The following is a 115,343-nucleotide window of genomic DNA, read 5'->3' on the forward strand; positions in this document are numbered from 1 at the left end:
GCCGCCATCCGCACCGGTCGCTGGCGCACCCGGAAGCTGAGCACGTCGGCCATCGTGTAGCGGCCGGTGTTGCGCAGTGGTTCGGCGACCAGCAGCAGCGCCACGAGCCACGCCACCAGGAAGCCGATCGAGTAGAGCAGACCGTCGTATCCCGACAGGGCGACCGCGCCGACGATGCCCAGGAAGGATGCCGCCGACAGGTAGTCACCTGCGATGGCCAGACCGTTCTGGCGTCCCGAGAACTGGGCGCCGCCGGTGTAGAAGTCCGAGGCCTTCTTGCGACCGCCCTGGGAGACCCGGATGACGATGGTGAGGGTGACCACCACGAACACCGCGAAGATGGCGATGTTGAGCGCTGAATTGCCAAGCTTGACGCCCTCGAGGGGGGTCAGGAACAGGGGAGTGGGAACAGGCATCAGATGCGCCCTTCCAGGTCGGCACGCAGCTTGGCCGCGATCGGGTCGAGGTTGCGGTTGGCGTGGCGGATGTAGAGCCAGGTGATCGTGAACGTGCTCACGAACTGGAGCAGTCCAAGAATGATGCCGAGGTTGACCAGTCCGAACACCTTGGTGTTCATGAAGTCGACGGCATAGGTGCTCAGCAACACGTAGAGGAAGTACCAGACCAGGAATGCGATCGACAAGGGGAACGCGAACCGACGGAAACGGGAGCGCAATTCACCGAATTCTGCCGACTGCTGCACCTCGTGGAAGGCCGCCGCCCCGCGGGTCTGGTCGGGTTCGATGGGTGGTGAGGGGTTGGTTGGAGTCGACATGGAGCTCCTCGGACAAGGGTCACAGGACCACGTGGCCGCCGTGCGCCTCGTTGCCCAGGACGGGACGAACCTCAGCGTTCGTCGCGCCCACCCTAGGCCAGCGGTTGCATACCCCGGGTACCACACGCCGCCACCTTCAGCTGAAGATGCGTCCCACCGGACGATGCCTCACTGGAAGGTCCTCACCGGAAGGTGCTCACCGGAAGGTGCCTCACCGGAAGGTGCTCACCGGAAGATGACGGTGCGGACCCCGTCGAGGAAGACTCGTCGCTCCGCGAACAGCTGGACCGCGCTGGTCAGGGTGCGTGACTCCTCGTCCTGACCGATCGCCACCAGCTGGGCCACGGTTCGGGTGTGGTCGACCCGGACCACGTTCTGCTCGATGATCGGACCCTCGTCCAGGTCTGAGGTGACGAAGTGGGCGGTGGCTCCGATCAGCTTCACCCCCCGCGCGTGCGCCTGCCGATAGGGATTGGCGCCCTTGAAGCCGGGGAGGAAGGAATGGTGGATGTTGATGGCCCGACCTCCGAGGAAGGCGCACAACTCGGGAGAGAGGATCTGCATGTAGCGAGCCAGCACCACCAGCTCGATGTCATCGGCCTCGACGAGTTCTCGGACCCTGCCCTCGAACGCGGCCTTGGTCTCGGCGGTGACGGTGTGCGCCTCGAACGGGACCCCGTAGAACCCGGCCAGGTCGGCGAGATCCCCGTGGTTGGCCAGCACCCGCGGCACCTCGATCGGCAACTGCCCCGAACGCTCCCGCGCGAGCAGGTCGTTGACGCAGTGGGCGGCCTTGGTGGCCAGCACGAGGGTGCGCAGTTTTCGCCCGCGCTCCACGACCTCGAACTCGGCTGCGAACTCCTCGGCCACGGGGCGCATCCGGTCCTCGAACTCCGCTCCGTCGAGCGCCGTCTCGACCTCGAGGCGCAGGAAGAAGTGGCCGGTGTCGGTGCTCGAGAACTGCTGGAGCTCGGTGATGTTGCCTGACGCCGCGACGCACGCACCCGAGACGGCGTGCACGATCCCGGGGCGGTCGACGCACGAGAAGGTGAGCACCCAGTGGTGCAGGGCATCGGTCTGTGGCATGGCGACCACTCTAGGGCGGGGCGACCCTGCCGACTCCTGTCCCCGAACCGTGGGCGCCGGGCGTCGGGCCGGCGGCTTCACACCCTGAAGGTGGGGTCGTCCTGGTCGACGTCCACGACGACGCGCCCGGCGCGGATGACCACCCGGGACGGACGATGGTCGACCACGGCGGAGCTGAGGGTCTCGCCCTCGACGAGGACCAGGTCGGCCTCGTCCCCGACCTCGAGTCCCGGGGTGCCGACCAGCGGGTCGACCCGTGCCAGGCTCGGGTCGATCACCTGTCGTCCGCCGACCGTGGCGGTGAAGGCCGCCGCACGCAGCTCCTCGTCGGTCTTCAGGTTGTGCTGCCAGCACAGTTGGAACAGCCGGTTCCAGTGGTCACCGTCGCCGTAGGGCGACCAGTAGTCGCGCATGCCGTCCTCGCCCAGACCGACGCGCACGCCCTCGGCGAGCAACCTGCGGTAGGGCAGCGGGCGGGACCCGCGCGGCGCCACGGTGGCGATGGCGACGTCGAGCTCGACGAGCTGGGCGATCAGACGGTCCTCGACCTCGGGGCTGTTCGTGCCCAGGGCCATGGCGTGCGAGATCGTCACCTGACCCTGCATGCCGAGAGCTCGGGTGCGTTCGAAGATGAGGTCCCACGAGAACGCGCCCATGGTGCCGGTCTCGTGGACGTGCAGGTCGACGGGCTTGCCGTACCTCTCAGCAAGCCCGAAGACGACGTCGAGGTGACCCTTGGGGTCGCGGTCGACCGCGCAGGGATCGATGCCGCCGACGACGTCGACCAGTCCCTGCCGCAGTGCGTCCTCGAGCAGTGACTCGGTGCCCGGGTCGATCATGATCCCCGACTGTGGGAAGGCCATCACGGTCACATCGGCGAGGGCGGCGTGGTGCTCCTTGGCCGCCAGTACGCCCTCGAGCCTCTCGAGTCCCGCATGGGTGTCGATCTGCGCGTAGGAACGCACCTTGGTGGTGCCCCGCGAGATCATCCGTCCCAGCATGGCGGTGGCCTTGTCGGCGATCGGGGCGTCCTGTCTCCAGCCCTGCCGGTCTGCCTCGATGTGACCCATCAGGCTGGGCGGCGCGGTGTGGGGGCGGAAGGGCAGGCCCCACCGGGTGGAGCACAGGTGCACGTGCACGTCGGCGAACGAGGGGAGCGCGATCCGGCCGCGGCCGTCGATCCGTTCCCCGATGCCGCCCACCGCCTGGCCGTTCGGGGGAGCGACGACTCGTCCGTCCTCGAAGTACAGATCGGTGGCCGGGCCACCCCAGGGACGCACGCCTTGCAGCACGGTGAGGGTCATGCAGGCACCCTACGAGGTCGCTGTGTGAGCGTCCTCCTTCGCTCATCCGTCCGACCGTGAGGCCCCGCCCGGTCGCGTCGGAGCCATCCGATAGCGTGGAACTCGAACAGCGGCGTGCCGTCGAGCGCGTCCGTCCACCTCGTGAGGAGCAGCGATGACGCAGACCATCCACTGGACCAAGATCGACGAGGCGCCCGCCCTCGCCACCCACTCGTTCCTGCCCATCGTGCAGAGCTTCCTCGCCGGGAGCGGTATCGAGGTGGTGACCTCCGACATCTCGCTGGCGGGTCGCATCCTCGCGCAGTTCCCCGAGCGACTCGACGCCGGGCAGCGGGTGGCCGACAACCTGGCCGAACTGGGTGCTCTCACGCTGAAGCCCGAGGCCACCATCATCAAGCTGCCGAACATCTCGGCCTCGGTGCCCCAGCTGAAGGCGGCCATCGCCGAACTGCAGTCACAGGGCTTCGACGTGCCCGACTTCCCCGAGAACCCCACCACCGCGGACGAGGCCGACACCGCCGCCCGCTACGCCAAGGTGCTGGGCTCGGCCGTCAACCCGGTGCTGCGCGAGGGCAACTCCGATCGTCGGGCACCCGCCTCGGTCAAGACCTTCGCCCGCAAGCACCCCCACCGCCTCGGACCGTGGACCCCCGCCAACCGCGCCTCGGTGGTGTCGATGGCCGACGGCGACTTCTACGGCCATGAGCAGTCGGTGGTCACCGAGCGCGCCACCACGCTGAGCATCGTGCTGCAGACCGCAGACGGAACCGTCGTGCTGAAGGACGCCGTACCCACCCTCGACGGCGAGATCGTCGACGCCACCTTCATGTCGGCCGCGCGGCTGCGCGCCTTCTACGCTGCCCAGATCGAGAAGGCGAAGTCCGAGGGCCTGCTGCTGTCGCTGCACCTGAAGGCCACCATGATGAAGGTGTCCGACCCGGTGATGTTCGGCCACGCCGTCAGCGTGTTCTACGAACCGGTACTGACCCGGCACGCCGCCGCCATCGCCCAGATCGGGTTCAACCCCAACCAGGGAATCGGCGACCTCTACGCCAAGCTCCCGCAACTCGACCAGGCGACCGCCGACCAGATCCGCGCCGACATCGATGCCCTCTACGCCGAGCGACCCGCTCTGGCCATGGTCGACTCCGACAAGGGGATCACCAACCTGCACGTGCCCTCGGACGTGATCATCGACGCGTCGTTGCCCGTGGTCATCCGCGACTCGGGCCAGATGTGGGACGCCAAGGGCGGGCAGCAGCAGACCCTCGCCATGGTGCCCGACCGCAGCTACGGCCCCATGTACGAGGCCGTCATCGCCGAACACAAGCGCAACGGCGCCCTCGACCCGGCGACCATCGGGTCGGTGCCCAACGTCGGACTGATGGCGCAGAAGGCTGAGGAGTACGGCTCCCACCCGACCACGTTCGTCATCCCGGAGGCCGGCCGTGTGCAGGTGCTCGACGGGGACACCGTGGTGATGGAGCACGAGGTCGAGGCAGGTGACATCTGGCGGATGAGCCGGGTGCGCGACATCCCGGTGCAGGACTGGGTCAAGCTGGCGGTGAGCCGGGCACGGGCCACGGGGGCGCCGGCCGTGTTCTACCTCGACGCCGCCCGCGCCCACGACGCGAACCTGATCGCCAAGGTGAAGACCTACCTGGCTGACCACGACACCGAGGGGCTCGACCTGCAGATCATGGCTCCGGTCGAGGCCATCACCTTCTGCCTGGCCCGCATCCGCGAGGGGAAGGACGCGATCTCGGTCACGGGGAACGTGCTGCGTGACTACCTGACCGACCTGTTCCCGATCCTCGAACTGGGCACCTCGGCCAAGATGCTGTCGATCGTGCCGCTGCTGGCCGGTGGTGGCCTGTTCGAGACCGGGGCGGGGGGTTCGGCCCCCAAGCACGTGCAGCAGTTCGTCGCCGAGAACTACCTGCGCTGGGACTCGCTGGGCGAGTTCTCGGCGCTCGGGGCAGCACTGGAACACCTCGCCGCGGCGGGCAATCCGAAGGCCCAGGTGCTCGCCGACGCCCTCGACCGCGCCATCGGCACCTTCCTGGACGAGAACCGTTCGCCTGCTCGGCGGGTGGGCCAGATCGACAACCGTGGCTCCCACTACTACCTGGCCAGCTACTGGGCCAGGGCGGTGGCCGACCAGGACGCCGACCCCGAACTCAGGCAGCGCTTCGCGCCGATCGCCCAGGCCCTGGCCGACAACGAGGAGACCATCAACGCCGAACTGATCGGCGTGCAGGGGCACCCCGTCGACATCGGCGGCTACTACCACCCCGACGAGCAGAAGGTGCAGGCGGCGATGCGGCCGTCGTCCACCCTCAACTCCATCATCGGGCTGTAGTCATCGGCTGAGCGCGACCCGTCTGCCTCACCCGGCACCATCTCGCCCGCGAACCACGGGCGAGGGGGTGCCGGGTGGCAGGGGTGGGTCCGTCCATCCGGATGGGCTCCCCGCGGGGTCCGTTAGGCTGGGCGAACCATCGCCCGGGAGAGTTCGTGACCCAGACCCTCAGCAACATCGCCCTGATCTTCGTCTTCATCCTGATCGGCGGCATCTTCGCAGCCGCCGAGATGGCCCTGGTCAGCCTGCGCGAGAGCCAGGTGAAGCAGATGTCGTCGCGCGGCAAGCGCGGGGCGGCCATCCAGCGCCTCACCCAGAACCCCAACCGTTTCCTGTCGTCGGTGCAGATCGGTGTCACCCTGGCCGGGTTCCTCTCCGCCTCGTTCGGCGGTGCCACCCTGGCCAGCTCGCTCGCTCCCCAACTGGTGCGGATCGGGGTGCCCGATTCCATCGCCGGCACGGTTGCCCTGGTGCTGATCACCGTGGCGATCAGCTACTTCTCGATCGTGCTCTCGGAGCTGACCGCGAAGCGGCTGGCGATGCAGCGGGCCGAGGGTTTCGCCCTCTCCCTGGCGCCCATGGTCGACGGCATCGCGCGTATCTCGAGGCCGTTGATCTGGTTCCTCGGCAAGTCGACCGATGTCGTCGTCCGGGTGCTCGGTGGTGACCCCAACGCCGGCAAGGAAGAGGTGACCGACGAGGAGTTGCGTCAGATGGTGTCGAGTTCGGCGACCCTGGGCGACGAGGAACGACACATCGTGGACGAGGTCTTCGACGCCGGGGAACGCTCCCTTCGTGAGGTGATGGTGCCCCGTACCGAGGTGGACTTCCTCCCCGGTGACATGCCCGCCTACCGCGCCATCCGCGAGGTGCAGGGCGCCCCGCACTCCCGGTACCCGGTGTCGGACGGCTCGACCGACCGCATCGCTGGCTTCCTGCACGTGCGCGACCTGATGGACCTCGACCCGGCCACCCGTTCGGCCCCCGTGCGGCAACTGGTGCGTCCCGTCGTGAGCCTGCCCGACACTGTCAAGGTGTTGCGCGCGCTCACCGACATGCGCCGCGAGGGCGCCCATCTGGCCATCGTGCTCGACGAGTACGGCGGCACCGCGGGCATCGTCACCCTCGAGGACCTCGTCGAGGAACTGATCGGCGACATCACCGACGAGTACGACGTGGTCGCCGACGAGGACCTGGCCCACGCACAACTGCGCGACCTCGACGGGCTGACCACCTTGGGTGAGTTCGAGGAGAGGGCCGGCTACGTGCTGCCTGAGGGGCCCTATGACACGGTCGCGGGCTACGTCATGTCACAACTGGGCAAGGTGCCCGAGGTGGGGGACACCTTCTCGGTGGAACTCGAGCGCTCCGACGGTGCCCCCGGTGACCGGCCCGAGGTGATGAGCTTCGACTTCGAGGTCGCCGACCTCGACGGACGCCGAGCCAGCTGGTTGCGCGTGCACGGCACCCCGCCCCCGCCGGTGGAGACGGCGGATGAGGGCGACTGACGACGCCGACGGCTCGCTGCTGCTGACCTCGGACCGGATCGGGGCCCTGCTGCAGGCGGTCGTCGAGCGGGCGGGCGGCCACCTGGGGGAATGGTCGATGGACCATGTCGACTCCAACCCCGGACTGTCGACCACGGCCACCTATGTCGCCCAGGTGCACTGGCCCTACGGCGAGCGTGAAGAGCTGATCGGGGTGTCCGCTCGCACCGGGGGCCGGGGGAGCGGGGACGAACGTGCCCTGCTGTTCACCATCGACGGACGTGAGGTGGCCGCGTGGGTGTATCCCGCCGACCCCGAGTTGCCGGGACTGCAACGGGCCGCCTATCCCGAGCGGATGGCCGAACTGATCAACGATGAGGGGCTGCTCGACCGCCCCATCAGCTCGGGTCAGATCAGTCTCGCAATGATCGGCTACCGCCCCCGCCGTCGGGCGGTGCTCCGGTGCGCGATCGCGGACCCCAGGACGACGTTCTACGTGAAGGTGCAGAAGGCACGCGCGTTCGCCGAGACCCTCCACCGGCACCGGCTGCTGCTCGACGCCGGTGTGCCCTCACCCGTCGTCCGGGTGGCCACCGACGACCACATCCTGGTGCTGGACGAACTCCCGGGCCGTCCCTTGGCCAAGGCGATCTTCGACCCGGCCCCGCCGTGCACGGCGGAGGCGCTGATCGACCTGCTCGACTCGATGCCCTCGTCGGTGGCCGCGCTCGAGCGGCGCCCGCCGTGGTCGGATGCGGTGGACCACTACGCCGGGGTGATCACGGCGGCCATGGCCGACCAGGGCCCCCGGCTCGCATGGATGTGCGCCCGCATCCATGAGGGACTCGACCCGATCGAGGTGGGGAACGAGGCGACCCATGGCGACTTCCACGAGGGTCAGGTGTTCGTCCGCGACGGGGTTCCCTCGGGCATGCTCGACATCGACACGATCGGCCCCGGGCGCCGGGCCGATGACCTCGCCTGCCTGGTGGCGCATCTGTCGACCGTGCAACGCATGAACCCCGAGCAGAAGGCGACCGTCCATGCGCTGATCCGACGGTGGGTGCCGGTCTTCGACGAGCGGGTCGACCCGGTCGAGCTGAGGCTGCGTTCGGCAGCCGTCATCATCTCGCTGGCGACCGGACCGTACCGGGGGCAGGAGCCGGACTGGTGGCGGGAGACCACCTGGATCCTCGATGCAGCCGAGGCCCTCGTCCGCCAGGTCAGCTGAGGTGTGCACCCCGGGCCGGGGAACAGGCCCGCGGGTAGGGTGACTGCTCGTGGTGAGGGCGAGCGAACTGGGCAGGCAGGCGCTGCGGGTCAACCCCGCGCGGGCTGACCACCTGGTCGCCACGCGTGCGGCCGTGTCTGTCGTCGTGCCCCTGCTCGTCGTCGTCTGGCTGGGGCGCCTGGACTGGGCTCCCTGGGTGTCCTTCGGCGCGCTCACCTCGCTCTACGGGCGCACGGTGCTCGACCGCGACCGCTTCGGCCAGCAACTGTGGGCCGGCGCATCCTTGTGCGCGGCCGTCGTGTCGGGGGTGCTCATCTCGGGGCTTCCCCACGTGGAGTGGTGGGTGGTGGTGCTCGGGTCCGTCGTCTCGTTCGCGGGATCCCTGCTCGGTGACGCGGTCAGGTGGCACCCACCGGGGCCCCTGTTCATGCTCTTCGGACTGGCCGTCTGCGCCTCGACCGGGGTCGGCGCGTCCCGAGCCCCGGTGGCGCTGCTGGTCTGTGCCAGCACCGTCGCCTTCTCGCTCGTCGTCGGGCAGGTGGGCGCCGCCGTCGGCGGCAGGCTCGGTCGACCGCGGATCCCGCGCCCACACTTCACGAGGGCCCTGACTCCCGAGGACGCCCTCCGGCACCTGCTCAGGTTCGTGCTGGCCACCAGCCTTGCGGGCACGATCGCGACGCTGGTGGGTGGCACCCATCCCTACTGGGCGATGGTGGCCGCGTGTGCGGCCCTTGGCGGTCCCGACCTGGCCGCGCGGCTGGTGCGTGGTGTGCACCGGGTGATCGGCACCCTGGTCGGACTGGTGCTCGCCGCCGCCGTGCTGGGAGTGCACCCGCGGGGGGTCTGGCTGGTGGTGGTGATCGCCGCGCTTCAATGGGTCACCGAGGTGTTGGTCGGACGCAACTATGCACTCGCCTGCGTCTTCATCACACCCCTGGCTCTTTCCATGGGGCAGTTGGCCCATGAAGTGCCGGTCAACGCATTGATCGTCGACCGTGGCTGGGAGACGTTGTTGGGTGCCGCCGTTGCCATTCTGGTGCTGCTCGCCATTCCCTCGAACAGGACCTCGATCACGCGTCAGTAACGGTGTCACGCATATGAGGGACCGCGGTTCGCCATGGGAAGAACAGCGGGTTACGCTGGCCACGCTCATCGTCGAGTCAGACCTGCTCATCCTGTCCCGGAGGAACCCCCTGTGAAGAAGTCGTTGCTCTCGGTCTCAGCCATTCTGGCTGCTTCCGCCCTCACCCTGACGGCCTGTGCGCAGGCCCCGTCGTCCACGCCCTCGGCCAGCGGCTCGACCTCGTCGAGCGCCTCGTCCTCGGCGTCGGCCTCGACCAGCACCTCGGCCGCCAATGCCGACTTCAAGGCCTGCATGGTCTCGGACTCGGGTGGCTTCGACGACAAGTCGTTCAACCAGACCTCCTACGCCGGGCTGACCAAGGCCAAGGCAGATCTGGGCATCCAGACCGGGCAGGTCGAGTCGACCGACGCCAAGGACTTCGCGACCAACATCCAGACGATGATCGACCAGAAGTGCAATGTCATCGTCACCGTCGGCTTCCTGCTCTCGGACGCGACCGTTGCCGCAGCCAAGGCGAACCCCAACATCAAGTTCGCGATCGTCGACGACAATCCCGCGGGGGCAGCCGGCCTGAAGAACTTCAAGGCTCTGGTCTTCAACACCGCCGAGTCGTCGTTCATGGCCGGCTACCTGGCCGCCGCGCAGACCAAGTCGGGCAAGGTCGGCACCTTCGGTGGCATGAAGATCCCGACCGTGACGATCTTCATGGACGGCTTCGCCCAGGGTGTGGAGTACTACAACAAGCAGAAGAACAAGAGCGTGCAGGTGCTCGGTTGGGACGCCGCCAAGCAGGACGGCCAGTTCGTGCCCGAGCCCAACCCGTTCGACAACATCGCCGGCGGCAAGACCACTGCGACCAACCTGGTCTCGCAGGGCGCCGACATCCTGTTCCCCGTCGCCGGACCGGCCGGTCAGGGAGCCCTGCAGGTGGCACAGTCGAGCAATGGTCAGGTCAACGCGATCTGGGTCGACACCGACGGTTGCGTCTCGGCCGCGAACTTCTGCAAGAGCATCGTGAGCTCGGTCTACAAGGGCATGGACGTGGCGGTCTTCGACACCATCAAGGCCGCCCAGGAGGGTTCGTTCTCCTCCGATCCCTATGTCGGCACCCTCGCCAACGCCGGCACCGGTCTGGCCCCCTTCCACGACTTCGACGGACAGGTCTCGGCCGAGACCAAGTCGGAGCTCGAGAAGATCAAGAGCGACATCGAGGCGGGCACCATCAAGATCACCTCGGCCGCCCAGCCCAAGTGACCCACTCGCCCCGGTGAGCGAACAGTTCACGTGACGGGGGAGTGACCGGCACGTTCAGACGGGAGGGGTCCCTCGTGGGCCCCTCCCGTTTGTCACCCCCGGCACCCCAGACCCAGAGTCAACGTGTGGAAGGATGCGACCGTGAACGAGCCAGTGTCGTCCCAGCAGGCCAAGCCGGCCCCGTCCCACCAAGCTCCGTCCCACCAGGCTCCGTCCCACCAGGCTCCGGCCCCCCAGGGGCTGAGCCTGCGTGGCATCACGAAGCGGTTCGGGTCGTTGACGGCCAACGACGGCATCGACCTCGACATCGTGCCCGGGCGGATCCACTGCCTGCTGGGTGAGAATGGCGCCGGCAAGTCGACGCTGATGAACCAGCTCTACGGGCTGCTCGACCCCGACGAGGGCGAGATCTTCATCGACGGCACGCCCCAGAAGTTCGCCAACCCCAAGCAGTCGATGGCCGCCGGCATCGGTATGGTGCACCAGCACTTCATGCTGGTTGACGTGTTCACCGTGGCCGAGAACCTGGTGCTGGGTCGGGAACAGGGACCCTTCGGCACCCTCGACATGCGCAGCGCCCGACGCACCGTCATCGAACTCTCCGAGCGCTACAACATGGCGGTCTCACCCGACTCGGTGATCGAGAACCTGCCCGTCGGGGTGCAGCAGCGCGTCGAGATCCTCAAGGCCTTGGCCAACGATGCCAAGTACCTGATCTTCGACGAGCCCACCGCCGTGCTGACACCCCAGGAGATCGACGAGTTGATGGCCGTGATGACCTCGTTGCGCGACGAGGGTCGGGCCATCGTCTTCATCACCCACAAGTTGCGCGAGGTGCGTGCCATCGCCGATGACATCACCGTCATCCGCCGTGGTGCCGTGGTGGGGCAGCCGCCCCGCGATGCCAGCGAGCAGGAACTGGCCGAACTGATGGTCGGACGATCGGTCAGCCTCAAGGTGGCCAAACAGGCACCCAGGCTCGGTGACACCCGGCTGGTGGTCGACCACATCTCGGTGGCCGACGACGCCGGCACCGTGGTCGTCGACGACGCCAGCTTCGAGGTCAAGGGCGGCGAGATCGTCTGCATCGCCGGGGTGCAGGGCAACGGCCAGACCGAACTGGCCGAGGTGCTGCTGGGGTTGTTGCCGGTGCTGCACGGTGAGGTCACCCTCGACGGACGCTCCCTGACCCGGCTCAAGCCCAAGGAGGTGCTGCGTGCGGGGGTCGGCTTCGTCCCCGAGGACCGGCAGCACGACGGTTTCGTCGGCACCTTCTCGGTCGCCGAGAACCTGGTGCTCAACCAGATCGAGGAGTTCTCCCGGGGCGGCATGCTCGACCTCGGACGAATCTCGGCCAACGCCGAGCAGAAGGTGCAGGAGTTCGACATCCGCACCCAGTCGATCAGCCTGCCGGTGAACTCCTTGTCGGGAGGCAACCAGCAGAAGGTGGTGCTGGCCAGGGAACTGTCGCGGCCGCTGAGCCTGCTGGTCGCCAGCCAGCCCACCCGCGGTGTTGACGTCGGCGCCATCGAGTTCCTGCACAAGCGCATCGTCGAGGAACGGGACGGTGGCACGGCAGTGGTGATCGTCTCGACCGAACTCGAGGAGGTCGAGTCGCTGGCCGACCGCATCGCAGTCATGAACAAGGGACGCATCGTCGGCATCGTCCCGGCCGGTACACCCCGCGACGTGCTCGGCCTGATGATGGCCGGCATCCCCCACGACGAGGCCGTGGCGGCAACCCGCGCCACACCCGCCGACCCCAACCAGGAGGACGCATGACCGAGTCCCCAACCCCCGATCGGACCGCCCGTCGTCCTGTGCGGCTGGCGCGCGTCGACTGGTCGGAGATCACCGTCACGGTGTTCGCCCTGCTGCTGGCCTTCGTGATCGGCGCCGTGCTGATGGTCATTGCCGACACCGAGGTGCAGCAGAAGTTCACCTACTTCTTCGCACGCCCCGGTGACGCCCTCACAGCCAGCGTCGACAAGATCTCGACCTCGTACGGGGCACTGTTCCGCGGCGCCTTCGGCGGGATCGGTCCGATCACGAACACCATGGCCCAGTCGGCGCCGCTCATCTGCGCCGGTCTCGGCGTGGGGCTGGCCTTCCGCGCCGGACTGTTCAACATCGGCGGCCAGGGGCAGGCCATCATGGGCGCGATGTTCGGCGCCCTGGTCGGTTTCAAGCTGACGGGGCTGCCGCTCGTGGTGCACCTTCCGCTGGCGATCCTCGCCGGTGTGGTGGCCGGGGGCATCTGGGGCGGCTTCGTCGGCTTCCTCAAGGCACGCACCGGGGCCCACGAGGTGATCGTCACCATCATGATGAACTACATCGCCGGTGGACTGTTGTCGTTCGCGCTCACCCAGGCCCTCTTCCGACGCCCCGACCGCGCCGACCCGATCGCCCCCGTGGTGGCTTGGAACGCCACCTTCCCCAGGATCGCAGGCACGCAACTGCACCTGGGCTTCCTGCTGGCGCTGGTGGCGGCCTTCGTGGTCTGGCTCGTGATCGAGCGCACCAGCCTCGGGTTCCGCATCCGGGCCGTGGGGTCCAACCCCAGCGCCTCGGCCACCGCCGGCATGAGCGTCGCGAACACCACCATGGTCACGATGGCACTCTCGGGGGCCCTCGCCGGGCTCGCCGGGGTGCAGGTGGCCCTCGGTCCCATGTCGGGCGCCACCCCGACCCCGCTGACGGCAGGGCTGGTCGGCACCATCGGCTTCGACGCCATCACCGTGGCCCTGTTGGGACGCTCCCGTCCGCTGGGCACCGTCTTCGCGGGACTCCTGTTCGGCGCCCTGCACGCCGGTGGCCTGGTGATGCAGGGCACCGGCACCCCCAAGGAACTCACCACCGTGCTGCAGGCGCTCGTCGTGATGTTCGTGGCGACTCCCATGCTGGTCCGCACCCTGCTGCCCTTCCTCAGGGCCCGGCGCGCCCGTCGGGCCGTGCCAGCCGTCGCCTCCTCGGGAGGGTTGGCGTGATGAGCAACCCTCGCCTTCCCCGCCCGGACGAGGTGCCCGGCGACGTGCCGGCCCCTGACCGGGACAGCACCCCACCGCAGATCGTCACCCCGCAGCAGGCCCCCCAGGAGATGACCGTGACCTCGGTGCTCAACGAACCGACGGCGGATGCCCCCACCGACCAGATCGCTGCGGCCCAGGAGGTGCACCTGGCCACCACCGAGTCGCGCGAGAACCGCACCGCGCGGCTGTCGACCGGGGTGCTGCTTGCGCTGATGGGTCTGGTGCTCCTGCGCCTCATCTTCGCCACCCACGGCAAGGCCACCTTCGCCCTCTCGGACGCCCTGGTGCCCCAGGCCGAGCGCCTGCCCGACATCGTGCTGCCAGGGGTCCCCCTGGTGGTGGTGGCGACGGTGGTCATGCTGGCGGCGGCGCTCGCCTTCCTGTTCGGACGTCGCCTCCCGGGGTGGGTCCGCGGCGTGGCTGGCGCAGGAGCAGCCACGGCGCTCGTGATCGGTTTCATCACCTGGGCGGCTGCGGGTCGTCCGCTGCCCTTCCAGGTCTCGAACCAGTTGGCCGGCACCCTGGTGTTCGCGACACCGCTGGTCTTCGGTGCCCTCGCAGGTGTGCTGTGCGAGCGCTCGGGGGTGGTCAACGTGGCCATCGAGGGCCAGATGCTGACCGCCGCCTTCACCGCCACCCTGGTCGGTGCCGTCACGAAGTCAGTCACCGCGATGCTGGTCGGCGCCGTCCTCGCCGGTGTGCTGATGGCCGCGGTTCTGGCGCTGTTCACCATCAAGTACATCGTTGACCAGGTGGTGATCGGGGTGGTGATCAACCTGTTCGCCAGCGGGCTGACGGCCTTCCTGTTCAAGGCGATCATGGCGCCCAAGCCCCAGCTCAATGAGGCACCCCTGATGGAGCGCATCCCGATCCCGGTGCTCAGCGACATCCCCTTCCTCGGCGAGGTGCTGTTCCGTCAGACCTGGCTGGTCTACCTGGCGTTCGTGAGCGTCGCGGTGGTCTCGTTCCTGCTGTACCGCACCAAGTGGGGGCTGCGGGTCCGGGCCGTCGGGGAACACCCGCAGGCAGCCGACACCGTCGGCATCTCGGTCACGGCGACCCGCTGGTCAGCCGTGCTCGTCGGCGGAGTCTTCGCCGGTCTGGGCGGGGCGTTCTTCCCGGCCTCGACGGGGCTGTTCAACGACGACATCACCGTCGGCAACGGCTTCATCGCGTTGGCGGCTGTGATCATGGGTCGGTGGAAGCCGATCCTGGCCGCCTGCATGGCCCTGTTCTTCGGCTTCCTGCAGCAGTTGGGGTCCCAGGTGCAGACCTTGGGCACGCCCATCAACTCCCAGTGGCTGATCCTGCTGCCGTATTTCGCCACGATCATCGCGGTCGCCGGGTTGGTGGGCCGGGTGCGTGCACCCGCCTCGGACGGCATCCCCTACGTGAAGGCCTGACATGGCTGACGACACCGAGATGGCTGACAGGATCGACCGGGCTGCCGACATCGACCGGGCTGACGAGATCGACTGGGCTGACAGGATCGACTGGGACGGGCTCCGCGCGAGGGCCAAGGACATGGCTGCGCGGGCCTATGCCCCCTACTCGAACTTCCCGGTGGGCGCCGCGGCGCTCGTGGACGACGGCCGCGTCGTCGAGGGATGCAATGTCGAGAACGCCGGCTATGGGATGAGCCTGTGCGCCGAGTGCGGACTCGTCAGTGACCTGGTCGCAGGGGGAGGCGGTCGGCTCGTCGCGTTCGCCTGCGTGAACGCGTTCGGGGAACCACTGATGCCGTGTGGACGTTGTCGCCAGCTGCTGTTCGAGCACGGTGGCCGCGAGTTGCTGATGGACACCCCACGCGGTGTCTGGACCTTGGACCAGGTGCTGCCGCAGGCCTTCGGACCCGATGACCTCGACCACGTGGCCGCCCACCGCGATGTCGTCGGCTGAGCCCTGGCACCGGGTGCCACATGTCGGCTGACCGGGCACCTGCCGTGGACGCGGGCGAGAGCGCGCCACCGCTCACCATCGACGAACTGCGCCGACTGCCCAAGGTCACGCTGCACGACCACCTGGACGGGGGACTTCGTCCGCAGACGGTGATCGACCACTGCCGGGAGAACGGTCACCCCCTGCCGGGGCCGGGCGGCGCCGGGCGTGCAGACCTGGACGCTGAGCAGTTGGGGCGATGGTTCCACGAGCACGCCAGTGCGGGTTCCCTGGTGAGCTACATCGCCACCTTCGAGCACACCATCGCGGCCATGCAGACCCGGGAACAGCTGGTGCGGGTGGCCCGGGAGTTCGTGCTCGACCAGCACGCCGATGGGGTGGTCTACGCCGAGGCGCGCTGGGCCCCCGAGCAACACCTGCGGCGCGGCCTGACCATGGCCGCCGCGGTCGAGGCTGTCCGTGACGGACTTCGCGAGGGCGAGGCCGAGGTGCGCGCCGCGGGAGGGGTGATCGTCGCCCAGCAGATCCTGTGCTCGATGCGCCACGCCTCGCCCAGCCTCGACGTGGCCGACCTGGTGATCGCCTACCGCGACCAGCAGGTGTGCGGCTACGACATCGCCGGCGCCGAGGACGGCTTCCCACCCACCCTCTGGTCGGGTGCCTTCGACGAACTGAAGCGCGCCAATGCGCGGTTCACCATCCACGCCGGGGAGGCCTTCGGGGTGCCCTCCATCTGGGAGGCCGTGCAGTTGTGCGGGGCCCACCGGTTGGGCCACGGAGTTCGGCTGGTCGACGACATCGTCCAGGTCGAGCACGGCGGCGGGTGGCGACTGGGCAGGTTGGCCAGCTACGTGCGCGACCAGCGGATCCCGCTCGAGGTGTGTCCCTCGTCCAACCTGCAGACCGGCGTCGCGACCACCCTGGCCGACCACCCCGTCGACCTGTTCAAGAGGCTCCGCTTCCGGGTCACCGTCAACTGCGACAACAGGCTGCAGTCAGCCACCACCCTCAGCCGCGAGTTCGCGCTGCTGGTCGAGACCTTCGGGTGGACGAAGGCAGATGTGCGCTGGTGCACGCTCAACGCCATGAAGTCGGCCTTCCTGCCGTTCGACCAGCGCCTGGGATTGATCGACGAGGTGATCAAGCCCGGGTTCGAGGGCTGATCACGGGTTCCCGACAGTCCGACAGGGGTTCTCGTCCCGTCCTCGGGTTTGCCCCCGGTTGGGCTCCTCCCGTCCTGGTTGCCCCACGGGCGACCGGAGAATCGTCCGAGCAGCCACCCGGAGGGGGGTTTCGTGCTGAGGTCATCAGGGGTGAGCTCAGTGGGGAGGACGGAGGACGGACATGGCAGGGTCGTGGACGAGGTGGCTGGTCGCCGCGGCCGCCGTCGTGCTCCTGACGCCAGTGGCGGCGTGCGCGTCGACGGCCGGGTTCTACGACCAACTGTCCACGGCGGCCGGCGAGGTTGCCTCCGCCAGTGGCAGCGCGGCCGAGGCCATCGACCTGACCGCCCATGGACGGCTGACCTCCGCCGTCCGGGATTCCGCCATCGCTGACGCCGACCAGCAGTCGAGCACCGCGGCCGGCACCCTCGACCAACTGCAGGCCAACACGACGGATCGGCAGGCGTCACGCCGAACCACGATCGACGCCGTGCACCGCGCCCAACGGAGCCTGCAACTGGCGGACGATGCTGCCGCCAACCACGACGACCAGACCTTGGCCCGGTTGGCACCCACCCTGCGCGAGCAGGCCAAGCAGCTGACCGACCTGCAGGACGAGTGGGCCAGCCGATGAAGAAGGTCCTGGGACTGGCACTGGGCATCCTCACCGCCATCGGTGGCTTCGTCGACATCGGAGACCTCGTCACCAACGGCGTCGTCGGGTCCCGGTTCGGCTTCGGCCTCGCCTGGTCGACACTGCTGGGGGTCGTCGGCATCTGCCTGTTCGCGAACATGTCCGGGCGGGTGGCGGCCGTCAGCGGACGAGCCACCTTCGAACTCATCCGCGAACGGCTCGGTGCCCGCGTGGGGCTGCTCAACCTGGTGGCGTCCTTCCTCATCAACCTGATGACCCTGACCGCTGAGATCGGTGGTGTGGCGCTGGCCCTGATGCTCGCCAGCAGCGTCAACTACCTGCTGTGGGTGCCGGTGGCCGCGCTCGCCCTGTGGTTGGTGATCTGGCGCGTGAAGTTCACGGTGCTCGAGAACGTGACGGGGCTGCTGGGGCTGTGCCTGATCGTCTTCGCGGTTGCCCTGTTCCTGCTGGGGCCCGACTGGGGTGAGGTGGTCAAGCAGGCGGTCAGCCCCCACCTGAGCCAGACCGAGTCGCCGGCCACCTACTGGTACTACGCCGTCGCGCTGTTCGGGGCGGCCATGACCCCCTACGAGGTCTTCTTCTTCTCCTCCGGGGCCGTCGAGGAGAAGTGGTCACTCAAGGACCTCTCCCAGTCGCGCATGAACGTCCTGGTCGGATTCCCCCTGGGGGGACTGTTGTCACTGGCGATCGCCGGCTGCGCCGCCGTCTTCCTGATGCCGAAGGGCATCGAGGTCTCGTCCCTGTCGCAACTGGTGCTGCCGGTGGCCGCCGCCGGGGGAAAGCTCGCGGTGGCGTTCGTCCTCGTGGGACTGTTCGCGGCCACGTTCGGGGCGGGGCTGGAGACCACCTTGTCGTCCGGCTACACCCTGGCTCAGTTCTTCGGCTGGTCGTGGGGCAAGTTCCGCAGCCCGGCCCGGGCAGCCCGGTTCCACGTCAGCATGATGATCTGCCTGCTGGTCGGCATCGCCGTGCTGATGACCGGTATCGATCCCGTCATGGTGACCGAGATGTCGGTGGTCTTCTCCGCCGCCGCGCTGCCCCTGACGTACTTCCCGATCCTGGTGGTGGCCAACGATCCCGACTACATGGGGCAGTACGTGAACTCGCGGCTGGTGAACATCGCCGGTCAGATCTTCCTGGTCATCGTGGTCGCCGCCTCGCTCGCCGCCATCCCCCTCATGATCATCACGGGAGCAGGGAAATGAGTGCCCGCAACGAGTCCAGCATCCATGAGCACCGTCCTCTCATCTTCGATGCCACGCTGACCCTGCTCGACCGGCAGGTGCTCGACCGGAATGACGAACCCGTGTGCACAGTCGACGACCTGGAACTCTCCGGTGACCTGCACGACGGTGTCGAGTTCCCCGTCGGCGGCCCGCGGCCCCGGATCACCGCCATCCTGGCCGGTCCCGTCCTGGTCACCCGTGTGTTCGGCGGACGACCACCGCGCCACCTGTGGGAGCGCATCGACTGGGGTGACGTCGAACGCGTCGGGGTGATGGTCAAACTGCGGCTGGCAGCCGAGGCCCTCAACGTCGGGTGGACGGAGTCGTGGCTGCGCGAGCGGATCATCACCCGGATCCCGGGAGGGCGCCATGAATCTGAATGACCTGCTCGGACGCCACGTGTTCAACGATGCAGGGGAGCGCTTGGGCACCGTGGTGGATGCCCGGTTCCGATTCCTGCCGCCGAGTGTGGGCGGCCCCGAGGAGGCCGAACTCGTGGGGTTGGTGGTCAGCCCGCACTCCAGGTCGACGTTCGGTGGCTTCCAGCGCAGCAACGCCAATGCCCCGTGGATGGTGAACGCGTGGATGAGGTGGCGCCATCGGGGTAGCTTCCTCGTCGACTGGGCCCAGGTGGCGCGAGTCGAGGGCAATCGGCTGGTGCTCCGCCCCGACTTCGAGAGACTGGATGCGACGCTTCGTCCCAGTTCGCGGTGAGGCCAGTTCGAGGTGAGTCCCGTTCGCGGTGGGGAGCAGCTCGAGGTGAGGAACAGTTCGGCATGAGGGCAGGGTCCCCGTCGCACGGCATCGGGTAGGTTCCCAGCATGATCACCGCTGCCGCAGACGGCTCGTCCCTGTCGAACCCGGGACCCGCCGGCTGGGCCTGGTACATCGACGACGAGCGCTGGGCGGCCGGGGGATGGGACCACGGGACCAACAACATGGGCGAGTTGATGGCCGTGGTCGACCTGCTGCAGCAGACCGCGGGCACCGACGAGTCGCTGCTGGTGCTGTGCGACTCGCAGTACGTGATCAACTGCGCCACCACGTGGATCAGCGGGTGGAAGCGCCGCGGCTGGCGCAAGGCCGACGGCAAGCCCGTGCTCAACGTCGAGCTGCTCAAGGAACTCGACCAGGCCCTCGCCGGGCGCTCCGTCGGCTTCGAGTGGGTGAAGGGCCACGCCGGGCACGAACTCAACGAGGCCGCCGACCTCAGGGCACGAGCCGCGGCGACGGCCCACCGCGACGGCACCCCCGTCGACCACGGTCCCGGGTTCGCTGCCGAGCCCGTGCCGGGTGCCCGCTCGAAGTCGTTCAGGCCCACGGTCATCGAGCCGGAGCCCGATCTGTTCAGCATCCCCGACCCCACCCGGGAACCCATCGACGAGCCCGAGAGCGCCGACCCGGCGGCCAGCGGGACCACCTCGGCTCTGGGAGTGGAGCTGATCGCCCTGGAGCGACGCCTGCTCGATCCATCGGTGCGCACCAATCCGGACGCGCTGGCCCACCTCTTGCACCCGGAGTTCGTCGAGCACGGCGCCAGCGGACGGGTGGTCACCCGCAACCGGGCGCTCGCGGGTCTCGCCGCCGTCGGCCTGACCCCTCGCATCGACCTGCTGGGGGTCACCGAGTACGCGCCCGGCCTGGTCGGACTGCGGTGGACCCTGGCGCTGGGTCACCGGACGAGTCTCCGCTTCTCCCTGTGGCAGCGGACGAGCAGCGGGTGGCAGGTGCGCTTCCATCAGGGCACACCGGTCGGTCCCTCGGAGTAGTCCTCGGGGCGCTGGGTGGTCGCGCCGACCCCGTCAGGGAGCACCCCCGGCTGGCGATAGTCTGAACCCCATGTGTGCCAACATCCTTGCTGCCGTGGCCTGGCCCTATGCCAATGGCCCTCGTCACATCGGTCACGTCTCCGGTTTCGGCGTGCCCTCCGACGTGTTCTCGCGGTACATGCGCATGGCGGGGCACAACGTGCTGATGGTCTCGGGCACCGATGAGCACGGCACGGCAATCCAGGTGAAGGCCGACCAGGAGGGGCTCACGGCCCGCGAGACCGCGGACAAGTACCACCGCATCATCGCCGAGGACCTGCAGGGCCTGGGACTCACCTACGACCTCTACACCCGCACGACCACCCAGAACCATTACGAGGTGGTGCAGGAGGTCTTCCGCACGCTGTACGCCAACGGCTACATCGTCAAGCAGACACAGATGGGGGCGTTGTCACCGTCGACCGGACGAACCCTTCCCGACCGCTTCATCGAAGGAACCTGCCCGATCTGCGGGTTCGACGGGGCGCGCGGCGACCAGTGCGACAACTGCGGCAACCAGCTCGACCCGATCGACCTGATCAACCCGGTCAGCCGGATCAACGGCGAGGCCCCCGAGTTCGTCGAGACCGAGCACTTCTTCCTCGACCTTCCCGCGCTCGCCGAGGAGCTCGGTCGCTGGCTCGAGACCCGCACCGACTGGCGTCCGAACGTGTTGCGGTTCAGCCACAACCTGCTCAAGGACCTGCGTCCCCGAGCCATCACCCGCGACCTCGACTGGGGCGTCCCGATCCCCGTCGAGGGCTGGGACGCCAACCAGATGAAGCGCATCTACGTGTGGTTCGACGCTGTCATCGGTTACCTGTCCGCCTCGATCGAGTGGGCGACGCGCGCCGGTGACCCGGATGCGTGGAAGACCTTCTGGCAGGGCGAGCAGGCCAAGAGCTACTACTTCATGGGCAAGGACAACATCGTCTTCCACTCGGTGATCTGGCCGGGCATCCTGCTGGGTGTCAACGGCGAGGGAGCCAAGGGCGGCGAGCCGTCGGAGCTCCTGGGCACCCTCGACCTGCCCACCGAGATCGTTTCGAGCGAGTTCCTCACCATGAAGGGTTCGAAGGTGGCCTCGTCCCGCGGCGGGGCGATCTACGTGCGGGAATTCCTGCGCGACTTCGGCCCCGACGCCCTGCGCTACTTCATCGCGGTCGCCGGCCCCGAGAACCAGGACACCGACTTCACGTGGGACGAGTTCGTCCGGCGCACCAACTTCGAGCTCGCCAACGAGTGGGGCAATCTGGTCAACCGGTCGATCTCGATGGCGCACAAGAACGTGGGCGCGATCCCCGCGCTGACCGACCCCACCCCCGAGGACCTCGCGCTGCTCGAGTCGGCGCGTGCGGCCTTCGACACCGTCGGCGAACTGCTGGCCACGGCCAAGTTCAAGGCGGCCATCACCGAGGCCATGCGGATCGTGACGTTGGCCAACCGGTACCTCTCCGACCAGGAGCCCTGGAAGCTCAAGGACGACCCGACCCGCCGCGACTCGGTGCTGCACGTGGCGCTGCAGGTCGTGCAGGACGCCAACACCCTGCTCACCCCCTTCCTGCCCCACTCGGCCCAGAAGGTGCACGAGGCCCTGGGGGGCGAGGGGGTCTGGGCGGCCCAGCCCGACCTGGTCGAGGTCACCGAAACCCTCGACTCCGGCGAGGTGCGCAGCTACCCGGTGCTGACCGGCGACTACACCGCCCAGCAGGCGGTCTGGGCCTCACGCCCGGTCGAGGTGGGTCGAGCGCTCTCGAAGCCCTCGCCCCTGTTCGCCAAGCTCGACGAGAAGTTGGGCCAGACCGGCCCGGAGTGGTCTCCGATCGCCTGAGCGGCACTGATCGGCAGCCCCGGCGGAATTTCCACGCAGAATGGGGCAGCCCAGCGGGTGGTTCGTCACGCCACGTGACGAGAAGGCCGCTCACGTGCCCCTTCCGGCGCGGATCAGTGACGCCGCCAGCGCGGGGGCACGATCATGCCTCGCTGGTGCAGCCGTACGGCGGCCAGCACGGTGACGACGCTGAGCAGCACGACCGTGATCAGGCTCGCCTCGATGCCGAAGCCGCCACCCGACAACAGGTCTGGGCCCGCGGGGTGGCTGACCAGCACCCCGTTGCCCTGGGTCGCCGTGCCCGAGACCACTGAGCCGAGTACGGGGCCCTGCATGATGTTCCACGCCGCGTGGATGCCCATCATCAACACCAGGTTGCGGGTGAGGGCGTAGAGCAGCGCGAACATCAGCCCCGCCTCGAGCGCGATGGCCACGGCTCCCCACCAACTCGCCTCGGGATTGAAGATGTGGGCCAGCCCGAAGACCAGACCGCTGAGCGCCGTCGACAACCAGGTGCCCAGACCTCGCTCGGCCACCCGGTAGAGCATGCCGCGGAACATGATCTCCTCACTGACGCCGGCCACCAGGCCGACCTGCAGCAGCTGCCATCCCAGCCCTGAGACCTGGTGGTTGAGCCCGTCGAAGACCCGCAGCCCGGCGACGGTGAGCACCGCTGCGCACAGGAGCAGCAGGCCGGCCCCGATCAGCAGCCCCAGCCAGGCGCCGCGGAACGCCCTGCGCCCGTGAACCTCGTAGGGGTGGCGCAGTCGTCCCTCGATGGCCAGCACGGCCGCGTAGCCGCCCACTGCACCGGCCAACTGCCCCAGGGCCGCCACCGTCGTGGCCGCGTCCCCCGGTGGAACCAGCCGTGCCAGCACGGCGCCCACCACCAACCCGACAGCGAGCACGGCGACGAAGGCCAGCCAGGACAGGGCCGTTCGTCCGGGTCTGCCGCCGGCGGGCTGGTCGGGGGTGAGCGGTCGCCCGGGGGAGTGGAGTCGATCGGATTCGAAGGAGTGGTCCAGGGCGGGGCCCGTGGCGGCCGCACTCTGCAGGTGGTCGGTCACGCCGTCAACGTATCCGCGATGTGGGCCAGGGCCGCACGCATCCCGAGAGGCCTGAACCCCTGCGCGAGAGCACGCCTGCGCAGCCCTCGTTCATGCCGCATCAACGCCAGTCCTCGCCGCACCAGCACCCGCGGGGGCTTGCGGTGTTCGGCGAGGTCTCGGCGCAGGCGCCGCGAGAAGTTGAACACGCGGGGACGGTCCAGCCAGATGGCGTCGAACCGCACCCCGGCGGACCGCAGCGGGGCCAGCAGTTGGGGAGCGAAGACGCCCTCGCAGATCACTCCGGAGGAGTCCCCGAGGTCGAACTCCTGGGTGCCGACTGCACGGTTCTGGCTGATCTCATAGCGGGGCAGGGTGGCTCGTCCGGTGGTCAGCACCTGGTGCAGGGCCCGCACCGCGGCATCGCAGTCCCAGGAGTCGGGGTGGTCCCAGTCGATGATGCCCGCCCCGCCGTGCTCGTCGAACATGCGCGGCATGCCCGGGTGGGTGTCGTCGTGGTAGAAGTCATCGAGCCTGAGCTGGGGCAGCCCCAGCTGGGCGGCCAGCCGCGACTTGCCCGACCCGGACGGTCCAGCGACCAGGAAGACGCACCGCTGGTCGCTCACCACCCGCCACCGGAGCCGCCACCGACGCCACCGCCGCCGCCGAAGCCGGAGCCGCCTCCCGATCCGGACGAGGCGTTGGCCGCGGTCACGGCAGACTGCAGCGAACTCGACATCGCGTGGGTGACCGCGTCCATCGACTGCGCGAAGGCCAGGTTGGCTCCCCAGAAGTAGCCGCCCCCGTACCAGCTGGTGTCGGGATGGTAGCGGCCCTCCGCCTCGAGTTGCTGGAAGGTCCTCACCCACCGGTCAGCGACCCCGAACACCGTCGCCCAGGGCAGGTAACGGGAGAACACGTCGATGCCCTCCTCGAACCTGATCTGGTCGGCTTCCGCGGTGGCCAGGTAGGTGCGGAACCCCAGGGCCTGGGCGAGCACCGCCGAGCCTGCGGCAGTGCGCGCCGGCAGCTGCCGGTGCAGGGCCAGCAACACCAGTCCGGCCAAGGCGATGCCGAGCCCGACCCAGCCCCACCCGACCAGACCCAGCAGGAACGCCGCACCGAGTCCGAGCAGGGTGATGACGGCGCCGACCACGAAGGCCCCCGCACGGGTGAAGCTCGGACGCCGGGCGAACCAGCCCAGCTCGACGGTCCTGGCCTCCAGTTCGGACTTGCCCAAGGTCAGCACCTTGGCGTTGGCCTTGTCGGCGAGGTCGTGGTTGGTGACCTCGAGGCGGCCCCCGAACAGGCGGTCGAGCAGGTGTTGCTCGTGCAGCACCACGGTGTCGGCCGGCGGCCGGTGCGCCAGGGCGAGGGTGAAGTTCTTGGGACGTTCGGGGTCGGGCCTGATCTGCAGGTGACCGCGGACGGCCAGGTCGAGGATGGTGGCCGTCACGTCGCGGTTGTCGGCTGACTCGTCGACCAGCACGCCGACCTCTCCGGGAGTGGCACCACGCGGGGGAGAGAACGCGACCGGGATCTCCTGCTTGGTCGCCTTGCCCACCTGCTGGCTGGCACCGGGGGCCGGGGTCAGTCCCGGGGCCACACCGATGTACTGCTCGTCACGCCCTCGGCGTCGCACCAGGGTGCCGACGGCGACGGTGCCCAGCAGTGCGACCAGCGCACCCCCGGCCAACGGGGCCGGCGAGACCGGGAACATGTTCCCGGGGTGCACCCGCTTGGTGTACTGGATCTTCGCGCCCGGGAAGGTTCCGGCCGGGTAGCCCGCGACCACCTGCATGCCCTGTCCGTTGGTGAGCCGGTCGACCTTGAACACCGCGGTGGACGATCCTGCCGGGGAGGCAGAGCAGGCCACCGTGAAGCTGCGGCCCTGGAAGCAGGCGGTGCGGGTGGTCGCAACCGGCCCCTGCACGCTCACCTGGAGATCGTTGAAGGGCACGTCGCCCGCCACGATGGCGTTCCAGTTGAACTCGTCGAGTCCCGACCCGGGTGCACGCGGGTTCACGATTCCCTTGGCCGTGTAGACCACGGTGTACTGCTGCTGTCCCGTGAACGTGCGGTTCTCGCGTCCGATGCGCAGCACCAGACCGTCGGACTGTCGAGTGAGCTTGGTGGTGGTGTCGGCGCCCGTCGACGAGGTGACCGAGTCAATGGAGTAGTCGATCACCCGCCAGTGGTCGGGGTCGTCGGCGACCCGCATGCGACTGACGAAGGTGAGGAAGGGCCCGTGCCCGGCGTCGCGGGAGAAGTCGAAGACGAAGTCGACGCTGATGCGGGTGGTGCCATCGGGCTTGGGTTGGGCCGTGACGTGATAGCTGCTGAAGTTCCAGGAACTGGGGGTGTCGTTGCTGTCTGCCGCCGCCCTGGGCGCGGCCAGTACCACCATCGCCACAGACATGGTCAGGGCGCCCAGCAGGGCGATCAGCCGCTTCATGGATCCAGCCTAACGAGGTGGGAGTCAGCCGCCCGGCGCAGGGGGTGGTTGGTGGCACACCTCACAGCCCCGGTCGCCCCGGGCCACTCGCAACGGGCTCGGCTGCCTGCGGGCCAGTGGCTGGAGGCCCCAGCCGCTAGAGGCCCAGTGCCGCTGCCATCTCGTCCCGCAACCCGGCCAACTCCGTCACCAACCGCTCCCTGGTTGCCGCCAGGTCGGCGGCCGTCTCTTCGGGGGTGGCCCTGACCTCGAGGTAGCACTTGAGTTTGGGCTCGGTGCCCGAGGGACGCGCCACGACGTGCAGACGCTCACCGGTCAGTTCGATGGCGTCGGTGGCGGGCAGCTCACCGCCGGGTTCGGACAGGTCGCGGACGACCACGGGCTCACCCAGGAGGTGCGAGGGCGGGTTGGCGCGCAGCCGGGCCATGGAGTCGGCGATGATGCCCAGGTCGGCCACCCGCACCGACAGCTGACCGGTCGTGTGCAAGCCGTACTCGCAGGCGATCTCGTCCAACCGGTCTGCGAGGGTTCGGCCCTCGGCCTTCAGACCAGCGGCCAGCCGGAGCACGTTCACCAGGGCGGTGATCCCGTCCTTGTCGGGCACCTTGGCGGGGTCGGTGCAGTAGCCGATCGCCTCCTCGTAGCCGAAGGCGAGGCCCGGTACCCGTCCGATCCACTTGAACCCGGTCAGCGTCGACCGGAACTCACGACCGTGCGCCTCGGCCATCCGCTGCAGCAGGGTGGACGAGACCACGGAGCAGGAGTAGACGCCCTCGCGTCCCCTGCGCAGGGCATCGTCACCCAGCAGGGCACCCAGTTCGTCCCCGGTCAGCATGCGCCACTGACCGTCGACCACGGTGGCGACCGCACACCGGTCGGCGTCCGGGTCGTTGGCGACCACCAGGTCGGCGCCCTGTTCCTTGGCCAGCGCGATCGCCAGGTCGATCGCTCCCGGTTCCTCGGGATTGGGGAAGGCGACGGTGGGGAAGGCGGGGTCGGGGTCGACCTGTTGGGCCACGGCCAGACCGGGCGGCAGGCCAGCGGCTGCGACCACGCGGTCGACGACCCTGGCGCCCACGCCGTGCATGGCCGTGTAGACCCAGCGCACCTCCCGGGGGGATCCCTCGGCCACCAGTGAGCCGGCCCGGGCGACGTAGGCCGACACCAGTTCGTCGCCCACCAGGGTGTACTGCTCGGACCGGGGGATCTCGTGCAGGGGACGAGCCGCGACCGCCGCGATCTGGTCAGCGATCTCGGCGTCGGTGGGCGGGACGATCTGTGATCCGTCGCCGAGGTAGACCTTGTAGCCGTTGTCGGCCGGCGGGTTGTGGCTGGCGGTGACGACGACCGCAGCGACGCAGTCGAACTCGCCGATCCCGAAGGCGACCACGGGGGTGGGCGTCGACCGGTCGGTGACCCAGGCCTCGAACCCCGCCCCGGCCATGATCTCTGCGGTGTCGCGCGCGAAGACGTCGGAGTTGTAGCGCGCGTCGTAGCCGATCAGCACGCGACCGCCCTGGTGACCGTTGGCGCGCAACCAAGCGGCGAAGCCTGCGGCTGCCTGGCTGACCACGACCCGGTTCATCCGCCCGGGGCCGGGGCCGAGGGCTGCACGCAGCCCCGCGGTGCCGAAGGTGAGCGGGCCGGCGAAGGCATCGGTCAGTTCGGCCAGGGCCTCCTGGTCGCCGGTCCCGGCCCGATCGACCAGGTCGGCCAGTGCCTGGGCGGTGGCCGCGTCGGGGTCCTGCTCCCGCCAGGCCTCGGCGGCCGCGCGCAGGTTCGGGTCGAGGGGGGACTCGTCGTACATGTCGGTGCTCCGGTGTGTCACAGGACGCCGACGACGTCGGCGAGCAGGCGGGCGAGGGCGGGTCCGGCGGCGCGTCCCGCGGCGATCACCTCGGCATGGTCGAGGGGAGTGGCGCTCACCCCGGCGGCAGCGTTGGTGACCAGCGAGATGCCGAGCACCTGAAGGCCGGCCTCGCGGGCAGCGATGGCCTCCAGAGCCGTCGACATGCCCACCAGGCTGCCGCCGATGGCACCGGCCATCCGCACCTCCGCAGGGGTCTCGTACTGGGGTCCGCGGAACTGCACGTAGACCCCTCGGTCGAGATGGGGTGCCACCGATTCGACCCGGTCGAGCAGGGCCGGGGTGTAGGTGGTGGACATGTCGATGAAGGTGGCCCCTCGCAAGGGGGTCTCGCCGGTCAGGTTGATGTGGTCGGCGATCAGCACCGGGGTACCGGGTGCCCAGTCGGGGTTCAGCCCGCCGCACCCATTCGTCAACACGATGGTCTCGGCCCCCAGGGCGGCTGCCGTCCTGACCCCGTGCACGACGGGCTCGACCCCTCGTCCTTCGTAGAGGTGGGTGCGGCCGGTCAGCACCATGGCCACCTTGCCGGTGGCGACCCGCACCAGGATCAGGCTGCCGCCATGGCCGGAGACGACCGGCTTGGAGAAGCCGGGCACCTCGTCAAGGGGGAGTTCGGTGATCGTCTCGCCCAACTGGTCGGCGCCCTGGTTCCAGCCCGACCCGAGCACGAGCGCGAGGTCGATGCCCTCGATGCCGGTGGCGCTTCGGACATGGTCGGCCGCGCGTTGCGCGGCCTGTGCCGGGTCGGTGCGGAACAGATCGGTGAGGTCGAGGTCGGTCACCCCGTCACTCTAGGGAAAACCACCGGACGACGGGAGTCTGCCAAGATGAACCCGTGACTGATGTGGTGGTTCTCGGAGGCGGTCCCGGCGGGTACGAGGCGGCCCTGGTCGGCGCGCAATTGGGTGGCCGGGTCACCCTGGTCGAGCGGGAGGGACCGGGAGGGGCAGCGGTGTTGACCGACTGCGTGCCCTCGAAGACCCTGATCGCCACCGCCGAGGTGATGTCGACCATCGAGAACTCGGCCGAACTGGGGCTGAAGATCTGGGAGACGGGCGAGGACTCCAGCGTGGCGAGTTCCGTGCACGTCGACCTCGCCAAGGTCAACCGTCGGGTGCTCGACCTCGCGCATGCCCAGTCCCACGACATCGGCGTGAAGCTGCAGGCCGCAGGGGTGCGGGTGATCATCGGTACTGCACGACTCGAGGGTGACTCGGCCGTCATCGCCACCCACACCGACGGCACCGAGGAGCGGCTGCCCGCAGACATCACCCTGGTGGCCACCGGCACGACCCCGCGGGAACTCGACACCGCGCCCTGTGACGGGGAGCGCATCCTGAACTGGAAGCAGGTCTACAACCTGACCTCCCTCCCCACCCGGCTGGTGGTGGTCGGCTCGGGGGTGACCGGGGCCGAGTTCGCCAACGCCTACGACGCCCTCGGCGTCGACGTGGTCCTGGTCAGCTCCCGCGACCGGGTTCTGCCGGGTGAGGACCCCGACGCGGCCGAGGTGCTGCAGAACGTGTTCGAGCGACGCGGCATGCAGATCCTGTCGCGCTCACGCGCCGTGGCTGCTCGCGTCGACGACTCCGCCGAGGAACCCGACAAGGTTGTGGTCACCCTCGAGGACGGACGGGAAGTGCGCGGTTCCCACTGCCTGATGGCGGTCGGGGCCGTGCCCAACACCACAGGCATCGGTCTGACCGAGGCAGGGGTCGAGCTGTCGCCATCGGGGCACGTGGTGGTCGACAAGGTCTCTCGGACGACGGCCCGAGGCGTCTACGCGGCCGGTGACTGCACCGGGGTGTTCGCCCTGGCGTCGGTGGCGGCCATGCAGGGACGGATCGCCATGTGGCACGCGCTGGGCGACGCAGTCGGACCGCTCTCGCTGAGCCAGGTGTCGTCCAATGTGTTCACGGCACCCGAGATCGCGACGGTCGGGGTCACCCAGAAGCTGGTCGACTCCGGGGAGAACACCGCCCAGGCGCTACTGCTGCCGCTGGCCTCGAATGCGCGGGCCAAGATGCAGGGACTGCACGACGGATTCGTGAAGCTGTTCTGCCTGCCCGTCACGGGGATCATCGTCGGGGGGGTGGTGGTCGCACCGAAGGCCTCCGAACTGATCCACTCGATCGCGCTCGCGGTGGCCGAGAAGATCACGGTGGACGAGTTCGCCAACGACTTCACGGTCTACCCGTCACTGTCGGGTTCGATCGCCGAGGCGGCGCGGCAGCTGCACGTGCGCGGCACCGAGAGCGGACAGCGCAAGCACTGAGCGGCAACCACGCGTCCTGTACCGGAGTAGGTGATCAGGACTCAGGCGGCCGCGTGGTCGGAGTGCTCGTGGCTCACCAACACCTCGGCGACCTGTTCCATGGCCGTCCAGTGGGGAGTGCCCCGCCAGCGGCCGAACCAGCCCAGCGCCCACGGCTTGACGGCGTGCCCGGCCAACCACCACGGCACCCGATCGTCCCCCTGGCGCCACGTGCGCGCGTAGGGTTCGGCGCCGCTGTTGATGCGGTGGGCGTCGGCCACGCAGCAGGGCAGCTTGACGGTGCCCGAGGCGACCGGCCACTCGACATGGGCGTCGGCGGGGCCGTGGTTGGGGTTGAAGAAACAGGCGGGCCGAGGGCCGGGCGCGGTGTCGTCCAGGACCAGCGCCTGCACCTCGGACAGGCACTGACGCGCATCCGCCAGATGGGAGGTGACGAGCTCGAAGTGGTGGGGGCTGCTGGCACTGCGCACCAGCTCGCGCGCCTCGGCCTCCAGGTCCCTGGCCCCGCGCCATGCCTCGTCCAGCAGTTCCCCGAGGTCGTCCAGCGGAGCATGTCTGCGGACGTCGGCGCCGAGCAGGGCCACGTCGTCCTCGCAGGCCCTCCTCAGCTCGTCCACCTCGTGGTGGGATGACTCGATCTCGCGACGTTCGCGGCGGTCATGCAGATGGGTCGCCAGCAGGAGGCCGCCCAAGGCGACCACCCCGAGACCCATCAGCCAGTAGAGCACGTCTTTCAGTCTGAACAAGGACGAGGGCTGAGCTCAATCCGATCGCGGGTTCCTGAGAACCATTTGCGGCAATTCTCATGATCTGACGAGGAAACTTGAGAATTGAAGGATTGCGCTCCACACGCCTGGGGGTGGAGCAGTCGAGGGGTCATGCCGGGGGGTCGATGATCTCGCAGAGCACTTCCCCCGAGGTGACGGCCTGTCCCGGGGACGCCTTCAGCGCCGAGATGATGCCGGCCCGGTGGGCTGTGACGGGGTTCTCCATCTTCATCGCCTCGAGCACGACCACGAGGTCACCCTCCTCGACCCGGTCACCTTCGGCGACGGCGGTCTTGACGATCGTGCCCTGCATCGGGGCGGCCAGGGCATTGCCGGTGGGAGCAGCCACCTTGCCGCCTCCGCGGTCTCGTTTGGCGGGTTTCTTGGCGGTGGCGCTGGCCCGGGCAGCCAGTCCCAGGCTTCCGGGCAGTGTCACCTCGAGCCGGCGGCCGTTGACCTCGACCACGACACTCTGCCGGGGCTCGACGTCGTCGCTCTCCCCGAGGGTGCCCGAGTAGGGAGGGATCTGCCCCGAGAACTCGGTCTCGATCCAGCGGGTGTGCACCCCGAACGACCCCTCGGGCGCGGTGAACGCCGGGTCGTCCAGCACCGCTCGGTGGAAGGGGACGACGGTGGGCATGCCGTCGATGACCAGTTCGGACAGTGCCCGGCGGGCCCGGGAGAGGGCTTGGTCGCGGCCCGCACCCGTGACGATCACCTTGGCGACGAGTGAGTCGAACGTTCCGGGGACCGTCATGCCCGTGTGGTAGCCCTCGTCGACGCGCACCCCCGGTCCCGCCGGCGCCTTCCAGGCGGTGAGGGTTCCCGGTGCCGGCATGAATCCTCGTCCGGCGTCCTCGGCGTTGATCCGGAACTCGATGGAGTGACCGCGAACCGCGGGGTCGTCGTAGCCCAAGGCCTCACCCTCGGCGATCCGGAACATCTCGCGGACGAGATCGATGCCGGTGACCTCCTCCGAGACGGGGTGCTCGACCTGCAGGCGGGTGTTGACCTCGAGGAAACTGATGGTGCCGTCGAGGCCGACCAGGAACTCGCAGGTGCCCGCTCCCACGTACCCGGCCTCGCGCAGGATGGCCTTGGAGGAGGTGTAGAGGATCTCGAGTTGCCGCTCCGAGAGGAAGGGTGCCGGCGCCTCCTCGACGAGCTTCTGGTGGCGGCGCTGCAGCGAACAGTCGCGGGTCGAGATCACGACCACACCGCCGTGGGAGTCGGCCAGGCACTGGGTCTCGACGTGGCGCGGCTTGTCGAGGTAGCGCTCGACGAAACACTCGCCACGTCCGAAGGCTGTGACGGCTTCACGGGTTGCCGACTCGAACAGTTCGGGCACCTCCTCGAGGGTGCGGGCGACCTTCAGTCCTCGCCCACCCCCGCCGAAGGCTGCCTTGATGGCGATCGGCAACCCGTACTGCTGGGCGAAGGCGACCACCTCGTCGGCACCGGCCACGGGATCGGCGGTCCCGGGCACCAGGGGTGCACCCACCGCCTGCGCGATGTGTCGGGCCTTCACCTTGTCGCCCAGGGCGTCGATGGCCGCGGGTGGGGGACCGATCCAGATCAGGCCGGCATCGATCACGGCCTGGGCGAAGCCAGCGTTCTCGGCGAGGAAGCCGTAGCCCGGATGGACCGCGTCGGCTCCGGCCCGGGAGGCGACGTCGAGCAGTTTGGGGATGTTCAGGTAGCTCTCGGCCGGGGTGGCACCGTTCAGCGCGAAGGCCTCGTCGGCCAACCGGACGAACAACGAGTCGGCGTCGGCGTCGGCGTAGACGGCAACCGACCTGATCCCGGCATCGGCGGCCGCGCGGATGACCCGCACGGCGATCTCGCCGCGATTGGCAACCAGGACTTTCGAGATGCTCGACACAGCACAATCCCCTCGACGACCCGGACCCCCGTTGGTCCTGGTTGGACTCTAGCGGGACCGGACGACGGGCCACTGGTCGTGGGTCAGGCTTTGACGGCCCACCTGGCCTCGCGGCGCTCACGCTGCAGGTGGGGATCGGGCACCGGGGCCGCGGCCACCAGGGCCCGGGTGTACTCGTGTCGAGGATCCTGCAGCACCCGGGCGGCCGGTCCGTGCTCGACGATGCTGCCGGACTTCATCACCGCAACGGTGTCGGCGACCTGCTCGACGACCGCCAGGTTGTGCGACACGAACAGGCAGGCGAAGCCGAGATCGGCCTGCAGTTCCTCGAGCAGGGCCAGCACGCTCGCCTGCACCGAGACGTCGAGGGCAGAGGTGGGTTCGTCGGCGATCAGCAGCCGCGGCCTCAGGGCGACAGCGCGGGCAATGGCGACGCGCTGGCGTTGGCCACCCGACAGTTCGTGGGGAAACCGCTGGGCCAGGGCTGGATCGAGCCGTACCCGCTCGAGCAGACCGGCCACGCGTTCCCGGCGGGCCCGGTCGTCGATGTCGGTGTGGAGCCGCAGCGGCTCGGCCACCGATCGTCCGACCGACCACCTCGGGTTGAGCGTGGAGGCTGGGTCCTGGAAGACGATGCCGGTGGTGCGCCGGCGTCCGTTGCGCTGGGCGCGGGTCGCGTGCTGCAGGTCGACGCCGTCGACCAGCACCCGCCCGCTGGTGGGGGCGAGCAGACCGCCGATCACCTGGGCCAGGGTCGACTTGCCCGAACCGGATTCACCGACCAGCCCGAGCACCTCGCCGGGCGAGATCGTGAGGTCGACCCCGTCGGCGGCCACGACGGGAGCGGCACCCTTGCGACCGGGGTGGACGACGCCGACCTGCTCCAGCCTGACCGTCGGCAGGTCGGGCTCGGTGATCTCACGGTCGGTGGTGGGCGGATGGTCTGCCGGGGACGCCGTCTGCCCCGAGAGGTGTGCTGTCCCGGACACCCCGGCGGCCGTGGCGTGATGAGCCTCGAGCCGCGGCACGGAAGCCAGCAGTTGGACGGTGTAGGGATGCCGGGGTCGGGAGAACAGCTCGCCGACCGGGGCATGCTCGACCACGCGACCCTGCTGCATCACTACGACGTCATCGGCGAGGTCGGCGACCACCCCCATGTCGTGGGTGATCAGCAGCACGGCGGTGCCCCGCTCGGCCTGCAACCGGCGCAGCACGTCGAGGATCTCGGCCTGCACCGTGACGTCGAGGGCGGTGGTGGGTTCGTCGGCGATGATCGCGACCGGGTCCTGGGCGAGGGCCATGGCGATCAGGGCACGCTGGAGTTGGCCACCGGAGAGCTGGTGGGGGAAGGAACCGGCGATCCTGGCCGGGTCACGCAGCCCGGCCTCGGTGAACAGGTGATGCACCCTGGACCGCAGGTCGGAGCGGTCGAGCGGGGGTGACCGGTGGCCGCGTCCACGGTGGGCCTGCACCGCCTCGGCCACTTGGTCGCCGAGCGTGAGCACCGGGTTCCACGCGCCCATCGGCTCCTGGGACACCAACGAGAAGATGGCTCCGCGGACGGCGCGGAAGGTGTCGGCCGAGGCACCCACCAGTTCGGTCCGGTCACTGTCAGCTCCGGGCCGATCGTCGGGTGAGAACACGATGGAGCCGGTCACGGTGGCGGTGCCGGGCAACAGACCCAGCACCGCCATCGCGGAGACGGACTTGCCGGATCCCGACTCGCCGACCAGAGCGGTGACGCGACCTCGTTGAAGCTGCCAACTGGCCCCCCGGACGGCCGGGCTGCCGAAGCTGATGTCAAGGTCGCGCACCCGCAGCAGGGGAGCACCGCTCTGGTCGTCCATCGGGGTCACTTCGCGACGGAGACCGTCAGGTAGTTCGGGTACGCCGGGAACGCCGGGATGGCGAAACCGACGACCTTCGACCCGTGCAGGAACGAGTTCTTCGTGTAGATCAGCGGCACGACCGGTGCGTCGGCGTTGATCAGCTCGTCCGCCTGGGCCCAGAGGGCACCGGACTCCTTCGGGTCGGTGGTCTCGGTGGCCTTCTTGATCAGCTCGTCGGCCTTCGGGTTGGAGTAGCGCGAGATGTTGTAGCCACCCTTGCCGATCTGGTCGGATGCGAACAGCGGCTGGATGTTGCCGTTGGCGCTGGGGAAGTCGGGCTGCCAGGAGCCGAGCGTCAGGTCGTACTTGCTGCCGTCGCCCTGCGTGGTCGCCTCGGTCAGCACGTCGTCGGCCAGCGGCACGATCGTGACGGTCAGCCCGGCCCGCTTGAGCCCCTGCTGGATCGCCTCGGCCTTGGCCGAGCTCACCGCGTCGTCCGCGATGGCGAACTTCAGGGTCCGACCGCTCCACTTGGCCTCGGCCAACAGCTTCTTGGCCTGCTCGGGGTCACCGGCGGGGGCGACGTCCTTGAGCAGGGAGGCGTACTGCTTGCGCCCGGGAATGCCCGGGGTGATCAGCGTGTCGGCGAACTCACCGGCGATCTCACCACCGACGGCCACCCGGTAGGCGTTGCGGTCGACGGCCAGGCTGATGGCCTTGCGGACCTTGACGTCGTCGAGGCCCTTGGCCTGGGTGTTGATGGCCAGGTAGGCCAGCGCTCCCGGGCCCGAGGTCACGAGCCGGTCCTTGGCCGCCGAGGTCTGCACCTGGGCGAGCTGGGCGGCCGGGACGAAGCTGGCGCCGAAGGCGAACTGGTCGTCCCCGGAGTCCGCGATCAGCCGCTGGGCTGCCACCGTGGCGTCCTGACCGAGCTGGAAGATGATCGAGTCGGGACCGCCGCCGCGGGCCTCATCGGTCTTGGGATCCCAGTGCTCGTTGCGCTCCAGGGTGATCGAGGTGCCCTCGACGGTCTTGCTGACGCGATAGGGGCCCGTCGCCACCGGGGTGGTGGTGTAGGTCTTGACATTGTCCTTGGCCTTCGGGACAGCGCTGAAGGCAGGCATCGAGACGATCCACGGCCAGTCGCCGTAGGCACTGTTCAGGTGGAAGACGAGGGTCTTGTCGTCCTTCGCCTCGACCGAGGCCAGCTGCTTGCCGTCGTAGGGACCGGAGTAGTCGCTGGCTCCCACGAGCAGTGCCTTGTGGTAGCCCAGGCCGCCCGAGAGCTGCGGGGCGAACGAACGCTCAACCGAGTACTTCACGTCGGCAGCGGTGATCGGGTTGCCGTCCTCGAAGGCGAGCCCGTCCTTCAGGGTGAAGGTCCAGGTCTTGCCGTCGGCGCTGACCTGGCCGGTGTCGGTGGCGAGGTCGGGGACGACCTTGGTGACACCGTCAGAGCCCACCTTCCAAGCGGTCAGGCGGCGCTGCACGAGACCGAGTGAGGTGATCGCCAGGGACTGGCTGATCGCCGGATCCCAGTTGACCGCGCTCGAACTGGTCAGGATGCGCAGGGTTCCACCCTTGCTGGCAGGGGCGGCCGAGGTCGCCGAGCCGGCCGCCGAGGAGGAGGTCGCACCGGGCTTGGGGTTGTTGGCATTGCACCCCACCAGTGCGGTGGCGAGACCGGCGAGCGGGATCGACAACACCAGCGCGCGGCGGGTGAGGGAGGTGTGATGGAGGGCCATGTTCTTCTTTCCTGATGGGTTCACGGGTGGGTTCGAGGGTTGGGGAGGGTCAGTGGGTCACCGACATCGCAGGTGCATCGGTTCCGGTGGACGGGTGCCGCTCATGGGCGGCCCACCCGGACGCGCGGGTCGAGCAGGCTGTAGACCACGTCGACGGCGAGATTGGCGGCCACGATGATGGCGGCGGTGAACACGGTGACGCCGACCAGCAGGGGCACGTCGGTCGACCCGACCGCGTCCATCAGCAGGGCTCCCAGCCCCGCGATGGAGAACACTCGCTCGGTGATGACTGCACCACCGAGCAGGCCGCCGAGGTCGAGCGCGAACAAGGTGGTGATGGGAATGGCCACGTTGCGCAGGGCGTGGCGGGTGACCACCCGGGACTCGCCGATGCCCTTGGCCCGTGCCGTGCGCACATAGTCGGACGACAACGCCTCCAGCATCTGACCACGCGTGATGCGGGTGTAGATGGCCGCGTTCAACAGGGCCAGCACGACCCATGGCAGCACCAGGTGCCAGACCCAGTCGACGGGCGACTCCCGGAAGGGCACGTAGCCGCTGACCGGCACCATGTCGAGGGTGAAACCGAACAGCAGGATGCCCAGCAGGCCGACCAGGTAGCTCGGTGCCGACACCCCAGTGATGGCCGCGACCATCAGGCCGCGGTCGATGACGGTGCCGTGGCGCAGGGCCGCCACCACCCCGCTGGCGACGCCCGCGAGCAGCCACAGCACTGCGGCGCCGAGCGCGATCGATGCCGTCACGGGGAATCGTCCGAGGATGAGTTCGGTCACGGGGGCGTTGAGCCGGAAGGAGTAGCCCAGGCAGGGCGCGGGGCAGGTGAACTGGGCGCCGCCCGTGCCGAAGGTGCGACCGGTGAAGATGCCGCGCACGAAGTCGAACCACTGCTGGAACCAGGGATGGTCGAGTTGCATGAACTCCCGGGCGGTTTGCAGTCGCTCAGGGGTGCAGGGCTTGCCACAGGCCAGTTGGGCCGGATCGGCGGGGAGCAGCACGAAGACGGCGTAGGTCAGCAGCGAGACGACGAGCAGGACGAACACCAAGGAGGCGATGCGGCCGAGCAGGAAGCGGGCGAGTTTCACGCGACAGCCCCCCGAGGGCTCTGGTCGCGGGTCCGGGTGCGGCCGGAACCGCGAGGGCTGCGTCGGGCTCGGTCACGGCGGGAATGACGGCTGGTGCGGGGGTCGAGGGCATCGCGCAGGCCGTCACCGAAGGCGTTGAAGGCGAGCGTCAGCACGAACAGGGCGGCGCCCGGGAAGACGAGGTACATCGGGTCGACGGAGAACCAGGTGACGGCGTCGCCGATGCTTCGTCCCCAGCTGGGGGTGGGGGCCGGCACGCCGACCCCGAGGAAGCTCAGGGCAGCCTCGGCGCCGATGGCACCGGGGATGGCGATGGTGGCGAAGACCACGATGGTGGCTGCCAGGTTCGGCAGCAGGTGGCGGAAGATGATCTGCGCATGGCCGGCGCCCAGCGCCTGCGAAGCCCGGACGAAACCGGAGGAGCGCAGCGACATCACCTGCCCGCGCACGACTCGGGCGATGGTCGTCCACCCGAAGAAACCGATGATCAGCACCAGCAACAACAGCCGCGGCAGCCACGCAGGTGCCACCGCACCGACGGCGATCATGAAGATCAGGGCGGGCAGACCGATCAGCACGTCGATGCCACGAGCGATCACCCAGTCCACGGCACCGCCGAACCAGCCGGCGAGCAGGCCCAGCACGGTGCCCAGCGCCACCGACAGGGCGGTCGCCCCCAGTCCCACCACCAACGACGCCCGTGAGCCGACCAGCACGATCGCGAACAGGTCTCGTCCCGTCAACGGTTGCACCCCGAACCAGTGGTCGGACGAGATGCCGCCCCAGCCGCCGGCGGGGGCACCCCGGCCGTCCAGGCTGGCCAGGTCGTAGGTGTACGGATCAACGCCCGCGGCCCGAGTGATCAGCGGAGCCGTGAGTGCCACCAGGATGTAGAGAACCACCACGATGCCCCCGGCCACGGCGAAGCGGTCACGGCGCAGCCGACGCCAGACGCCATCGGCGCGCAGGGTGGGCGGGTCCACCAGCTCGTCCGAGCGCTCCAGTGACACGGGGCTCCTTGTGGTCGGGGCGCACCAGAGGGCACGCAGCCAGTTGCTGCGCGCCGACGATGGCCTGTTGTGCACCCATGAGCATGGCCCTGTTCGCCCCAATATGCAAAACGTGCCGTTATGGGGAGCGAAATGCGAGGTTTGGGTGAGCGCCGCTTCGCTGCGGCCCGTCAGGCCCGGAAGACCGGCCTGATCGACACCGATTCGAGCATGGCACCCTCGGGCAGGTCGATGGCGGTCCGAACCGTGGCGGCCACCGAGCGGGGGTCGAGGTGCTCGTCGGCACGGTACTCGCGTCCCAGGGCTGCCTGCAGCGCACGCTGCATGTCGGAATCGGTGCGGCCGGGGTGCACGGAGGTCACCCGAACCTGACCCCGTTCCTCCTCCCGCAGGGCGTCGGTGAGGGCCCGGAGGGCGAACTTGGACGCGGCGTATGCACCACCGCCGGGTCCGGAGACGAATCCCGAACCGGAGTTGATCATCACCACCTGCCCCTGCCTGCCGGCGAAGCTGCGGGTTTCTCTCAGTCGGGGCAGCAGCAGTCGGGTCAGGTCGGCGACCGCGACCACGTTGACCTCGAGGATGCGAAGCCACAGGTCACGGGTCGTCTCGTCGACCCTGCCACTCTGGGCGATCCCCGCCGAGTGGACGAGCAGGTCGAGGCGGTCGAGGTGGCCCACGGCAGCCTCGACGGCAGCGGCATCGGTGAGGTCGCAGACGAACCCGGCGGCGCTCGGCAGCCCGTCGACCACAGCCGCCACGGCGGCCTCGTCGCGACCGCCCACCAGGACGTGGTGATCGCGGGCCAGGTCATCGACGACGGCCCGGCCGATCCCGCGGCTGCCGCCGGTGACCAGCGCTACGGGAAGGGTGGACGACATGGCTGCTCCTGTCGGACGTCTGAGCGACGAAGCTACCGCGCCGCAGCGATCCGGTCGAACCGACGGCTACCATTCCAGGGGTGCACAGGCGTCAGGTGGTCCTCGGGGTGGGCGTGGCCGCACTCCTGCCTGGTCTCGCGGCCTGCGGCGCCATCTCGAGTGCCGTCAGCCCGGTGCCTGGAACGCCGTCGGCCACCCCGACCACCGGGGTCACGTTGGCCTCGATGGGGCTCGTGCACGGACCCCGAACCATCACGCTGCCAACCGGCCTGGTGCCGGTGCGGACGATCGACCAGCCGAACGTGGTCACGCTGATCCTGCGAGCCGCCAACTCCGCCCGGGTGCAGACCCACCTGGAGCAGACCCTTCCCGTGTCGGGCTTCACGGTGGACGCCCGTAGTGCCGACTCGTTGGTCTTCCACGACGCCACCTGGGACGGCGCCTGGACTTCGTCCGCCGAACTGGCGGGTCTGACCTTCCGACGTCGCACCTGACTGCCGAACCCGGCTGACCCCGCACCCGTCCGCCTGCCGGACTGGGCCGCCCCTATCCTTGGGGGACGCCCCGGGAACCCGTGGCCACCCCAACACACGACTGTGACCACCACCGACCGATGAGGACGTGCCATGAGTGGCGGACTGGCTGCCCTGCTTGATGACATCGCCGCGATGGCCAAGATGGCGGCGGCGTCGCTCGACGACGTCTCCGCCGCCGCCGGGCGCGCCGGTACGAAGGCTGCGGGAGTGGTGATCGACGACACCGCCGTCACTCCTCGATACGTGACGGGCGTGCTGTCCAACCGCGAGTTGCCCATGATCATGAAGATCGCCCGCGGGTCACTGGTCAACAAGCTCCTGATCATCCTGCCCATCGCGCTGGTGCTGTCGCAGTGGGCACCGTGGCTGCTCACCCCCATCCTGATGCTGGGCGGCACCTACCTCAGTTACGAGGGTGTCGAGAAGCTGTGGGAGAAGGTGTCGGGGCACCAGGAGACGCGCAGCCCGGCTGCGACCCAGAGCCCCGAGCAGGAGAAGACGCTGGTCAACGGGGCCATCCGGACCGACCTCATCCTCTCGGCCGAGATCATGGTGATCTCGCTCAACGAGGTGGCCCACGAGCCGCTGCTGCAGCGCTCCATCATCCTGGTCGTGGTCGGCATCGCCATCACCGTGGGTGTCTACGGGGTGGTGGCGGTGATCGTGAAGATGGACGACATCGGCGTCCGCTTCACCCAGCGCGCCGGTGCGGCGGCCCAGAAGTTCGGCCGGGCCCTGGTCGAGGGAATGCCCGTGGTGCTGGCGGTGCTGTCGACGGTCGGCATCATCGCGATGCTGTGGGTCGGTGGCCACATCCTGCTGGTGGGGGCCGACGAGATCGGCTGGCACGCGCCCTACGCGCTCGTCCACCACGCGGAGCAGGCGGTGCACGCGGCGACGGGCCCGTTGGGCGGAGTGCTGGGCTGGCTGACCAACACCGCCTTCAGCTTCATCGCCGGGGTGCTCGTCGGCGCCGTGGTGGTCGCCGTCGTGCACGTCCTGCCATTCGGCAGGAATCATGGGGACGAGCACGAGGTGCGCGCTGAGGAGACGGAAACCGCCGTCACCCCATGACGTGCTGGTGGGCCAGTCGCGCCACCTCGGAACGCAACGGCGTGATGGCGTCCGCCCCTTCGCGGGTGGGGTGTACCCGGTTGGTCATCAGCGAGACGGTCAGGCGGCTCTGGTCGTCGGTGAAGACACTGGTTCCGGTGAACCCCGTGTGCCCACGTGCTCGTCGTCCCACCTCGCCCAGCTCCGGGTGCCACATCCACGAGAGCTGCCCGATCCGCAACCCCATGGAGTGACCCCAGGGTGCCTCATCGGGATCGCAGACCGCGCGTCCCAACAGCGCAGGCATCTCGTTGAGCCAGAGCCCGTCCCGACTGCACGGCAGTTGGTCGAGCCGGATGGCCTCGGCGAGGGCAGCCACCGCCCGCGCCGTCCCGAACAGACCGGCGTTGGCGCACCTTCCGCCCAGGGCCCAGCTGAACTCGTCGTGCACCACCCCGCGGACCAGGCCGCGGGCGTGAGTGGTGTCGACCTCGGTTGCGGCGACCTGGCGGCCGTCGTCGGCACCCGAGGGTGGGGCGAACGCGATCTCACCGAGCCCGAGCGGGTCCAGCACGAGATGCTGCACCAGATCGGCCCACCGTTGGCCGGTCGCGCGCTCGGCGAGCAGCATGGCGGTGTTGTAGCCGACACAGGAGTAACGCCACACCTTCTGAGGAGGGGACAGCAGGGGGAGCCGCTCCACCTGGGCCCGCAGTTCGCGGCGGTCGTCCAAGGGCCAGTCACGCAGCCAACGGCCCGGGTTCGCCGCGACCCAGCCCAGGATGCGACGCTCCCAGTCGGGAAAGATGTCGGGCAGCCCCGAAGTGTGGGTGAGCAGGTGGCGCAACGTGACCCGCTCCCGATCGGGATCACCCCGATACCCCTCCAGATGCGTGGCGAGCGGTTCGTCGTAGCCGAGGTGCCCACGCTCGACCACGGTGTGCAGCGTGATGGCCGACACCACCTTGGTGATGGAGGCGAGGTCGAACCAGCTGGAATCGGTCACCGGTTCGAGCTGGTCGGAGCGCACCCGTGACCCGTCACAGTTGACACTCGCGAGCGTGCCCTGGGCCGAACTGGCCACCACGGTGCCGTCATGGACGACGACGCAGGTCGCGCCCGAACAGGTCTCGGCCTCGACGGCCGCCGCCAGCACACTGCTCAGGGACTGGGCCAAGCTCGGCATGGTTCTCCTCGTCCGGGGTCGGGGGGTGCCATTCTTGCACCACCCCGTTCGAGCCCGAAGGAATGCGACCGTGACCTGCCCCCAGACCCTCGCCCCGGCGCCGAGCGAGACGGCGGTGAGACGGGCCGCGCTGGGGGTGCTGATGCCCGGTTTCGACGGCACCGATGTACCCGCCTGGCTCGAGCAGCCCTTGCGTGACGGACTGGGTGGGGTCTGTCTGTTCGCTGTCAACACCCCCGACCTCGCCACCACCCGCCGACTCACCGGGCGACTGCGCGAGCTCGGGCCCCAGGTCTGCATCACGGTCGACGAGGAGGGGGGCGACGTCACCCGACTGCAGCGCCGCCATGGATCGGACCTTCCGGGCAGTGCTGCCCTGGGGGCGGTCGACGATCTCGAGCTGACGCGCCAGGTGGGGGAGGCGACCGGACGGCTCGTCCGTGCCGCCGGCATCGACGTCACCCTCGCTCCCTGCGTCGATGTCGCCTCCAACCCGGCCAACCCGGTGATCGGCACCCGGTCGTTCGGACCCGACGCCTCGCTCGTCGGCCGGCACGCGGTCGCCTGGGTGCGGGGGTTGCACGCCGCAGGGGTGGCCGGCTGCGCCAAGCACTTCCCGGGCCACGGGGACACCTCCGTCGACTCCCACGTCGGGATGCCGGTGATCGACCTGGACGAGGCGACGCTCGCCTCCCGTGAGCTGGCCCCGTTCGTTGCGTTGGCGCCCCTGGTGGACGCCGTCATGCCCGGGCACATCATCGTCCCCCGGCTGGGGGCCGACCCCGCCTCCACCTCGGCGTGGGCCTATGACCGCATCCGCGCGATGGGGTTCGTCGGTCCCACCATCACCGATGCGCTCGACATGGGAGCCATCACCGCAGACCCCACCGCCGACCCCTCATCCGGCGAGGACGAGCGGATCGGAGCGGCCGTCGTGCGCGCCCTGCGGGCCGGTGCAGACCTGTGCTGTCTCGGGGCACCCATGAACGGTGACCAGCAGGCCGCGCTGGCCGCGAGTGTGGCCGCCATCGAGCGGGCGGTGGAGGAGGGCCGGCTGCGCCTGCACCGGCTCCAGGTCTCGGCCTCGCGGGTGCGCTCGATGCTCGGCCTGGCCCATCAACGGCTGCTGGAGACGCCCGCTGTCGATCCCGCCACCGCCGAGGACGGACTTCCCGAACTCGGCCTCGAGGTCGCGAGGCGAGCGCTGCTGACCCGGGGGAGCGTGCTCCTGCCCGAGGGCGCCCGGCCCGTCCTGGTCGAGCTGGGGCAGGGGTTCAACGCTGCCGCGGGGCGGTTCTCGTCCGGGGTGGGCGATGCGCTCGACCGGGCCCTGGGGGAGCCGGTGGACAGGCGGGACCTCGACCTGGTGGAACCGGATGACGTGGTCGTCGCCGTCAGCCGGGACGGGTCGTCCGTCGCCGCGACCCTCGTCGCCGAGCTGCTCGGTCGCTGTCCCCACGCCGTGGTGGTGCACGTCGGCATGCAGCAATCGGCGCCGGATGTCCCACACCTGGTGCTGGCCCACGGAGCCGGGCGGTCCAACACCCGAGCTGCGGTGGAGGCCCTGCTCGGCCGACGGATCGTGTGGTGAACCCGATGCGTGCACTGAACCGGATGCGGGTCCTGGGACTGATGTCGGGAACCTCCGTGGACGCCATCGATGCGGCGGTCGTCGATCTGGGCGAGGACGGGTCACTGCGGGTCGTCGACCACCGGGAGCTGGCCTGGGACGAGGAGCTGCGCCGTCGCATCCTCGCGGTGCTGCCCCCGGCCACGGTGGAGGTCGCCGAGGTCTGTGCCCTCGAGCAGCTGATCGGACAGGCGTTCGCGGCCGCCGCCAGCGAGGTGATGGCCCAGGTCGACGGTGTGGAGTTGGTGAGCTGTCACGGCCAGACCGTCTTCCACTGGGTCGACCGGGGTCGGGCCCTGGGCACCCTCCAGTGGGGCGAGCCGGCCTGGATCGCCGAAGCCACCGGGCTTCCCGTCGTGTCCCACCTGCGCGCGGCCGACATCGCGGCCGGTGGGCAGGGGGCACCCCTGGTGCCGGTGCTCGATGCCTGGCTGTTCGCGGATCGTCCGACGGCGGTGGTCAACCTCGGCGGGATCGCCAATGTCACGCTGGTGGACGACGGCGTGGCCCTCGCGGCCGGTGACACGGGTCCGGCGAACTGCCTGCTCGATGCGGTCGTCTCCCGCGCCACGGACGGACGCGAGGGTTTCGACCGCGACGGCCGGTACTCGGCGGGGGGCGCGATCATCCCCGACCTGTTGGCGGCCCTGCTGCGACACCCCTACCTGGCGCTCCCGCTGCCCAAGTCGACCGGACGAGAGGTGTTCTCCCTCGACTGGCTCGACAGCGTGGTGGCCTCGCTGCCGGGGGATGCCAGCAGTCCGCCACTGGCGGACTTGCTGGCCACCCTGGTGGAGTTCACCGCCGTCACGTTGCTGGCCCACCTGGAGCCGACGACCCCGGGACCGGGGTTGCCCGCCGCAACCACGATCGAGAGGGTCGTCGTGTCGGGTGGGGGAGCGCACCACCCGGGGTTGATGGCGCGGCTGCGGCGGGACCACCCTGAATGGGAGGTCGTCCCACCCGAGGTGGCCGGCATCCCGGGTGATGCGAAGGAGGCCGTGCTCGTCGCCCTGCTGGGCTGGTTGTCGGTGTCGGGTCGCGCTGGGATCGCAGTCGACGGCCACGGGCACGCCCTCACGGGAGCCCACACCCCACGGGTGCTCGGTACCCTCACCCTGCACGGGTCCGCAGGGTGGTTCGGGCTCAGTGGAGCAGGGTCGCGCCCTCGTCCGGCTGGTGGCCCTCGTCCGACTGGTGACCCTCCGACTGTTGACGACGCATCAGGAAGGCCAACACCAACACCGGCACGGTGAGCGCTGCCGCGAGGGTGAAGGCGATCCGGAGGCCGTCCAGTTGCGCCGTCAATTCCGGAACCCCGGCAGCGATGTGCCGGTTGGCGGTCGACTCGAACAGCGTGACCAGCAACGCAGCACCTGCGGCACCCGCCACCTGCTGCAGGGTGCCCAGACCTGCCGACCCGTGTGAGTACAACCGGGGCGGCAGCGCGTTGAGCGCCGTGGTGAAGCTCGGGGTGAACATGAACGACAGGGCGAGGCTCATCACCGCGTGCATGCCGATCAGCATCCACAGGGGGGTGTTCGGGGTGACGCGGCTCATGGCCAGCACCATCATCCCCAGCACGAGGGCGGCCGGCACCACCAGAGGACGAGGGCCGTAGCGGTCGAACAGGCGCCCGACCAAGGGGCCCAGCAGTCCCATGGCCAATCCACCCGGCAGCATCGCCAGGCCGGTGACCGAGGGCGAGAGCTGGCGGACGTCCTGCAGGTAGATCGGCCAGATGAGCGCCACCCCCATCAGCGCCAGGAAGGCGAGCATCATCACGCCGAGTGCGGCGGAGTAGTTGCGATGGGCGAAGGTGCGCAGGTCGAGCAGGGCGATGTCGGACTTCTGCAGCACCAGTTGTCGCCACACGAACGCCAACAACGCGAGCAGCGCCACCACGCCGGCGACCATCAGGTTCATTGACTTGGCAGGTGCACCCACCAGCGAGAGCGTGTAGACCAGACCGCCGAACCCGAGCGCCGACAGCACCACCGACAAGGCGTCCAGCGGGGTGCGGCGCAGTTCCGAGACGTTGCGCAGTTTCACGGCACCGTAGGCGGTGGCCGCCATCGCGATCGGCAGAACCAACCAGAACAGCCAGCGCCAACTGGCGACCTGCAGGACGAATCCCGAGATGGTCGGACCCATCGCCGGTGCCATCGACATCACGATCGAGACCAGGCCCATGGTCTGGCCTCGCCTGTGCATCGGTACCAGGTTGAGGATGGTGGTCATCAGCAGGGGCATCATCACGGCGGTACCGCTGGCCTGGACGACGCGTGCCCCGAGCAGCACGCTGAAGTTGGGTGCCAGGGCGGCCAGCACGGTGCCGGTCATGAACAGCGTCATCGCCGTCAGGAAGACCTGGCGGGTCGTGAGGCGGTCCATCACGAACCCGGTGACGGGGATCACCACCGACAGCGTCAGCATGAACCCGGTGGTGAGCCACTGGGCGGTCCGGGCGTCGATGCTGAAGTCAGTCATCAGGTGGGCGATGGCCACGCCCAGCACGGTCTCGTTGAGGATCACCACGAAGGCAGCAGCCAGCAGCACCCAGATGACCCCCCAGTCGATGGGGGCCTCGCCGGGGGTCGCGGACGGGGCGGGATGCTCGGTCAGGATCGGTTCGGCGGCCATGGGAGTCCCCTGTCTGGGATGTCAGCGTCTGGGATGTCAGCGTCTGGGATGTCGGCGTCTGTGATGTCAGCGTCTGTGATGTCGACGACTGGGATGTCAACGTCTCTACAACGCCCGGGGTGTGGTCTGTGCTGGGGTGTCGTCGTGCTGGGGTGGGCGGGTCGCGGCGCCGTTGCCGGCTGCCAACTCTACGCGAACCGACCGACAGATCCACACCCGATCAACCAGCGCCGGGCGGGTGCTTGGATGGGTGCATGAGCGACATCGAGCTGAGCTGGTCGACCGAGCAGCGCAACCCTGACACCCTCGACCTCGACACGCTGGCGACACCCGACCTGGTGGGGGCGATCGTCGCAGCCGACGATGTGGTGGTGCCGGCCGTGCGTGCCGTGGCCGACCGAATCGCGGCTGCCGTCGAGCTGGCGGTCACGGCGATCGCCAACGGCGGACGAGTGCACTACGTGGGCGCCGGCACCTCCGGGCGCCTGGGAGTGCTGGACGCGGTCGAACTGTTCCCCACCTATCACGTCGGTGATGACGTCGTCGCTGCGCATCTGGCCGGCGGAGAGGCCGCGATGACCCGCGCTGTCGAGGGTGCCGAGGACGACCCGGCGGCTGGTGCCGCCATCGTTGCCTCGGCCGGGGAGCACGACCTGGTCGTCGGGATCGCCGCCTCCGGCCGGACCCCTTTCGTGCGTGGGGCTCTCGCCGCCGCCAGGGAACGGGGACTGGCGACGGTACTGGTCTCGTCCAACGTCGCCGCTCCGCTTGCCGACCTCGCCGATGTCGCGATCCTGCCCGACACGGGCCCCGAGGTGGTCACCGGGTCGACCCGCATGAAGGCGGCCACGGCGCAGAAGTTGGTGCTCAACACCTTCTCGACAGCCACCATGGTGCGCCTCGGCAAGACCTGGTCGAACCTGATGATCAACGTGCAGGCGACCAACCTCAAGCTCGAGCGTCGCCTCGTGCACATCGTGGAGCAGGCCACCGGTCTGGACGCCGAGACGTCCGCCGACCTGTTGTCGCGTTCGGGGGGCGACCTGCGGGTGGCACTGGTGTGCGGACTGTCAGGGGCGCCGGTGGACGACGCCAGACGAGCCGCGGACGAGTTCCCGCCCGACCCGAGGCGTGCTCACGACCCGGCAGGCATCAGGTCGGCGGTGGCCCAGCTCAGCGGTCGAGCCGCCACAGCGTCTGCCACTCCACGCCGAGGTCGAGCAACATCTGCCTGACCAGCGACAACGAGATACCGACCACGTTGTGCGGGTCGCCCTCGATGCGGGTCACGAAGGCGGCTCCCAGGCCGTCGATGGTGAACCCGCCCGCGACCCGTTCCGGTTCCCCGGTGGCGGCGTAGGCTGCGATCTCCGCATCGGACAGGTCGGCGAAGGTCACCCGGGACTGACCGCCCCGGCTGGCCCTGAGGCTGACCCCGCCGTCGGGTCCCGCCCGGTGCACGATCACATGGTGTCCCGTCCACAGCACCCCGGTGGTGCCTCGCATCGTGTACCAACGGGCGATCGCCTCCGCCTCATTGCCGGGTTTGCCGTGGCGTTGACCGCCGAGCTCCAGCAGCGAGTCGCATGCGATCAACGCCCAGTCCTCGTCGTCGGACAGCTCGGCTGCGACCACGGACCCCTTGAGTTCGGCCAGGGCGATGGTCAGCGCCTGGGTGGTGGAACGCTGCAGGGAGTCCTCGTCGGCGTGGGAGACCCACACCTCCGGGTCGAGACCGGCAGAGCGCAGCGCCGCGAGCCGGGCGGGCGACTTCGAGGCGAGGATGACCCGCACGTCAGCGGTTCCGGTAGTGGTTGCGCCAGGCGCCGCGCCCCGGTACGAGGGGACGGCGCAGGACACGGTGGTAGGACTTCCATCCGGCAGCAAGCGGACGGTCGTCGGTCTCCCTGGGCGGTGTCGAGCCAACCGCCGCCAGCGCGGCGACCACGGCCGCCAGCTCGGCGTCGTCCGGGTTCCCGCGCAGGATCCGCAGGGCCGACTGGCCCGTTGCATCCGTCACAGGTCCATCGCTCACAGGTCCATCGCTCCCAGGTCCATTCGTCACAGGTCCATCGCTCCCTGGTCCATCCGTCACAGGGGAATGTTCCCATGCTTCTTCGGGGGCAGTGTCTCGCGCTTGGTGCGCAGCAGCCGGAGCACGCGGATCACCTCGGCCCGGGTCTCATGGGGGTAGATCACCTGGTCGATGTAGCCTCGCTCCGAGGCGACGTAGGGGTTGGCGAGTTCGTCGTTGTACTCGTCGATGAGTTCCTTGCGGCGGGCCGCCGGGTCGGGATGGCTCGCCAGTTCCCGTCGGTGCAGGATGTTGACCGCGCCCTCGGCGCCCATCACCGCGATCTGCGCCGTGGGCCACGCCAGGTTGATGTCCGCACCCAGGTGTTTGGATCCCATCACGTCGTAAGCCCCGCCGTAGGCCTTGCGGGTGATCACCGTCACCAACGGCACGGTGGCCTCGGCGTAGGCGTAGATGAGCTTGGCGCCTCGGCGGATGATGCCGTCGTACTCCTGTTCGGTCCCGGGCAGGAAGCCGGGCACGTCCACGAAGGTGAGGATCGGGATGTTGAACGCGTCGCAGGTTCGGATGAACCGTGCCGCCTTCTCCGACGCCTTGATGTCGAGGCACCCCGCGAACACCGAGGGCTGGTTGGCGACCACACCGATGGAGCGACCCTCGATGCGTCCGAACCCGCAGATGATGTTGCCCGCGTACATCGACTGCACTTCCAGGAACTCGTCGTCGTCCAGCACCGTGGCGATGACCTCGCGCATGTCGTAGGGCTGGTTGGGCGAGTCGGGGATGACGGTGTCGAGCAGTCGGTCGTGGTCGGTGATCCCCAGGTCGGTGAAGGTCGGGTCGACCCCCGCGTCGCCCACGATCGGTGGGTCCTCGAGGTTGTTCTGGGGGAGGTAGGTGATCAGGTCACGCACGTACTCGAGCGCATCATGTTCGTCGGCGGCCAGGTAGTGGGCCGTCCCGGACTTGACCGAGTGGGTGCGACCGCCGCCTAACTCCTCGAGCGTGACGTCCTCGCCGGTCACCGTCTTGATGACGTCGGGCCCCGTGATGAACATCTGCGAGGTCTGGTCGACCATCACGATGAAGTCCGTCAGGGCGGGGGAGTAGACGTGGCCACCGGCCGCGGCGCCCATGATCAGCGAGATCTGCGGGATCACCCCCGAGGCGTGGGTGTTGCGTCGGAAGATCTCCCCGTAGAGACCGAGCGAGACGACGCCCTCCTGGATGCGGGCACCACCGCCCTCGTTGATGCCGATCAGCGGGCAACCGGTCTTGAGTGCGAAGTCGATGATCTTGACGATCTTCTCCCCGTAGACCTGCCCCAGGGCGCCCCCGAAGATGGCGACGTCCTGGGAGAAGACGCACACCGGTCGACCGTGGATCGAACCGAGCCCGATGATCACCCCGTCACCGTAGGGGCGCTTGTTCTCCATGCCGAAGGCGTGGCTGCGATGCCGCGAGAACTCGTCCAGTTCCGAGAAGGAGCCCTCGTCGAGCAGCGCATTGACACGTTCGCGGGCGGTCAGTTTCCCCTTGGCGTGCTGACGCTCGACTGCTTCGGGAGCGGCGGCGTGGACTGCCTCGTCGATGCGGCGTCCCAGGTCGGCCAGCTTGCCGGCGGTGGTGTGGATGTCGGGATCCATGACATGACACTATCGGCCCATGATCGAGCTTGCCGAAGCGCTGCGAGGTACTCGTTGGCGGAGGGTCGAGGTGCTCGATTCCACCGGGTCGACGAACGCCGACGCAGCCGTCCTGGCGGCTGCCGGGGAGCCCGACGGGGCCGTGGTGGTGGCCCTGCACCAGACCGCCGGACGCGGCCGGTTCGACCGCCGTTGGGAGGCCCCGCCGGGGGCAGCCGTCGCCACCAGCGCGGTGGTGCGCACCGATCGTCCGATGGTGGACTGGACCTGGTTGCCGTTGGTGACGGGGGTGGCCGTGCTTCGCGGGATCCGCGCCGTCGCGCCCGGCTGCGAGCTCGAGCTGAAGTGGCCGAACGATGTCCTGGTTGCCGGCGGGGATGCGCCCGGAAAGGTGTGCGGGATCCTCTGCGAACGACACGAGGGCCTCTCGACCGCCCCGGGTGCCGCCGCCGTGATCGGCTTCGGGATCAACACCTCGCTGACCCGTGAGCAACTGCCCGTGCCGACGGCCACCTCACTGGCGCTGGCGGGTTTCGACGTCGAACCCTTGACCGTGGTGGCGTCGGTGCTGAGGGAACTGGACGACCTGCTGGCCGTCTGGCAGGAGCGTGGCCACCTGCGCGAGGCCTACACCGCCGCGTGCGGCTCGATCGGGCAGAACCTTCGGGTGCAGGTGAGCGATACCGAGCAGGTGAGCGGGGTGGGCGACTCCATCGATCCCGCGGGACGACTGGTGGTGCGCACCGCTGACGGCCTGCGGGCCTTCTCGGCAGGAGACGTCGTGCATCTGCGCCGGGGCTGAGTTCAGTCCTGGTCGTCCCGGTGGGCGCGGTAGATGAGGTCGGCCAGCAACCCCTCGATGTCCTTGACCTGGGGCACGTCGTGCAGCACGACCGGCCGCTCCGAGGCGGTGGAGAAGACCAGCGTCCCGCACCCGAACATGCGGTCGATGATGCCCCGCTCCGAACCGACCGAGTCGATCCGTGACAGCGGCAGTTCGTGACCGTAGCGGTTGAGCACGCCGTGCTTGGTGATGACCCGGCGGGTGGTGATGGTGTAGCTGGTGGTGAACCACTCGATGAACGGACGAACCGAGAACCACAGCACCAGCAGTGCTGCCGCGCCGATGGTCACCCAGGTGGCGATCGGCTTCCACTCCGGCGGCAGCACGGCGATCAGGGCAGCCGCCAAGGAGGCGACCAGCAGGGCAAGCAGGATCGGGACGAAGACCGCCTTGCCGTGGGTGCGCACCCGCACGAGGGTGCGCTCGTCGGAGTCGCCGCGCCCCTTGAACAGGCGAGCCCTGGATTCACGTGCCATGTCGTCAAGTCTGGCAGACCGGATCACGCCGGTAGGCTCATGCCCCGTGAGCACTCCCTCTTCGGCGGCGGATGGCCGTCCTGCTGTGGCTGGCCCCTACACGATCGGCATCATCGGCGGAGGCCAGTTGGCTCGCATGATGCACCAGGCCTCGATCGGTCTGGGCGTGCACATCAGGCTGTTGTCGGAGGCCGCCGGCTCGTCCGCCGCCCAGGTCATCGGCGACGTGGTGGTCGGGGACCACGACGACGAGGCGACGCTGCGGGCCTTCGCCGAGGGCTGCGACGTGATCACCTTCGACCACGAGCACGTGCCCACCGCGTTCCTGCACCGACTCGAGGACGAGGGTGTCTGTGCCGTGCGCCCCGGACCATCCGCGCTGGTGCACGCCCAGGACAAGGCGGTCATGAGGCAACGACTGGGCCCCTTCGGTGCCCCGGTGCCCGCGTACGCGATCTGCGAGAGCCCTGACGAGCTGAGCGCCTTCGGCGAGAGGCAGGGGTGGCCGATCATCGCCAAGACCAGCCGGGGTGGGTACGACGGCAAGGGGGTCTGGAAGCTCGACTCGGCCGACCAGGCCCACGAGCCCTTCGAGGGCCTCAAGCGGACCTCGGCGGGGGAGCGGGTGGTGATCGTCGCCGAGGAGTTCGTCCCCTTCGTCCGCGAACTGTCGGCCCTGGTGGTGCGCAGTCCTGCCGGGCAGGCCGTCGCCTACCCGATCTCGGAGTCGGTGCAACGAGACGGCATCTGTGTCGAGACCACCACCCCCGCCCCCGGGCTGACCGACGACCAGTCGATCGCCTGCCAGCAGTTGGCGCTCGGCATCGCCCACGAACTGGGGGTGGTCGGCATGCTGGCGGTGGAGTTGATGCAGCGGGAGGACGGCTCGGTGGTGGTCAACGAGTTGGCGATGCGTCCGCACAACACCGGTCACTGGACGATCGACGGTGCCCACACCAGCCAGTTCGAGAACCACCTGCGCGCCGTGCTCGACCTGCCGCTCGGGGACCCCGGTCTGCGGTCCCGGAACGTCGTGATGGCCAATGTGCTCGGTGGTTCGGAGCCTGACCTCACCGGGGCCTTGCAGCACTGTTTCGCGCGTGACCGCAAGCTGCGGGTGCACCTCTACGGCAAGGACGTGAAGCCCGGACGGAAGGTCGGTCACGTGACCTGTCTGGGGAACGATCTGGACGACACACTGCGCCGCGCCCGGCATGCCGCCGGCTACCTGATGGGAGATGCCAATGCCTGAGGCCCGTGTGGGAATCGTGATGGGTTCCGACTCCGACTGGCCCACCATGGAAGCCGCAGCGGCGGCCTGCGAGGAGTTCGGGGTGGCGGTCGAGGTCGACGTCGTCTCGGCGCATCGCATGCCCGAGGACATGCTCGCCTACGGACGAGGGGCCCACACCCGCGGGCTCGAGGTGATCATCGCCGGGGCCGGGGGGGCCGCGCACCTGCCAGGGATGCTGGCCGCCCTCACCCCGCTGCCCGTCATCGGGGTGCCCGTGCCGCTGAAGTACCTGGACGGGATGGACTCACTGCTCTCGATCGTGCAGATGCCCGCCGGTGTGCCCGTGGCCACCGTGGGCGTGGGCAACTCGCGCAACGCCGGACTGCTGGCGGTGCGCATCCTGGCGGCCGGTGACCCGGTGTTGACCGAGGCGATGCTGGCGTTCCAGGAGGGTTTGCGTGACCTGGCGAGATCCAAGGGCGAGAAGCTGCGGTCACTCAATCGGCCAGGCGCAGGAACTCCTCCACCGCCTCCCGGTGGGGGATCGAGCCCAGACCCTTGCCGGTGACCTTGAGACCCGCCGCGGCATTGGCGTAGCGGGCGGCATCGGCCCACGACAGCCCACGGGTGACGGCTGCCACCATCGCCCCCGTGTGGGTGTCACCGGCGCCATTGGTGTCGACGGCCCGCTGGGGGAACCCTGGTATCACCTCAGTGCGTGAGCCGTGCCAGACGGCGCAGCCCTGGTCGCCGTCGCGGACCACCACCGCCCGAGGCCGTGACAACCGCCCCGCGACCAGTCCGGCGGCCCGGTCCATCTCGTCGGTCCCGACGAGGGCAGCGGCCTCGTCCATGTTCGAGGTCCAGACGGTGGTCACCGCCAACACCCGCGAGACCACCTCGGGCGGCAGTTCGGCGAAGATGGCCCCCGGATCCAGCACCACGTCGACCCGCTGGCCCCCGTCGCCGATGGGCAACCCCTCGAGCCAGGCCAGCAACGGGGTGAGGGTGGGTTCCACCAAGGAGTAGCCGGAGACGCAGACGAGGTCGCCCGGCTGGGGTGCGCTGGTGTCGAAGGAGCCCACGCTCACCTGGCGTTCGGCTCCCCAGGTGGTGACGAAGGTGCGCTCTGCGGTGGGCTCCAGCAGCACCACGCACACCCCGGTGTCGAGCTGCTCCACCGGCGGTGAGGTCACCTCGACCCCCTCGCTGTGCAGGGCATGGCGGATGAGGTCGGCGTTGATCCCTGACCCGACCGATCCGGCATGGACGGCCGTTGCGCCCGAACGGGCGGCGGCAATCAGGATGATCGCCGCGCCGCCCGGCTGCCGGGTCACCCCGGCAGCCATCACGTTGCCACCCCGGGGAGGCAGCCCGGGCACGTCACAGACCAGGTCGACGAGGGCCTGGGCCGTGTGGATCAGACGAGCCATCCCGGATCCTCAGCCGAGGGGGGTGAACGCCAGCCGCATCGCCACCGGCTGTGCGGTCACCCGGTACTTCTGCTGCGGCAGCGGCCCACAGGCACCCGATCCGGCCGGAGCCACCCTGGCATCGAGTGTCAACCAGTTCACCTGGTCGGCCACCAGATCGGGGGTGTGGCGGGCCTCGCGGATCGCATGCTGGCTCCACGGTGCCAGCGAGACGGAGATCGGCTCGGCATCACCCAGCACGGTCACCCGGAACCCCGCCTCCCCGACAACCCCGTCACCGGACCCCCCGTCGCCGGACACCCCGTCGCCGAACACCTCGACCCAGCGCACCTCGCTGCGGTGTCCGTTTCCCTGGGGAGCCACATACGGGGTCTGCAGCTCGGACACGTGGGCGCTCCAGCGTCCGATCTTCTGGGACTCGTGGGTGTCGACATAGCTCTCCCCGGGTCCACGGCCGAACCAGGTCAGCTGGTCGAGGCCCGTGGGCACGCTCATGGTCAGTCCCAGACGGGGCAGCATCTGCTCACCCCAGGGACCGTGCGGTTCAGCGGTCAGGTCGAGCACCAGCGACTCGCCCACGGCCCGCCACTCGAACCGGGCCACGTAGTCGCGACTGGACGCGGCCGCGGCCGTGCGGGTGGTCACCACCAGCGCCCCCTCGGCCTCCTCGACCGACAGCACCTTGCTGTGCAGGCGGTGCAGGCCGATCTGTTCGCCCGCGCGCCTGATCACCTGCCCCCCGCCCATGCGTTCGTTGTCGATCCAGGCGCGGAACAGGTCGAACTCCACCCCGTCGAGGTCGATGCCGCCCAGGCGTACCAGGCGTCCGTGCTCGTCGAATCGGGCCGGGCCGACGGCCCAACCACCGGGCTCGGACACGACCCCGATGGCGTCGCCGGTGACGATGCGCTGCTCTCCGGCAGACAGCAGTCCCTGGCCGGAGGCCACCTCGTGGCCCGCCTTGGCCCACGCCGTGTCGGAGGCAAGCCGGGCCGTGACCGTGAGCCAGCGCTCCCCGGATGCTGCCGGCAGCCCGGAGATCTCCTCGGGAAGTGACACGGTCACGCTGTGACCGGCATCGATGGTCGGCACGTCCAGGTCACCGGAGGCCAGCTGCTGTCCCTCGTCCGACACCGACCACGCGTAGGTGTAGGCGGAGTCGTCGGCGAAGCTGAGCACGCTGGTGAGGGTGATCTCGTCGCCCACCACGATCCTGATCGGTGCGATCACGGTGGCGAACTCGACCAGGCCGGGGCTCGGGGTGCGGTCGGGGAACACGAGGCCGTCGATGATGAAGTTCCCGTCGTGCAGTTCCTCGCCGAAGTCGCCGCCGTAGAGGTGGTGGACGCCCGCGTCCTCGGTCGCCGATCGACGAGCCGACGGGTGGGAGGTGGCCTGCACCCCGTGGTCGATCCACTCCCAGATGAACCCGCCGTGCAGCTTGCTGTGGGCGTCGAACAGGTCGGAGTAGTCACGCAGTTCACCGGGGCCGTTGCCCATGGCGTGGCCGTACTCGCAGAGCAGGTGTGGCTTGGCCAACTCGTTCTCGCTCTGCGGGCGGGCGCCCAACTTGCTGCCCTCGGGCAGGTCGCGCTTGGCGCCGATCGCGTCGAGCTCAGGGATCGAGGTGTACATCTGACTCCACACGTCTGACACCTCGACGTCGTAGTCACCCTCGTAGTGCAGGAACCTGCCGGGGTCACGCTGCTTGGTCCAGGCGGCCATCCGGTGGTGGTTCTCACCGAAGCCCGCCTCATTGCCCAGCGACCAGCTGATGATGCTGGCGTGGTTCTTGTCGCGCTCGACACTGCGCTGCATGCGGTTCATCAAGGCGTCGAGGAAGCGCGGGTCCGCGGGCGGGTTGGCCACCCAGCCCTCGGCCTGGAAGCCGTGGGTCTCGTGGTCGGCCTCGAGCATCACCCACAACCCGTACTCGTCGCAGAGGTCGAGGAACCGCGCATCGGGTGGGTAGTGGGAGGTGCGGACGGCGTTGACGTTGTGCTGCTTCATCAGCAGCACGTCGCGCAGCATGGTCGCGTCGTCGAGGCTCCGCCCGCGGACGGGGTGCCACTCGTGGCGGTTGACCCCACGCAGGGTGATCTGGCGCCCGTTGACGAGGATGCGGTCACCCTCGATCCGCACGGTGCGGAAACCGACCCGCACCCTGACCTGCTCGGTCTCGGTGGCCACCACCGCCTCGTACAGGTGGGGTGTCTCCGCCGTCCACGGCTGCACCTGACCGAGGTGGTGTTCCACGTTTGCGGCGACCTCGTGCAGGGCCAGTTCGGGGATGCTGACGGTGGCGAGCACCGGCTCCCCGGCCCGAGTGACCTCGACCCGCAGCACGCCGGCACCCGTGTGGTGGTCGTAGTCGGCATGGACGAAGACGTCGTCGATCCCGAACTGCGGACGCGCCAGCAGCGTGACGGGACGGAAGATGCCCGACAGCCACCACATGTCCTGGTCCTCGAGGAAGGTGGCGTCCGACCACTGCTGCACCTGCACGGCCAGCACGTTCTCGCCGTCGACCAGGTGGTCGGTCACGTCGAACTCGGTGGTCAGCCGCGAACCCTTCGAGAAGCCCAGTTCGTGTCCGTTCAGCCAGACCACGAAGGCCGAGTCCACTCCCTCGAAGCGCAGCACCGTGCGGGCCTGGTCGCGGTCCCAGCCGACGGTGAAGGTGCGCTGGTAGAGCCCGACTGGATTCTCGTCCGGGACGACGGGGTCACCCCCGGCACCGTAGGTGGGGATGGGGTAGTTGACGTTGGTGTAGGCCGGACGCCCGTAGGGGGCATCGCCGGCGGGGTCGACCATCTGCCAACAACTGGGGACGGCGAGGGTGTCGAACTCCGAGGCGTCGAAGCCCGCAGTTCCGAAGCCCTTGGGCACCTCGTCGAGTGAGCCCACCAGCCGGAAGGCCCAGTCACCGTTCAGCGAGGTCTGCGGGGCATCGGTCTGCAGGTGGGCTCGGGGCGGCATTGCACCCTGCCACGGCGTGAAGTCGGCGATACGGGAAGTCATGCCAACCACCCTAGCCAGAGCTCACCGGCGCGGGTGTGGTCGCTCATCGCAGGGGTGAGTGGGCTCGGTCACCTGTACTGCTGCAGGCCGCTGGTCGACCCCTTCGCGAGCTGGGCGAACATGGCCCGGGCCTTGGCCTCGTCCCACAGCACCGAGGAGCCGGCCGGTGTCTGGGCGTTGGTGTTCGACAGGGGCACCACCAGGGTCAGTCCGGACGACCCCGAGGTCTGCCTGAGGCCGAGGCCGATTCGCGCCAGCTCGAGCATCGACGTGTTGTGGTCACGGTGCACCAGGTCGGTGGCCGCCGACCAGAACTGCCAGTAGCGCCACGGCAGCAGCATCGCCGGTGAGGTGATCCTGTCGGCCACCTTGCCCACGATCTCGCGTTGCCGTTTGGCGCGTCCGATGTCGCCCTGGGGGTCGGACTTGCGCATGCGGGAGTAGGCCAGCGCCTGGTCGCCGTCGAGGGTCTGGCACCCGGCGGGGAGGTTGGCGTGTGAGTCCTTGTCGACCATCGGCTTGTCGAGGCAGACACTCACCCCGCCGGCGGAGTTCACCAGCCGCGGGAAGGCCGTCATGCCGATCTCGAGGTAGTCGTCCACGCGCAGCCCGGTGTTCGCCTCGACGGTGCGCACCAGCAGTTGCGGCCCTCCGAAGGCGTAGGCGGCATTGATCTTGTTCTTGCCGTGCCCCGGGATGGTGACGTAGGAGTCGCGCGGGATCGAGATGAGGGCCGGCTTCCCGCTGGTGGGCATGACCAGCAGCATGATCGTGTCGGTGCGGGAGCCCGAGTTGGTGGAGCTGTCACGTGAATCCGTACCGGCCAGCAGTACCACCCGGCCGGGGGTGTCTGCCGCCCTCTGCGCCGGCAGCGCGTCGAGGGTGCCGCCACGCCCCAGCAGGTCCACCGGCGTGGCCACCAGGAAGGCGAGGTAGAGCGCGACGAGTGTGACCAGCACCCTGCCGAACCCCGACCCACCGCCACGACGCCGGTGAGGGACCGGACGACCCGTGGGCGGTGGCGGAAGCACCGGCGGTTGGTCACTGACCGGCGGCTGGCCCGAGCCGGCCCGTCCCGCCCCCGGACCGTAGCCGGACGGCACCGGGCCCTGCGGTCGTGCTCGGGGAGCCTCTGGGGCGTTGCGACCGTCCCGGGCATACGGGGTGTTCTGGGCAGACGGGGGGTTCTGGGCAGACGGGGGGTTCTGGCCGTCCTGCCCGTCACGGCGGTAGAGCCAGTCGAGATCGTCGCGTCGAGGTGCATCGTTCACGCGCTCAACGGTAACCAGTCGGTGCCCACCCATCGGTGCCACCGGCACCACGGACCCGGGTCGACGACCAATCCTCGGACCACGGTGGCAGCGGCGTGGCACGGACCGGCCCGCGGGTCGTCCGCGCATACTGGACAGCGCCTCGGCCTTCCCCCGCAGCGAAAGGTGCGCCCGTGACCGACACCGCCCACAGTCCCACCGTCGCCCAACGCAGCGAACGGGTGGTGCTGCGTCGCGGCATCGGCTACCTGGTGGGCAGCATCCTGCTGCCGGGCTCGGCCCAGTTGGTCGGTGGCAACCGGCGGGTGGGGGTGGTGGCGCTGCGCGTCATCGGTGCCCTGCTCGGTCTGGTCATCGTCCTCGGCCTCGTCTCCCTCGTCTGGCGGACACCGGCGGTCACCCTGCTGGCCAGCGGCTGGTTCTGGAAACTGATGCAGTGGGTCCTGATCGTGTTGGGGGTCTGCTGGGCCGCACTGGTGCTCGACGCCTGGCGGGTCGCCCGTCCGATGGGCATGGCCCCCCGGTCGAGGTTGGGTTTCGGCATCGGTGCGCTGCTGCTGGCGATGGCGGTCTTCTTCGGCTCGCTGGGACTGGGGTCGATGGCGCGAGCCCAGGGCGACCTGCTCTCGAAGGTGTTCGCCGGTGGTGGCAGCCGCAAGGCCACGGCCGGACGCATCAACGTGCTGCTGCTCGGTGGCGACGCCGGGGCGGACCGGACCGGTCTTCGTCCCGACTCGATCACGGTCGCCTCGATCAGCGAGCAGACGGGGCGCACCGTGCTGTTCAGTCTTCCGCGCAACCTCGAGGACGTGGACTTCCCGCCTTCGTCCCCCCTGCACAAGCTGTACCCGCACGGTTACTCGTGCCCCGACCACTCCTGCCTGCTCAACGCCGTCTACATGCTGGGCCAGGACCACAAGGACCTCTACCCGGGTGTGGCCGACCCGGGGGTGCAGGCAACCAAGGAGGCCGTCGAGCAGACCTTGGGGCTGTCGATGAACTACTACGCGATGATCGACCTGCAGGGCTTCATCTCCCTGATCGACGCTGTCGGCGGCATCACCCTCGACGTCAACAAGCGGGTACCCATCGGGGGCGGCACCTCGAAGGTGTTCGGCTACATCGAGGTGGGTAAAAACAAGCACCTCGACGGTTACCACGCCCTCTGGTTCGCCCGGTCGAGGCACGGGTCGACCGACTACGAGCGCATGATCCGACAGAAGTGCGTGATGAACGCCATGCTCAACCAACTCAACCCGGCCACGGTGGTGGTGAAGTTCAACGACATCGCACACGCGGGGCAGCAGATCGCAGCCACCGACGTGCCCGCCAGCGAGGTGAACCGGTTGATGACACTGGCGACCAAGGCCAAGGCGAAGCCGATCAGTTCGGTCTCTTTCACGCCCCCGCTCATCTATCCCGGCAATCCCAAGCTCGCCGTGATCCGACAGACGGTCAAGCAGCGGATCTCGGCCTCCGAGGCCCTGGACGATCCGAGCAGGCGCAGCTCCACCCCTGGCTCGAGCGGCACCTCCGGGTCGACGAACACGTCGGGGTCGGACGGGTCGACTGACACCTCGAAGTCAACGGGGGCCGCCGGCCCGAGCGGTTCCGCCGGGGAACCGGGACCGTCGTCGAGCCCCACGACAGCGGCCGGATCCGGGTCGTCGGCGAAGCCGACGGCACCCGCCAGTGACGACAACGGCACCCCCCAGCCCCAGAACGACGACCTGTCACAGGTCTGCGCGGTTTCTTGATGGCTGCAAGGATGGGGGCGTGAGAGATCAGTGGCCCTCCTTGAGCGTGGTGATGCCGGTGCTCAACGAGGAGAAGCACCTGCGTGCCTCACTGCAGGGCGTGCTCGACCAGCACTACCCGGGTCCGCTCGAGATCGTGCTGGCCATTGGGCCCAGCACCGACCGCACCCACGAGATCGCCGAGCAACTCGCCGCGGACGACCCGCGGATCGTCGTGGTCGACAATCCGACGGGCACGACACCCGACGGGCTCAACCTCGCCATCAACGCGAGCTCCCACGACCTGGTGGTGCGGGTCGACGCCCACGGTGAACTGGGCCCCGACTACCTGAACCTTGCCGTCGAGACACTCCAGCGCACCGGCGCGGCCAACGTGGGCGGCCTGATGGACGCGCGGGGCACCACCGACTTCGAGCGCGCCGTGGCGGCCGCCTACAACTCCCGGATCGGCCTGGGCGGGGGAGCATTCCACTTGGCCGACTCGAGCGAGGGGCCGGCCGACTCGGTGTTCCTGGGCTGCTTCCGACGCGATGCCCTCCGGCGCGCCGGGGGATACGACCCCGACCTGCGGCGTGCCCAGGACTGGGAGTTGAACCTGCGTCTGCGCGAGGCCGGTGAACTCGTCTGGTTCAACCCGGGGCTGCGGGTCACCTATCGTCCGCGGTCGACGGTGCGAGCCCTGGCGCGGCAGTTCTACACCACCGGCAAGTGGCGCCGCGAGGTGATCAGGCGTCATCCCCAGACGGCCAGCGCCCGTTACCTCGCCCCGCCGGTGGTCGTGCTCGGCTCGGCTGCAGGGTTGGCCGTGGGAATCGTGGGGTTGGTCGGGCAGCACCGGCTGCTGGCCGCAGCGCTCGTCGCCCCAATCGGTTACGTGACCGGGGTCGCCATGGGCGCTGCCACCATCAAGGGCGACCTCCCGCGAGGTGCGCGGATGCGCCTGCCGCTGGTGCTGGCGGTCATGCACCTGGGGTGGGGGGCGGGCTTCGTCCGCGGCCTCAGCGCCGACGAACGGACGAACCCGCATCCAGCGCCCCGCCCCACCTGCTGAGGTTCGGCGCCCGGCCGGCTCGGCGGTTGCCGGATCCGCGTCCGGGTCAGCGAGCAGCCCGCTCTGCAGTGGCGATGGCCTCCACCCGATCGTCGGGGGCAGAACCGTCGACGACCACCAGTGAGCCCCCGCCCACCAACGCCCCGACCAGTGCGTTCAACATCACCTCGGGGGACGAGGCCACCACCAGACTGCGCCCCCTGACCGGGGCCAGGCCTGCCAGGGCCGCACCCGTGAGCTCCTCGCGGGACCCGGTCCACCACACCTGCTCGGCAGGGGCGGCGCCGTTGAGGTGCACGTCGGGTTCGGAGAGGATCTCGTGCGCGTCGGTGACCCCGGGCAGCGGTCGTCCGAAGCCGAGGCCGAGCGGGTGCAGGGAGCACGCAACGGTCTCGACGCCGGGCACCGGGACGGGATGCTCGGGGCCCAGCACGGCGAGGTCGACCATGCCCAACTCGTCGCGGGGGGCCACCACCACCCGACCGCCGGCCTGCCAGCCGGCGAAGACCCACACCCACGACAGCCAGTGACCGGGGTGGTCGAACACCAGGGGCAGTCCGAGTACGGGTTCGTCGTCCACCCCGAGGGTGCCACACAGGTTGCAGGCCTTGTCGACCCAGTTCGCGAAGGTCACCGCCGACAGTTCCACTCGCGCACCCGACTCGGGGTGGTACCAGGTGAGCAGTGGACGAGCGCCGTCGCGCTGCACCCTGGTCTCGAGGGCGTGGAGAACGGTGGCCTGCATCGCGCCAGTCTAGGTGGGTCGGGTGCAGGCGGCCGATAGGGTCGCGTCATGCGTTACGTGGTGATCGTGGCCGGGGGGTCGGGGAAGCGGTTGTGGCCGTTGTCGCGGCAGGGCGAGCCCAAGCAGTTGCTGGAGTTGATCGGTGACAAGTCGTTGTTGCGGATCAGCTATGAGCGGGTGCGGGGTGTGGTGCCCGACGAGCGCATCCTGATCTGCACGGGTGCCGACTATGCCGCCTCGGTGGCGGCGCAGGTGCCTGAGGTGCCGTCGGGCAACATCCTGGGTGAGCCGGTGGGTCGTGATTCCCTGAACGCGGTGGCCTGGCCGGCCGCGGTGTTGGCGGCCGCCGATCCCGAGGCGGTGATGGCGGTGCTGACGGCCGACCACGTGATGCGTCCGGAGTCGGTCTTCCGGGAACGGTTGGACGAGGCCTTCACCCTGGCCGAGCGGGTGCCCGATGCGTTGGTGACGTTCGGGGTGGTGCCCACGTCGCCGCAGACGGGATTCGGTTACCTGCACCGCGGCGGGCCGTTGGGCCTCGACGGGGTGATGCATGCCTGCGCCGTCAGCGGGTTCACCGAGAAGCCGCAGCGCCGGGTGGCCGAGCAGTACCTCGAGTCGGGGGAGTACTGGTGGAACTCAGGGATGTTCGTGTGGCGGGCGTCGGCGTTGCTGGCGGCGCTGGCCGTGCTGCAGCCGGCCACTCATGCCCAAGTGCTGGAGTTGGCTGCCGAGCCGGGCAGGCTCGCGGAGATCTATCCCCAGCTGCACAAGGTCTCGGTGGACTACGGGGTGATGGAGCCCGTCTCGCGGGGGGAGGCGCCCGGGCGGGTGGTGGCGGTTGAACTCCCGATCAGCTGGTACGACGTCGGCTCCTTCCTGGCGTTGGCCGGCCAGCTCCCGACCGATGCCGGGAGGAATGCCCGCCAGGGGTGCACCGTCGTGCTCGACGGGTTCGACAACCTGGTCATCAACCGTCGCTCCGATGAGCACGTGGTGGCCGTCTCCGGGCTGCGCTCGATGGCCGTGGTGGTGACCGATCGGGCCACCATGGTCGCCCCCTTGGCCGATGCCGAACAGGTCAAGGAACTCGTCGCCAGGGTCGCCGACGAAGTCGGGCCACGGTTCGCGTGAGCCTGCCCGATCTAGAGTGAACCCGGATCAATCCTTGGGAGGGCTCATGTCAGGTGTCGAACGCCATCGACTCGCAATCGCGTGGTTCGCGGTCGGACTGACCGTCGCGGCCTTCGCGATCGGCTGGATCTCGCTGCTGTCAGGAGGCCTGCCGCAGGCCTCGACCCTGGCCACGGTCATGGGCGGTGGGCTGGTGCCCCTCGTCCATGCCCTCGCCTCGATCGTCGCCCTGGTCTGGGCTGCGACCGCGGCGCCACGCCTCGACGTGCGCGCCCCGGCGGGTGTGCTGGGCGGCCTGCTGGTCGTGGACGCGGCAGTGGGACTGGTCTTCGGGGTCGTCGCCCTGATGACCGACCGGTGGCGGTTCGCCACCTCTGCGGGGGACGCGGTCGAACTGGTCGCCAAGCTGGGGTTGGCTGTCATCTGCCTGCTGGTCGCCGCCCATCCGGCGGGTGATCGGGCGACCTCGCCGCCGCAGTTCCCGGCACCCCACGCCCAGACCCCTCAGCTGCCGGGCCAGCAGTCCGTCCGCGGGGGTGCACCCACGCAGCCATCGGCCCAGCAACTCCCCAGTTGGCAGCCCGACCAGGCCTCGGGTGGGGCATGGCTTCGGGCCGGTGACGCCGCCACGGGTGCATCCGCGTCGACCTGGGGAGAGCCGACGGAGACCCCCGAGGGACGGCGGGGACCAGCCAGCTGGGAGCCCGCTCCCCGGGACCAGGACCGGTCGTGACATCTTCGTCCGGAAACGGCGACGCGCCACGCCGAAGATCTGCAACTTTTTCTCGCCCTCAGCTTGACGTGAGTCGAACCACACGCTTGTAATTTGATTCAACGGAGCCGCCGGTTGGCAGCTTCGAGGGTCGAGAGGAATCCGATGGGCGATTTGCTGACAGTGCTGTCGACGACCGAGGGACCGCTCGAGTGGCAGGAGCGAGCCCTGTGCGCGCAGACGGATCCGGAGGCGTTCTTCCCCGAGAAGGGTGGATCGACGCGGGAGGCCAAGAAGGTCTGCGAGACCTGCGAGGTGAAGCGGGAGTGCCTGGAGTACGCGCTGGCCATGGACGAGCGGTTCGGCATCTGGGGGGGCCTGTCGGAACGCGAAAGGCGACGCCTGAAGCGACGCGCCTGAGCTGGTCCTCGCCCGTTCCGCTCTCGTCCGGGCCACCTTCGGGTTGCCCGATGAACGCATCCGCCTAGACTCGGCACCTGATCGGGCCACACCACGGCCGACGAACGTGCACCGCGCCATGGCGGGGAGGAGGCCGGATGACCCACGCCACACCGGTGGACGCCACCCCTGACGACGCCGGCTCCCGGGCCTCCCCGGCCCCGAGTGTCGAGCCCGGGACTGAATGGGCCTGGGCCCACGAGGAGACCCCTGAGCCGCAGTCGAGGATCTCGGCTGCTGAGGTGGCCGCCATCCTGGTGGTGCACGACGGAGCCGAGTGGCTGGCCCGCTCCCTCGTCGCGCTCGGTCGACTGGACGATCGACCCGGGCTGGTGATCGCCGTCGACGCCGACTCGCGTGACGGATCCCGCGACCTGCTCGACAAAGCCGTGGACGAGGGACTGCTCGACGAGGTCGTCGACGCCCCGTCCGGGGGTTTCGGACAGGCCCTGCAGGCCGTCGTGCCCCTGCTGCCCCGTGACCACGTGTGGCTGTGGCTGCTGCACGACGACGCGGAACCCCGGCGCACCGCACTGCGGGAACTGCTGCTTGCGGTGTCGGCTGCCGACCCGACCCCTGACGTTGTCTTCCCCGCCCTGCTCCAGCCCCAGCGCCGCAACCACGCGACCCGGGTGAGCGAGGTGGGGCAGTCGGTCACCCTCTCCGGCGACCGACATCTGTCCATCGATCCCGGCGAGATCGACCAGCGTCAACTCGACCCGGGCGACACCCTGGGCGGGTCGAGTTGCGGGATGCTGCTCACCCGATCCGCCTATGACGCCCTGGGTGGGTTCGATCCCGACGTCCCGCTTCACCGCGACGGACTCGACCTCGGGTGGCGCGCCCAGGAGGCCGGTCTCACCGTGCGCACGGCCCCGGCGGCGGGCATCCACCACCGGCAGGCCGGTCGGCTGCAGGACCGTCCGGGCAGCGTCGACCCGGCGCTCGACCGCCAGTGGGGCATGCGAGTGGTGGCCGCACACGCGACCCATCCGTCACGGTCCCTCGTCTGGTTGACGTTCACCGCCATGCTGAAGGGCGTGGGCCTGTTGCTCGGGAAGTCACCCCGGGCCGCGCTCGCCTGGTTCCGGGCTGCCCGCGGCATCGCCGGCGACCGGGCCGTGGTCCGCCGGATGCATGGGCGCAATCCGAACGCCGGCCTCCCGATCGACCGGGCGCTGCGTCCGACCCCTGCACAGACCTTGCGGGCCGCGGCTGAACGCCTGTTCGCCTCCTTCGCCGACCGCTATCGCGACTTGCGCGAGGACCACTCCGACACCTCCATCGACGCGCTCACCGGTGACGACTTCTCGGGTGGACGCTCCAGTTCGCGGCTGGCCTCACCCACCAGCGTGGTGCTGGTGGCCATGGCCGTCACGGCGTTGGTGGTGGCCCGTCACCACCTCGGAGTTGGACACCTCGTCGGGCCGCGGCTGCTGCCCGCGCCACAGGACCTCGGCCAGGCCTATCGGCTCTGGGCCGCCGAACCCGTGGCGCTGCCGGGCAGCAATGCGCCCTGGATCGGATGGAGTGCGCTCGGCTCGACCCTCGCCTTCGGTTCCCCGGAACTGTTCGCCCGACTGCTCGTGCTGGGGGCTCCGGTGGTCGGCACCGCCACCTGCCTGTTGTTGATGAGGTGGGTGCTTCGCGACAAGGGCCGGTGGCTGCAGGCTGGACTGTCGGCGCTGTGGGGCATGGGCGTCGCGCTGCTGGGGTCGACCGGCCGGGGGTTGCTCGCCACCTCGCTCACCGCCGTGGTGATGCCGCTGGCCGCCCTGGCCGCAGTGCGTTGGTTCGCGCTCGACCGGCAGGGACGCGAGCCCGGTCCTGGTGACGCCGTCGCAGACGAGGTGCGCTCCAGGCCCGGCACCGCAGAACTGTGGCGCGCGCCCGCCTCCTTGGCTCTCTGGCTCGGGGTGATGGCCACGGCGACTCCCGTGTTCGCCCTGGTTGCCCTCCCCTTCGCCGCCCTGCACGGGCTGGCGCGCAGCCGCTGGAGCGGCAGGACGCTGCTGGTCGCGGTCGGCCCGACGGCGTTGATCGCCACCTGGATCCCACGCCTGTTGCACCATCCCGGACGAATGCTCACCTCGGCCGACCCGCTCGCCACCGCCCATCCCGACCTGCCCGCAGGAATGTGGTTGCTGGTGGGGGGTTCCGTGGGCGGCTGGACGGCCTGGCTCAGCGCTGCCGTGATCGCCGCGACTGCACTGGCGGCCGTGGCGGCCGCCATCGTCTCTGCGTTCGCAGGGCGGTCCGGTCCACTGGGCTGGATCGGGATCGCGGTCAGCAGCTTCGGGCTGGCCCTCGTGCTCGGTAAACGTGCCTTCCTGCTCGACGGAGCCGTGGCCCGTCCGGCCATCGACGTGTGGTTGCTGATGGGCTTCGGGGCGCTGGTGGTCTCGTTGGCCCTGTCGTACGACGATGCGGCGCGACGCGAGGGTGGACGAGTGCTGACGCGCTCACTGATGGGGGTCACGCTCGCCCTGGTGGTCGCAGCCGGCGTGGCCTGGATCCCGGGTGACCGGATCGCAGCCCTGTCCGTGCAGCGGTCCTCCCTGCCCTCGTACGTGCTGGCCGTGCAGGACTCTCCCCGGCGGTCGCGAACCCTGATGATCGACCTGTCGAGCCAGGGTGTCGTCTCGTGGAACGTGGTCAGTCGCACCCAACCCCGGTGGGGCTCCGGCGAGCAGAACCCTGCCGGCGACGAGGCAGCCGCACTGGCCCTGGGTGGGCTGGTGAAACAGATCGCCGAAGGGGCCACCTCGGACGAACTGGCGCAGTCCCTACGTGCACGAGGCATCGGTCACCTGTGGCTGCGGTCCCCGTCGACCGCGCAGGCCAGTGGACTGAACAACGCGCCGGGGCTCGTACCCGGATACGTCGACGACTCCACTCGGGTGTGGACGGTGTCGGAGGGGGCCACCTACCAGCCGCCCGCCCGTCGCTGGGGTGTGGCCTCGGTGGTGGTTGAGTCGCTGGTCGCCCTGCTGCTGATCGGACTGGCCGCGCCCGTGCTCGGGGCACCCTCCGGTGCGAGCCCTCGACGGGCCCGGGGTGAGGTGGACCGATGAGAAGGGGCAGACGCATCCTGCTCGCGGCCGCCGGGGCGGTGGCCGGGCTCGGGCTCGTGGTGGGCGGTCTGGTGAGCCCGACCGAGTCGCGGGAACCCACCCGACTTCCCGATGTCGCCACCCTGCAGATGGGGGTGTGCCCGGTGCAGGGAGCCTCCGGTGACCTGGTCGGCGGCACGACACCGGGGGCCCGGGTACGCATGTTGGCGGAGTCGACCGCGGTCTCGGCCACAGCGCCCATCACGGCACCGGTGATCGTGACCCAGAACCAGGCCAGTGGCGTGCTGCCACCGGGGGTGAACCTGAGTTCGCCGACCGGCAGGAGCTTCGCCGCCTGCTCCGAACCAGCCTCCACCTCGGCCGTGCAGGTACCCGACCCGAGCGTCGCGGACCTGTTGCTGGTCAACCCGGACAAGACCCAGGCCGTCGTCAACCTGGCCCTCAGCTCGGTGAACGGGTCACTCACCACCGCTGGTTCGCGTGGGCTGACCATCCCGCCGGGACAGGTGAGGGTGGTGCCGATCTCGGTCCTCGCGCCGGGTTCGGACCCGGTCACCGTGGTGCAGACCGCCACCCAGGGACGAGTGGTGATGGTCAGCCGCACCATCGACGGGGCGGTCGACCAGTTGGCGGCCACCCAGCCTGCCGCCGAGGTCGTCCTCCCGGGGATCGTCGCCGGATCGACCAGCACCCGGCTGGTGCTGGGCAACCCCGGCGAGACCCGTACCCAGGTGACCGTGAAGGCGATGAACGGGCGCGGCGAGTACGTGCCGGTGGGCACCGAGAACGTCACGGTCGATGCCCAGTCGAGCGTGCAACTCGACCTGACCGGTGCCCTCGAGGGGGAGGCGACCTCACTGCACCTCACCGCCGACCAGCCGATCGTGGCCACCGCGGAGGTGAGGGTCGGGAACGACACGGCCATGGTGGGCAGCGCCCCGCTGGCCCCGGTCATCACCGACATCCCCGCCTCGGGGGTGGTCCAGGTGGCCAACCCGAATCCTCAGCCGGTCACCGTCCAGGTCACCTCGGGCAGTCGCACCACCCGCGTCAGGGTGCCCGCCTCGGGGGCCGCCGGCACGGTGGTGCAGGCCGGGCAGGTGGTCACCCTCAGCAGCGGCCTGCCAATCGCCGCAGCCTCGATCATCGCGAACTCCGGGGTGGCCGTGCAGCCGTTGCGGGGTGCCGTCCAGCAGTCCAACGAGGTGCAGATCGACCAGGACCCGCGGCTGGGCTGAGGCTCAGTCGTCCTCGTCGCCGACCAAGGGGTCGATGTCTCGGGGATTGCGGGCGGTCAGGGCGGCCAGTTGCTCCACCACCGTGCGATGCACCAACCTGCGCAGATGACGGCGTCCGGTCGATCGCTGTTCGAGGGGCCTGCGATAGACCACCACCCGTGCGGGCTGGGTGGCTGAGGCCTCCATCGCGGCGGCCAGGGGCACCCGGGTGTCATGCTCCCGAACGGTGGGCACCTCTTCGACCCCCACCTCGATGTGGTCGAGCAGCCCCGGCTGCAGGCTGCCGATCCGCGCCAGCGATGCCGTCAGACACTCGTTGAACCACGCCGCGGCTGTCGGGTTCCGGTGGGCGAGGAAGGCGGCGCGCACCTCGTGTGCGGCTCGGCGCGTGGGGGGCTCGGCCGCGAGCGGCACGAGGGGTCCACGCATGCCGCGGTCGTGGCGGTCGCGGTGGCGTGGCATGGGGGTGAGCCTAGCCCTCGCCTCAGCGTTCGGCGATGACCTTCAGGTGCCGCTTCTCGGCCAGCACCACCACGTCGCGGCCGAACTCGGGGGAAGGGGTTGGCTCGTCCACCCGCATGCCGACCTCGCGGATCGCATCGGCGAGGGCGAGAAGGTCGTCCAGTGGGGCCTGACGTGGTTCGTCGGAGTCGGGCATCCGGATGGTCTCCCAGCCCCGTGGCGCCGAGGTCGAGGCCGAGTGCTGGTCGCACAGGTCGTAGCTGGCGGGGTCGACCTCGGGTGACAGGGGACCGATCACGGCCGTCTGGTCGGCGTAGACGTAGGTGAGGGTCGTGGTGGCCCTGGCCCGACAACTCGTGCGCGAACAGACCCTCGATCCCATCACTGTGCCCCCTTCGTCGTGCCGCAGCCGAGCCTGTGGTCCGGGTGCCCGGTCACCCAGAGGAGGTTACGACTGCTGACGGCGGAGGTGTGGCAGGCGCGCTGGAGTGGGCCCCGGCGCTAGTCTCGACCCGTGATCGAGGCGAGCGTGTTCAAGTCCAATGACATCCGTGGAGTTGTCGCCGGTGGGGAACGCCCCGGTGAGTGGGACGAAGCCGGCGCCGCCCGGATCGGGCAGGCCTGGGCCGACCTGGCCGACCCGGCCTGGCGGGCCACGGTGGTGGTCGGCCGTGACATGCGGGTCTCGGGTGAGGCGATCAGCCGCGCCTTCATCGCCGGGCTGCGTTCCCGCGGAGTCCACGTCCTCGACTCGGGGCTGAGCAGCACCGACCAGCTGTGGTTCGCGTCCGGTTCCCTCGACCTGGCCGGGGTGCAGTTCACTGCCAGCCACAATCCGGCCGACTACAACGGCATCAAGTTCTGCCGCCCCGGCGCCGCCCCGGTCGAGCCTGCCTTCCTGCGGGCGGTGGCGGAGCGGGCTCTTCAACTCGAGGCCGACCAGTCCCCGTTGGGCGAGCCCACGGGTGACCTGGAACTGGTCGACACCCTGCCGGGATACGTCGCCCACCTGCACTCGCTGGTCGACACCTCAGGCTTGCGCCACCTCACCGTGGTGGTCGACGCCGGCAACGGCATGGCAGGTCACACCGTCAGGGCCGTCTTCGAGAGGGTCGACGTCGACCTGGTCGGCCTCTACCTCGATCTCGACGGCAGCTTCCCGAACCACCAGCCCAACCCCCTGGAGCCCGAGAACCTCGTCGACGCCCAGCGGGCCGTCCGGGAGCACGGTGCCGATCTGGGATTGGTCTTCGACGGCGACGCCGACCGCTGTTTCATCATCGACGAGCGTGGTGAGGTGATCACCCCGTCGGTGGTGACCGCGCTGATCGCGGCCTCGGAGCTCGCCCGGGAGCCCGGTGCCACCATCGTGGTCAACTCCGTCACCTCGGGCACCGTCGAGCAGGTGGTCACCGAACTCGGCGGACGAGTGGTCACCTCGCTGGTGGGCCACACGCACGTGAAGGCACTGATGGCCGCCGAGCACGCGATCTTCGGCGGCGAACACTCCGCCCACTACTACTTCCGCGATTTCTGGGGTGCTGACACCGGCATGCTGGCAGCACTGCACGTGCTCGCCCTGCTGGGACGCAGCGACCAGCCCATGTCTGCGCTGGTCACCGACTACCAGCGGGTGTCGAACTCCGGTGAACTCAATTCCACCGTTGCCGACCAGGCAGCGACCATCGAGCGAGTGGCGGCAGCCTTTGCCGGCAAGGGCAGCGTCGAGCGGGTCGACGGCCTCACCGTGCGAGGGCTTGACGCCGAGAAGCGCCCTTGGTGGTTCAACCTTCGTGCCAGCAACACCGAACCGCTGTTGCGGCTCAATGTCGAGGCCGCCACCGATGCGGTGATGGCCGCCGTCCGCGATGATGTCCTTGACCTGGTGCGCACTCCCGCGCCCACCCCCGAAGGAGCCTGAGATGTCCCACCCCACCAGCGAACTGGAACTCGCCCCCGAGTTCCTCGAGATCGCCGCCTGCCCCGCCTGCCACTCGAAGTTCGCTGTCGACTACGACGCCCACGAACTGGTGTGCACCTCGGCCGTCTGCGGACTTGCCTACCCGGTTCGCGACGGCATCCCCGTGCTGCTGATCGACGAAGCCCGTTCAACCCTCGAGAACTGAGCCACCATGTCGGCCGGTGACTTCGACGACTCCCTGTTGGAACAGACCAGGCTCTCCGAGCGTGCCGACGACCTGCTCCGATCGCTTGCCTCGGCAGGTTCGCGCGTGCGCCGTGAGGCCCAGGGATCGGCGGACGAGCCCTTGGCGGCAGGCTTCGAGGCCGGGCTGCGTCCCCGTGGGGTGATCGCGGTCGGTCCCGAGGCGCGGCTGATCCGGGCCCTGCTCGAACCCGTCTGCCCGGTGCCCTTCATGGCATGGCCCCACCCGGGGCTGCCGGCCTGGGTGGGTGCCCTCGACCTCGTGGTGGTGCTGGCACCGTCCGGCTCCGATCCGGCGCTGGTGGCCTCGGTCGCCGAGGCCGTGCGTCGAGGCGCCGCCGTCGTGGTGGCCGCCCAGCCGGGATCGGCGATCGCGGAGCGCGCGGGGTCGCGCACCACCTTGTTGCTGCCCGTCACCACCGGCGATGCGTTGGCGTGCGTCGTGCAGGTGCTGAGCGTGCTGCACCAGTTGGGGTTGGGGCCGTTGGTCGTCCCCGAACAGGTCGCCGATGCCGCTGACCTGGTCGCCGAGGAATCGTCTCCGCACCGCGACCTCACCACCAATCCCGCCAAGGAACTGGCGGTGGCCCTGGCCGACGCCCAGCCACTGGTCTGGGGAGGCACCGTCCTGGCCGCCCGCGCCTCGCGCCGGGTCGCGGAAGCCATCCGCCGATCGTCGGGGCGAGCCGCCCTGGCCGCCGACGCCAGCGAACTCCTGCCCGTCATCGAGGGGGTACGCGAACGTGACGTGTTCGCCGATCCGCTCGAGGACGGGGAGGAGACCAGGCCGGTCCTGGTGGTGCTGGACGATCCGGCCGGCGATGCCCAGGTGCGTCAGGAGCGGTCCCAGTTGCTGGCGGCCGCCCAGACCCATGACGTGCGGGTCTGCGTGGTCGAGGCAGGCAGCGAGATGACGCAGACGTCGTCGATGGAGACCTACGTCACCTTGTTGCAGAAGGGCCTGTTCGGAGCGGCCTGGCTGGGGATCGGCCTCGGCGCCTTCTGAGTGTCGCTGCCACGGTCGCCCTGCTCGGACCGGGCGCCTGCGGATAGGCTGCCGCCATGGCTGACGTGCTGGTGCTCAACGGACCGAACCTCGGACGACTGGGTCGTCGCCAACCGGAGATCTACGGCGCGACCACCCACGCCGAACTGGCCGACCATCTGGTCGAGACCGGACGAGGGTTGGGCCTGGTGGTGGAGGTGCGCCAGACCGACGCCGAGCACGAGATGATCGGCTGGCTGCACGAGGCCGCGGATGCCTCGATCCCCGTGGTCATCAATGCCGGCGCCTGGACCCACTACTCCCGGGCGATCGGGGACGCAGCCGCGCTGGTCCCCGCCTACGTCGAGGTGCACATCTCGAATGTGCACGCCCGCGAACAGTGGCGCCACGTTTCGGTGCTCTCGGCCGGTGCGACCGGAATCATCGTGGGCTGCGGCCTGGGCGGATACGACCTCGCCCTGGCTCACCTGGCGTCGCTGCGCCAGGACTGACCTGAGCCACGACATACCTGAGCCACGACATACCTGAGCCACACATACAGCGCCACGACGGGCGGGGTCAGGGAGCCGGCGGCGTCCGGTCGGTGCCGCCTCTCAGCGGTCGGGATCCTTGCCGCCCTTGCCGTCCTGGAAGGACTCCCAGATCTCCTTGCACTCGGGGCAGACCGGGTACTTGTCGGGGTTGCGGTGGGGCACCCACACCTTGCCGCACAGGGCCACCACGGGCGTGCCCATCACCATGGCCTCGGTGAGTTTGGCCTTGGGCACGTAGTGCGAGAACCGCTCATGGTCACCGGGATCGAACGACTCCTGGGTGCGTTCGTCGACGACCGTCTGGGATCCGGGGGCCAACTGCTGGTTCATGCGCTGCATTCTACCGAGCCCGTCCACCCCCGCGTCACGGTCGGCTGACAGCAGAAACCCGCACCACTGGCAGGATGGGGCGGGTGGCAGAGCAGGTGAGTGACCAGACCCGGGTCGGCGTGGTCGGCGACGTCGTGCCCCCGAGCCTTCGTGCACTCACGGTCGGCGTGTTGACCATCGTCTTCTCCGTCGCCTTCCAGGCGATCGCCGTCGCCACGGCCATGCCGGCGGCCGCGGCCGAACTGGGGCAGTTGAGCCTGTTCGCGTGGGCCTTCTCGCTGTTCGTGATCGGCATGAGCCTGTCGACCGTGCTCGGCGGCCGCGCGTGCGACGCGTTCGGTCCCGTCCGTCCGGCGGTGGTCGGGGTGGCACTGTTCGGTCTCGGACTCACGCTCGCAGCCCTTGCCCCCACCATGGTGGTGCTGGTCTCGGCCAGATTCGTCCAGGGTCTGGGAGGCGGACTGCTGAACGTCAGTCTGATGGTGATCGTCGCCCGCTTGTGGGACGAGCACCGTCGCGCCGTGCTGATGACGGCCTTCAGTTTCTGCTGGGTGCTGCCCGCCTTCGTCGGCCCGCCCGTGGCCGCCTGGCTCACCCATCGGTGGAGTTGGCACCACGTCTTCTGGAGCGTGATCCCCGTGCTCGTGGTGGCCAGCCTGCTGTGCGTGCGTCCCCTGGCCCGGATGCGTGAGCACCTGCGCCCCCACCCCGAACAGTCGGCGGCCGTGCCCATCTGGGCAGCCGTGCTCGTCTCGCTCGGTCTGGCCGGTTTGCAGGCCGGCGGTCAACGTCTGGACTGGACCGGTCTCGTGCTGGCCGTGGTTGCGGCGGTGGCCATCGCCGTGTCGATCCGTCCCCTGATGGCTCCCGGATTCCTGCGGCTGGCCCCCGGTATCGCTGCCGTGTCGTGGGCGCGCCTGCTGCAGGCGGGAACCTTCTTCGCCGCCGAGTCGTTCCTGCCGCTGACCCTGGTGCAGTTGCGCGGGCTCACCCTGTTCGAGGCAGGTCTGGCGCTGACCATCGGCTCGATCGGTTGGACTCTCGGCTCGTGGTTCCAGTCGAGGTCCTGGTTCCGGGTGCGGCGTGACCAGTTCATCCAACTGGGCACCGCCTGCCACGTGGTGGGGGTCGGTCTGGTGGCTGCGTCGGTGTGGTTCGGGTGGCCGCTGGCCCTGATCGCCATCGGCTGGACGGTCAGCGGTCTCGGCATGGGATTCTCGACCGCCTCGGGCACGTTGGCGGTGATGCAGCTCAGCGCACCGGCCAAGCTGGGACGCAACACCTCGTCGCTGCAGGTCAGCGAGTCGATGGGCAACGCGCTGCTGGTGGGGATCGCCGGCACGCTGTTCGCGGGGTTGCGCACGAACCACCTCCCGGCGACGGTCTTCGCCTCGGTGTTCGCGGTGATGGCCCTGGTGGCAGTACTCGCACTCGGCGCCTCGCTGCGGATCGGGCCCGTGCGCAACGCGACTGCCGGGGTGGGTCCGCGGTAGCCCAGCGGGGTCAGGACGTCCCCGACCCTGGCCATGGGGCTCAGGTCAGGTCAGGTAGTTGATCGTGAGGAAGGTGACCAGCACGAAGACCACGACCAGCACGCTGGTGACGAGCAGGTAGTAGCCCCAGGAGTGCCGCTCCTTGACGGGCGCCGGCTGGTAGCGCCCCTTGCCCAGGTACTGCTCGAGCATCGACGCCGGTGTCTCGTTGCGCGGCGCCACGGTGTTCAGGTCGTCCACCGAGCGGAAGCTGCGGTGGGAACTGCTGGCCCACTCGCCGCCACTGGTCGGCAGGGGAGCGGACGGGGCGGCATGACCGTTGGTGGTGGGGGGGAGGGTCGCCCCGCGTCCCCCTCCCTCCAGTGGCAGCGGGACGTAGGTCTCACCCCCGGGCATGAGTTCGGCGATGGCATCGAGTGCGGTGGCGAACTGCTCGGCCGACTGGGGGCGACGACTGGGGTCGGGTGAGAGGGCGTCGAACAACAACGCGTCGAGTTCCGGCGGCGCGCCGATCCGGTCGGAGACGGGGGGCGGCCCCACGTTCGGGTTGCGTCCCAGCAGGTCCTCCAAGGTCTTCACCGGGAAGGGAGCGTGCCCGGTCAGCAGGGAGTAGGTGACAGCGGCCATCGAGTAGATGTCGCTGCGATGGTCGAGTGGGGCGCCGCTGGCCTGCTCGATCGCCATGAACGCCGGCGTGCCAGCCGTGGCGGAACTGCCGAACTTGTCGACCAGCGACTCCGAGACCCCCAGGTCGGCCAACATGACACGGACCCCGGCGGCGGAATGGGTGAGCAGCACGTTGCCCGGTGTGACGTCGCGGTGGATCTGGTTGTGGCGGTGCAGCACCTCGAGGGCCCGCGAGGCCTCGGCGCACAGGCGCAGGGCTCGTCCGGGGGCGGTGAGGTGTTTGCGCAGGTTCTCCATGGTGCCGCCGTCGGCGTAGTCCATGACGAAGTAGGGCAGCCCGTCGGGGGTGTCACCGATGTCGTAGACGCGGACGATGCGCTCGTCACGGATGCGGCGCAGCAGTCGGGCCTCGGCCACGAAGCGTCGCCGCACGTCGGCATTCTGGGCCCAGGTCGACGACAACACCTTGATCGCGACGGGGACGTCGAGGTCGTCGTCGTGGCCCTTGTAGACGGTCGCGAACGACCCCGCGCCGATGCGCTGGGTCAGGCGGTAGCGACCGATCTTGTCCATTGCCTTCCCATACTTCCACGGCCACCCTTCTGGGTGGTGCTGTCTGGGTAGTCTGCCTCCCCGGTCTGAGAGTTGGGTGAGAGTTCCCCACGAGTGCACCGGGCAGGATCGCTTGTCGCAGCACCGCGGTCCGGCCTCACCGGCCTCTGGGGTGCCTTCGGAGGTCGGTGCGGTGCGGCATGGAAGACTGGAGCGGTGACCGATCATCCGCAGTTGCCGCCCATGGGCTGGTACCCCGACCCGAACGATCCCAAGCAGGAGCGGTACTGGGAGGGCACTCGCTGGACCCACAACGTGCGTGATCCCCAGCCCGATGGGCGCTGGTCGTCGGGTCTGGGGGCGGCCACCGGCCAGTCCGGCTCCTCGCGCCCGACCCCCCAACCCTCCGGGCAGTCGTCCGGTCAGCCCTGGGGCTCGTCCTCGGGTCAGCCCACCCACGAGTCGCCCGCCCACCCGCCCGTACCGCATCAGCTGGCACCGGGCGCGACCCCGGGCGTCCAGCACCCCACCCAGGTTCCGGCTGGCTACGCCCTGGGCATGCTGCGCCCGGCCACGGCCGACGGGGTACCGCTCGCCAGCTTCGGCCAACGGCTGCTGGCACGCCTGATCGACTGGTTCGTCGTCTCGGCGATCGCGCTGCCGCTGGCCTACCGTTGGGTGCGCGAGTACCTGGCGGTCTACTCCTCTGCCGTCAGCACCGGCTCCTTCAGCAACTCCATCCAACTCGCCGAGAAGATCCAGGGACCGGTCTCGGCGATCGCGCTGGTCTGGGTGGCCGTCATGTTCGCCTACCAACTGTTGATGGTCGGCCTCACCTCGCGCACGTTGGGCAAGATGGCGCTCGGGCTGCGCATCGTCCCCGTCGACCGCGGCCGCGGCAACATCGGTTGGCGTGAGGCGATCATCCGGGCCGTCGTCGTCGGTGGGGCGGCCCTCGTCGACATCTCGGTCGGCATCGTCACGTTGGTCACCTGTCTCGCCGCCCTGCAGAAGCCCCGCTGCCAGGCCCTGCAGGACCGACTGGCCCGCACCCAGGTCATCAGCACCAGCTGAGCCCGCCCCCCGTCCGCCGCGGCTAGGCTGTTCGCCGTGCCACTGGACAATGACGCCCTCAATCACCTGGCCGAGCACTTCGGCATCGCGACGGAGTTCTGGGACTGGAAGGGTCGCCACACCCAGATCTCGGAATCGGCGGTCGTGACGATCCTCGGCGCCCTCGGCATCGATGCGTCCACCCCTGAAACCGCGGCTGCGGCCGTCGACGAGATCAGGATCCGACGGTGGCGACGAGCCCTGCCAGCCTGCGTCGTGATGGAACAGGGCCAGGTGCGCACCATCGACGTGCACGTGCCGGGTGGGTCGCCTGCCGGGGTGAGCGTGCGCACCGAGGACGGACGGCTGATCCCTCTGGGGCAGACCGTCAACGACGAGGCGGATCGCGACATCGAGGGTGTCTGGACGGGGGAGGCCAGTTTCGTGCTGCCCGCAGACCTCCCGCTCGGCTACCACCGGCTGGTGCTGTTCAACGAGGGGCGCGAACAGGAGTCGTCGCTGATCGTGACCCCCACCTTCGTCGGGTTCCCCCGCAGCCTGGGGGACCGCCGAGTCTGGGGCTACGCCACGCAGCTGTACAGCGTCCGGTCGTCGCGGTCCTGGGGAGTGGGCGACCTGATCGACCTGACCGACCTGAGCACCTGGGCGCGCACCCAGACCTACGCCGACTACATCTTGGTGAACCCGCTGCACGCAGCCCAGCCGGTGGCCCCGATGGAGCCCTCGCCGTACCTGCCGTCCAGCCGCACCTACGTCAATCCCCTGTACCTGCGGCCGGAGGCGATTCCCGAGTTCGCCGGTGTCGACGACTCCACCCGCGACCGGATCGAGCGATTGCGGTCGAAGTTGTGGGACGACCTCGCCGGTGCCGTGCAGATCAAGCGGAACGAGGCGATGGCGGCCAAGCTCGAGGCGCTCGAGATCCTCTACCAGGTGGGGTTGCCGCCCGCCCGGCAGATGGCCTTCGAGGGGTTCCTGCGGCGGGAGGGACGATCCCTACGCGACTTCGCCGTCTGGTCGGCCCTCTACGAGGTGCACGGGCCCGACTGGCGGCAGTGGCCGGAGGAGTTGCGGCGTCCCACCTCTCCCGAGGTCGCCGAGTTCGCCCGTGAGCATGCCGATCGGGTGCGCTTCTTCGAATGGCTGCAGTGGAACTGCGACCACCAGGTCTCCTTGGCCCAGCAGGCCGCCAAGGACGCCGGGATGGCGCTGGGACTGATCCAGGACCTGGCCGTCGGAGTGAGCGGCGCCGGTGCCGACACCTGGCGGCTCGCTGACGTCTTCGCCCAAGGGGTGACCGTGGGCGCCCCGCCCGACCAGTTCAACCAGTCAGGGCAGGACTGGGGGCAGCCGCCGTGGCGGCCCGACCGGTTGGCCGACCTCGCCTACGCCCCCTTCCGCGAACTGGTGGCGGGAGTGCTGCGGCATGCCGGTGGGGTGCGGATCGACCACATCATCGGGCTGTTCCGACTGTGGTGGGTGCCGGCGGGTGGATCACCCCAGGACGGTGCATACGTGCGTTACGACCACGAGGCCCTGATCGGGATCCTGGCGCTGGAGGCCTACCGCGCCGGGGCGCTGGTGATCGGGGAGGACCTCGGGACCGTCGAACCGTGGGTGCGTGACTACCTGTCGAGGCGGGGACTGCTCGGCACCTCGGTGCTCTGGTTCGAGAACCTCCCCGACGGCTCCCCACTGCCGGCCGAGAACTGGCGGGAGTACTGCATGGCCTCGGTGACCACCCACGACCTGCCGCCGACCACCGGTTACCTCGCCGGCGACCACGTGCGCCTGCGCCACGACCTGGGCCTGCTGACCGAGACCGTGGAGGAGGAACTGGCCCACAACGAGGAGGAGCAGCGTCGACTGCTCACCCATCTGCATGACCTGGGTCTGATCGTGCCCGAGGAGGGCGTCGACGAGGTGGAGTCGACCGTGCTGGGCATGCACCGGTTCCTGCTCCGCACCCCTGCCCGGGTGCTCAACGTGGCTCTCACCGACGCGGTCGGTGATCGGCTCACCCAGAACCAGCCGGGAACCATCGACGAGTACCCGAACTGGCGGGTGCCACTGTCGGGGCCCGACGGCGAACCGATGCTGCTCGAGGACGTCTACTGCTCCGAGCGCGCCATGCGGCTGTCGGCCGTGATGAACGGCTTCCAGACCGTGCCCGCACCCTGGGGACCCCGCTGACCGGCCGTGCACCGGGGGAGTACAGCCCCTGGCAGCGGACGATCGCCGGCGCCGGCCTGCTCGACACGGGCGGCGGCGTCCGGCAGACCGTCTTCGCTGAGATGTCGGCGCTGGCGGCACGCACCGGCGCGCTGAACCTCGGTCAGGGGTTCCCGGACGAGCCCGGGCCCGCCCAGGTGCTCGAGGCGGCCCATCGGGCCATGGCCGACGGCGTGAACCAGTACCCGCCAGGACCCGGGCAGGCGGGGCTGAGGGCAGCGATCGCCGACCACCAGCGCCACTGGTACGGCCTCGACCTCGATCCCGAGACCCAGGTGGTGGTCACCGCCGGCGCCACCGAGGCCCTCGCGGCTGCGCTGCTCGCGCTGGTCGAACCGGGGGATGAGGTGGTCTGCCTCTCACCCACCTACGACGCCTACTCGGCCGTGGTCGCACTTGCAGGTGGCGTACTCGTGCCGGTACGGATGCGCTTCCCCCACTGGCAACCCGACCCGGACGACCTGCGCCGAGCCGTCAACGACCGCACCCGGGTGATCCTCGTGAATTCCCCCCACAACCCCACCGGCGCCGTCCTGGGTAGCGCGGTGCTCGAGCTGGTGGTCGAACTCTCCCATCGTCACGACGCGACCATCGTCACCGACGAGGTCTATGAGCACCTCGTGCACGAAGGACGACATGTGCCCGTGGCCACGCTCCCGGGCGGGTCCGAGAGGACGCTGTCGATCTCCTCGGCTGGCAAGACCTTCTCCGTCACGGGGTGGAAGGTGGGCTGGGCCAGCGGGCCGGCACACCTGGTGACGGCCGTCCTCTCCGTGAAGCAGTACCTCAGCTATTCAGGCGGGGCGCCCTTCCAGCCCGCCGTGGCCGTGGGCCTCGCCCTGCCGGACGAGGTCTTCGCCGGCTTGGCGCGAACCCTCACCGGCAAGCGTGACCGGCTGTGTGCGGCCCTGCTGTCGGCCGGGTTCGACGTGTCGGTGTCCGAGGCGGGCTACTTCACCGTGGTCGACGTCGCCCGCCTGGGGTGGCGCGACGCGGAGGAGTTCTGTCACCGACTCCCCGAACTGGCCGGGGTGGTGGCGGTGCCGGTGTCGGCGTTCGTCCAGCCCGAACACCGCAGCGAGGTGGCCAGCCTGGTGAGGTTCGCCTTCTGCAAGTCGGACGAGGTGCTCGACGAGGCCGGCCGCCGGCTGGCTGCTCTTGGTTGCGGCAGCGGTGCGCTCAAAGGGTTCCGTCTAGGGATGCGGGACGGTTCGACAACCGGCGGTGGCGTGGATTGACTGGTGGGGTGTCCGGCGTTCGCAACCCCATGATCTCGACCCTGCTGCACCTGCGTGGGAACAGCCGAGCGGCTGTCTACTCAGAGCCCATGTGGGGTCTGTCGATGATGTTGGTGCTGCCCTACGCCTCGGTGTTCATGCTTGCCCTGGGCGTCCACGACACCCAGATCGGCCTGCTGGCCACCATCTCGATGCTCTCGCAGATGGTGTTCGGGTTGCTCAGCGGCGTGATCACCGACAAGCTCGGCCGACGCCTGACCACGGCGGTCTTCGACATCGTCTCGTGGGCGATCCCGTGCCTGATCTGGGCGTTCGCGCAGAACTTCTGGTGGTTCCTGGTCGCCTCCGTCGTCAACGGCGTCTGGCAGGTGACGCAGAACTCCTGGGACTGCCTGCTGGTGGAGGACCTCGACCGCAGGCAGATCCCGCGGGTGTACTCGCTGGTGAAGGTGGCTGCCGAGTTCTCCTCGCTGTTCGCCCCGATCGCCGCCCTGTTGGTGTCGAACCTGGGGCTGGAACTGGCGGTGCGCATCCTCTACCTCAACGCCTTAGTCATCATGTCGGTCAAGATCTGGCTGTTGTGGCGGTTCACCACCGAGACCGACACGGGCCGGCTGCGCATGGCCCAGACGCGCGGCACCAGCATCTGGACCTCGCTGTGGGAGTACCGCGGGGTGGCGCGGTTGATCGTCCGTTCGAGGGGGACGATCTTCTCGCTCGTGATCGCGGTGCTCGTGGCCGCCGTCAGCCTCGTCAACGGCACGTTCTGGCAGGTCGCGATCAACCAGCGACTGGGGGTCAGCGACGCGCTGCTGCCGTTCTTCCCCATGGTGCGCTCGCTGTTGTCGGTGCTCTTCTTCTTCACCCTGATCCCGCGGCTCACCCACGGCAAGCACCTGAGGGTGCCCACGATGCTGGGGTTCGGGGTCTATCTCGCCGGCCAGGCGCTGTTGGTCACCATCCCGGCGGCCCCGGGCGGCGCGTCGCTGTCGACCTTCGCGTTGCTGGGGGTGTGCCTGCTGCTGGACGCGTTCGGAGCCGGGATGTTGTTCATGCTGGCCGAGTCCCTGGTGGCCCTGCACGTCGACCGCACCGAGCGCTCCCGGGTGATGGCGATCCAGCGCACGGCGGTGATGCTGGTGACCGCGCCGTTCGGGTGGCTCAGCGGGTGGCTGTCGAGCCACGACCGCAGCTGGCCCTTCATGCTCACCTCGGTGCTGCTGCTGGCGGGGCTGGTGGTGGCGGCCCGGTTCTGGGTCACCACCCATGAGGAGGCCGACGAGGTCACGGCCGCCGCCTGAGCAGCTCAGCCCCGTCGTGTTCGACGACCGGGCCATTGCCTGACCGGGCCAGGATTGCCACATGCCCGGGCGCGGGTGGGTGCAGGTCGACGAACGAGGGCGCGACCAGCCCTGACTTGAACCGCGCCTCGCGCCTCACCCAGTCCTCCACGTCGACCTCCCCATCGACGTCGACCCGGCCGTCCCCGCCGGCTCCTCGCTGGCCGCCGGTTCTCCGTTGCACGTCAATGCCGATCGGTTCGAGGCACAGGGCGACGACAGTCAGGAGCCCTGAGTGTGAGACCGATGCCTGCCACGGCTGCCCGACCAGCACCGGACGACCGTGCTGCCGTCCGCACTCCTCGCAGGTGCGGTCGACCTCGACGAGGTCGGGTGCGAGCCCGCTCAGCCCGGCGATCGCGTGGCGCAGCAGGGCCGCTCCGAGCATCACCCGTGCCCGGTCGGCGGGCGGTGCGATGCGTTCGAGCCTGGCCCGCTCCGGTTCGTCCAGCACGTCGAGTTGTTCGATCGAGGCCAGCGTCAGCGGAGTCCACCAGACGTGGGTGGTGGTGTCTCGGGGTGGCGATGCTGGGGGCAGGGGAGTGTCCATGTGGGCGATGACGGGGATTAGGTAAGCACAGGCTACCCTAATTGCCGTGAAGCTCCTGCTGGACGACCCGGCTGCCATCCTGCCCGGCTCATGGGTGGCCGGTGACCGGGTGGTCACCGGCGCCGAACTCGGCCGTCTTGTCTCGGAGCGGGCGCGACTGCTGCCCGACTCGCTCGATGGCCGCTGTCTGGTGCATGTGCGGATGGAGCGAACCCTCGATGCCATCATCGGTTACCTCGCCGTGCTTGAGGCGGGCCACGTGGCGTTGGTGCTGGGCCCCGGGCAGCCCGGACAGGCGGCCAGGACCGAGCAGGTGGTGGCCACCTACCCGGCCGACCTCGACCTGGTCCCGGGGGGCTTCGACTGGGTGGGGGATCCTCGAGGACCCCGGCACCTGCTGCACCCCGACCTCACGGTGCTGCTGAGCACCTCGGGCAGTACCGGGTCCCCCAAACTGGTCAGGCTCTCCCGCGAGAACCTGCGCGCCAATGCCCGGGGCATCGTCGCGGCCCTGGGGCTGACAGCGGACGACCGGGGGATCACCTCGCTTCCCCTGCACTACTGCTATGGGCTGTCGGTGCTGCACGCCCACCTCGTGGCCGGGGCCTCGTTGGTGATCGACGACGGGTCGCCGGTCGAGCCCGAGTTCTGGTCGACGGTGCGTGAACGTGGTGTCACGAACGTGGCGCTGGTGCCGCACTCAGCCCAGTGGCTGGCGGACTCAGCGCTGTTGGACTCCGGCTTCCCCGATCTTCGGATGCTCACCCAGGCCGGGGGTCGACTCCCGGCCCGCAGCATCAGCCAGTTGGCGGCGGCAGCTTCGTCGACGGGTTGCGAGGTGCGGGTGATGTACGGCCAGACCGAGTCGACCGCCCGCATCACCATCGGACCACCGGGGTGCGCCGAGCGTCATCCCGACAGTGTCGGACGAGCCGTCCCCGGCACCGGACTGCGGCTGGACCTCTCGGTGCCGGAGGCCGACGGCCCAGGAGTGGGCGAACTGGTGGTGACGGGGCCGAGCGTGATGTTGGGCTACGCCGAACATGCCGACGACCTGGCATTGGGCAGGATGCAGCACGAACTCCGCACCGGCGACCTGGCCACCATCGATGACCACGGTTTCGTGCGCATCGTGGGACGACGCCGCAACTTCGCCAAGCTGATGGGGCTGCGCGTCGACCTCGATCGCCTCGAACAGCTGTTGGGCGAGCAGGGCCACGAGGTCGTGGTCACCGGTGATGACACCGGTCTGCGGATCGCCGTGAACCCCGCGGTGCACGACGACCCCGGACGTGCCAGCCGGGTCCGTCGCGACGCCGCCGCGGCCAGCGGGGTCGGGCCGGCCGTCATCGACGTGGCCGTGATGCCGATGCCCCTGCTCGACAACGGCAAGGTCGACCGGATCGCCGCCGACGCCTTGGTTCGCGCCGCCACCCTCGACAGCTGTCGTGAGACGCGTCGGTCCGTGGACTCCGGCGGTGAGGCCGTCACCGTCACCGACGTCGCCGGCGTGCTGGCCTCCGTGTTGGCGGTGGACTCCCTGGATCCCGACCGGTCGTTCGTCGAGCAGGGCGGCGACTCCCTGACCCACGTGGCTGCGACGACCCGTCTCGGTGCCCTGGTCGGCGATCTGCCGTCGGACTGGCACCATCGTCCCCTCCGTGAACTCGCCGCCCCCGAGCACCGGACCTCGCACCGGGTCGAGACCAATGTGGTGTTGCGCGCCCTGACCGTCCTGATGATCTGCTTCTCCCACACGCGGGTGATCGACGCAGCCGGGGGTGCCCACGTCCTGCTCGCCATCGCTGGCTGGAACGCGGCACGGTTCGGATTGTCCTTGGAGGGCGCGCGCCAGCGTCTCCAGGCAACCCTGCGCTCCGTGGTGGGGGTGTGGCTGCCCACGGCCGCCGCCGCTATCGTCGGGATGGTGGCCTCCGACCGCTATGGCTGGGCCAATGTCTTCCTGCTGAACTGGCTGTTCGGAGGCCTCGACGACACCCGGGTGGAACTGTGGTTCGTCGATTCGCTGGTGGCCTGTCTGGTCGTGATGACGGTGCTCTGCGCCGTGCCGCCCATCGCGCGCGCTCGTCGCGCCGACCCATGGCGGGTGCATGTGGTGATCGCCGCCTTGGCGCTGGTGCCCCGGTTCGTCGCCCATGCCATCTCTGATGCTCCGGTGGGAGGGGTGCCGCACACGGTGTTCTTCATCTTCGCGGTCGGGGCGGCGATCTCCCACGCCGCGACGGTACAGCGACGGCTGGTGAGCCTGACGGTGCTGGCGGTGGGGATCGTCACGTACTTCCCCGACCCGCAGCGCAACCTGACCATCCTGGCCGGGGTGTGCCTGCTGGCCTTCGTGCGCGACGTGCCTGTTCCCCGTCGCCTGGTCTCGACGGTCGTGGTGATCGCGTCGGCCTCGCTCTACATCTACGTCTTCCAGTTCCAGATCTTCCAACTCGTCCCGCGGTGGGAGCCGGGGGTCGTGCCGGGGATCGCTCGCTCGCTCGCTGCCGTGGTCGGTGGCTGTCTGCTGTGGTGGCTGGCCGATCCCTTCGTGACGCGCCTGAGGTCACTCGTCCGATTGGACGGATCGCCGTCCACCGCCAGGGATCGCTGACCCGCTCGACGGCTCACCACCGTGGCGATCAGTCGGTCGCCGGTGGACCGGGTTCCACCCGGAACCGACGCAACCGCAGTGACGGGTTCGTCGTCCGGACCTCGCGCAGGCGTTCACGATCCAACCAGGCCAGGGCCACCCCCCGCGGCTCCTCTCCCACCGAGGCGAGCTGGACACCCATCGGATCGACCACCATCGAGTGCCCCACCCCCACCTTCGGTGGATGGTCGGCGGCGGCCAACCAGACGGTGTTCTCGATGGCGCGTGCCTTGATCAGTGAGTCCCAGTGGGACTCCTTCAACGGGCCGCGCACCCACTCGGCCGGCATCAGCACCACCTCCGCGCCCGCGTCGACCAGCCATCGCGTGACCTCCGGGAAGCGCAGGTCGTAGCAGGTCTGCAGCCCCACCCGGAAGCCCGACACCTCGAACAGTTGAGGGTCGCGCAGGTCACCCGCCTCGACCCAGTCCGACTCGCGTCCCCCGAACGCGTCGTACAGGTGCAGCTTGCGGTAGGTGGCCACCACCCCGGCGTCGGGCGCGACCGCCACCACTTGGTTGCTCACCTTGCCGGGTTCGGACGAGACCCCGGCCATCCCCGCCACGAGGTGCACACCCAGATCGTCCGCGATCCGACCGAGCCCGGCGACGAAGGGACCCGACTCCGGTTCGGCATGATCCAGCCAGGCGGGGCCGAGCTCTGGTACGAACCAACTCGAGTACTCGGGGAAGACCACCAGTCCTGCGCCACGCTCGGCCGCCAACCGGGCCAGTCCCTCGATCTCGGCGAGGTTCCGCGCCCGGTCATCGGTGGGGGCGAACTGGGCCGCCGCGACACCCAGCACGGGATCAGTGCGCCGTGTGGGTGTCGACGCCAGCAGCCGAGAGTTGGTCGGCCAGCTCGTCGTCGCGTTCGGGGTGCACCGAGGCGGTCAGGTCGACCAGCACCCGGGTGCGGAACCCGACCGCGGCGGCATCGACGGCGGTCGCCTTGACGCAGTAGTCGAAGGCCAGCCCGCAGACGTCGACCTCACTGACGTCGTGGCGGCGCAGGAAGGGCTCGAGGGCCTCGCCCTCGGGCTCCCCACCGATCGTGCCCTCGAAGCCCGAGTAGGCAGCCGCATGGGAGCCCTTGTCGAACACGGCCGCGAACTCGCGGGAGTCGAGGTCGGGGTGCAGTCGCTGCCCCGGGGTGCCCACCACGCAGTGCGGGGGCCACGAGTCGACGTAGTCGGGATGGTCGGAGAAGTGAGCGCCGGGGTCGATGTGGTGGTCGCGGGTGGCCACCACCAGGTCGTAGCCGTGCTCGGAGTCGAGCAGGTCGGCGATCTTGTCGGCAACCGCGTTGCCGCCGACGACGGGCAGCGCGCCCCCCTCGCAGAAGTCCGGTTGTACGTCGACGACGATCAGGGCACGCGCGTTCATGTCAGGCCTTCTGGTAGGGGTTGAGGGTGAGGTCTCCGTCTTCGTCGAGCATCAGCGTGGGGATGGCCGGCTCGCCCTTCGAGATACGCAGGGCGGAGCGGGGCAGTTCGTCCCGTGCCGCCTGGTGTCGCTCACGGGCAGCGTTGATCGGTTCGTGACCCACGATCTCGCCGTCACGCACCAACTCCACCAGCAGCGGACGATCGTTGCCGTCGTCGCCGGGCGCGGCGCCGATGCCGACCACCTCCGCCTCGGCGTGACCGTGTTCGTCGCGTCGGCGCAGGGCGTACTTGCGTCCCCCGACCGAAACCTTGTTCGTCGACTTCTTGGCCACGGGTTGCAGCGGGGCACCCGGTTCGTTCGAGTCGGCCCGGGCCACAAGCTTGTACACGAACCCGCAGGTGGGGTGGCCCGACCCGGTCACCACCGAGGTGCCGACCCCGAACCCGTCCACGGGCGACCCACGCAGAGCCGCGATCTGCCACTCGTCCAGGTCGGAGGTCACGATGATCCGGGTGTCCTCGGCGCCCAGGTCGTCGAGCAGGTCGCGCACCTCACGGGCAGCGATGGCCAGGTCTCCGGAGTCGAGGCGCACGGCACCCAGTCGTCCGTGCGTCAGCTCGACCCCCGAGCGGACGGCCCGCTCCACGTCGTAGGTGTCGACCAGCAGCGTCGTCTGCTCACCCAGGGCGGCGAGTTGGGAGCGGAACGCGTCGTCCTCGGAGTCGTGCAGCAGGGTGAACGAGTGCGCGGCGGTTCCGGCCGTGGGCACCCCCCAACTGCGCCCCGCCTCGAGGTTGGAGCTCGACGCGAACCCGGCGATCCAGGCGGCCCGGGCGGCCGCGACGGCGCTCCACTCCTGGGTGCGGCGCGATCCCATCTCGATCACCGGACGGCCCTCTGCCATGGCGGTCATCCTGCTGGCGGCCGAGGCGATCGCGGAGTCGTGGTTGTAGATCGACAGGAACAGCGTCTCGAGGATGCACGCCTCCGCGAAGGTGCCCTCGACCACGAGCAGCGGGGAGCCCGGGAAGTACACCTCGCCCTCGCCGTAGCCCCAGATGTTCCCGCTGAACCGGAACGTCGAGAGCCACTGGGCGAGGTCGTCGTTGACGACCCCGGTACGCACGAGGAAGTCGACGGTCTCCTCATCGAAGCGGAATTCCTCCAGGGCCCTCAGCGCGCGTCCCACACCGGCGACCACCCCGTAGCGGCGTCCCTCGGGCAGGCGCCGCCCGAACAGTTCGAAGACGCTGTGGCGGGAGGCCGAGCCGTCCCCCATCGCAGCCCGCACCATGGTGAGCTCGTAATGGTCGGTCAGGAGCGCCGTCGTCATGCCCGTCAGCTTATGGGTGCCACCCTGCCCGCCGCCCGGTTTGCGGGGTCAGGTGGTCGTCGTCGGACATACTGGAGCCATGTCTGTTCCTGTCACGCCAGCGGGCGGCACTGCGACCGTCGAGCAGACCAGCACCTCGGCCGAGGTCGCCCCCGGCTGGGTCACCCTCGTGTGGGACGACCCGGTGAACCTGATGAGTTACGTCACCTACGTCTTCACCACCTACTTCAACTACAGCCTCGACAAGGCCGAGGAACTGATGCTGATGGTGCACAACGAGGGCAAGGCGGTGGTCAGCCATGGCACCCGCGAGGAGATGGAACGCGATGTCGCGGCGATGCACGGCTTCGGGCTGTGGGCCACCGTGGACCGGTCGTGACCATGGGACGTTTCAGCCGCCGCGGCGTGCAGACCGTGTTGACGCTCGACGGTCTCGAGCAGGAGTTGTTGCCCAACCTGGTGCAGCAACTGCTCGACGTTCTCGAGCACGACCAACAGACCGCCGCAGCCACCCGACGGAGGGACTCGCCCGACGCGTCGGTGCCCGACGCCAGGTCGGCGGGGCCCGACGACGACCCCTTCCACGTGTGGGAGGCCAGCTTCTCGGAGTCGGAGACCATCGAGGACGAGGACTTCGACGACCCCGACCCGATCACGGCGCGACTGTTCCCGAGCGCCTACTCCGATGACCCGGAGGCGGCCTACGACTTCCGCCGGTTCACCCAGGCTGACGAGCGCCGCCAGAAGGTGGCCGAGTGCCGGTTGGTGCTCGAGGATCTCGACCACCTGTCGTCCCGCGGACGGGTGCAGATCCCTGCCGATCACCTGCAGGCCTGGCTGCGCACGTTGAACAACCTCAGGCTGGTGCTGTCGGTGCTGCTGGGGATCACCGACGAGGTGTCAGCAGACGAGGCCGCGCAACTGCCGGACGACGACCCGCGGGCCGTGGTGCACCAGTACTACGGCTGGTTGGGGTGGATGCTCGAGTCGTTGCTCGAGACGTTGGCCGAGCCCGCCTGAGGCTCGCTGACCGGGGGGCCACCCGACCCGGGCACCAGTTAAGGCAGGGTTGCCTGACGAAATTGGCGACCCGCCCAGGGACCCCAGGTGAGGCATACCTAAGCTCGTTGCCGTGACCACGTCCGCTGCCTGCTCCGTGCTCGAGGCTCCCCTGAACATCGCCCTCACCCTCGTCGAGGCCCAGGGCAGTCCGGGGCTGCTGCGCCGGCTCGCAGCGCTGGGGATCCGTCGTGGCCACCGACTCGAAGTGGTGCTCGCCACCGCCGGTGGTGGACGAGTGGTCTCGCTGGGCGACTCCAGGCTGGCACTGGGACGAGACCTGGCCGCGGCCCTGATGGTCCAGCCCAGATGAGGCGGGCACGATGAGGGCGGCAACCGTCGGGGCCACCTGTCACGGGTCCTCGTCCGATGCGGGAGCGGGCAGTGGTGCGCCGGTGGTCGCATTGGTGGGAGCCCCGAACGTGGGCAAGTCCACGCTGTTCAACGCGCTGACGGGCGCCCGCGTCACCATGGGCAACTGGCCGGGCACCACCGTTGCGGTCTCACGGGGCACCTGGCGGGCCGGTCGGGAGCTGACCCTGATCGACTTCCCCGGGGCCTACAGCCTCGATCCGCTCAGCCCGGACGAGGCACTCACCCGCGGCCTGGTGGTCGACGCACCTGCCTGCGAACGCCCCGAGGTGACCGTCGCGGTCGTCGACGCCTCGCAGCTGGCCCGAGGGCTGTACCTGGTGACCCAACTGCGCGAGCACGACCTGCGCGTGGTGGTGGCCCTGACGATGGGCGACGTGGCCACCAGCCGGGGCATCACCGTCGATCCGGCTCTGCTGGCCCAGGAGCTGGGAGCCCCGGTGGTGACGGTCGATCCCCGACGCCAACGCGGCCTGGACGAGTTGGCTCGGGTCGTGGTCGACTCCGCTGCCCGGGACGTGCCGAGCCCGCGCCTGCTGGCCCCTCATCCGTCGGCCGCCCATCCGTTGAGCCCGCATCAGTTCAGGGAGGGGCCCACGGCCTCGCAGGGCGTGGAAGACGACGCTCTCGCACGCGAGGACGAGCGCTTCGCCACCATCGACCGCGCAGTGACGGCCTCCATCACCCGCGACCCCTCGGCCGCTCGCACCCTCAGCGACCGCGTCGACCGATGGGTGACCGCCCCGGTGGCTGGGCCGCTGATCTTCATGGGTGTGATGTGGCTCGTCTTCCAGGTCACCACCACCGTGGCAGCCCCCCTGCAAGCGGCGTTGGGCTCAGTGGTCAGTGGCCCGCTGACCTCGACGCTGCGTTCGGCGTTCGGTTCGGTCGGCCTGGGAGGAACCTGGGCAGAGGGATTGGTCGTCGACGGACTGGTCGCAGGGGTCGGCATGGTGCTGACCTTCGCGCCGCTGATGGCGCTCATGTTCGTGCTGCTGGCCCTGCTCGAGGATTCCGGCTACCTGGCCCGGGCCGCGGTGGTCACCGACCGACTGATGCGTTCCATCGGTCTTCCGGGACGCGCCTTCCTCCCGCTGGTGGTCGGCTTCGGCTGCAATGTGCCTGCGATCTCCGCCACCCGCATCCTGCCCACGGCCCGCGAACGACTGCTGACCTCGCTGCTGATCCCGTTCACCTCATGTTCGGCGAGGCTGACGGTCTACACCTTGGTGGCCTCGGTGTTCTTCGGTCCCTGGGCGGGCACGGTCGTGTTCGTGATGTACCTGGTCAGCATCGGGTTCGTGATCGGGGTGGGCGCCCTGCTGCGGACCACCCTGTGGCGCACCTTCGGCGCCGATCCGCTGCTGATGGACCTCCCCGCCTTCCATCGGCCCACGCTGAGGCTGATCGCGGGAGTGACCTGGCAGCGGCTGTCAGGCTTCCTGCGCACCGCCTCGGGCATCATCGTCGCCGCCGTCACCGTGGTGTGGTTGCTGCAGTCGATCCCGGCGGTGGGCGGCCTGGGCTTCGGCGAGGCGCCGGTGGCCGACTCCGTCTACGGGAGGCTCGCCCAAGCCGTCGCGCCGATCTTCGGCCCGGCCGGGTTCGCGACCTGGCAGACGGTCTCGGCCCTGGTGGTCGGGTTCGTGGCGAAGGAGGCGGTGATCAGTTCCTGGGCCCAGACCTACGCGGTGGCCGACCCTGCCCCCGGAGCGACCGGAGCGACCGGAGCGACCGGAGCGCTGGGCGACCAGATCGTGCATGCCTTCAACGCCAGTTCGGGCGGCCACCCCCTGCCCGCGGTGCTGGCCTTCCTGGTGTTCCTGCTCGCCTACACCCCGTGCGTGGCGACCCTGGCCGCCCAACGCCGCGAGATAGGGGTGCGCTGGACGGCCTTCGGCGTCGGGCTCCAGTTGGTGGTGGCCTGGCTCGCCGCTGTGGTCGTCTTCCAGGTCGGACGGTGGTGGTGGTGAGCGCACCCCTGAGCTCGGTGCTGGCCGCCTTCGGTGCCGGCGCCCTCAGCCTGGACGAGGTGGCCGATCGCACTGGCCTGGACCGCGACGTCGTCGACGCCGCTGTCGACCACCTGCGGCGCATGGGCCGTCTGCGGGCCACCGAACTCGCCGTCGGCTGCCCCAGCGGCGGCTGCGGCAGCTGCGCCTCGGGACGACCCGAGGCGACCGCCGGCTGCGGGGCGGCGGCACCGTCGGCCCACCGCAGCGGCCCGGTGCTGGTGCAGCTGTCACTCCCGCGCCGGCGGTAGTCTGCCCTCGTGCCAGAGGTGAGCGTCAACCCCCCGGGAACCCCCGACGTCCATGCCCCGATCGGCGTGTTCGACTCAGGCTTCGGGGGACTCACGGTGGCGAGGGCCATCGTCGACCTGCTGCCCGGCGAAGACATGGTCTACCTCGGCGACACGGCCCGGGCACCGTACGGGCCCCGTCCGATCGCCGAGGTGCGGGAATTCGCGCTGCAGTGCCTCGACCGACTCGTCGCCCACGGCGTGAAACTGCTGGTGATCGCGTGCAACACCGCCTCCGCGGCGGTTCTGCGCGATGCCCGCGAGCGCTATGACGTGCCCATCGTCGAAGTGGTGCTGCCCGCCGCCCGCCGCGCGGCCGCCACCACCCGCAACCGACAGGTGGGGGTCATCTGCACCCGGGCCACGGCCACCAGCCGCGCCTACGACGACGCCCTGGCGATCGCACCCGAGATCAGCCTCACCACCCAGGTCTGCCCACGGTTCGTCGAGTTCGTCGAGAACGGCATCACGGGCGGGGACGAACTGCTCGGCCTCGCGCGCGAGTACCTCGCCCCGATCCAGGAGGCCGGGGTCGACACCCTGATCCTGGGGTGCACCCACTACCCCCTCCTGTCGGGAGTGCTCAACTATGTGCTCGGTGGGGGAGTCACCCTGGTCTCGAGCGCCACCGAGACCGCGGAGCAGACGTGGGCCGCACTCGCCGCGGGACACCTGCTCACCGATCGCGAGCGTCCGGCGCGTCGACTCTTCCTCACCACCGGCGACGAGGAGCGCTTCTCGGGCATCGCGGGACGGCTCACCGGCGGCTTCGTGCAGGACGTCTCGCGGGTGCACATCGGTTGACGACCCTCTTCAGCGTTGACGACCCTCTTCAGGGGAGCGTCTAGGCTGGCCGCACCCAACCCGAGGAGGAACCCATGTGCACTCGAGTCACCTGCGACAAGTGCGGCAAGCCCACCTGGCAGGGCTGCGGTGAGCACGTCGAACAGGCTCTGGCCGGGGTCGACATGGCCGACCGCTGCCACTGCCCCCGCTGACCGGAGCAGCGACTTCCACCCCCCGTCGCCGGGCCACAGATCGACTGAGGTTCAGTAGGGTGGCCCCCATGGTCCCCACCCCTGATCCTGTTGATCCTGCCGGCCCGGCGGCGGGCGTCCGTTCCGACGGACGCGCTGCCGACCAACTGCGACCGGTCACCATCACCCGCAACTGGCTGGACCATGCGGAGGGGTCGGTGCTGGTCGAGTTCGGCAAGACCCGGGTGCTCGTCGCCGCCAGCGTCACCGAGGGCGTTCCTCGCTGGCGCAAGGGCACGGGCCTGGGCTGGGTGACGGCCGAGTACGCCATGCTCCCGCGGGCCACCCACGACCGGTCCGACCGGGAGTCGGTACGTGGCCGCATCGGTGGCCGGACCCACGAGATCAGCCGTCTGATCGGACGATCCCTGCGTGCCGTCATCGACACGAAGGCCCTGGGCGAGAACACGATCCAGATCGACTGCGACGTGCTGCAGGCCGACGGCGGCACTCGCACCGCGTCCATCACCGGCGCCTACGTCGCGCTGGTGGACGCCGTCGAATGGCTACGGGCCCGCGGCGCCCTCAAGGGCGAACCCATCAAGGACTCCGTGCAGGCGATCAGCGTGGGGATCGTTGACGGGGTGCCCCTGCTCGATCTCGCCTACACCGAGGACTCGTCCGCCGACACCGACATGAACGTGGTCGTCTCGGGCAGCGGCGACTTCATCGAGGTGCAGGGCACCGCCGAGGGTGCCCCCTTCGACCGTGACCTGCTCAACCAGTTGCTCGACCTGGCGCTGAAGGGCTGCTCCGACCTGGACCGTGCCCAGCGTCATGCGCTGGAGACCCCGGCGGCGGAGGCACTCCCGTGAACGACGAGACCCAGGCCTGGCTGGCCGATCTGGTTCGCCCCGCCGGCCCCACCCTGGTGCTGGCCACTCACAACCCGAAGAAACTCGTCGAGATGCAGCGTCTCGTCGAGGAGATGAAGCTCGACGTGGCCGTGCTCGGGCTCGCTGACCTGCCCAACAGTGTGGCCCCTCCTGAGACCGGCACCACCTTCGAGGAGAACGCGCTGATCAAGGCCCGCGCCGCCGCGGCGGCGCACGGGCTCCCCGCGCTGGCCGACGACTCGGGGCTCGAGGTCGACGCTCTCAATGGCATGCCCGGCATCCGGTCGGCCCGCTGGGCGGGCTCGGATGCCACGGACGAGGAGAACCTCGAGCTGCTGCTGCGCCAGATCGACGACGTTCCCGAGGCAGATCGGCGTGCTCGGTTCGTGTCGGCGATGGCCCTGGTCGTGCCCGGCGCCCACGGTGAGAGGCGCGAGCACGTGGTGCGGGGGGAGTGGCCCGGCCACATCACGGTCGAGCCCTCGGGCTCGGAGGGATTCGGCTACGACCCCATCTTCGCCCCCGACAACGCCAAGGGAACCGCGGCCCAGCTCGACCCCGACGAGAAGGACAAGCGATCCCACCGCGGGCAGGCCCTGCGCCTGATCATGCCGCTGGTGGCGCAGACCCTGGCTGCCGACCAGTCCGCGAGGGGTTGAGCGGTGCAGCAGTACCACGACCTGGTTCGTCTGATCCTCGACGAGGGCGCGGTGAAGTCCGACCGCACCGGCACCGGAACCCTGAGTGTCTTCGGCCACCAGATGCGCTTCGACCTGCGCCAGGGCTTCCCCCTGCTGACCACGAAGAAGGTGCACACCCGCTCGGTCTTCGGTGAGTTGTTGTGGTTCCTGCGCGGCGACACGAACGTGGCATGGCTGCACGACAACGCCATCACCATCTGGGACGAGTGGGCCGACGCCGACGGCGACCTCGGCCCCATCTACGGCTACCAGTGGCGCTCCTGGCCCACGCCGAACGGCGAACACATCGACCAGATCGCCACCCTGATCGAGGGGTTGCGGACGAATCCCGACTCCCGACGCCACATCGTCAGCGCGTGGAACGTCGGCCAGTTGGACGAGATGGCCCTGCCGCCCTGTCACGCCTTCATGCAGTTCTACGTCAACGACGGCGAACTCAGCTGCCAGTTGTACCAGCGCTCCGCCGACGTCTTCCTCGGCGTGCCGTTCAACATCGCCTCATACGCCCTGCTGACCCACCTGCTGGCGCAGGTGACCGGACTGCGGGTGGGTGACTTCGTCCACACCCTGGGCGACGCGCACCTGTACTCCAACCACCTCGACCAGGCGCGGGAGCAGCTCACCCGCGACTTCCGGCCGCTGCCCCAGCTGCGGCTCAACCCCGACGTCACCGAGATCGACGCCTTCACCCTGGCCGACATCGAACTGGTCGGTTACCACCCCCACCCAGCCATAGCCGCCCCGATCGCCGTCTGAGGAGACCGATGCAGATCATCAGCATTGCCGCCGTTGCCGAGAACCAGGTGATCGGCGACGGGTCGCGGATCCCATGGCACCTGCCCGAGGACTGGGCCCGTTTCAAGGAACGCACCACCGGCAACTTCCTGGTCATGGGTCGCGAGACCTTCGAGCAGATCGGACGCCCGCTGCCGAACCGCACCACCATCGTGGTCACCCGCAATCCCGACTGGCAGGCCCCCGCGGGCACCGGGGCCACCCGCGTGCTGGTCGCCAACTCGATCGAGGGAGCCATCGAGCTCGCCCGTACCGACCGGATGCAGGCCCGCGACGACACCGTGTTCGTGGCCGGTGGTGCACAGATCTACGAGCAGTCGATGGAGCTGGTCACCGGGCTCGACATCACCGAGGTGCACCAGTCGCCCGACGGCGACGCCCGGTTCCCCGAGATCCGGCCCGAGCAGTGGGCCGAGCTGAGCCGGGAACCCCAGCGGGGCTTCGACTTCGTCCGCTACGCCCCCGTCACCGTGACGGACCGGCTCGAACTCCGCCCGGCCACACCCGTCGACGTGGACGACTGGTTCGCCCTGCACTCCGACCCGGCCGCCTTCCCGTTCGCCCCGGACGGCCCCATCACCACGACCGAGGAGGCCGAGAACGAACTAGGTGAGTACCTCGCCAGTTGGCTGAACCGGGGGCTGGGCTACTGGTTGGCCCGTGAGCGCGACACGGGTGACCTGGTGGGCGCGGGCGGGATGCGTGCCATCCGCCTGCCCAACGGCGACTCGGTGTGGAAGCTCTACTACCGGCTGGTGCCCGCCAAGACAGGTCAGGGGTTCACCGCCGAACTGGTGCGGGCCGCCGTCGAGCAACTGGCCCGCATCGACCGCTACGCCCGGGTGCGGGCCGTGATGCGCGCCGACAACGCCGACGCCATCGCGGTGGTCGACAACCTCGGGCTGGCCGAGCACGGCCGACTGGTCAACGAGGCCGGCCAGGAGCAGATCATCTACCAGAGCGTCGTCAAAGACCTGATCTGAGGTGCGCTCCACCGCCTCGGTGCTGCACCTCGACCTGGACGCGTTCTTCGCCTCCGTCGAGCAGCGCGACAAGCCCTCCCTGCGGGGCAAGCCCGTCGTCGTCGGTGGGGTGGGCGTGCGTGGGGTGGTGGCCACCGCCTCTTACGAGGCTCGGTTGTTCGGGGTGCGGTCGGCCATGTCGGGCGCCGAGGCGCGCCGGCGGGCCCCGTACGCGGCCTTCCTGTCACCGCGCTTCGAGGCGTACCGGCAGTCGTCCCGCATCGTGATGGCCCTGCTGGCCGAGTACTCGCCCAGGATCGAACCGCTGAGCCTCGACGAGGCGTTCGTCGACCTGGCCGCGGGCGGCGTCGACTGCTCGTCGGTACCCGCCCTGGTGGAGTTGGGCGAACGGATCCGCGCCCAGGTGTTCGAACGAACCGAGGGGCTGACCGCCTCCATCGGTATCGGCACCAGCAAGTTCATGGCCAAGGTCGCCAGCGAACTCGGCAAACCCGACGGCCTGCACGTGGTTGCCCCGGGCGACGAGGTGACCACCATCGCCCCGTTGCCCGCCAAGGCCATACCGGGGGTGGGGCCGGTGAGCGCCGAGAAGCTGAACCGGCTCGGCATCCACACCGTCGCCGACGTGCAGCGCGCCTCCCTGACCGAACTGACCCGCGAGCTGGGGTCGAGTTGGGCGTCGGGCCTGCACGCGTTCGCGTTCGCGCGCGACGATCGCCCCGTCGAGAGCCAACGAGAGGTCAAGTCCATCTCGGTCGAGGACACCTTCGAGACCGACCTCACCGACCGGGCCGCTCTGGAGGCCATCCTGGATCGCGACTCCGAGGTGGTCGTCGGCAGGCTTCGTCGTCACGGGTTCTTCGCCCGCACCGTCACCATCAAGGTGCGATTCGGTGACTTCACCACCCACACCCGGTCGCGGTCGTTCAGTGGGGGCACCGACTCGCCCGAGCGGGTGGCCCGTGCCGGACGGGAACTCCTCTCCGGGCTCGACGTGCGGGTCGGGGTCCGTCTGCTCGGCATCGGGGTGTCCAGCTTCGTCGGCGCTGCCCAGGAGGAACTCTTCGACCTCGACGACGATGGCGACACCGTGAGCGCCTCCGTCTCGTCGGGCGACACGGACGAGCACGTGGGCGGCCCCTTCGGGCGGCGCCGCAGCAGCGGCTGGACGCCCGGCATGGAGGTCGAGCACGAGGAACACGGTCGCGGCTGGGTCTGGGGAACCGGCCTGGGTCGGGTCACGGTGCGTTTCGAGACCCGGGCGGCACCCCACGGTCGGGTCAGGTCATTCCTGGTGGACGACCCCGCGTTGTCGAGGGCCACCGCGCTGCTGCCGATGGCCTGGCAGGTGCCCGAGGACGACGAGGACAGCCAGGAGGGGGACGTCGACCACCAGGCCCTCGATGACGTGGGCGGGGACGCCCAGTCCCAGATGGGTGGCCCGGGCGGGTGAGCGCAGGGTGATCGGTGGTCGGCCCGCGTGGCCGGACAGCACTGGGCGTTCGGACCAATCGTGCGGATCGTGTGCTGTGGCGCGAGGAGTTGCGGTCAGGGCGCAACATTTCCCGTCAGACGACACGATTCGCACGATTGGCACCCGTCGCCCGGCTCAACTCCCGGGCCCCTCGATCGAGATGGAACCCCGGGACAGGGAGCGGCCACCTTCGTGGTTCAGCTGATCGCCGGCTCAGAAGGCGGCGGCGACTGCCTCGTACTCGGTTCGGGTCAGCGGCAGGACGGTGCCGTGCTTCGTCCGGGCGGGAAGGTCGAGGTCGATCTGGGTCCAGTGACCGGAGCCGAGATCGGTCGTGGTCAGGGCTCGGTAGCCCTGGGGCTCGAGTTCGTAGGAATCGACCCACAGGTACCAGCGGCGCTCGTGGTGATGACGGAAGACGAGCGGAGCCTCGATGCCGTCGGCGATCTGTGACCCGATCCGTGTCGCCACCGGTCGCCACTCGCCGAAGAAGCTGTCCGCCACCTCCTCGAAGATGCGCCTGCCGTCAGGCGAGTTGTCCTTGGCGAAGCGGTGCACGCGCCCCGGGTGTGGGTCATCGTCGGCTTCCACGTGGATCGTCAGGTCGATCACCTCGACGCCCTGGTCGAGGAAGACCCGGGCCGGGGTGAACGTGACGAAGTCACGCGTGCGGTTGACCAGGATTCGGCTGTGGCTGTCGCCGGTGTGGGACTCGTCCGCGAACAGCTTCGACGACCAGTAGACGAGGTAGTCACCGGATTCGGCGTCATGGTGGGCCTCCGGTGCCCACGCCATGCCGGCCTCGACGGGTGCCACCTCGACCAGCCTCGGCTCCGACCAGTGCACCAGGTCGGGGGAGTCCCACACGACCAGGTTCCGGCTGCCGTGGCGAGACAACCGGTCCCAGTCGATGGTCGCCTCGCCGGTCCAGATGCGCGCGTCGGTCGCGATGATGTGGAACCCGTTGCCGTCGTGACGGCGCAGCAGGTGCGGGTCGCGCACCCCGGTGGTTCCCAGTGTCGACTCCAGGATCGGCGCACCGGAGTTGAGGCGACGCCAGCGCAGGGGGTCATCCCCCTCGCTGATGGACAGGAAGATCTTCTCCGCATGTCCGTGGGGGTCCTCGACGAAATGGACGAGCAGGTAGCCGTGGCCCTCGGGTTCGATCACCCGACCCACTGTAGGCAGTGACTAGGCTGGCGGCATGCGCGATCTCGTCCTCGTTGCCAATGCCGGTGATGGCACCGTCTCGAGTTTCCGGTTCACGGGGGACGCCTTGGAGCCGCTGGCGGTGAGCACCGTGGGGAACGCTTGTTCGACCTTCGTGGTGGACGAGGCCCGTGACCTCGTGCTGGCCGCGAGCAAGCAACCGAGCGTCGACACCTTCCGGCTCGACCGGGCCACCGGGCGGCTCATTGCGCTGGCAAGTGTCCCGGTCGCCTCGTCCATGACCTACCTCGACCTGGCGCATGACGGGCGGGTGCTCGTGGGCGCCTCCTACGGCGGAGGATTCGCCGAGACCCGACCGGTCGACGAGGAGGGGCGACCGTCGGACGAACCCGTCGCCCGGGTCGAGTGGCCGCAGTCCCACTGCGCGTTGGTGGCAGGTTCCGGTGGGGAGGCCGTGCTGTACGTCGTCTCGCTCGGGGCTGACTTGGTGGCCCAGTACGCGCTGTCGTCGGATGGGTCGTTGGTGGCCCTCGACCCGGCCACCGCTGTTGCCCCGGAGGGGTCGGGTCCTCGCCACCTCACCCTGTCGCGCGATGGGAAGGTCGGCTGGGTGGTGACTGAGTTCTCGGGGGAGGTGCTCTCCTTCGCGCGTGACCGCACCGGGGCGCTGACGCCGTCGGCGAGGCGCGCCTTCTTCCCCACCGACGCCGGTCTGACCCACAGTCGCCTCGGCGCCGACCCGCTCGCCGAACACCTGATCTGGGGCGCCGATGTGCACCAGGCGGGTGCCGATGGGCAGTGGGTGCTGGCCACCGAGCGCACCACCTCGACCCTGGCCTGCCTGCCAGTGCTCGCAGACGGCAGCCTGGGTGAACGCGTGTCGAGGATCGCCACGCCGACCCAGCCCCGTGGGTTCTGGGTGCTCGACGGTGGCCGGTTCGCCGTGGTGGCGGGGGAGCGCGACACTGAGGTGTCGCTCGTCAGCGTGGACGAGGGTGGGGCACTCGACGAGGTCGGTCGCTGGCCCACCGGTCGGGGAGCGAACTGGGTGCGCGCTGTCTGAGTCGGACGGCCCCCTACCGCCGAGGAACTGGGTGTGGGTGGGGGCGTGGCTGATCGGGACGTGACCGGTCAGGACGGGGGCAACCGCTGGAGGGTCGCCAGGATGCGGCCGGTGTCATGGGTTCCCTGCAGGGCCGCCAGGGTGACCCTGTCGTTGGTCAGGACTCCCGCCTCCGACCAGGTGATGCCACCGCTCTCCCGGCGGTCCTGGACGCTGCGCTCGGCAAGTGCCGGGGTCATGCCCGCACGGGGGCAGTGCTTCAGATCGGCCTGGAAGACCGACAGCCACGCTGCGGCCCGCTGCGGGTCGGGGAAGCTCAGTTGGATCAGGTTCCCGATTCCGTTCGTCGCGGGGTCGCGATAGGCAGCGGTGAGCGCATAACGGGCCCGTGGGATGGTCGAGGGTTCCGGCCCGCAGCCGGGAAGGGCGGCCAGTGACGCATCGGCCGCGTCGACCTGGTGGACGAAGGTGCCGTTCGGGTTGAACTCGCCCTCATCGGCCTTGGCCTGGTCGTCAGCCGTGAAGGTGAGAATGCTCCTGGGCACCGTGGCCCCGCTGAGCGGGCCGGCTGTCGACGGGTCGGGAGACGGTGTCCTGGCCGTGACCCCTGCACTGGGGGGAGCTGACCCTGGGGCGGAGGAGCTGGCGGTTGTGCTGTCCTTGGCGGGGGTGGCGCTCGGGCTGGTGACTCGTGTGGTGGGCGCGCCACTGTTGGGTGAGGCCATGGTGGGTGCGGGGGTGGTCGGCGTCGTCCTCGGGGTCGGGGAGTGCGACGAGCAGCCCATCAGCACGACGGCGAGTGCCAGGGCGCAGGCACCGACCGCGACCCCATCCCCTGCCCGGGGGGCTGGCCGGTCGCCCCTGGCGGTCTGAGGTGTCATTTCTGGAAGTGCTGGTAGTCGGGTTCGCTCCACCATGCACCCCAGTAGAAGCCGTGGCCGACCAGTTTGGTGGTCAGGGTGCTGGTGCCGACCAGGACACCCGGCTTGCTGGGGTCACGATGGGTGGCGTACCAGTTCTCGTAGGGGTACCAGACACCGAATTCCTTGTACGGGTTCTCGAAGTCGTTGATGTCGATCGCCCTCCCGTACGAGTGCGGTGACATGGCGTAGGGGTTGCCGCTGACCTTGCGGCAGTTGAACGCTGAGGTGTTGTCGGCGGCCATCATCTTGTAGTCATTGCCGAGCCAGTGGTTCGGGTTGACCATCTGGCGGATCTGGAAGCTGTTCCATGCCGCGGCCGAGAACGAGTCGATGATCTGGGTGACGACGTCCGAGCGGACGATCATCACGCCCCGATGCACCCGGTTGTCGAAACCGAGGTGATTCATCGAGATGGTGCGCAGGCTCGAGGGGCCCACCGGGCAGCCGGAGCGGAAGGTGTACTGCACCTCGGCGGAGGTCGTGGTGTGGGTGGTGGCGTTGACCCGCACCCTGATGCGTCCGTGGTCGATGCGCGCGTTCTGGAAGTCCTGGACGTCCTGACTGCCGGGTCCGGTGGGCAGTCCCAGGTCGCCGGTGGCGGCGTTGTGGGTGGTGCTGGAGTAGACACGCCAGACGTCACCGTGGACCGCGGGCCAGCCGTTGGTACCGCGCATGATCGCCCCGGAGGTGAACCTCTGCATGGTGACGCCCTTGGTGTACTCGTTGGACGTGGGCCGTCCGAGGGGGCCGGCGGCCAGCTTGAGCGAGACCCAGGTCTGGTAGATGGGTCCACGGACCCAGTGGATGCCGCTCGCAGTGTTGCGGTACAGCATCGAGGTCGCCGAGGTCTGGCCCGCACCGGCAAGTTTCGTCCACGAGTCGGCCGTGTACGGGGCAGTCGCCGAGGTGGTGTCCGAGATCGGTGCCCCGTACTTGCCCGCGCCGTGGGCGAGGTAGTGGTCGGCGGCCTCCGTCGTCAACCAGCGGACCCCATGGTCGGACGAGACGAGCGCACCACGGGTGAACCGGCTGACCGAACCACCGGAGTAGTTGGCCAGAGCGACCACCTCGGTGGTCGGGACCCCGGTACGCGGGTAGCCGCCCAGCGCGGTGTAGCGGGAGTAGATGGGGCCGTGCACCGCATGGGCGCCGGTGAAATTGGTGTAGACGATGACACCCTTGGCGTAGGTCTGGTGGGCGATGCAGCCGTCCAGGACGACACCGGTCGTGGCTGCGCCGAGTTGGGTGCCCAGCGTGGAGTGCCTCGCGCTGATGGCGTTCTGCGCCAGCGACTGGAACGACGGCGCGACCGCTGGCACTGCGTTGGGCGTGAAGTAGCCGACGACGTCGGCGATCAGCTGCACGGTGCCCCGGTTGTGGCTCGTGAGGGACAGTGTGCCGTCGGCGCCCAGGGGGACGACCGCCAGGTTGTTGCGGGTGTCCCCGCCGGGCAGGTTGAGCGACGAGGCGTTGGGCTCACAGCTGCCGCTGGGGTACGCGCTGACGTGTCCCGGCCGGGTTGCGTTGGTGCCGGTCAGGTTGAGCACCACCGCCGAGACTCCGCTGGTGGGTACACCGCCGCGGCCGGCGATCTGGACGCGCAGGCTGCCGTCCGGCGCCACCGGACCGGTCCCGCCGGCTCCGATGCGGGTGTCGAGCACTCGGGAAGGGGTGAGCGGCTCGAACCTGCCCGCGGCATCACCGGAACCAGCGAGATGGTAACCAACGATGTCGCCCACCACGTGCACGGTGCCCGGGCTGCGGTTGGCGATGGCGATGCTCCCGTTGGCCCCCACCTTGACGACGACCAGGCTGGCCCGGGTGTCGGCCCGGGGGAAGTTCAGGTTCGAGGTGCCGGGCTCAGCCGTGCCGTCGGCGTGGACGATCAGATGTCCGGGTGCGGTTGAGCCGGTCTCGGTGAGGTTGAGCACCACCGCCGAGACGCCGCTGGCGGGGACGCCGCCGCGGCCCGCGACCTGCACCCGGATGGTGGCGTTCGCGGGAACGGGTCCCGTCGCCCCGGTGTCGGTGCGGGTGTCGAGGATGCGATCCGGGGTCAGCGGCGCGTACGCCCCGGCCGCCGTAGGGATACCGGCCAGGTAGTAGCCGGACACGTCGGCGATCAGGTGGACGGTGCCCTCGCTGTTGTTGGTCAGTGCGATCTTGCCGTCCGCGCCGAGGGTGACCACGGCCAGGTTCGCGCGCGTGTCACCTGCCGGAAAGTTCAGGTTCGAGCTGGACGGCTGCGGGGTGCCGTCCTGGTAGGCCGTGATGTGGCCGGGACGGCTGGAATTGGTGACGGTCAGGTTCACCACGACGGCTCCCACGCCGTCGGCCGGGATCCCGCCGCGTCCGGCGAGTTGCACGTGGATGGTGCCGCGTGCGGGCACCGGCCCGGAGGCGCCATTGTTCGTCCGGGTGTCCAGGACGCGGGTGGGCGCCAGGGACACGAAGGTGCCCCCGTCGCTGGGGGTGGCCGCTCCTGACTGGCCGCTGTCGGTGATGGACCAGCCGGCGGCCCCGGTGAGCGTCGCTCGGGGTTGCGCTGCGGCAGCCGAGTAGCTCGAGGATCCCGCGTCGAAGGCCACCCCCGTTGGTACCTTCTGGGTGGCCCATCCGGTCAGGAGCGCGTCGTAGTTGGACGATGACAACCGGACGCCCGAGAACATCCTCGTCATGTCGGCGACGTGGGTCACGTCCCACCGGCCGAGGTCCTGGTCGAAGGAGGTGGCCCCGTCGAACATCGAGCGCATGGTCGTGACCCCGCTGGTGTCCCAAGCGCTGACGTCGCCGTCGAAGGCCACCGCCCCTTCGAACATCGACTGCACCCTGGTCACGCCGGAGGGCAGGGAGGTGGGGACCTTGGTCAGATGGGTCGCCCCCAGGAAAGCGCCGCTGTAGTCGGTGATCCCCAGCGATCCGAACGAGGACACTGACGTCAGCGTCGAGGCTCCCACCCCATTCCTGCTCTGTGGGGAGGCGAACCCCTGCGGGGTGCCGCACACCGACACGGTGTAGGCACCGGGCGACGCGAAGTCGAACCCCACCAACCCCGGGTCAGCCGGATAGGTCTGCCGTTGGTCGGTCGCCGGTCCCTCACCGGACGGGGTGGCCGACCCGGCTCCGCCCCAGTCGATGGTGACGGTGCCCGAACCGCCGGTGAGCACGAACCCGACGTGACCCTTCGTGCCCGGGTCCACCCGGGTGTCGAAGGTCATCACCATGGGGTCGGAGCAGGGCAGCGGCGCCGGCTCAGCCCGGGCGACCGTCACGGAGGTGGCTGCGAATGCGGCCAGGATCACCGCGAAGATCGCCCCCGATGCCGTCCTCAGTGTTCGCATGAGACGCGCTCCCCCCGCAGGCACCACGCCTCAGGGAAGGGCGCGATGGTGTTGCGGCTGAGCATAGGCCGAGGTCGGTCCAACGCCTGCCGTGTCGGGGAGGTCCGCCGCGGTCCGCGGATGGAAGGGTGCCGGAGAAGGGACTTGAACCCTCACGCCTTGCGGCACAGGAACCTAAATCCTGCGTGTCTGCCAATTCCACCACTCCGGCGGTGGGGGGATCAGATCCCCAGGTCGCGCTTCAGCTTGTCGACGTGACCCGTGGCCTTGACGTTGTACTGCGCGAGCGCAATGGTTCCCGACCCGGCTTCGTCCACGTCGACCACGAAGGTCGAACGCAGCACGCCGGTGATCTCCTTGCCGTAGAGCATCTTGGTGCCCCAGGCGCCGTAGGCGTTCAGGGCCTGCCTGTCGGGGTCGGCCAGCAGGGTGACACCCAGGGCTTCCTTGTCGCGGAACGTGGCGAGCTTGTCGACACTGTCCGGGCTGATGCCCACGATCTCGTAGCCGGCATCGCGGAACTCCTGCTGGGCCGCGGTGAAGTCGACGGCCTGGATCGTGCACCCCGGGGTCATGGCCGCCGGGTAGAAGTAGACGACCACCCTTCGTCCCGCGAAGTCCGCCAGCGACACCTCCGCCCCGGTGGCGTCGGGCAGGCTGAACTCCGGGGCGGGCGAGCCGATGTCAAGGCGGTTGTTCATGCCCCACACGATACCGGTGCGGCTAGGGTGGTCTGGCACGCTCCAATGAAGGGACCGACCGTGGCCGACACCACCGACACCCGTACCGCCGCCCAGATCCGGGCCGACCTGGCCGCAGCCCGCGCCCGGGTCTCGGCGAACCTGGCCAACCTCGTCACCGAGGTGCATCCGACCGCCATCAAGGACCGCACCATCGATGACGCGAAGACCTTCGCGCACACCGAGTTCGATGCGGCCAAGTCGCAGGTGAAGGACGAGCGCGGCTGGCGCATCGACCGGCTGCTGATGCTCAGCGCCGCCGTGGTCGGCACTGTGGCCGTGTTGGTCGGCATCCGAGCCATCGTCGGTGGCGGACGACGCTCCTGACCTGTCCCACAGCCGAAGCTGACCCACGTGCCAGGGGGAATGCGAAAAGGCCTGTCGAGAGTGATCTCGACAGGCCTTTCCCGTGGTACACCGCCAGGGACTTGAACCCTGAACCCGCTGATTAAGAGTCAGCTGCTCTGCCAGTTGAGCTAGCGGTGCGCGCCAAGAAACTGTAGAACATCGCGCGCCGGTTTGGGAAATCGAGCCGCCCCGGGCGGGTATCAGCTCCGTCGGCCGGCCCTCACCGCAGCGATCCTCTGGCGACGCAGTTCGTCCACCTCGGGCACCGCCAGCGGGTCGAGGTCGAGCCCGGTACCCAGCCGAAGCACGTGGTCAGCCAATTCGGGGTTGCGGGCCAGCACGGGCCCGTGCGGGTAGGTACCGATGACGGTTCCCTGCTGGGTTCCCTCGGTGCCGTCCCCGTTGTTGCCGACTCCCACCTCGACCCGGGCGAGCGGAACGGCATCAGCTCCCAGGGTGGTGTGGCCGCCGTGGTTCTCGAAACCCGTCAGCTCGTAGGAGGTGCCGTCCTGGCGCTGCCAACGCGTGAGGATCTCTCCCACGGCCCGTATCGGGCCGCGGCGGGTGCTGACATCGAGCAGTCCCAGGCCCTCGATCACCTGGTCGTGGTCGCCCACCGTGAAACTGGTGCCACAGATCTGGTAGCCCGCGCAGACCGCGAACAGGGCTGCCCCCGCCTCGACCGCCCGGAACAGGTTGCCGTCGGCGCGCAGGGCCTTGACAGCCGAGATCTGGGCGAGGTCCTCGCCACCGCCGAGCAGGTAGACGTGCCCGTCAGCAGGGACCTCCTCGCCCGGTTCGACGACCAGCAATTGATGGTCGATGCCACGCCACTCCAGACGCTTGCCCAGCACGGTGGCGTTGCCGCGGTCACCGTAGATGCCCAGCAGCGATTGGTAGACCAGCACCAGTTTCACGGGTCCGTTGACGGGACGGCTCATGCCAGACCTCCGAGTTTCCGCAGTCGCTGGAAGGGGGTGTAGGTGGCGATCACGTCGACCGGTCCGTCGACGCGGGTGACCTCGGGTCGTCTGAAAGCGGCCGCCAGGTCTGGCTCGACGACGTGGTCGACCCCGGCATGGCGCAACCGCACGGCCAGGTCCTGGGCCCGAGGGCCGGTGGCGACCACGGTTCGTCCGGCCAGTTGTTCGTAGCGCACGTCCCACAACCACGAGACGTCACGTCCGTCGGCGGCCGCCGAGTCGATGGCCAGCACCACCGTCTGACTGGTGGCCAGGGGCAGTGACTCCGCCCAACCCGAGGGGTTCTTGGCCAGCAGCAGGGTGGCGCGGGCGGTGCCGATGGTGGCGGTGGCGTAACGGCCGGCGGGTGAGGTCACCGTGGCCATGCCGTCGAGGGCGGTCTGGGCGGGCACGCCCATGGCGCGGGCGGCAGCCAGGGCGCAGGCGGCGTTGGCCCGGTTGAACCGTCCGGGCACCTGCAGGTCGAGGGTGAAGACGCGACCGTTGGGGTCGCTGACCTCGTCACCGCGCACCGTGTAGTCGGCCACGGGCTGCGTGAGGGAACAACCGGGGCAGTCCCACCGGGACTGGTCACGCACCAGCAACGAGCCGCACTCCGGGCAGAGCGCCGCGTCCTCGTTCCACACGTCGCCCGTGTCGACCCAGATCACCCGTCGCGCCGGCTGCGCCGACCACACCACGAGCGGGTCGCAGGCATTCGCGACGACCACGGGTCCGCTGCTGCCCGCCGCTTGCAGGGCGATCCGCCACGACCGTCCCAAGGACTTGATCTCGTGGTGGCGGTCGAGTTGGTCGCGCGAGAAGTTGAGCAGCACCAGCACCTCGGGACGGCCCAGTTCGATGACGGTGGCCACCACCCGCTCGTCCGTCTCCAGCACCGCGATCGACGACCGTGGTTGGTTGGCCAGCGCAGAGGCGATGCCGTGGTGCAGGTTCGCCCCGTCGGCGTTGGTGACCACGTCGTCGGGGTCGGCGACCGAGGCGCGCACGGCTGCGGTCAACAGGTGGGTGGTCGTGGTCTTGCCGTTGGTGCCCGAGACGCTGGCGATGCGGCGGTCGGCCAGCAACTTCCCCAGCGCCCCCGGGTCGAGACGCAGCATGACGGTTCCCTGGATCGAGGCGCCCGTGCCGCGTCGAGCCAGGCGCGAGGCGGCAGCCGCCGCCTTGCCTGCCGAGGTGGCGGCGTTCAGTCGCAGCCGACTCAGGGCTCCCGGCTTCGGCGGGCGGAAGGGCAGTCGAGGAGCGGCCATGTGGGTCATTCTGACATGTCCCCCGAATGCGGCGGACAAGGGCCTCGGGCCCGACGTGGAGCATGGGAGGGGGAGGCCGGAGCACTCACGGCAGGAGGTGAAGTGTGGGGTGAGTAACGGGACTTGAACCCGCGACATCCTGGACCACAACCAGGTGCTCTACCAGCTGAGCTATACCCACCACGACCACACTGCGCGCCGGAAACCGGCTCGGATGAATATACCGATCCGCGGGCCGGATCGCTAATCGAGCTCCACCGCCGAACCGTCCGCCGTCGTCGCCACCGCGCCAGTGAGCGCACCTTGGTGCTTGGCGGCCACCTGCTTGGCCATGGCGCTGGTCGGTCCGACGGGGACGAACACGGCCTCGCGGTAGTAGCGCAGTTCCTCGATCGACTCCTGGATGTCGGCGAGCGCGCGATGGTTGCCCGACTTGGCGGGGGAGTTGTAGTACGCCTTGGGGTACCACCGTCGCGCCAGTTCCTTGATCGAGCTGACGTCGACGTTGCGGTAGTGCACGTGGGACTCGAGTTCTGGCATGTCGCGCGCCAGGAACATGCGGTCGGTGCCGATGGTGTTCCCCGCCAGGGGAGCCCTGCCCGCGGCGGGCACGTGGGTGCGCACGTACTCCAGGACCAACTGCTCGGCCTCGGCCATGGTCAGCCCGTCCTCGAGTTCGACCAGCAGGCCGGAGGTGGTGTGCATGCTGCGAACGAAGTCGTTCATCTGTGCCAGCGCCTCGGCCGGCGGCTTGATGAGCACGTCGACGCCTTCACCCAGCACGTTCAGGTCACCGTCGGTGACCAGCGCGGCCACCTCCACCAGGGCATCGGTGGTCAGGTCGAGTCCCGTCATCTCACAATCGATCCAGACGAGCATCTCGTTGGTCTGCGCCACCGGGTGCGCCCCTTTCGGTCGGTCGGGCGACCCGAGCGGCCGTCCGGTTGGCGCCCCAGGCAGGAATCGAACCTGCGCGCGACAGATTAGAAGGCTGCTGCTCTATCCGCTGAGCTACTGGGGCTGGTCCAGCCGTCAGTGTAAAGCCTCCCAGCAGGCCGGCTGCGCTGCACTGGGCACTCGCTAGGCTGGGCCCATGTCGTCAGCACGTCTGGAGCGCCGAGCTCGTGTCCTCTCGGGGGTGCCGCGCAACCAGCCGCCTCGACCGTGGTACCTCCGCGTCCTGCGCAGCCCGTGGACGTGGGCGCTGGTCGGAATCCTGCTGGTGGGATTCGTGGGGCTGTTCGACATGTACTGGATGTTGCACGCCGACCGCAAGGTCGAGGGTGGCACCGTTCCCGGCATCACCAACCAGGCCATGCGGATCGGTGCCAAGTACGCGTGGCCCACGGCCGTGGTGTGGTCGTTGCTGTTCCTGTGGTTCGACCGTTTCCGCAAGCACCGCGTCGTGACGTGGCTGATCGCCTTCCTCTGGGGGGCCTGCTTCTCCACCTGGATGTCGATCTACGTCAACTCCTGGGCCGGCGAACTGCTCAGCGTGCAGGGCAACGGCGACCCGTCGACGGGCGCTCGTCCGGCGGTGTTCGTGGCCCCCTTCGTCGAGGAGTTCTCGAAGGCAACCATCGTGTTCGCGCTCGCGGTGCTGGCCCGCTACCGCATCGTGTCGATCATGCAGAGCGTCTCGCTCGCCGGGTTGTCTGCCGTGGGCTTCGCCTTCACCGAGAACATCATCTACTACGCCCGCGGCTACGAATATGCCTCCCGGACCATCGAGGCCGGCGACGCGGAGCAGGCGTTGCTGTCACTGGTGAGGCTCCGCGGTGTCTACACCTCGTTCGGCCACCCGTTCTTCACGACGATGACGGCGATCGGGATCCTGGTCGGGGTGAGGCACCGCAGCAAGCTGGTGCGCATCCTCGCCCCGGTCACCGGCTTCCTGGCGGCGGCGCTGGGTCACATGGTGTTCAACGGGGTCGCCTCCAGCGTGCCCGAAGGCGGGGGGATGAAGTACTGGCTGATGGCCGTTGCGGTCGTCGTCGTGCTCGCCGGCGTGCTGGTTGCGTGGATGATCCGGGAGGGTGGACGAATCCGGGCCCGCCTGAACGATCTGGTGCGGTTCGGGTGGTTGTTGCCCTCCGACCCCGTGATCTACTCAAGTCTGTGGCGGCGCCTGCGCCTGCTGGTCATCGCGCTCTCGCAACCGTCCCGACTTCCCGCCACGATCCGGGTCATGCGCCACCTCACGGAGCTGGCCTACCTGCGTGACTCGATGGTGCTGGGCCTGATCGACCGGGTCGGATACGAGCACGCGAGGGAACTGCTCGAGGTCATCCGCCGGGATCGTCCGGTCGCCGTGACGACGCTGGCGGGTGAGAAGGTTCGGTTGCCCCACCCGGTGGCCTGGCTTCGCTCCCGACGTCAGTTGGCCGCGGCAGCCGGCCCGGCGCCGCAGTGGGCGCCGCCCTCGTGGGAGCCGAACCAGTGGGGGCCCCCGCCGGGTGGACGCGCGTGATGGGCGTTCCGGACGTGCCGTCCGCGGCCCCTTCGTCCGGGGCCGGGGCCGCCCGTGTGACCGCAGCCCAGCTGGGCGCGGCGCTTGCGACCTTGCGATCGCGGGTGGCCGGGGTCAGCCTGCCGATCGACCTGCCCGGTACGGCAGACCAACGAAGGAACGCACACGAGCTCGTCCGTCAGTTGGACGACTACGTGTTGCCCCGGCTGGCCACCCTCGAGGCCCCGCTGCTCACCGTCGTGGGCGGATCCACCGGCGCTGGCAAGTCGACGCTGGTCAACACCCTGGTGGGCCGCACCGTCACCACTCCCGGAGTCATTCGCCCCACCACCAAGTCGCCGGTCTTGATCCACCATCCCGACGACGAGCACTGGTTCTCCGACGAGCGCATCCTGCCCACGCTGATCCGCTCCAGGGTGGCCTCACACGACCAGAGTTCCCTGCAGTTGGTGGCGGAGCCGAGCCTGCCACCCGGGCTCGCCGTGCTCGACGCACCCGACTTCGACTCCGTGGACGAGCGCAACCGCGAACTGGCGACGGAGTTGTTGCAGGCGGCTGACCTGTGGTTGTTCGTCACCTCAGCTGCCCGGTACGCCGACGCCGTGCCGTGGGAGTTCCTGCAGCAAGCGGTGCAGCGCAGGGCGGCCGTCGCCGTCGTGCTCGACCGTGTGCCCCCGGCGGCCATGACCGACGTCCCCACCCACCTGGGGCAGATGATGACCGAGCGTGGCCTGGGCGACTCCGCGCTGTTCGCCGTGCCCGAGACGGCCACCGATGCCGAGGGGTTGCTGCCTGATGCGGCAGTCTCACCGATACGCACCTGGCTCGCCACGCTTGCGGCCGACGAGCGCAGCCGTCAGGCCGTGGTCATGCAGACCCTGACCGGCGCCATCGACTCCATCGGGCCACGAGTGTCCAGCCTGGCCGCGGCGACCGATGACCAGGTCGAGGCCCTCGAGAGCCTGCGCCAGGACGCTCGCAGCGCCTACGCCGAGGCCGCCCGACAGGTGGCGGTGCAGTCCGCCGACGGAACCCTGCTGCGGGGTGAGGTGCTCGGTCGCTGGCACGAGTTGGTCGGCACCGGTGAGTTCATGCGTGCCCTCGACCAGCGCATCAGCTGGCTGCGCGACCGGGTGTGGGGCACCCTCGTCGGCAAGCCACCCGAGGTCGACAAGATGAAGGTGGCGGTCGAGAACGGGCTCGAGGCGCTGGTGCGCGAAGAGGGGCAGGCAGCCGCCGAGCGCGCAGAAGCCGCCTGGCGGGCCACGCCAGCCGGCCGCTCCCTCCTGGCCAGACACGCTGCCGCCCACGGGCGGGACGAACTCACTCGCGCCTCGCGGGAGTTCCCGGGCAAGGTCGCCCGCGCGATCCGGGACTGGCAGGGCGACGTCGTCGAACTGGTGGCCGAGGAAGGCATGGACAAGCGGTCGAGGGCTCGACTGCTGGCGTTCGGTGTCAACGGTGCCGGGGTGGCCCTCATGGTGACGATCTTTGCCTACACCGGTGGCCTCACGGGTGCCGAGATCGGCGTGGCCGGTGGCACGTCGGTACTGGCCCAAAGACTGCTCGAGGGCATCATCGGTGACGACGCCGTCCGCGCATTGGCGGAGAGGGCGAAGGCCGACCTGGATGCCCGGATCGAGACGCTCATGTCGACCGAACTCGCCCGGTTCGAGGCCGTGCTGGCCGAGGCCGGCGTCGCCGACGACCAGGCCGCCGCCCTGCGGGAATCGGCAGCGGCGGTGGAGCGGGCCCACGTGGAAGGCTTCGACCACGAACGAGCCATCACCGCCGACACCACCACGGCGCGCCGGATGAACCCGGCCCGCACCCCGGCGGCGCTCGGCTCGTCCACCTCTGAGCCCGTGGTGACCGTCAGCCAGGTCGCGGCCAGTCCTGCCGAGGTGGTCGACGGTGAACTGGTCGAGCATCGGGACGGGGACGACCGCTGATGGCACGGCAAAGGCCCGTCGCGGAACGACTCCAGGCTCTGGGCCACGTGGTCGAGCAGGTCGAGGGACGGGTGCCCGACGAGGCGGTCAGGCACGCGGACGAACTGGTCCGTCGCGCGGGCTCGAGGCTGGCGATCGCCGGGGACCACACCGTGGTTGCCCTGGCCGGTGCCACCGGATCAGGCAAGTCGAGCCTGTTCAACGCGCTGTCCGGAACCCAGCTGGCCGAGCCGGGAGTGCGTCGTCCCACCACGGCGAAGGCCATGTCGGTCTCCTGGGGGGATGTGCCCCCCGCGGAACTGCTCGACTGGCTCGACGTGCCACGTCGCCACCAGGTCGAGTTGTCGCGGGTCCCTCGTCCCGGGTCGCAGGCGCCGGGGCTCGAGGGACTGGTGCTGCTTGACCTTCCCGACCACGACTCGATCGAGGCAGCCCACCGCGCCGAGGTCGATCGACTGGTCGACCTGGTCGACCTGCTGGTGTGGGTGGTGGATCCCCAGAAGTACGCCGACGCGGCCCTGCACGAGCGCTACCTGAAGCCACTGGCCGGCCACGCCGAGGTGATGCTGGTCGTGCTCAACCAGGTCGACCTGCTCACCCCCGGGCAACTCGTGCAGTGCGAGCGTGACCTGCGTCGCCTGCTCGACAACGAGGGCTTGGGCAAGGCCCGGATCGCGGCGGTGTCGGCGACGACCGGTCAAGGAGTCGACGCCCTGCGCCGTCAGGTCGTCGACCTGGTCGCCAGGAAGCGGGTGGTGGCCGAGCGTCTCGGCGCCGACCTCACCCGTGAGGCAGCTCGGTTGGCCCCGGAACTGGGGTTGGACGACTCCGGCTCCGCCGGTGACCCTGCCATCGGTTCCGGCACCGTGCGCCAGTTGAACCGGGCGTTGGCCGAGGCGGCGGGGGCCGATGTCGTCACCGAGGCCGTGCTGGCCTCGGTGCGACGACGCGGTGAACTCGTCACGGGATGGCCTGTGCTGTCATGGATCGCGTCGCTGCGACCGGACCCGTTGAGGCGTCTGCACCTCGACCGGCTCCCGATCGGGCGCACCAAGAAGTCGCTGGAGCCGGTCCGCGTTCCCCGCACGGGGCTCGACTCCGGGCAGGGGGCCTCGAAGGCGAGGGTGACCTCGGCGGTCAGGGCGCTGTCGGACGAGGCTGCCGCCGACCTCCCACGCTCGTGGCAGGACGCGGTCCGCCGTGCCTCCCTCGCCAACCAGGGCGTGCTGGCCGACGAGCTGGACCGGGCGGTGGCCACCACCGACCTGGCGATGGACCGCGGCTTCGGCCACTGGCGCGTGATCCAGGTCGTGCAGTGGATCCTGGTGGCTGTGGTGGCCGCTGGACTGCTGTGGCTGGCCGCCGATCTGGTGTTGGCCTACTTCCACTTCCCGCCCCTGCCGACCCGCAGCTGGCACCGGTTGCCGGTGCAGACCTGGCTCGTGGTCGGGGGAGTGGCCGCTGGTCTGCTCCTGGCCCTGATCAGTCGCGTGTTCGTCGAGGTGAGCGCGCGAGCCAAGGCCCGCCGGGCCCACGCCGTGCTGACCCGACAGGTCGCGGCCGTGGCCGAACGGCAGGTGGTGGCGCCGGTCACCGCAGAACTCGTCCGACTTCGCACGGCACGCGAGGCGCTGGGGCGAGTCCGTGGCTGACCTGTTGCTGGTCACCGCCACCCACGAGGCGTTCAGGCACTCAGCCGCGATCGAGGCGGGGGTGGCGCTGTTCGCTCGCCTGGCCGTCGAGGCGGGGCTCGACCTGCTCCACACCGAGGACACCTCGGTGCTCAACCCCGATGACCTCGCTCGGGCCCGCGCTGTGGTCTTCCACCAGTGCAACGGTGAGATCCTCACTGACGACCAGCGGGCCTGCCTGCAGTCGGCAGTGCGAGCGGGGTGTGGGTTCGCTGCCGTGCACAACTCCACCGGTGCCGAGCGTGGCTGGCCGGGCTACCTGGAACTGGTCGGGGCACGGTTCCGCAGCCATCCACCCCTCGACGAACAGCGGCGGGGCTTGCGGGCGGTCGCTCCCGACCCGTCCACCCAGCACCTGCCCGACCCCTGGTCGTGGTCGGACGAGTGGTACGAGTTCGAGTCGGAGCCAGTCGGAGTCGAACCACTGGTGGTGCTCGCCGACGAACCCAACCGCCCCCTGAGCTGGCGTGGGCGACTGGGTCTGGGCCGAACCTGGTACACCGCCCTCGGGCATCGTGCCGAGGCCTACTCAGATCGGGTCTTCGTCGACCACGTGTGGGGCGGCATCACCGGCGTGATGCGCTGACGACCCGCTCCCGGGAACAACAGGGGACTGTTCCGCGGGCACCAGATGGTCGCGCGCCCAGTCATCGGCCGCTGGGTCATCGCGCGCTGGGTCATCGGGCGGCTGCACCAGCGTGCCGACGAAGTGCACCGTGATCTCCAGCCGGTCGAGGGCACTGATCCGCTCGACCCCCTCCTCGGGAGCATTCCAGCGGTAGGGCGTCATCCCCCACACCTGCATGATCTCCTCGTTGCTCCCCAGCGTCACGCGGGCCTCGAATCGTCGCTGCTCCAGCACCGGCCAGGACCGGGCCAGCAGTACTTCCTCGTCGTGGGGGCGGTAGTCGCGGTACAGCTGGGCCCTCAGTTCGGCGAGGTGGGAGTCGCCGGGGGTGACCAGCAGGGCTCGGCCGCCCGGGGCCAGCACGCGAGCGAACTCGCTGCCGAGCACCGGTGACATCACGCTGGTGAGCAGGTCGACCGATCCGTCGACGGCCGGCAACTGGTTGACCGAGGCGACGACGGCGACGGCTCGGGGCACCCGGCGGGCCGTGAGCCTCATGGCCGGACGGGAGATGTCGAACGCCACCCAGTGGTCGTCGTGCAGGTGCTTGCCCTCGGGGCGACTCGAGGAGTCGTCGGGTATGGCCGACAGCATCGCCTCGGTGAACGTGCCCTCGCCGCAGCCGACGTCGAGCATCGTCTCGGGCATCAACTCGCCCACCCACTCGTGCAGGCCCTCACTGAGGACGCGGTAGTGGCCACGATCGAGGAATGCCCGCCGTGCAGCGACCATTGACTGGTCGTCACCCTGCGCCCGCGACCTCGACTTGCCGGGAGTCAGCAGGTGCAGGTGCCCGTCGCGGGCCTGGTCGAAACTGTGACCGGCCCGGCAGCGGGCCACCCGGTCGCGCAGGCGCAGCCGGTCGCCGCACACCGGGCAGGCGAGGATGCCGTCGCGTTCGCTCATGGTCCCGATTCTTCCAGCCTCGGAGCGGACTGTTGTCCACAAGCGAGGGGGAGGTCGAAGGGTTGTCCACAGCCCGGCATCGCGGGCGGGACCATCCCGGGAGTTCCGGTCACAACTCAGGTGACTGCCCTTCGGCAGACCATCCCTGGAGAGGACCATTCATGGACGCAACCATCAGCCTGTCGGGAAACATCGGCACCGACGTCGAGACCTTCACCGGCGACGACTGGGAACTGGCCCGGTTCCGCCTCGCCTGCACTCCGAGGGTGCGCCGCGGAGGGGAGTGGACCGATGGTGAGACAACCTGGATCTCGGTGAGGGCCTCCAACCGGTTGGCCCGCAACGTCGCCGCCAGCCTGCACAAGGGTGACCCCGTGGTCGTCACCGGCCGGCTGCGCACCCACGTCTGGCAGGACGCCGAGGGTGTCAAGCAGGACCGTCTCATCGTCGAGGCCTCGTCGGTGGGTCACGATCTCAACCGGGGCACCACCAACTTCGCCCGCAACGAGCGGGTGGCCTCACCGGCATCCCCGGGGGAACCGGTCGACCGTGACGACGTGGACCCTGAACCCGTCGATGAGCCCGCCCCGGACGAACAGGTGCCCGGGCTCGGGGGCCGCGACTGAGCTCAGGGCGCAGGAACCATCCGGAGCGCGTTCACTGGCATACTGGACGACGGTCCGCGCCTGTGCGGTGCGGCCGTTCCCCGGGGCGTGCGAGCGCACCGGACGACGTCGATGCGAAGGAAACGCGCCACTCATGGCTGAGTTCATCTACACCATGCACAACGTCCGCAAGGCCGTCGGCGAGAAGGTGATTCTCGACGACGTCACCCTCAGCTTCTACCCGGGCGCCAAGATCGGTGTCGTCGGCCCCAACGGGGCCGGCAAGTCGACCATGCTCAAGCTGATGGCCGGAATGGACCGTCCCAACAACGGGGAGGCACAGCTGGCGAAGGGGGCGACCGTCGGGATCCTGCTGCAGGAACCCCCGCTCACCGAGGACAAGACGGTCTGGGAGAACGTCGAGGAGGCCGTCGCCGACACCAAGGCGATGCTGGCCCGCTTCAACGAGATCTCCGACTCGTTCTCCGATCCCGACGCCGA

Annotated in this window: 103 protein-coding genes and 4 tRNA genes (2 of these 107 only partly in view); 61 read left to right on the forward strand and 46 right to left on the reverse strand. The window is 69.6% G+C overall.

Going from position 1 to position 115,343, the window contains the following annotated elements; translation table 11 throughout:
- The 4 genes from H507_RS0111045 to H507_RS0111060 all read right to left on the reverse strand — a co-directional run.
- Window positions 1-416, reverse strand: partial view of a solute symporter family protein gene (locus H507_RS0111045; RefSeq protein WP_022910774.1) — the 5' end (the start) only. The gene continues 1,243 nt to the left of window position 1, outside the view; the window shows 416 of its 1,659 coding nt (coding positions 1-416); its start codon is at window positions 414-416; its stop codon lies beyond the left edge, outside the window.
- A complete protein-coding gene (locus H507_RS0111050) occupies window positions 416-775 on the reverse strand; it encodes a DUF485 domain-containing protein (RefSeq protein ID WP_022910775.1) in 360 nt (119 codons plus the stop codon). The genes H507_RS0111045 and H507_RS0111050 overlap by 1 nt, the downstream gene beginning before the upstream one ends.
- A 225-nt stretch (window positions 776-1,000) precedes the next feature.
- The gene (locus H507_RS0111055; protein WP_026378113.1) at window positions 1,001-1,861 is read right to left on the reverse strand and encodes a formyltetrahydrofolate deformylase; all 861 of its coding nucleotides are present in this window, start codon (window positions 1,859-1,861) and stop codon (window positions 1,001-1,003) included.
- 77 nt (window positions 1,862-1,938) lie between these two features.
- Window positions 1,939-3,165: an amidohydrolase family protein gene (locus H507_RS0111060; protein WP_022910777.1), complete on the reverse strand. Its 1,227-nt coding sequence runs from the start codon at window positions 3,163-3,165 to the stop codon at window positions 1,939-1,941.
- 154 nt (window positions 3,166-3,319) lie between these two features.
- On the opposite strand from H507_RS0111060, the gene H507_RS0111065 reads away from it, so the two are divergent.
- The 16 genes from H507_RS0111065 (at window position 3,320) to metG (ending at window position 22,194) form a co-directional block, all read left to right on the forward strand.
- The gene (locus H507_RS0111065; protein WP_022910778.1) at window positions 3,320-5,527 is read left to right on the forward strand and encodes an NADP-dependent isocitrate dehydrogenase; all 2,208 of its coding nucleotides are present in this window, start codon (window positions 3,320-3,322) and stop codon (window positions 5,525-5,527) included.
- 155 nt (window positions 5,528-5,682) lie between these two features.
- A complete protein-coding gene (locus tag H507_RS16340) occupies window positions 5,683-7,035 on the forward strand; it encodes a hemolysin family protein (RefSeq protein WP_022910779.1) in 1,353 nt (450 codons plus the stop codon).
- On the forward strand, window positions 7,022-8,245 hold the full coding sequence (locus tag H507_RS0111075; protein ID WP_022910780.1) for a phosphotransferase: 1,224 nt from the start codon (window positions 7,022-7,024) through the stop codon (window positions 8,243-8,245). The genes H507_RS16340 and H507_RS0111075 overlap by 14 nt, the downstream gene beginning before the upstream one ends.
- A gap of 49 nt (window positions 8,246-8,294) precedes the next feature.
- On the forward strand, window positions 8,295-9,329 hold the full coding sequence (locus H507_RS0111080; RefSeq protein ID WP_022910781.1) for an FUSC family protein: 1,035 nt from the start codon (window positions 8,295-8,297) through the stop codon (window positions 9,327-9,329).
- 111 nt (window positions 9,330-9,440) lie between these two features.
- Window positions 9,441-10,583 (forward strand): BMP family lipoprotein, encoded by a 1,143-nt coding sequence (locus H507_RS0111090; protein ID WP_022910783.1) that lies wholly within the window; start codon window positions 9,441-9,443, stop codon window positions 10,581-10,583.
- A 153-nt stretch (window positions 10,584-10,736) separates the two neighbouring features.
- The gene (locus H507_RS16345; RefSeq protein ID WP_022910784.1) at window positions 10,737-12,365 is read left to right on the forward strand and encodes an ABC transporter ATP-binding protein; all 1,629 of its coding nucleotides are present in this window, start codon (window positions 10,737-10,739) and stop codon (window positions 12,363-12,365) included.
- Window positions 12,362-13,570, forward strand: coding sequence for an ABC transporter permease subunit (locus H507_RS16350; protein WP_022910785.1), 1,209 nt, complete (start codon window positions 12,362-12,364; stop codon window positions 13,568-13,570). Before H507_RS16345 ends, H507_RS16350 begins: the two co-directional genes overlap by 4 nt.
- A 110-nt stretch (window positions 13,571-13,680) precedes the next feature.
- Window positions 13,681-15,015, forward strand: coding sequence for an ABC transporter permease (locus H507_RS0111105; protein ID WP_026378116.1), 1,335 nt, complete (start codon window positions 13,681-13,683; stop codon window positions 15,013-15,015).
- A gap of 1 nt (window position 15,016) precedes the next feature.
- Window positions 15,017-15,511, forward strand: a complete 495-nt coding sequence (locus H507_RS0111110; protein ID WP_022910787.1) for a cytidine deaminase — start codon at window positions 15,017-15,019, stop codon at window positions 15,509-15,511.
- A gap of 20 nt (window positions 15,512-15,531) precedes the next feature.
- Window positions 15,532-16,674 (forward strand): adenosine deaminase, encoded by a 1,143-nt coding sequence (locus H507_RS0111115; RefSeq protein WP_022910788.1) that lies wholly within the window; start codon window positions 15,532-15,534, stop codon window positions 16,672-16,674.
- 181 nt (window positions 16,675-16,855) lie between these two features.
- A complete protein-coding gene (locus H507_RS0111120; RefSeq protein WP_022910789.1) occupies window positions 16,856-17,308 on the forward strand; it encodes a hypothetical protein in 453 nt (150 codons plus the stop codon).
- The gene (locus tag H507_RS0111125) at window positions 17,305-18,534 is read left to right on the forward strand and encodes an Nramp family divalent metal transporter (RefSeq protein WP_026378119.1); all 1,230 of its coding nucleotides are present in this window, start codon (window positions 17,305-17,307) and stop codon (window positions 18,532-18,534) included. Before H507_RS0111120 ends, H507_RS0111125 begins: the two co-directional genes overlap by 4 nt.
- On the forward strand, window positions 18,531-18,938 hold the full coding sequence (locus H507_RS0111130; RefSeq protein WP_022910791.1) for a hypothetical protein: 408 nt from the start codon (window positions 18,531-18,533) through the stop codon (window positions 18,936-18,938). Before H507_RS0111125 ends, H507_RS0111130 begins: the two co-directional genes overlap by 4 nt.
- Window positions 18,925-19,269, forward strand: coding sequence for a PRC-barrel domain-containing protein (locus H507_RS0111135; protein ID WP_022910792.1), 345 nt, complete (start codon window positions 18,925-18,927; stop codon window positions 19,267-19,269). Before H507_RS0111130 ends, H507_RS0111135 begins: the two co-directional genes overlap by 14 nt.
- 107 nt (window positions 19,270-19,376) lie before the next feature.
- The gene (locus tag H507_RS0111140; RefSeq protein WP_022910793.1) at window positions 19,377-20,324 is read left to right on the forward strand and encodes a ribonuclease HI family protein; all 948 of its coding nucleotides are present in this window, start codon (window positions 19,377-19,379) and stop codon (window positions 20,322-20,324) included.
- Between the two features lie 70 nt (window positions 20,325-20,394).
- Window positions 20,395-22,194 carry a methionine--tRNA ligase gene (gene metG / locus H507_RS0111145; protein ID WP_022910794.1) on the forward strand — a complete coding sequence of 600 codons (1,800 nt, stop codon included), beginning with the start codon at window positions 20,395-20,397 and terminating at the stop codon, window positions 22,192-22,194.
- Between the two features lie 113 nt (window positions 22,195-22,307).
- Here metG and H507_RS16355 read toward each other — a convergent pair whose 3' ends face one another.
- From H507_RS16355 to H507_RS0111170, 5 genes are all read right to left on the reverse strand, one after another.
- Window positions 22,308-23,261: a CPBP family intramembrane glutamic endopeptidase gene (locus tag H507_RS16355; protein ID WP_022910795.1), complete on the reverse strand. Its 954-nt coding sequence runs from the start codon at window positions 23,259-23,261 to the stop codon at window positions 22,308-22,310.
- Window positions 23,258-23,866 (reverse strand): uridine kinase family protein, encoded by a 609-nt coding sequence (locus tag H507_RS0111155; RefSeq protein ID WP_245558905.1) that lies wholly within the window; start codon window positions 23,864-23,866, stop codon window positions 23,258-23,260. Before H507_RS0111155 ends, H507_RS16355 begins: the two co-directional genes overlap by 4 nt.
- Complete coding sequence (locus H507_RS16360; RefSeq protein ID WP_022910797.1) at window positions 23,863-25,695, reverse strand: DUF2207 domain-containing protein; 1,833 nt, start codon at window positions 25,693-25,695, stop codon at window positions 23,863-23,865. Before H507_RS16360 ends, H507_RS0111155 begins: the two co-directional genes overlap by 4 nt.
- A 136-nt stretch (window positions 25,696-25,831) precedes the next feature.
- The gene (locus tag H507_RS0111165; RefSeq protein WP_022910798.1) at window positions 25,832-27,502 is read right to left on the reverse strand and encodes a phospho-sugar mutase; all 1,671 of its coding nucleotides are present in this window, start codon (window positions 27,500-27,502) and stop codon (window positions 25,832-25,834) included.
- Window positions 27,503-27,519: 17 nt separating this feature from the next.
- Window positions 27,520-28,347, reverse strand: a complete 828-nt coding sequence (locus H507_RS0111170) for a purine-nucleoside phosphorylase (RefSeq protein WP_022910799.1) — start codon at window positions 28,345-28,347, stop codon at window positions 27,520-27,522.
- Window positions 28,348-28,400: 53 nt separating this feature from the next.
- On the opposite strand from H507_RS0111170, the gene H507_RS0111175 reads away from it, so the two are divergent.
- Window positions 28,401-29,840: an NAD(P)H-quinone dehydrogenase gene (locus tag H507_RS0111175; protein WP_022910800.1), complete on the forward strand. Its 1,440-nt coding sequence runs from the start codon at window positions 28,401-28,403 to the stop codon at window positions 29,838-29,840.
- Between the two features lie 41 nt (window positions 29,841-29,881).
- Here H507_RS0111175 and H507_RS17420 read toward each other — a convergent pair whose 3' ends face one another.
- The 7 genes from H507_RS17420 to H507_RS0111210 all read right to left on the reverse strand — a co-directional run bounded on the left by H507_RS17420 (window position 29,882) and on the right by H507_RS0111210 (window position 39,057).
- Window positions 29,882-30,568, reverse strand: coding sequence for a hypothetical protein (locus H507_RS17420; RefSeq protein ID WP_026378123.1), 687 nt, complete (start codon window positions 30,566-30,568; stop codon window positions 29,882-29,884).
- Window positions 30,569-30,716: 148 nt separating this feature from the next.
- Window positions 30,717-32,489, reverse strand: coding sequence for an acetyl/propionyl/methylcrotonyl-CoA carboxylase subunit alpha (locus H507_RS0111185; protein ID WP_022910801.1), 1,773 nt, complete (start codon window positions 32,487-32,489; stop codon window positions 30,717-30,719).
- Between the two features lie 83 nt (window positions 32,490-32,572).
- Entirely contained in the window at window positions 32,573-34,336 is a 1,764-nt protein-coding gene (locus H507_RS0111190) for a dipeptide ABC transporter ATP-binding protein (protein ID WP_022910802.1), read from the reverse strand.
- A 5-nt stretch (window positions 34,337-34,341) separates the two neighbouring features.
- Entirely contained in the window at window positions 34,342-36,063 is a 1,722-nt protein-coding gene (locus H507_RS0111195; RefSeq protein WP_022910803.1) for an ABC transporter substrate-binding protein, read from the reverse strand.
- 101 nt (window positions 36,064-36,164) lie between these two features.
- Window positions 36,165-37,166 (reverse strand): ABC transporter permease, encoded by a 1,002-nt coding sequence (locus tag H507_RS0111200; protein WP_022910804.1) that lies wholly within the window; start codon window positions 37,164-37,166, stop codon window positions 36,165-36,167.
- Window positions 37,163-38,176, reverse strand: coding sequence for an ABC transporter permease (locus tag H507_RS16370; protein ID WP_022910805.1), 1,014 nt, complete (start codon window positions 38,174-38,176; stop codon window positions 37,163-37,165). Before H507_RS16370 ends, H507_RS0111200 begins: the two co-directional genes overlap by 4 nt.
- A gap of 170 nt (window positions 38,177-38,346) precedes the next feature.
- Entirely contained in the window at window positions 38,347-39,057 is a 711-nt protein-coding gene (locus H507_RS0111210; protein WP_022910806.1) for an SDR family oxidoreductase, read from the reverse strand.
- A gap of 80 nt (window positions 39,058-39,137) precedes the next feature.
- Between H507_RS0111210 and H507_RS0111215 the strand changes: the two genes are divergently transcribed.
- Window positions 39,138-39,551 carry a hypothetical protein gene (locus H507_RS0111215; RefSeq protein WP_022910807.1) on the forward strand — a complete coding sequence of 138 codons (414 nt, stop codon included), beginning with the start codon at window positions 39,138-39,140 and terminating at the stop codon, window positions 39,549-39,551.
- A gap of 132 nt (window positions 39,552-39,683) precedes the next feature.
- Window positions 39,684-40,667: a DUF808 domain-containing protein gene (locus H507_RS16375; protein WP_022910808.1), complete on the forward strand. Its 984-nt coding sequence runs from the start codon at window positions 39,684-39,686 to the stop codon at window positions 40,665-40,667.
- On the opposite strand, the gene H507_RS0111225 is transcribed toward H507_RS16375, so the two are convergent.
- Complete coding sequence (locus H507_RS0111225; protein ID WP_022910809.1) at window positions 40,657-41,832, reverse strand: serine hydrolase domain-containing protein; 1,176 nt, start codon at window positions 41,830-41,832, stop codon at window positions 40,657-40,659. The two genes, H507_RS16375 and H507_RS0111225, sit on opposite strands and share 11 nt — an antisense overlap.
- A 70-nt stretch (window positions 41,833-41,902) precedes the next feature.
- Here H507_RS0111225 and H507_RS0111230 point away from each other — a divergent pair, with 70 nt between their 5' ends.
- Together H507_RS0111230 and H507_RS0111235 are read left to right on the forward strand one after the other, a co-directional pair.
- Window positions 41,903-43,423: a glycoside hydrolase family 3 protein gene (locus H507_RS0111230; protein ID WP_022910810.1), complete on the forward strand. Its 1,521-nt coding sequence runs from the start codon at window positions 41,903-41,905 to the stop codon at window positions 43,421-43,423.
- Between the two features lie 5 nt (window positions 43,424-43,428).
- Window positions 43,429-44,718 (forward strand): anhydro-N-acetylmuramic acid kinase, encoded by a 1,290-nt coding sequence (locus tag H507_RS0111235; protein ID WP_157438969.1) that lies wholly within the window; start codon window positions 43,429-43,431, stop codon window positions 44,716-44,718.
- On the opposite strand, the gene H507_RS0111240 is transcribed toward H507_RS0111235, so the two are convergent.
- Window positions 44,609-46,105 carry an MDR family MFS transporter gene (locus H507_RS0111240; RefSeq protein WP_022910812.1) on the reverse strand — a complete coding sequence of 499 codons (1,497 nt, stop codon included), beginning with the start codon at window positions 46,103-46,105 and terminating at the stop codon, window positions 44,609-44,611. The two genes, H507_RS0111235 and H507_RS0111240, sit on opposite strands and share 110 nt — an antisense overlap.
- A 254-nt stretch (window positions 46,106-46,359) precedes the next feature.
- Between H507_RS0111240 and H507_RS16380 the strand changes: the two genes are divergently transcribed.
- The gene (locus H507_RS16380) at window positions 46,360-47,340 is read left to right on the forward strand and encodes an N-acetylmuramic acid 6-phosphate etherase (protein WP_022910813.1); all 981 of its coding nucleotides are present in this window, start codon (window positions 46,360-46,362) and stop codon (window positions 47,338-47,340) included.
- Here H507_RS16380 and H507_RS0111250 read toward each other — a convergent pair.
- The 3 genes from H507_RS0111250 to H507_RS0111260 are packed head-to-tail and all read right to left on the reverse strand — an operon-like array spanning window position 47,279 to window position 49,786.
- Entirely contained in the window at window positions 47,279-47,899 is a 621-nt protein-coding gene (locus H507_RS0111250) for a Maf family protein (protein ID WP_022910814.1), read from the reverse strand. The genes H507_RS16380 and H507_RS0111250 overlap by 62 nt on opposite strands.
- Before the next feature lies 1 nt (window position 47,900).
- On the reverse strand, window positions 47,901-48,140 hold the full coding sequence (locus H507_RS0111255) for an acyl-CoA carboxylase subunit epsilon (protein WP_026378127.1): 240 nt from the start codon (window positions 48,138-48,140) through the stop codon (window positions 47,901-47,903).
- Window positions 48,141-48,196: 56 nt separating this feature from the next.
- Window positions 48,197-49,786 carry an acyl-CoA carboxylase subunit beta gene (locus H507_RS0111260; RefSeq protein WP_022910816.1) on the reverse strand — a complete coding sequence of 530 codons (1,590 nt, stop codon included), beginning with the start codon at window positions 49,784-49,786 and terminating at the stop codon, window positions 48,197-48,199.
- 19 nt (window positions 49,787-49,805) lie between these two features.
- On the opposite strand from H507_RS0111260, the gene H507_RS0111265 reads away from it, so the two are divergent.
- Window positions 49,806-50,588 (forward strand): biotin--[acetyl-CoA-carboxylase] ligase, encoded by a 783-nt coding sequence (locus tag H507_RS0111265; protein ID WP_022910817.1) that lies wholly within the window; start codon window positions 49,806-49,808, stop codon window positions 50,586-50,588.
- Between the two features lie 2 nt (window positions 50,589-50,590).
- Here H507_RS0111265 and H507_RS0111270 read toward each other — a convergent pair whose 3' ends face one another.
- Window positions 50,591-51,106 (reverse strand): PH domain-containing protein, encoded by a 516-nt coding sequence (locus tag H507_RS0111270; RefSeq protein ID WP_022910818.1) that lies wholly within the window; start codon window positions 51,104-51,106, stop codon window positions 50,591-50,593.
- Between the two features lie 46 nt (window positions 51,107-51,152).
- On the opposite strand from H507_RS0111270, the gene H507_RS0111275 reads away from it, so the two are divergent.
- Together H507_RS0111275 and purE are read left to right on the forward strand one after the other, a co-directional pair.
- Window positions 51,153-52,358, forward strand: a complete 1,206-nt coding sequence (locus H507_RS0111275; RefSeq protein WP_281166940.1) for a 5-(carboxyamino)imidazole ribonucleotide synthase — start codon at window positions 51,153-51,155, stop codon at window positions 52,356-52,358.
- Window positions 52,351-52,908 (forward strand): 5-(carboxyamino)imidazole ribonucleotide mutase, encoded by a 558-nt coding sequence (purE, locus tag H507_RS16385; protein WP_022910820.1) that lies wholly within the window; start codon window positions 52,351-52,353, stop codon window positions 52,906-52,908. The genes H507_RS0111275 and purE overlap by 8 nt, the downstream gene beginning before the upstream one ends.
- Here the strand turns inward: purE and H507_RS0111285 are convergent.
- The 3 genes from H507_RS0111285 to H507_RS0111295 all read right to left on the reverse strand — a co-directional run bounded on the left by H507_RS0111285 (window position 52,838) and on the right by H507_RS0111295 (window position 58,065).
- On the reverse strand, window positions 52,838-53,773 hold the full coding sequence (locus H507_RS0111285; protein ID WP_022910821.1) for a PfkB family carbohydrate kinase: 936 nt from the start codon (window positions 53,771-53,773) through the stop codon (window positions 52,838-52,840). The two genes, purE and H507_RS0111285, sit on opposite strands and share 71 nt — an antisense overlap.
- Before the next feature lie 9 nt (window positions 53,774-53,782).
- Window positions 53,783-56,794 carry a glycoside hydrolase family 2 TIM barrel-domain containing protein gene (locus H507_RS0111290; RefSeq protein ID WP_026378130.1) on the reverse strand — a complete coding sequence of 1,004 codons (3,012 nt, stop codon included), beginning with the start codon at window positions 56,792-56,794 and terminating at the stop codon, window positions 53,783-53,785.
- A gap of 68 nt (window positions 56,795-56,862) precedes the next feature.
- Complete coding sequence (locus H507_RS0111295; protein WP_022910823.1) at window positions 56,863-58,065, reverse strand: LCP family protein; 1,203 nt, start codon at window positions 58,063-58,065, stop codon at window positions 56,863-56,865.
- Between the two features lie 173 nt (window positions 58,066-58,238).
- Between H507_RS0111295 and H507_RS16390 the strand changes: the two genes are divergently transcribed.
- Window positions 58,239-59,822 carry an LCP family glycopolymer transferase gene (locus tag H507_RS16390; protein ID WP_022910824.1) on the forward strand — a complete coding sequence of 528 codons (1,584 nt, stop codon included), beginning with the start codon at window positions 58,239-58,241 and terminating at the stop codon, window positions 59,820-59,822.
- A gap of 19 nt (window positions 59,823-59,841) precedes the next feature.
- Window positions 59,842-60,873, forward strand: a complete 1,032-nt coding sequence (locus tag H507_RS0111305; RefSeq protein ID WP_022910825.1) for a glycosyltransferase family 2 protein — start codon at window positions 59,842-59,844, stop codon at window positions 60,871-60,873.
- Between the two features lie 46 nt (window positions 60,874-60,919).
- On the opposite strand, the gene H507_RS17425 is transcribed toward H507_RS0111305, so the two are convergent.
- Complete coding sequence (locus H507_RS17425) at window positions 60,920-61,618, reverse strand: TIGR03089 family protein (RefSeq protein WP_022910826.1); 699 nt, start codon at window positions 61,616-61,618, stop codon at window positions 60,920-60,922.
- A 48-nt stretch (window positions 61,619-61,666) separates the two neighbouring features.
- Between H507_RS17425 and H507_RS0111315 the strand changes: the two genes are divergently transcribed.
- The 5 genes from H507_RS0111315 (at window position 61,667) to H507_RS0111335 (ending at window position 68,235) form a co-directional block, all read left to right on the forward strand.
- A complete protein-coding gene (locus H507_RS0111315) occupies window positions 61,667-62,752 on the forward strand; it encodes a mannose-1-phosphate guanylyltransferase (protein ID WP_022910827.1) in 1,086 nt (361 codons plus the stop codon).
- 46 nt (window positions 62,753-62,798) lie between these two features.
- Window positions 62,799-63,485: a hypothetical protein gene (locus tag H507_RS0111320; RefSeq protein ID WP_022910828.1), complete on the forward strand. Its 687-nt coding sequence runs from the start codon at window positions 62,799-62,801 to the stop codon at window positions 63,483-63,485.
- Window positions 63,486-63,629: 144 nt separating this feature from the next.
- Window positions 63,630-63,884 (forward strand): WhiB family transcriptional regulator, encoded by a 255-nt coding sequence (locus H507_RS0111325; RefSeq protein WP_022910829.1) that lies wholly within the window; start codon window positions 63,630-63,632, stop codon window positions 63,882-63,884.
- 137 nt (window positions 63,885-64,021) lie between these two features.
- Complete coding sequence (locus H507_RS0111330) at window positions 64,022-66,997, forward strand: glycosyltransferase family 2 protein (RefSeq protein WP_022910830.1); 2,976 nt, start codon at window positions 64,022-64,024, stop codon at window positions 66,995-66,997.
- Window positions 66,994-68,235 (forward strand): DUF5719 family protein, encoded by a 1,242-nt coding sequence (locus tag H507_RS0111335; protein ID WP_022910831.1) that lies wholly within the window; start codon window positions 66,994-66,996, stop codon window positions 68,233-68,235. The genes H507_RS0111330 and H507_RS0111335 overlap by 4 nt, the downstream gene beginning before the upstream one ends.
- Before the next feature lie 3 nt (window positions 68,236-68,238).
- On the opposite strand, the gene H507_RS0111340 is transcribed toward H507_RS0111335, so the two are convergent.
- The gene (locus H507_RS0111340; RefSeq protein ID WP_022910832.1) at window positions 68,239-68,697 is read right to left on the reverse strand and encodes a metallopeptidase family protein; all 459 of its coding nucleotides are present in this window, start codon (window positions 68,695-68,697) and stop codon (window positions 68,239-68,241) included.
- A gap of 22 nt (window positions 68,698-68,719) precedes the next feature.
- Window positions 68,720-69,079 (reverse strand): DUF3499 family protein, encoded by a 360-nt coding sequence (locus tag H507_RS0111345; protein WP_026378133.1) that lies wholly within the window; start codon window positions 69,077-69,079, stop codon window positions 68,720-68,722.
- A gap of 132 nt (window positions 69,080-69,211) precedes the next feature.
- Here H507_RS0111345 and H507_RS0111350 point away from each other — a divergent pair, with 132 nt between their 5' ends.
- From H507_RS0111350 to H507_RS0111365, 4 genes are read left to right on the forward strand one after another with little or no spacing between them, the layout of a single operon-like run.
- On the forward strand, window positions 69,212-70,618 hold the full coding sequence (locus H507_RS0111350) for a phosphohexomutase domain-containing protein (protein ID WP_022910833.1): 1,407 nt from the start codon (window positions 69,212-69,214) through the stop codon (window positions 70,616-70,618).
- 1 nt (window position 70,619) lies between these two features.
- Window positions 70,620-70,823 carry a Trm112 family protein gene (locus H507_RS0111355; RefSeq protein WP_022910834.1) on the forward strand — a complete coding sequence of 68 codons (204 nt, stop codon included), beginning with the start codon at window positions 70,620-70,622 and terminating at the stop codon, window positions 70,821-70,823.
- A gap of 6 nt (window positions 70,824-70,829) precedes the next feature.
- Window positions 70,830-71,867 carry an SIS domain-containing protein gene (locus tag H507_RS0111360; protein ID WP_022910835.1) on the forward strand — a complete coding sequence of 346 codons (1,038 nt, stop codon included), beginning with the start codon at window positions 70,830-70,832 and terminating at the stop codon, window positions 71,865-71,867.
- Between the two features lie 56 nt (window positions 71,868-71,923).
- Window positions 71,924-72,358 carry a type II 3-dehydroquinate dehydratase gene (locus tag H507_RS0111365; protein WP_022910836.1) on the forward strand — a complete coding sequence of 145 codons (435 nt, stop codon included), beginning with the start codon at window positions 71,924-71,926 and terminating at the stop codon, window positions 72,356-72,358.
- A gap of 102 nt (window positions 72,359-72,460) precedes the next feature.
- Here H507_RS0111365 and H507_RS0111370 read toward each other — a convergent pair whose 3' ends face one another.
- Window positions 72,461-72,730 carry a DUF3039 domain-containing protein gene (locus tag H507_RS0111370; RefSeq protein ID WP_026378135.1) on the reverse strand — a complete coding sequence of 90 codons (270 nt, stop codon included), beginning with the start codon at window positions 72,728-72,730 and terminating at the stop codon, window positions 72,461-72,463.
- 83 nt (window positions 72,731-72,813) lie between these two features.
- Between H507_RS0111370 and H507_RS16400 the strand changes: the two genes are divergently transcribed.
- Window positions 72,814-74,223 carry an MFS transporter gene (locus H507_RS16400; protein ID WP_051139785.1) on the forward strand — a complete coding sequence of 470 codons (1,410 nt, stop codon included), beginning with the start codon at window positions 72,814-72,816 and terminating at the stop codon, window positions 74,221-74,223.
- A 45-nt stretch (window positions 74,224-74,268) separates the two neighbouring features.
- Here H507_RS16400 and H507_RS16405 read toward each other — a convergent pair whose 3' ends face one another.
- Complete coding sequence (locus tag H507_RS16405) at window positions 74,269-75,423, reverse strand: serine/threonine-protein kinase (protein WP_022910838.1); 1,155 nt, start codon at window positions 75,421-75,423, stop codon at window positions 74,269-74,271.
- A 195-nt stretch (window positions 75,424-75,618) separates the two neighbouring features.
- Between H507_RS16405 and H507_RS0111385 the strand changes: the two genes are divergently transcribed.
- From H507_RS0111385 to H507_RS0111400, 4 genes are all read left to right on the forward strand, one after another.
- The gene (locus H507_RS0111385; protein ID WP_022910839.1) at window positions 75,619-76,476 is read left to right on the forward strand and encodes an RDD family protein; all 858 of its coding nucleotides are present in this window, start codon (window positions 75,619-75,621) and stop codon (window positions 76,474-76,476) included.
- Window positions 76,477-76,512: 36 nt separating this feature from the next.
- Window positions 76,513-78,669: a 4-alpha-glucanotransferase gene (gene malQ / locus H507_RS0111390; protein WP_022910840.1), complete on the forward strand. Its 2,157-nt coding sequence runs from the start codon at window positions 76,513-76,515 to the stop codon at window positions 78,667-78,669.
- Between the two features lie 101 nt (window positions 78,670-78,770).
- Window positions 78,771-79,946, forward strand: a complete 1,176-nt coding sequence (locus tag H507_RS16410; RefSeq protein ID WP_022910841.1) for an aminotransferase class I/II-fold pyridoxal phosphate-dependent enzyme — start codon at window positions 78,771-78,773, stop codon at window positions 79,944-79,946.
- A gap of 8 nt (window positions 79,947-79,954) precedes the next feature.
- Window positions 79,955-81,247, forward strand: coding sequence for an MFS transporter (locus tag H507_RS0111400; RefSeq protein ID WP_022910842.1), 1,293 nt, complete (start codon window positions 79,955-79,957; stop codon window positions 81,245-81,247).
- Here the strand turns inward: H507_RS0111400 and H507_RS17430 are convergent.
- A complete protein-coding gene (locus tag H507_RS17430; RefSeq protein WP_022910843.1) occupies window positions 81,231-81,836 on the reverse strand; it encodes a 4'-phosphopantetheinyl transferase family protein in 606 nt (201 codons plus the stop codon). The two genes, H507_RS0111400 and H507_RS17430, sit on opposite strands and share 17 nt — an antisense overlap.
- A gap of 46 nt (window positions 81,837-81,882) precedes the next feature.
- Here H507_RS17430 and H507_RS16420 point away from each other — a divergent pair, with 46 nt between their 5' ends.
- The gene (locus H507_RS16420; RefSeq protein ID WP_022910844.1) at window positions 81,883-84,453 is read left to right on the forward strand and encodes an AMP-binding protein; all 2,571 of its coding nucleotides are present in this window, start codon (window positions 81,883-81,885) and stop codon (window positions 84,451-84,453) included.
- A gap of 28 nt (window positions 84,454-84,481) precedes the next feature.
- Here the strand turns inward: H507_RS16420 and H507_RS0111415 are convergent, their stop codons facing one another.
- The 3 genes from H507_RS0111415 to H507_RS0111425 are packed head-to-tail and all read right to left on the reverse strand — an operon-like array spanning window position 84,482 to window position 87,213.
- Window positions 84,482-85,297: a carbon-nitrogen hydrolase family protein gene (locus tag H507_RS0111415; protein ID WP_022910845.1), complete on the reverse strand. Its 816-nt coding sequence runs from the start codon at window positions 85,295-85,297 to the stop codon at window positions 84,482-84,484.
- A gap of 4 nt (window positions 85,298-85,301) precedes the next feature.
- Window positions 85,302-85,877: an isochorismatase family protein gene (locus H507_RS0111420; RefSeq protein WP_022910846.1), complete on the reverse strand. Its 576-nt coding sequence runs from the start codon at window positions 85,875-85,877 to the stop codon at window positions 85,302-85,304.
- Between the two features lies 1 nt (window position 85,878).
- Window positions 85,879-87,213 carry a nicotinate phosphoribosyltransferase gene (locus H507_RS0111425; RefSeq protein ID WP_022910847.1) on the reverse strand — a complete coding sequence of 445 codons (1,335 nt, stop codon included), beginning with the start codon at window positions 87,211-87,213 and terminating at the stop codon, window positions 85,879-85,881.
- A gap of 79 nt (window positions 87,214-87,292) precedes the next feature.
- On the opposite strand from H507_RS0111425, the gene clpS reads away from it, so the two are divergent.
- From clpS to H507_RS16445, 11 genes are all read left to right on the forward strand, one after another.
- Window positions 87,293-87,592, forward strand: coding sequence for an ATP-dependent Clp protease adapter ClpS (clpS, locus tag H507_RS0111430; RefSeq protein WP_022910848.1), 300 nt, complete (start codon window positions 87,293-87,295; stop codon window positions 87,590-87,592).
- 2 nt (window positions 87,593-87,594) lie between these two features.
- The gene (locus tag H507_RS17435) at window positions 87,595-88,233 is read left to right on the forward strand and encodes a DUF2017 family protein (protein ID WP_245558916.1); all 639 of its coding nucleotides are present in this window, start codon (window positions 87,595-87,597) and stop codon (window positions 88,231-88,233) included.
- A gap of 112 nt (window positions 88,234-88,345) precedes the next feature.
- Complete coding sequence (locus H507_RS0111440) at window positions 88,346-88,585, forward strand: FeoA family protein (protein ID WP_022910850.1); 240 nt, start codon at window positions 88,346-88,348, stop codon at window positions 88,583-88,585.
- A 10-nt stretch (window positions 88,586-88,595) separates the two neighbouring features.
- Window positions 88,596-90,617, forward strand: coding sequence for a ferrous iron transport protein B (feoB, locus tag H507_RS0111445; protein ID WP_022910851.1), 2,022 nt, complete (start codon window positions 88,596-88,598; stop codon window positions 90,615-90,617).
- On the forward strand, window positions 90,614-90,907 hold the full coding sequence (locus H507_RS0111450; protein WP_157438971.1) for a FeoC-like transcriptional regulator: 294 nt from the start codon (window positions 90,614-90,616) through the stop codon (window positions 90,905-90,907). Before feoB ends, H507_RS0111450 begins: the two co-directional genes overlap by 4 nt.
- 18 nt (window positions 90,908-90,925) lie before the next feature.
- Window positions 90,926-91,750, forward strand: coding sequence for a glutamate racemase (murI, locus tag H507_RS16430; protein ID WP_022910853.1), 825 nt, complete (start codon window positions 90,926-90,928; stop codon window positions 91,748-91,750).
- 262 nt (window positions 91,751-92,012) lie between these two features.
- Entirely contained in the window at window positions 92,013-92,798 is a 786-nt protein-coding gene (gene rph / locus H507_RS16435; protein ID WP_051139787.1) for a ribonuclease PH, read from the forward strand.
- Between the two features lie 56 nt (window positions 92,799-92,854).
- The gene (rdgB, locus tag H507_RS0111470; RefSeq protein WP_211217346.1) at window positions 92,855-93,478 is read left to right on the forward strand and encodes an RdgB/HAM1 family non-canonical purine NTP pyrophosphatase; all 624 of its coding nucleotides are present in this window, start codon (window positions 92,855-92,857) and stop codon (window positions 93,476-93,478) included.
- Between the two features lie 3 nt (window positions 93,479-93,481).
- Window positions 93,482-94,276, forward strand: coding sequence for a thymidylate synthase (locus tag H507_RS0111475; protein WP_022910944.1), 795 nt, complete (start codon window positions 93,482-93,484; stop codon window positions 94,274-94,276).
- 8 nt (window positions 94,277-94,284) lie between these two features.
- Entirely contained in the window at window positions 94,285-95,298 is a 1,014-nt protein-coding gene (locus H507_RS18470; RefSeq protein WP_022910854.1) for a dihydrofolate reductase, read from the forward strand.
- A 1-nt stretch (window position 95,299) separates the two neighbouring features.
- Window positions 95,300-96,751: a DNA polymerase IV gene (locus H507_RS16445; RefSeq protein ID WP_022910855.1), complete on the forward strand. Its 1,452-nt coding sequence runs from the start codon at window positions 95,300-95,302 to the stop codon at window positions 96,749-96,751.
- Between the two features lie 234 nt (window positions 96,752-96,985).
- On the opposite strand, the gene H507_RS16450 is transcribed toward H507_RS16445, so the two are convergent.
- Window positions 96,986-97,942 carry a glycoside hydrolase family 43 protein gene (locus tag H507_RS16450; RefSeq protein WP_157438972.1) on the reverse strand — a complete coding sequence of 319 codons (957 nt, stop codon included), beginning with the start codon at window positions 97,940-97,942 and terminating at the stop codon, window positions 96,986-96,988.
- 34 nt (window positions 97,943-97,976) lie between these two features.
- On the opposite strand from H507_RS16450, the gene H507_RS0111495 reads away from it, so the two are divergent.
- Window positions 97,977-99,005, forward strand: coding sequence for a lactonase family protein (locus H507_RS0111495; RefSeq protein ID WP_022910857.1), 1,029 nt, complete (start codon window positions 97,977-97,979; stop codon window positions 99,003-99,005).
- 68 nt (window positions 99,006-99,073) lie between these two features.
- Here the strand turns inward: H507_RS0111495 and H507_RS17440 are convergent, their stop codons facing one another.
- The 4 genes from H507_RS17440 to bcp form a co-directional block, all read right to left on the reverse strand.
- Complete coding sequence (locus H507_RS17440) at window positions 99,074-99,550, reverse strand: hypothetical protein (RefSeq protein ID WP_022910858.1); 477 nt, start codon at window positions 99,548-99,550, stop codon at window positions 99,074-99,076.
- 332 nt (window positions 99,551-99,882) lie between these two features.
- Window positions 99,883-103,269 (reverse strand): BspA family leucine-rich repeat surface protein, encoded by a 3,387-nt coding sequence (locus H507_RS17450; protein WP_051139788.1) that lies wholly within the window; start codon window positions 103,267-103,269, stop codon window positions 99,883-99,885.
- Window positions 103,270-103,398: 129 nt separating this feature from the next.
- Window positions 103,399-103,480, reverse strand: a tRNA-Leu gene (locus H507_RS0111520).
- 10 nt (window positions 103,481-103,490) lie between these two features.
- Window positions 103,491-103,970, reverse strand: coding sequence for a thioredoxin-dependent thiol peroxidase (bcp, locus tag H507_RS17725; RefSeq protein ID WP_022910861.1), 480 nt, complete (start codon window positions 103,968-103,970; stop codon window positions 103,491-103,493).
- Between the two features lie 60 nt (window positions 103,971-104,030).
- Here bcp and H507_RS17885 point away from each other — a divergent pair, with 60 nt between their 5' ends.
- Complete coding sequence (locus H507_RS17885; protein WP_040438509.1) at window positions 104,031-104,336, forward strand: DUF3618 domain-containing protein; 306 nt, start codon at window positions 104,031-104,033, stop codon at window positions 104,334-104,336.
- An 83-nt stretch (window positions 104,337-104,419) separates the two neighbouring features.
- Here the strand turns inward: H507_RS17885 and H507_RS0111535 are convergent.
- The 6 genes from H507_RS0111535 to H507_RS0111560 form a co-directional block, all read right to left on the reverse strand.
- Window positions 104,420-104,495: transfer RNA gene (locus tag H507_RS0111535), tRNA-Lys, on the reverse strand.
- Between the two features lie 62 nt (window positions 104,496-104,557).
- The gene (locus H507_RS0111540; RefSeq protein WP_022910863.1) at window positions 104,558-105,298 is read right to left on the reverse strand and encodes a type 1 glutamine amidotransferase; all 741 of its coding nucleotides are present in this window, start codon (window positions 105,296-105,298) and stop codon (window positions 104,558-104,560) included.
- Window positions 105,295-106,437, reverse strand: coding sequence for a MurT ligase domain-containing protein (locus H507_RS0111545; RefSeq protein WP_026378140.1), 1,143 nt, complete (start codon window positions 106,435-106,437; stop codon window positions 105,295-105,297). Before H507_RS0111545 ends, H507_RS0111540 begins: the two co-directional genes overlap by 4 nt.
- A 258-nt stretch (window positions 106,438-106,695) precedes the next feature.
- Window positions 106,696-106,771, reverse strand: a tRNA-His gene (locus tag H507_RS0111550).
- Between the two features lie 62 nt (window positions 106,772-106,833).
- Window positions 106,834-107,469, reverse strand: a complete 636-nt coding sequence (gene orn, locus H507_RS16475; RefSeq protein WP_051139809.1) for an oligoribonuclease — start codon at window positions 107,467-107,469, stop codon at window positions 106,834-106,836.
- Window positions 107,470-107,535: 66 nt separating this feature from the next.
- Window positions 107,536-107,611, reverse strand: a tRNA-Arg gene (locus H507_RS0111560).
- Between the two features lie 72 nt (window positions 107,612-107,683).
- Between H507_RS0111560 and H507_RS16480 the strand changes: the two genes are divergently transcribed.
- From H507_RS16480 to H507_RS0111585, 4 genes are read left to right on the forward strand one after another with little or no spacing between them, the layout of a single operon-like run.
- Entirely contained in the window at window positions 107,684-109,060 is a 1,377-nt protein-coding gene (locus tag H507_RS16480) for a PrsW family intramembrane metalloprotease (RefSeq protein WP_051139789.1), read from the forward strand.
- Between the two features lie 56 nt (window positions 109,061-109,116).
- Window positions 109,117-111,012: a dynamin family protein gene (locus tag H507_RS16485; RefSeq protein WP_169512712.1), complete on the forward strand. Its 1,896-nt coding sequence runs from the start codon at window positions 109,117-109,119 to the stop codon at window positions 111,010-111,012.
- Window positions 111,012-112,664: a GTPase gene (locus H507_RS16490; RefSeq protein WP_022910867.1), complete on the forward strand. Its 1,653-nt coding sequence runs from the start codon at window positions 111,012-111,014 to the stop codon at window positions 112,662-112,664. Before H507_RS16485 ends, H507_RS16490 begins: the two co-directional genes overlap by 1 nt.
- Entirely contained in the window at window positions 112,657-113,289 is a 633-nt protein-coding gene (locus H507_RS0111585; RefSeq protein ID WP_051139790.1) for a ThuA domain-containing protein, read from the forward strand. Before H507_RS16490 ends, H507_RS0111585 begins: the two co-directional genes overlap by 8 nt.
- Here the strand turns inward: H507_RS0111585 and H507_RS17455 are convergent.
- Window positions 113,233-114,237, reverse strand: a complete 1,005-nt coding sequence (locus H507_RS17455; protein ID WP_022910868.1) for a putative RNA methyltransferase — start codon at window positions 114,235-114,237, stop codon at window positions 113,233-113,235. The genes H507_RS0111585 and H507_RS17455 overlap by 57 nt on opposite strands.
- 161 nt (window positions 114,238-114,398) lie before the next feature.
- Here H507_RS17455 and H507_RS16500 point away from each other — a divergent pair, with 161 nt between their 5' ends.
- Both H507_RS16500 and ettA read left to right on the forward strand, forming a co-directional pair.
- Window positions 114,399-114,863 carry a single-stranded DNA-binding protein gene (locus tag H507_RS16500; RefSeq protein WP_022910869.1) on the forward strand — a complete coding sequence of 155 codons (465 nt, stop codon included), beginning with the start codon at window positions 114,399-114,401 and terminating at the stop codon, window positions 114,861-114,863.
- A gap of 133 nt (window positions 114,864-114,996) precedes the next feature.
- Window positions 114,997-115,343 carry the 5' portion of an energy-dependent translational throttle protein EttA gene (gene ettA / locus H507_RS0111600; protein WP_022910870.1) on the forward strand. It continues 1,336 nt past the right edge of the window, so the window shows 347 of its 1,683 coding nt (coding positions 1-347); the start codon lies at window positions 114,997-114,999; its stop codon lies beyond the right edge, outside the window.

This window comes from Aestuariimicrobium kwangyangense DSM 21549 (genome assembly GCF_000421525.1).
GTDB lineage: Bacteria > Actinomycetota > Actinomycetes > Propionibacteriales > Propionibacteriaceae > Aestuariimicrobium > Aestuariimicrobium kwangyangense.

Coding starts and splice junctions, on each gene's coding strand:
- H507_RS0111050 (WP_022910775.1), bottom strand. CDS start 775: ATGTCGACTCCAACCAACCCCTCACCACCCATCGAACCCGACCAGACC.
- H507_RS0111055 (WP_026378113.1), bottom strand. CDS start 1,861: ATGCCACAGACCGATGCCCTGCACCACTGGGTGCTCACCTTCTCGTGC.
- H507_RS0111060 (WP_022910777.1), bottom strand. CDS start 3,165: ATGACCCTCACCGTGCTGCAAGGCGTGCGTCCCTGGGGTGGCCCGGCC.
- H507_RS0111065 (WP_022910778.1), top strand. CDS start 3,320: ATGACGCAGACCATCCACTGGACCAAGATCGACGAGGCGCCCGCCCTC.
- H507_RS0111075 (WP_022910780.1), top strand. CDS start 7,022: ATGAGGGCGACTGACGACGCCGACGGCTCGCTGCTGCTGACCTCGGAC.
- H507_RS16350 (WP_022910785.1), top strand. CDS start 12,362: ATGACCGAGTCCCCAACCCCCGATCGGACCGCCCGTCGTCCTGTGCGG.
- H507_RS0111105 (WP_026378116.1), top strand. CDS start 13,681: ATGACCGTGACCTCGGTGCTCAACGAACCGACGGCGGATGCCCCCACC.
- H507_RS0111110 (WP_022910787.1), top strand. CDS start 15,017: ATGGCTGACGACACCGAGATGGCTGACAGGATCGACCGGGCTGCCGAC.
- H507_RS0111115 (WP_022910788.1), top strand. CDS start 15,532: ATGTCGGCTGACCGGGCACCTGCCGTGGACGCGGGCGAGAGCGCGCCA.
- H507_RS0111120 (WP_022910789.1), top strand. CDS start 16,856: ATGGCAGGGTCGTGGACGAGGTGGCTGGTCGCCGCGGCCGCCGTCGTG.
- H507_RS0111125 (WP_026378119.1), top strand. CDS start 17,305: ATGAAGAAGGTCCTGGGACTGGCACTGGGCATCCTCACCGCCATCGGT.
- H507_RS0111130 (WP_022910791.1), top strand. CDS start 18,531: ATGAGTGCCCGCAACGAGTCCAGCATCCATGAGCACCGTCCTCTCATC.
- H507_RS0111135 (WP_022910792.1), top strand. CDS start 18,925: ATGAATCTGAATGACCTGCTCGGACGCCACGTGTTCAACGATGCAGGG.
- H507_RS0111140 (WP_022910793.1), top strand. CDS start 19,377: ATGATCACCGCTGCCGCAGACGGCTCGTCCCTGTCGAACCCGGGACCC.
- metG (WP_022910794.1), top strand. CDS start 20,395: ATGTGTGCCAACATCCTTGCTGCCGTGGCCTGGCCCTATGCCAATGGC.
- H507_RS16360 (WP_022910797.1), bottom strand. CDS start 25,695: ATGAAGCGGCTGATCGCCCTGCTGGGCGCCCTGACCATGTCTGTGGCG.
- H507_RS0111165 (WP_022910798.1), bottom strand. CDS start 27,502: ATGTACGACGAGTCCCCCCTCGACCCGAACCTGCGCGCGGCCGCCGAG.
- H507_RS0111190 (WP_022910802.1), bottom strand. CDS start 34,336: ATGGACGACCAGAGCGGTGCTCCCCTGCTGCGGGTGCGCGACCTTGAC.
- H507_RS0111195 (WP_022910803.1), bottom strand. CDS start 36,063: ATGGCCCTCCATCACACCTCCCTCACCCGCCGCGCGCTGGTGTTGTCG.
- H507_RS0111210 (WP_022910806.1), bottom strand. CDS start 39,057: ATGTCGTCCACCCTTCCCGTAGCGCTGGTCACCGGCGGCAGCCGCGGG.
- H507_RS16375 (WP_022910808.1), top strand. CDS start 39,684: ATGAGTGGCGGACTGGCTGCCCTGCTTGATGACATCGCCGCGATGGCC.
- H507_RS0111225 (WP_022910809.1), bottom strand. CDS start 41,832: ATGCCGAGCTTGGCCCAGTCCCTGAGCAGTGTGCTGGCGGCGGCCGTC.
- H507_RS0111235 (WP_157438969.1), top strand. CDS start 43,429: ATGCGTGCACTGAACCGGATGCGGGTCCTGGGACTGATGTCGGGAACC.
- H507_RS0111240 (WP_022910812.1), bottom strand. CDS start 46,105: ATGGCCGCCGAACCGATCCTGACCGAGCATCCCGCCCCGTCCGCGACC.
- H507_RS16380 (WP_022910813.1), top strand. CDS start 46,360: ATGAGCGACATCGAGCTGAGCTGGTCGACCGAGCAGCGCAACCCTGAC.
- H507_RS0111260 (WP_022910816.1), bottom strand. CDS start 49,786: ATGGATCCCGACATCCACACCACCGCCGGCAAGCTGGCCGACCTGGGA.
- H507_RS0111265 (WP_022910817.1), top strand. CDS start 49,806: ATGATCGAGCTTGCCGAAGCGCTGCGAGGTACTCGTTGGCGGAGGGTC.
- H507_RS0111270 (WP_022910818.1), bottom strand. CDS start 51,106: ATGGCACGTGAATCCAGGGCTCGCCTGTTCAAGGGGCGCGGCGACTCC.
- purE (WP_022910820.1), top strand. CDS start 52,351: ATGCCTGAGGCCCGTGTGGGAATCGTGATGGGTTCCGACTCCGACTGG.
- H507_RS0111285 (WP_022910821.1), bottom strand. CDS start 53,773: ATGGCTCGTCTGATCCACACGGCCCAGGCCCTCGTCGACCTGGTCTGT.
- H507_RS0111290 (WP_026378130.1), bottom strand. CDS start 56,794: ATGACTTCCCGTATCGCCGACTTCACGCCGTGGCAGGGTGCAATGCCG.
- H507_RS17425 (WP_022910826.1), bottom strand. CDS start 61,618: ATGCAGGCCACCGTTCTCCACGCCCTCGAGACCAGGGTGCAGCGCGAC.
- H507_RS0111315 (WP_022910827.1), top strand. CDS start 61,667: ATGCGTTACGTGGTGATCGTGGCCGGGGGGTCGGGGAAGCGGTTGTGG.
- H507_RS0111320 (WP_022910828.1), top strand. CDS start 62,799: ATGTCAGGTGTCGAACGCCATCGACTCGCAATCGCGTGGTTCGCGGTC.
- H507_RS0111325 (WP_022910829.1), top strand. CDS start 63,630: ATGGGCGATTTGCTGACAGTGCTGTCGACGACCGAGGGACCGCTCGAG.
- H507_RS0111330 (WP_022910830.1), top strand. CDS start 64,022: ATGACCCACGCCACACCGGTGGACGCCACCCCTGACGACGCCGGCTCC.
- H507_RS0111335 (WP_022910831.1), top strand. CDS start 66,994: ATGAGAAGGGGCAGACGCATCCTGCTCGCGGCCGCCGGGGCGGTGGCC.
- H507_RS0111340 (WP_022910832.1), bottom strand. CDS start 68,697: ATGCCACGCCACCGCGACCGCCACGACCGCGGCATGCGTGGACCCCTC.
- H507_RS0111345 (WP_026378133.1), bottom strand. CDS start 69,079: ATGGGATCGAGGGTCTGTTCGCGCACGAGTTGTCGGGCCAGGGCCACC.
- H507_RS0111355 (WP_022910834.1), top strand. CDS start 70,620: ATGTCCCACCCCACCAGCGAACTGGAACTCGCCCCCGAGTTCCTCGAG.
- H507_RS0111360 (WP_022910835.1), top strand. CDS start 70,830: ATGTCGGCCGGTGACTTCGACGACTCCCTGTTGGAACAGACCAGGCTC.
- H507_RS0111365 (WP_022910836.1), top strand. CDS start 71,924: ATGGCTGACGTGCTGGTGCTCAACGGACCGAACCTCGGACGACTGGGT.
- H507_RS0111370 (WP_026378135.1), bottom strand. CDS start 72,730: ATGAACCAGCAGTTGGCCCCCGGATCCCAGACGGTCGTCGACGAACGC.
- H507_RS16405 (WP_022910838.1), bottom strand. CDS start 75,423: ATGGACAAGATCGGTCGCTACCGCCTGACCCAGCGCATCGGCGCGGGG.
- H507_RS16410 (WP_022910841.1), top strand. CDS start 78,771: ATGTCGGCGCTGGCGGCACGCACCGGCGCGCTGAACCTCGGTCAGGGG.
- H507_RS17430 (WP_022910843.1), bottom strand. CDS start 81,836: ATGGACACTCCCCTGCCCCCAGCATCGCCACCCCGAGACACCACCACC.
- H507_RS0111420 (WP_022910846.1), bottom strand. CDS start 85,877: ATGAACGCGCGTGCCCTGATCGTCGTCGACGTACAACCGGACTTCTGC.
- H507_RS0111425 (WP_022910847.1), bottom strand. CDS start 87,213: ATGACGACGGCGCTCCTGACCGACCATTACGAGCTCACCATGGTGCGG.
- clpS (WP_022910848.1), top strand. CDS start 87,293: ATGTCTGTTCCTGTCACGCCAGCGGGCGGCACTGCGACCGTCGAGCAG.
- H507_RS17435 (WP_245558916.1), top strand. CDS start 87,595: ATGGGACGTTTCAGCCGCCGCGGCGTGCAGACCGTGTTGACGCTCGAC.
- feoB (WP_022910851.1), top strand. CDS start 88,596: ATGAGGGCGGCAACCGTCGGGGCCACCTGTCACGGGTCCTCGTCCGAT.
- rph (WP_051139787.1), top strand. CDS start 92,013: ATGGTCCCCACCCCTGATCCTGTTGATCCTGCCGGCCCGGCGGCGGGC.
- H507_RS18470 (WP_022910854.1), top strand. CDS start 94,285: ATGCAGATCATCAGCATTGCCGCCGTTGCCGAGAACCAGGTGATCGGC.
- H507_RS0111495 (WP_022910857.1), top strand. CDS start 97,977: ATGCGCGATCTCGTCCTCGTTGCCAATGCCGGTGATGGCACCGTCTCG.
- H507_RS17450 (WP_051139788.1), bottom strand. CDS start 103,269: ATGCGAACACTGAGGACGGCATCGGGGGCGATCTTCGCGGTGATCCTG.
- bcp (WP_022910861.1), bottom strand. CDS start 103,970: ATGAACAACCGCCTTGACATCGGCTCGCCCGCCCCGGAGTTCAGCCTG.
- H507_RS0111540 (WP_022910863.1), bottom strand. CDS start 105,298: ATGAGCCGTCCCGTCAACGGACCCGTGAAACTGGTGCTGGTCTACCAA.
- orn (WP_051139809.1), bottom strand. CDS start 107,469: ATGCTCGTCTGGATCGATTGTGAGATGACGGGACTCGACCTGACCACC.
- H507_RS16480 (WP_051139789.1), top strand. CDS start 107,684: ATGTCGTCAGCACGTCTGGAGCGCCGAGCTCGTGTCCTCTCGGGGGTG.
- H507_RS16490 (WP_022910867.1), top strand. CDS start 111,012: ATGGCACGGCAAAGGCCCGTCGCGGAACGACTCCAGGCTCTGGGCCAC.
- H507_RS17455 (WP_022910868.1), bottom strand. CDS start 114,237: ATGAGCGAACGCGACGGCATCCTCGCCTGCCCGGTGTGCGGCGACCGG.
- H507_RS16500 (WP_022910869.1), top strand. CDS start 114,399: ATGGACGCAACCATCAGCCTGTCGGGAAACATCGGCACCGACGTCGAG.